Annotated in this window: 120 protein-coding genes, 1 tRNA gene and 1 riboswitch (1 of these 122 running past the window's edge); of the genes, 67 read left to right on the top strand and 54 right to left on the bottom strand. The window is 57.1% G+C overall.

Translation table 11 applies throughout. From position 1 onward, the window contains the following. The 3 genes from BM316_RS10775 to BM316_RS10765 all read left to right on the top strand — a co-directional run. Positions 1 to 64, top strand: partial view of an ATP-binding cassette domain-containing protein gene (locus BM316_RS10775; RefSeq protein ID WP_090208201.1) — the 3' portion only. It extends 575 nt beyond the left edge of the window; 64 of the gene's 639 nt are visible here — the last part of the coding sequence; its start codon lies off the left edge, out of view; it ends in the stop codon at positions 62 to 64. A gap of 61 nt (positions 65 to 125) precedes the next feature. Continuing rightward, entirely contained in the window at positions 126 to 728 is a 603-nt protein-coding gene (locus BM316_RS10770) for a Crp/Fnr family transcriptional regulator (protein ID WP_090208198.1), read from the top strand. Positions 729 to 794: 66 nt separating this feature from the next. After that, positions 795 to 986 (top strand): YgaP family membrane protein, encoded by a 192-nt coding sequence (locus tag BM316_RS10765; protein WP_090208195.1) that lies wholly within the window; start codon positions 795 to 797, stop codon positions 984 to 986. A 16-nt stretch (positions 987 to 1002) separates the two neighbouring features. Here the strand turns inward: BM316_RS10765 and crtC are convergent, their stop codons facing one another. After that, complete coding sequence (gene crtC, locus BM316_RS10760; RefSeq protein ID WP_511256493.1) at positions 1003 to 1839, bottom strand: carotenoid 1,2-hydratase; 837 nt, start codon at positions 1837 to 1839, stop codon at positions 1003 to 1005. A 5-nt stretch (positions 1840 to 1844) separates the two neighbouring features. Further along, the gene (gene crtD, locus BM316_RS10755; RefSeq protein WP_090208193.1) at positions 1845 to 3398 is read right to left on the bottom strand and encodes a 1-hydroxycarotenoid 3,4-desaturase CrtD; all 1554 of its coding nucleotides are present in this window, start codon (positions 3396 to 3398) and stop codon (positions 1845 to 1847) included. Positions 3399 to 3483: 85 nt separating this feature from the next. Here crtD and BM316_RS10750 point away from each other — a divergent pair, with 85 nt between their 5' ends. The 14 genes from BM316_RS10750 to dxs all read left to right on the top strand — a co-directional run bounded on the left by BM316_RS10750 (position 3484) and on the right by dxs (position 15709). Further along, positions 3484 to 4365 (top strand): polyprenyl synthetase family protein, encoded by an 882-nt coding sequence (locus tag BM316_RS10750; RefSeq protein ID WP_090208190.1) that lies wholly within the window; start codon positions 3484 to 3486, stop codon positions 4363 to 4365. Further along, positions 4365 to 5513, top strand: coding sequence for a methyltransferase (locus BM316_RS10745; RefSeq protein WP_090208187.1), 1149 nt, complete (start codon positions 4365 to 4367; stop codon positions 5511 to 5513). Before BM316_RS10750 ends, BM316_RS10745 begins: the two co-directional genes overlap by 1 nt. A gap of 110 nt (positions 5514 to 5623) precedes the next feature. Beyond that, on the top strand, positions 5624 to 6562 hold the full coding sequence (gene bchC, locus BM316_RS10740) for a chlorophyll synthesis pathway protein BchC (RefSeq protein WP_242649876.1): 939 nt from the start codon (positions 5624 to 5626) through the stop codon (positions 6560 to 6562). Continuing rightward, positions 6559 to 7563, top strand: coding sequence for a chlorophyllide a reductase iron protein subunit X (locus tag BM316_RS10735; protein ID WP_090208178.1), 1005 nt, complete (start codon positions 6559 to 6561; stop codon positions 7561 to 7563). The genes bchC and BM316_RS10735 overlap by 4 nt, the downstream gene beginning before the upstream one ends. Further along, positions 7556 to 7696: a hypothetical protein gene (locus BM316_RS16720; protein WP_165606582.1), complete on the top strand. Its 141-nt coding sequence runs from the start codon at positions 7556 to 7558 to the stop codon at positions 7694 to 7696. The genes BM316_RS10735 and BM316_RS16720 overlap by 8 nt, the downstream gene beginning before the upstream one ends. After that, positions 7686 to 9290, top strand: a complete 1605-nt coding sequence (gene bchY, locus BM316_RS10730; RefSeq protein WP_090208176.1) for a chlorophyllide a reductase subunit Y — start codon at positions 7686 to 7688, stop codon at positions 9288 to 9290. The genes BM316_RS16720 and bchY overlap by 11 nt, the downstream gene beginning before the upstream one ends. Further along, entirely contained in the window at positions 9290 to 10750 is a 1461-nt protein-coding gene (gene bchZ, locus BM316_RS10725) for a chlorophyllide a reductase subunit Z (protein ID WP_090208173.1), read from the top strand. The genes bchY and bchZ overlap by 1 nt, the downstream gene beginning before the upstream one ends. After that, the gene (gene pufQ / locus BM316_RS10720) at positions 10747 to 10971 is read left to right on the top strand and encodes a cytochrome PufQ (RefSeq protein ID WP_090208171.1); all 225 of its coding nucleotides are present in this window, start codon (positions 10747 to 10749) and stop codon (positions 10969 to 10971) included. Before bchZ ends, pufQ begins: the two co-directional genes overlap by 4 nt. Before the next feature lie 147 nt (positions 10972 to 11118). Further along, complete coding sequence (gene pufB, locus BM316_RS10715) at positions 11119 to 11274, top strand: light-harvesting antenna LH1, beta subunit (protein WP_090208168.1); 156 nt, start codon at positions 11119 to 11121, stop codon at positions 11272 to 11274. Between the two features lie 15 nt (positions 11275 to 11289). Next, on the top strand, positions 11290 to 11442 hold the full coding sequence (pufA, locus tag BM316_RS10710; protein ID WP_090208166.1) for a light-harvesting antenna LH1, alpha subunit: 153 nt from the start codon (positions 11290 to 11292) through the stop codon (positions 11440 to 11442). A 132-nt stretch (positions 11443 to 11574) separates the two neighbouring features. Beyond that, positions 11575 to 12405, top strand: coding sequence for a photosynthetic reaction center subunit L (gene pufL / locus BM316_RS10705; protein WP_090208163.1), 831 nt, complete (start codon positions 11575 to 11577; stop codon positions 12403 to 12405). 14 nt (positions 12406 to 12419) lie between these two features. Then, entirely contained in the window at positions 12420 to 13346 is a 927-nt protein-coding gene (pufM, locus tag BM316_RS10700; protein WP_090208160.1) for a photosynthetic reaction center subunit M, read from the top strand. An 11-nt stretch (positions 13347 to 13357) separates the two neighbouring features. Next, positions 13358 to 13600 (top strand): RC-LH1 core complex protein PufX, encoded by a 243-nt coding sequence (gene pufX, locus BM316_RS10695; protein WP_090208157.1) that lies wholly within the window; start codon positions 13358 to 13360, stop codon positions 13598 to 13600. Positions 13601 to 13780: 180 nt separating this feature from the next. Next, positions 13781 to 15709, top strand: coding sequence for a 1-deoxy-D-xylulose-5-phosphate synthase (gene dxs, locus BM316_RS10690; RefSeq protein ID WP_090208154.1), 1929 nt, complete (start codon positions 13781 to 13783; stop codon positions 15707 to 15709). Here the strand turns inward: dxs and BM316_RS10685 are convergent. The 3 genes from BM316_RS10685 to BM316_RS10675 are packed head-to-tail and all read right to left on the bottom strand — an operon-like array spanning position 15706 to position 18550. Beyond that, positions 15706 to 16605 (bottom strand): dihydrodipicolinate synthase family protein, encoded by a 900-nt coding sequence (locus BM316_RS10685; protein ID WP_242649875.1) that lies wholly within the window; start codon positions 16603 to 16605, stop codon positions 15706 to 15708. The genes dxs and BM316_RS10685 overlap by 4 nt on opposite strands. Further along, positions 16605 to 17741, bottom strand: coding sequence for a THUMP domain-containing class I SAM-dependent RNA methyltransferase (locus tag BM316_RS10680; RefSeq protein ID WP_090208152.1), 1137 nt, complete (start codon positions 17739 to 17741; stop codon positions 16605 to 16607). Before BM316_RS10680 ends, BM316_RS10685 begins: the two co-directional genes overlap by 1 nt. Then, entirely contained in the window at positions 17741 to 18550 is an 810-nt protein-coding gene (locus tag BM316_RS10675) for a class I SAM-dependent methyltransferase (protein ID WP_090208149.1), read from the bottom strand. The genes BM316_RS10680 and BM316_RS10675 overlap by 1 nt, the downstream gene beginning before the upstream one ends. A 63-nt stretch (positions 18551 to 18613) precedes the next feature. On the opposite strand from BM316_RS10675, the gene gloB reads away from it, so the two are divergent. The 3 genes from gloB to rpiB all read left to right on the top strand — a co-directional run bounded on the left by gloB (position 18614) and on the right by rpiB (position 22459). Next, positions 18614 to 19387 carry a hydroxyacylglutathione hydrolase gene (gloB, locus tag BM316_RS10670; RefSeq protein ID WP_090208147.1) on the top strand — a complete coding sequence of 258 codons (774 nt, stop codon included), beginning with the start codon at positions 18614 to 18616 and terminating at the stop codon, positions 19385 to 19387. Between the two features lie 177 nt (positions 19388 to 19564). Further along, a complete protein-coding gene (gene clpA, locus BM316_RS10665) occupies positions 19565 to 21889 on the top strand; it encodes an ATP-dependent Clp protease ATP-binding subunit ClpA (protein ID WP_090208144.1) in 2325 nt (774 codons plus the stop codon). A 120-nt stretch (positions 21890 to 22009) separates the two neighbouring features. Then, entirely contained in the window at positions 22010 to 22459 is a 450-nt protein-coding gene (gene rpiB, locus BM316_RS10660) for a ribose 5-phosphate isomerase B (RefSeq protein ID WP_090208142.1), read from the top strand. Here the strand turns inward: rpiB and BM316_RS10655 are convergent. The 7 genes from BM316_RS10655 to chlG form a co-directional block, all read right to left on the bottom strand. Continuing rightward, positions 22456 to 24174, bottom strand: a complete 1719-nt coding sequence (locus BM316_RS10655) for a peptidoglycan -binding protein (RefSeq protein ID WP_090208140.1) — start codon at positions 24172 to 24174, stop codon at positions 22456 to 22458. The two genes, rpiB and BM316_RS10655, sit on opposite strands and share 4 nt — an antisense overlap. Before the next feature lie 3 nt (positions 24175 to 24177). After that, positions 24178 to 25260, bottom strand: coding sequence for a biopolymer transporter ExbB (locus tag BM316_RS10650; protein WP_090208136.1), 1083 nt, complete (start codon positions 25258 to 25260; stop codon positions 24178 to 24180). 155 nt (positions 25261 to 25415) lie between these two features. Continuing rightward, on the bottom strand, positions 25416 to 25946 hold the full coding sequence (locus BM316_RS10645) for a gamma-glutamylcyclotransferase (protein ID WP_090208134.1): 531 nt from the start codon (positions 25944 to 25946) through the stop codon (positions 25416 to 25418). A 56-nt stretch (positions 25947 to 26002) separates the two neighbouring features. Beyond that, positions 26003 to 26536 carry an isopentenyl-diphosphate Delta-isomerase gene (idi, locus tag BM316_RS10640; protein ID WP_090208131.1) on the bottom strand — a complete coding sequence of 178 codons (534 nt, stop codon included), beginning with the start codon at positions 26534 to 26536 and terminating at the stop codon, positions 26003 to 26005. Further along, positions 26533 to 27714, bottom strand: a complete 1182-nt coding sequence (locus BM316_RS10635; RefSeq protein WP_090208128.1) for a geranylgeranyl diphosphate reductase — start codon at positions 27712 to 27714, stop codon at positions 26533 to 26535. The genes idi and BM316_RS10635 overlap by 4 nt, the downstream gene beginning before the upstream one ends. Before the next feature lie 3 nt (positions 27715 to 27717). After that, entirely contained in the window at positions 27718 to 28995 is a 1278-nt protein-coding gene (locus tag BM316_RS10630; RefSeq protein ID WP_090208125.1) for a BCD family MFS transporter, read from the bottom strand. 3 nt (positions 28996 to 28998) lie between these two features. Continuing rightward, positions 28999 to 29913: a chlorophyll synthase ChlG gene (gene chlG, locus BM316_RS10625; RefSeq protein ID WP_090208122.1), complete on the bottom strand. Its 915-nt coding sequence runs from the start codon at positions 29911 to 29913 to the stop codon at positions 28999 to 29001. Between the two features lie 188 nt (positions 29914 to 30101). Between chlG and BM316_RS10620 the strand changes: the two genes are divergently transcribed. The 7 genes from BM316_RS10620 (at position 30102) to BM316_RS10590 (ending at position 37840) form a co-directional block, all read left to right on the top strand. Then, on the top strand, positions 30102 to 30884 hold the full coding sequence (locus BM316_RS10620; RefSeq protein WP_090208119.1) for a ThuA domain-containing protein: 783 nt from the start codon (positions 30102 to 30104) through the stop codon (positions 30882 to 30884). Next, complete coding sequence (locus BM316_RS10615) at positions 30881 to 31930, top strand: Gfo/Idh/MocA family protein (protein WP_242649869.1); 1050 nt, start codon at positions 30881 to 30883, stop codon at positions 31928 to 31930. Before BM316_RS10620 ends, BM316_RS10615 begins: the two co-directional genes overlap by 4 nt. Before the next feature lie 96 nt (positions 31931 to 32026). Next, the gene (locus BM316_RS10610) at positions 32027 to 32860 is read left to right on the top strand and encodes an OmpA/MotB family protein (RefSeq protein WP_090208116.1); all 834 of its coding nucleotides are present in this window, start codon (positions 32027 to 32029) and stop codon (positions 32858 to 32860) included. Between the two features lie 89 nt (positions 32861 to 32949). Continuing rightward, complete coding sequence (locus BM316_RS10605) at positions 32950 to 34284, top strand: flagellar hook protein FlgE (RefSeq protein ID WP_090208112.1); 1335 nt, start codon at positions 32950 to 32952, stop codon at positions 34282 to 34284. 13 nt (positions 34285 to 34297) lie between these two features. Then, a complete protein-coding gene (gene flgK, locus BM316_RS10600) occupies positions 34298 to 35734 on the top strand; it encodes a flagellar hook-associated protein FlgK (protein WP_090208108.1) in 1437 nt (478 codons plus the stop codon). 1 nt (position 35735) lies between these two features. After that, positions 35736 to 36737: a flagellin gene (locus BM316_RS10595; RefSeq protein ID WP_090208105.1), complete on the top strand. Its 1002-nt coding sequence runs from the start codon at positions 35736 to 35738 to the stop codon at positions 36735 to 36737. Next, a complete protein-coding gene (locus BM316_RS10590) occupies positions 36737 to 37840 on the top strand; it encodes a flagellar basal body P-ring protein FlgI (protein ID WP_090208102.1) in 1104 nt (367 codons plus the stop codon). The genes BM316_RS10595 and BM316_RS10590 overlap by 1 nt, the downstream gene beginning before the upstream one ends. A 338-nt stretch (positions 37841 to 38178) precedes the next feature. On the opposite strand, the gene fliP is transcribed toward BM316_RS10590, so the two are convergent. Genes fliP through fliF form a run of 4 tightly spaced genes read right to left on the bottom strand, consistent with a single transcriptional unit; the run spans position 38179 to position 41322 of the window. Then, positions 38179 to 38907 (bottom strand): flagellar type III secretion system pore protein FliP, encoded by a 729-nt coding sequence (fliP, locus tag BM316_RS10585; RefSeq protein WP_090208099.1) that lies wholly within the window; start codon positions 38905 to 38907, stop codon positions 38179 to 38181. Beyond that, a complete protein-coding gene (locus tag BM316_RS10580) occupies positions 38908 to 39189 on the bottom strand; it encodes a FliM/FliN family flagellar motor switch protein (protein ID WP_090208096.1) in 282 nt (93 codons plus the stop codon). Beyond that, positions 39182 to 39730: a FliH/SctL family protein gene (locus tag BM316_RS10575; protein WP_090208093.1), complete on the bottom strand. Its 549-nt coding sequence runs from the start codon at positions 39728 to 39730 to the stop codon at positions 39182 to 39184. Before BM316_RS10575 ends, BM316_RS10580 begins: the two co-directional genes overlap by 8 nt. Then, the gene (gene fliF, locus BM316_RS10570; protein WP_090208090.1) at positions 39727 to 41322 is read right to left on the bottom strand and encodes a flagellar basal-body MS-ring/collar protein FliF; all 1596 of its coding nucleotides are present in this window, start codon (positions 41320 to 41322) and stop codon (positions 39727 to 39729) included. Before fliF ends, BM316_RS10575 begins: the two co-directional genes overlap by 4 nt. Positions 41323 to 41420: 98 nt before the next feature. On the opposite strand from fliF, the gene BM316_RS10565 reads away from it, so the two are divergent. The 9 genes from BM316_RS10565 (at position 41421) to BM316_RS10525 (ending at position 50254) form a co-directional block, all read left to right on the top strand. Further along, entirely contained in the window at positions 41421 to 41909 is a 489-nt protein-coding gene (locus BM316_RS10565; protein ID WP_090209367.1) for a flagellar basal body-associated FliL family protein, read from the top strand. Positions 41910 to 41921: 12 nt separating this feature from the next. Continuing rightward, positions 41922 to 42275 (top strand): hypothetical protein, encoded by a 354-nt coding sequence (locus tag BM316_RS10560; RefSeq protein WP_090208088.1) that lies wholly within the window; start codon positions 41922 to 41924, stop codon positions 42273 to 42275. 59 nt (positions 42276 to 42334) lie between these two features. Further along, positions 42335 to 42841 carry a MotE family protein gene (locus tag BM316_RS10555; RefSeq protein ID WP_242649867.1) on the top strand — a complete coding sequence of 169 codons (507 nt, stop codon included), beginning with the start codon at positions 42335 to 42337 and terminating at the stop codon, positions 42839 to 42841. A 69-nt stretch (positions 42842 to 42910) separates the two neighbouring features. Beyond that, the gene (motA, locus tag BM316_RS10550) at positions 42911 to 43780 is read left to right on the top strand and encodes a flagellar motor stator protein MotA (RefSeq protein ID WP_090208084.1); all 870 of its coding nucleotides are present in this window, start codon (positions 42911 to 42913) and stop codon (positions 43778 to 43780) included. Further along, on the top strand, positions 43780 to 45801 hold the full coding sequence (locus BM316_RS10545; protein ID WP_090208081.1) for a hypothetical protein: 2022 nt from the start codon (positions 43780 to 43782) through the stop codon (positions 45799 to 45801). The genes motA and BM316_RS10545 overlap by 1 nt, the downstream gene beginning before the upstream one ends. Positions 45802 to 45946: 145 nt before the next feature. Beyond that, a complete protein-coding gene (gene flhA, locus BM316_RS10540) occupies positions 45947 to 48034 on the top strand; it encodes a flagellar biosynthesis protein FlhA (protein ID WP_090208078.1) in 2088 nt (695 codons plus the stop codon). Next, entirely contained in the window at positions 48031 to 48813 is a 783-nt protein-coding gene (locus tag BM316_RS10535) for a flagellar biosynthetic protein FliR (RefSeq protein WP_090208075.1), read from the top strand. The genes flhA and BM316_RS10535 overlap by 4 nt, the downstream gene beginning before the upstream one ends. Continuing rightward, positions 48810 to 49886, top strand: coding sequence for an EscU/YscU/HrcU family type III secretion system export apparatus switch protein (locus tag BM316_RS10530; protein ID WP_090208073.1), 1077 nt, complete (start codon positions 48810 to 48812; stop codon positions 49884 to 49886). Before BM316_RS10535 ends, BM316_RS10530 begins: the two co-directional genes overlap by 4 nt. A 98-nt stretch (positions 49887 to 49984) precedes the next feature. Beyond that, positions 49985 to 50254, top strand: coding sequence for a hypothetical protein (locus BM316_RS10525; RefSeq protein WP_131802570.1), 270 nt, complete (start codon positions 49985 to 49987; stop codon positions 50252 to 50254). Here BM316_RS10525 and BM316_RS10520 read toward each other — a convergent pair. The 9 genes from BM316_RS10520 to BM316_RS10480 are packed head-to-tail and all read right to left on the bottom strand — an operon-like array spanning position 50251 to position 54745. Then, positions 50251 to 50739, bottom strand: coding sequence for a flagellar basal body-associated FliL family protein (locus tag BM316_RS10520; RefSeq protein WP_090208069.1), 489 nt, complete (start codon positions 50737 to 50739; stop codon positions 50251 to 50253). The two genes, BM316_RS10525 and BM316_RS10520, sit on opposite strands and share 4 nt — an antisense overlap. A 21-nt stretch (positions 50740 to 50760) precedes the next feature. Beyond that, positions 50761 to 51489 carry a flagellar basal body L-ring protein FlgH gene (flgH, locus tag BM316_RS10515; protein ID WP_242649866.1) on the bottom strand — a complete coding sequence of 243 codons (729 nt, stop codon included), beginning with the start codon at positions 51487 to 51489 and terminating at the stop codon, positions 50761 to 50763. Further along, on the bottom strand, positions 51476 to 51892 hold the full coding sequence (flgA, locus tag BM316_RS10510) for a flagellar basal body P-ring formation chaperone FlgA (protein WP_090208066.1): 417 nt from the start codon (positions 51890 to 51892) through the stop codon (positions 51476 to 51478). Before flgA ends, flgH begins: the two co-directional genes overlap by 14 nt. Then, complete coding sequence (gene flgG / locus BM316_RS10505; RefSeq protein WP_090208064.1) at positions 51889 to 52674, bottom strand: flagellar basal-body rod protein FlgG; 786 nt, start codon at positions 52672 to 52674, stop codon at positions 51889 to 51891. The genes flgA and flgG overlap by 4 nt, the downstream gene beginning before the upstream one ends. 12 nt (positions 52675 to 52686) lie before the next feature. Next, positions 52687 to 53403 (bottom strand): flagellar hook-basal body complex protein, encoded by a 717-nt coding sequence (locus BM316_RS10500; protein ID WP_090208062.1) that lies wholly within the window; start codon positions 53401 to 53403, stop codon positions 52687 to 52689. Beyond that, on the bottom strand, positions 53403 to 53672 hold the full coding sequence (locus BM316_RS10495; protein WP_375342239.1) for a flagellar biosynthetic protein FliQ: 270 nt from the start codon (positions 53670 to 53672) through the stop codon (positions 53403 to 53405). Before BM316_RS10495 ends, BM316_RS10500 begins: the two co-directional genes overlap by 1 nt. Continuing rightward, a complete protein-coding gene (gene fliE, locus BM316_RS10490; RefSeq protein WP_090208058.1) occupies positions 53672 to 53953 on the bottom strand; it encodes a flagellar hook-basal body complex protein FliE in 282 nt (93 codons plus the stop codon). Before fliE ends, BM316_RS10495 begins: the two co-directional genes overlap by 1 nt. Positions 53954 to 53963: 10 nt before the next feature. Beyond that, a complete protein-coding gene (flgC, locus tag BM316_RS10485) occupies positions 53964 to 54356 on the bottom strand; it encodes a flagellar basal body rod protein FlgC (RefSeq protein WP_090208055.1) in 393 nt (130 codons plus the stop codon). Between the two features lie 5 nt (positions 54357 to 54361). Next, entirely contained in the window at positions 54362 to 54745 is a 384-nt protein-coding gene (locus BM316_RS10480) for a FlgB family protein (protein ID WP_090208052.1), read from the bottom strand. Positions 54746 to 54829: 84 nt separating this feature from the next. Between BM316_RS10480 and BM316_RS10475 the strand changes: the two genes are divergently transcribed. Next, entirely contained in the window at positions 54830 to 56140 is a 1311-nt protein-coding gene (locus BM316_RS10475) for a FliI/YscN family ATPase (protein ID WP_090208049.1), read from the top strand. A gap of 24 nt (positions 56141 to 56164) precedes the next feature. On the opposite strand, the gene BM316_RS10470 is transcribed toward BM316_RS10475, so the two are convergent. The 6 genes from BM316_RS10470 to BM316_RS10445 all read right to left on the bottom strand — a co-directional run bounded on the left by BM316_RS10470 (position 56165) and on the right by BM316_RS10445 (position 60226). Further along, positions 56165 to 56986, bottom strand: a complete 822-nt coding sequence (locus tag BM316_RS10470) for a DUF1217 domain-containing protein (RefSeq protein ID WP_090208047.1) — start codon at positions 56984 to 56986, stop codon at positions 56165 to 56167. Beyond that, positions 56983 to 57390: a flagellar biosynthesis repressor FlbT gene (flbT, locus tag BM316_RS10465; protein WP_090209361.1), complete on the bottom strand. Its 408-nt coding sequence runs from the start codon at positions 57388 to 57390 to the stop codon at positions 56983 to 56985. Before flbT ends, BM316_RS10470 begins: the two co-directional genes overlap by 4 nt. A gap of 2 nt (positions 57391 to 57392) precedes the next feature. Continuing rightward, positions 57393 to 57764, bottom strand: a complete 372-nt coding sequence (gene flaF, locus BM316_RS10460) for a flagellar biosynthesis regulator FlaF (protein WP_090208044.1) — start codon at positions 57762 to 57764, stop codon at positions 57393 to 57395. Between the two features lie 89 nt (positions 57765 to 57853). Further along, a complete protein-coding gene (locus BM316_RS10455; RefSeq protein ID WP_090208041.1) occupies positions 57854 to 59404 on the bottom strand; it encodes a flagellin N-terminal helical domain-containing protein in 1551 nt (516 codons plus the stop codon). A 194-nt stretch (positions 59405 to 59598) separates the two neighbouring features. Further along, positions 59599 to 59937 (bottom strand): flagellar protein FlgN, encoded by a 339-nt coding sequence (locus tag BM316_RS10450; RefSeq protein ID WP_207493679.1) that lies wholly within the window; start codon positions 59935 to 59937, stop codon positions 59599 to 59601. Continuing rightward, positions 59921 to 60226: a rod-binding protein gene (locus tag BM316_RS10445; RefSeq protein WP_090208035.1), complete on the bottom strand. Its 306-nt coding sequence runs from the start codon at positions 60224 to 60226 to the stop codon at positions 59921 to 59923. The genes BM316_RS10450 and BM316_RS10445 overlap by 17 nt, the downstream gene beginning before the upstream one ends. Before the next feature lie 107 nt (positions 60227 to 60333). On the opposite strand from BM316_RS10445, the gene BM316_RS10440 reads away from it, so the two are divergent. Together BM316_RS10440 and BM316_RS10435 are read left to right on the top strand one after the other, a co-directional pair. Beyond that, positions 60334 to 61674: a flagellar hook-length control protein FliK gene (locus tag BM316_RS10440; RefSeq protein WP_090208029.1), complete on the top strand. Its 1341-nt coding sequence runs from the start codon at positions 60334 to 60336 to the stop codon at positions 61672 to 61674. Positions 61675 to 61685: 11 nt separating this feature from the next. Continuing rightward, positions 61686 to 62351, top strand: coding sequence for a flagellar hook capping FlgD N-terminal domain-containing protein (locus tag BM316_RS10435; protein ID WP_090208027.1), 666 nt, complete (start codon positions 61686 to 61688; stop codon positions 62349 to 62351). Here BM316_RS10435 and ubiB read toward each other — a convergent pair. Then, positions 62348 to 63877, bottom strand: a complete 1530-nt coding sequence (ubiB, locus tag BM316_RS10430) for a 2-polyprenylphenol 6-hydroxylase (protein WP_090208024.1) — start codon at positions 63875 to 63877, stop codon at positions 62348 to 62350. The two genes, BM316_RS10435 and ubiB, sit on opposite strands and share 4 nt — an antisense overlap. Before the next feature lie 2 nt (positions 63878 to 63879). Further along, on the bottom strand, positions 63880 to 64632 hold the full coding sequence (gene ubiE / locus BM316_RS10425; protein ID WP_090208021.1) for a bifunctional demethylmenaquinone methyltransferase/2-methoxy-6-polyprenyl-1,4-benzoquinol methylase UbiE: 753 nt from the start codon (positions 64630 to 64632) through the stop codon (positions 63880 to 63882). A gap of 255 nt (positions 64633 to 64887) precedes the next feature. On the opposite strand from ubiE, the gene mutM reads away from it, so the two are divergent. From mutM to gyrB, 11 genes are all read left to right on the top strand, one after another. Further along, positions 64888 to 65739, top strand: a complete 852-nt coding sequence (mutM, locus tag BM316_RS10420) for a bifunctional DNA-formamidopyrimidine glycosylase/DNA-(apurinic or apyrimidinic site) lyase (protein WP_090209358.1) — start codon at positions 64888 to 64890, stop codon at positions 65737 to 65739. Between the two features lie 63 nt (positions 65740 to 65802). Further along, a complete protein-coding gene (locus tag BM316_RS10415) occupies positions 65803 to 66579 on the top strand; it encodes an enoyl-CoA hydratase (protein WP_090208018.1) in 777 nt (258 codons plus the stop codon). Positions 66580 to 66788: 209 nt separating this feature from the next. Beyond that, positions 66789 to 67727, top strand: coding sequence for a type IV pili methyl-accepting chemotaxis transducer N-terminal domain-containing protein (locus BM316_RS10410; protein ID WP_165606581.1), 939 nt, complete (start codon positions 66789 to 66791; stop codon positions 67725 to 67727). A 168-nt stretch (positions 67728 to 67895) separates the two neighbouring features. Then, positions 67896 to 68159, top strand: coding sequence for a 30S ribosomal protein S20 (gene rpsT, locus BM316_RS10405; RefSeq protein WP_090208012.1), 264 nt, complete (start codon positions 67896 to 67898; stop codon positions 68157 to 68159). A gap of 579 nt (positions 68160 to 68738) precedes the next feature. Continuing rightward, the gene (gene dnaA, locus BM316_RS10400) at positions 68739 to 70076 is read left to right on the top strand and encodes a chromosomal replication initiator protein DnaA (protein ID WP_090208010.1); all 1338 of its coding nucleotides are present in this window, start codon (positions 68739 to 68741) and stop codon (positions 70074 to 70076) included. A 138-nt stretch (positions 70077 to 70214) separates the two neighbouring features. Then, on the top strand, positions 70215 to 71333 hold the full coding sequence (gene dnaN, locus BM316_RS10395; RefSeq protein ID WP_090208007.1) for a DNA polymerase III subunit beta: 1119 nt from the start codon (positions 70215 to 70217) through the stop codon (positions 71331 to 71333). Between the two features lie 58 nt (positions 71334 to 71391). Then, positions 71392 to 72492, top strand: a complete 1101-nt coding sequence (gene recF, locus BM316_RS10390; RefSeq protein WP_090208006.1) for a DNA replication/repair protein RecF — start codon at positions 71392 to 71394, stop codon at positions 72490 to 72492. Further along, positions 72489 to 72920, top strand: a complete 432-nt coding sequence (locus tag BM316_RS10385) for a VOC family protein (protein ID WP_090208002.1) — start codon at positions 72489 to 72491, stop codon at positions 72918 to 72920. Before recF ends, BM316_RS10385 begins: the two co-directional genes overlap by 4 nt. Further along, on the top strand, positions 72907 to 73455 hold the full coding sequence (locus tag BM316_RS10380) for a GNAT family N-acetyltransferase (protein ID WP_090207998.1): 549 nt from the start codon (positions 72907 to 72909) through the stop codon (positions 73453 to 73455). The genes BM316_RS10385 and BM316_RS10380 overlap by 14 nt, the downstream gene beginning before the upstream one ends. Position 73456: 1 nt before the next feature. Continuing rightward, positions 73457 to 74077, top strand: a complete 621-nt coding sequence (locus BM316_RS10375) for a LysE family translocator (RefSeq protein WP_090209355.1) — start codon at positions 73457 to 73459, stop codon at positions 74075 to 74077. Between the two features lie 105 nt (positions 74078 to 74182). Beyond that, on the top strand, positions 74183 to 76597 hold the full coding sequence (gene gyrB, locus BM316_RS10370; RefSeq protein ID WP_090207995.1) for a DNA topoisomerase (ATP-hydrolyzing) subunit B: 2415 nt from the start codon (positions 74183 to 74185) through the stop codon (positions 76595 to 76597). On the opposite strand, the gene BM316_RS10365 is transcribed toward gyrB, so the two are convergent. Continuing rightward, positions 76594 to 77643, bottom strand: coding sequence for an AbrB family protein (locus tag BM316_RS10365; RefSeq protein ID WP_242649863.1), 1050 nt, complete (start codon positions 77641 to 77643; stop codon positions 76594 to 76596). The two genes, gyrB and BM316_RS10365, sit on opposite strands and share 4 nt — an antisense overlap. Positions 77644 to 77651: 8 nt before the next feature. Next, positions 77652 to 78557 (bottom strand): oxygen-dependent tRNA uridine(34) hydroxylase TrhO, encoded by a 906-nt coding sequence (gene trhO / locus BM316_RS10360; protein ID WP_090207987.1) that lies wholly within the window; start codon positions 78555 to 78557, stop codon positions 77652 to 77654. 199 nt (positions 78558 to 78756) lie between these two features. Here trhO and pncA point away from each other — a divergent pair, with 199 nt between their 5' ends. Further along, entirely contained in the window at positions 78757 to 79350 is a 594-nt protein-coding gene (gene pncA / locus BM316_RS10355) for a bifunctional nicotinamidase/pyrazinamidase (RefSeq protein WP_090207984.1), read from the top strand. Here the strand turns inward: pncA and BM316_RS10350 are convergent. Further along, entirely contained in the window at positions 79347 to 80210 is an 864-nt protein-coding gene (locus BM316_RS10350; protein WP_242649862.1) for a DMT family transporter, read from the bottom strand. The genes pncA and BM316_RS10350 overlap by 4 nt on opposite strands. A gap of 144 nt (positions 80211 to 80354) precedes the next feature. On the opposite strand from BM316_RS10350, the gene pncB reads away from it, so the two are divergent. Next, positions 80355 to 81647 carry a nicotinate phosphoribosyltransferase gene (pncB, locus tag BM316_RS10345; protein WP_090207981.1) on the top strand — a complete coding sequence of 431 codons (1293 nt, stop codon included), beginning with the start codon at positions 80355 to 80357 and terminating at the stop codon, positions 81645 to 81647. Positions 81648 to 81733: 86 nt separating this feature from the next. Here pncB and BM316_RS10340 read toward each other — a convergent pair whose 3' ends face one another. The 7 genes from BM316_RS10340 to BM316_RS10310 all read right to left on the bottom strand — a co-directional run bounded on the left by BM316_RS10340 (position 81734) and on the right by BM316_RS10310 (position 88134). Then, positions 81734 to 82831 carry a GGDEF domain-containing protein gene (locus BM316_RS10340; RefSeq protein ID WP_090207978.1) on the bottom strand — a complete coding sequence of 366 codons (1098 nt, stop codon included), beginning with the start codon at positions 82829 to 82831 and terminating at the stop codon, positions 81734 to 81736. 96 nt (positions 82832 to 82927) lie between these two features. Then, positions 82928 to 83341, bottom strand: coding sequence for an alternative ribosome rescue aminoacyl-tRNA hydrolase ArfB (gene arfB / locus BM316_RS10335; protein WP_090207975.1), 414 nt, complete (start codon positions 83339 to 83341; stop codon positions 82928 to 82930). A gap of 336 nt (positions 83342 to 83677) precedes the next feature. After that, positions 83678 to 84319 carry a queuosine precursor transporter gene (locus tag BM316_RS10330; protein WP_090207972.1) on the bottom strand — a complete coding sequence of 214 codons (642 nt, stop codon included), beginning with the start codon at positions 84317 to 84319 and terminating at the stop codon, positions 83678 to 83680. 72 nt (positions 84320 to 84391) lie between these two features. Beyond that, complete coding sequence (locus BM316_RS10325; RefSeq protein WP_090207968.1) at positions 84392 to 85246, bottom strand: esterase-like activity of phytase family protein; 855 nt, start codon at positions 85244 to 85246, stop codon at positions 84392 to 84394. Continuing rightward, positions 85247 to 86149, bottom strand: coding sequence for a penicillin-insensitive murein endopeptidase (gene mepA / locus BM316_RS10320; protein WP_090207967.1), 903 nt, complete (start codon positions 86147 to 86149; stop codon positions 85247 to 85249). After that, positions 86131 to 87510, bottom strand: a complete 1380-nt coding sequence (locus BM316_RS10315; RefSeq protein ID WP_090207964.1) for an MFS transporter — start codon at positions 87508 to 87510, stop codon at positions 86131 to 86133. The genes mepA and BM316_RS10315 overlap by 19 nt, the downstream gene beginning before the upstream one ends. A 69-nt stretch (positions 87511 to 87579) precedes the next feature. Further along, entirely contained in the window at positions 87580 to 88134 is a 555-nt protein-coding gene (locus tag BM316_RS10310) for an acyl-CoA thioesterase (protein ID WP_090207961.1), read from the bottom strand. 134 nt (positions 88135 to 88268) lie between these two features. Between BM316_RS10310 and BM316_RS10305 the strand changes: the two genes are divergently transcribed. The 4 genes from BM316_RS10305 (at position 88269) to BM316_RS10290 (ending at position 93539) form a co-directional block, all read left to right on the top strand. After that, positions 88269 to 88556 (top strand): YggT family protein, encoded by a 288-nt coding sequence (locus tag BM316_RS10305; protein ID WP_090209351.1) that lies wholly within the window; start codon positions 88269 to 88271, stop codon positions 88554 to 88556. A 167-nt stretch (positions 88557 to 88723) separates the two neighbouring features. After that, complete coding sequence (gene fdhF, locus BM316_RS10300) at positions 88724 to 91489, top strand: formate dehydrogenase subunit alpha (RefSeq protein ID WP_090207958.1); 2766 nt, start codon at positions 88724 to 88726, stop codon at positions 91487 to 91489. Between the two features lie 117 nt (positions 91490 to 91606). Beyond that, positions 91607 to 93070: a peptidoglycan-binding domain-containing protein gene (locus BM316_RS10295; protein ID WP_090207956.1), complete on the top strand. Its 1464-nt coding sequence runs from the start codon at positions 91607 to 91609 to the stop codon at positions 93068 to 93070. Further along, positions 93060 to 93539 carry a GNAT family N-acetyltransferase gene (locus tag BM316_RS10290; protein ID WP_165606580.1) on the top strand — a complete coding sequence of 160 codons (480 nt, stop codon included), beginning with the start codon at positions 93060 to 93062 and terminating at the stop codon, positions 93537 to 93539. The genes BM316_RS10295 and BM316_RS10290 overlap by 11 nt, the downstream gene beginning before the upstream one ends. Before the next feature lie 41 nt (positions 93540 to 93580). Here BM316_RS10290 and BM316_RS10285 read toward each other — a convergent pair whose 3' ends face one another. The 3 genes from BM316_RS10285 to BM316_RS10275 all read right to left on the bottom strand — a co-directional run bounded on the left by BM316_RS10285 (position 93581) and on the right by BM316_RS10275 (position 95209). Next, positions 93581 to 94783 (bottom strand): PPC domain-containing protein, encoded by a 1203-nt coding sequence (locus tag BM316_RS10285; protein WP_090207950.1) that lies wholly within the window; start codon positions 94781 to 94783, stop codon positions 93581 to 93583. A gap of 150 nt (positions 94784 to 94933) precedes the next feature. After that, entirely contained in the window at positions 94934 to 95059 is a 126-nt protein-coding gene (ykgO, locus tag BM316_RS10280) for a type B 50S ribosomal protein L36 (RefSeq protein ID WP_090207947.1), read from the bottom strand. A 75-nt stretch (positions 95060 to 95134) separates the two neighbouring features. After that, a tRNA-Val gene (locus BM316_RS10275) sits at positions 95135 to 95209 on the bottom strand. Positions 95210 to 95361: 152 nt separating this feature from the next. Between BM316_RS10275 and BM316_RS10270 the strand changes: the two genes are divergently transcribed. Continuing rightward, positions 95362 to 96225 (top strand): N-formylglutamate amidohydrolase, encoded by an 864-nt coding sequence (locus BM316_RS10270; RefSeq protein ID WP_090207944.1) that lies wholly within the window; start codon positions 95362 to 95364, stop codon positions 96223 to 96225. Here BM316_RS10270 and BM316_RS10265 read toward each other — a convergent pair whose 3' ends face one another. From BM316_RS10265 to BM316_RS10255, 3 genes are all read right to left on the bottom strand, one after another. After that, entirely contained in the window at positions 96226 to 97743 is a 1518-nt protein-coding gene (locus BM316_RS10265) for an ABC-F family ATP-binding cassette domain-containing protein (protein ID WP_090207941.1), read from the bottom strand. Positions 97744 to 97953: 210 nt separating this feature from the next. After that, positions 97954 to 98331 (bottom strand): hypothetical protein, encoded by a 378-nt coding sequence (locus BM316_RS10260; protein ID WP_090207938.1) that lies wholly within the window; start codon positions 98329 to 98331, stop codon positions 97954 to 97956. A gap of 11 nt (positions 98332 to 98342) precedes the next feature. After that, positions 98343 to 98795, bottom strand: coding sequence for a cupin domain-containing protein (locus tag BM316_RS10255; RefSeq protein ID WP_090207936.1), 453 nt, complete (start codon positions 98793 to 98795; stop codon positions 98343 to 98345). Positions 98796 to 98903: 108 nt separating this feature from the next. Between BM316_RS10255 and BM316_RS10250 the strand changes: the two genes are divergently transcribed. Beyond that, entirely contained in the window at positions 98904 to 99860 is a 957-nt protein-coding gene (locus BM316_RS10250) for a LysR family transcriptional regulator (protein ID WP_090207933.1), read from the top strand. Here BM316_RS10250 and BM316_RS10245 read toward each other — a convergent pair. Both BM316_RS10245 and BM316_RS10240 read right to left on the bottom strand, forming a co-directional pair. Further along, positions 99857 to 101110: a DNA polymerase IV gene (locus BM316_RS10245; RefSeq protein WP_090207930.1), complete on the bottom strand. Its 1254-nt coding sequence runs from the start codon at positions 101108 to 101110 to the stop codon at positions 99857 to 99859. The two genes, BM316_RS10250 and BM316_RS10245, sit on opposite strands and share 4 nt — an antisense overlap. 80 nt (positions 101111 to 101190) lie before the next feature. Continuing rightward, positions 101191 to 102249, bottom strand: coding sequence for a sodium-dependent bicarbonate transport family permease (locus BM316_RS10240; RefSeq protein WP_090207927.1), 1059 nt, complete (start codon positions 102247 to 102249; stop codon positions 101191 to 101193). Positions 102250 to 102432: 183 nt separating this feature from the next. Further along, a riboswitch (glycine riboswitch) is annotated at positions 102433 to 102532 on the top strand. 119 nt (positions 102533 to 102651) lie between these two features. On the opposite strand from BM316_RS10240, the gene BM316_RS10235 reads away from it, so the two are divergent. From BM316_RS10235 to BM316_RS10225, 3 genes are read left to right on the top strand one after another with little or no spacing between them, the layout of a single operon-like run. Continuing rightward, positions 102652 to 103902 carry a D-amino acid dehydrogenase gene (locus tag BM316_RS10235; RefSeq protein ID WP_090207925.1) on the top strand — a complete coding sequence of 417 codons (1251 nt, stop codon included), beginning with the start codon at positions 102652 to 102654 and terminating at the stop codon, positions 103900 to 103902. Between the two features lie 49 nt (positions 103903 to 103951). Beyond that, positions 103952 to 104842 (top strand): SPFH domain-containing protein, encoded by an 891-nt coding sequence (locus BM316_RS10230; RefSeq protein ID WP_090207922.1) that lies wholly within the window; start codon positions 103952 to 103954, stop codon positions 104840 to 104842. Further along, positions 104839 to 105117 carry an NfeD family protein gene (locus BM316_RS10225; RefSeq protein WP_090207919.1) on the top strand — a complete coding sequence of 93 codons (279 nt, stop codon included), beginning with the start codon at positions 104839 to 104841 and terminating at the stop codon, positions 105115 to 105117. Before BM316_RS10230 ends, BM316_RS10225 begins: the two co-directional genes overlap by 4 nt. A 93-nt stretch (positions 105118 to 105210) precedes the next feature. Here the strand turns inward: BM316_RS10225 and BM316_RS16715 are convergent, their stop codons facing one another. Further along, positions 105211 to 105387, bottom strand: coding sequence for a hypothetical protein (locus BM316_RS16715; RefSeq protein WP_165606579.1), 177 nt, complete (start codon positions 105385 to 105387; stop codon positions 105211 to 105213). 70 nt (positions 105388 to 105457) lie between these two features. Further along, the gene (pyrF, locus tag BM316_RS10220; protein ID WP_090207917.1) at positions 105458 to 106180 is read right to left on the bottom strand and encodes an orotidine-5'-phosphate decarboxylase; all 723 of its coding nucleotides are present in this window, start codon (positions 106178 to 106180) and stop codon (positions 105458 to 105460) included. Between the two features lie 124 nt (positions 106181 to 106304). Between pyrF and BM316_RS10215 the strand changes: the two genes are divergently transcribed. From BM316_RS10215 to BM316_RS10200, 3 genes are all read left to right on the top strand, one after another. Then, positions 106305 to 106631: a hypothetical protein gene (locus BM316_RS10215; protein ID WP_090207914.1), complete on the top strand. Its 327-nt coding sequence runs from the start codon at positions 106305 to 106307 to the stop codon at positions 106629 to 106631. A 209-nt stretch (positions 106632 to 106840) separates the two neighbouring features. After that, on the top strand, positions 106841 to 109453 hold the full coding sequence (clpB, locus tag BM316_RS10205; protein WP_090207905.1) for an ATP-dependent chaperone ClpB: 2613 nt from the start codon (positions 106841 to 106843) through the stop codon (positions 109451 to 109453). A 75-nt stretch (positions 109454 to 109528) separates the two neighbouring features. Then, entirely contained in the window at positions 109529 to 110140 is a 612-nt protein-coding gene (locus tag BM316_RS10200) for a YitT family protein (RefSeq protein WP_090207901.1), read from the top strand. Between the two features lie 54 nt (positions 110141 to 110194). Here BM316_RS10200 and BM316_RS10195 read toward each other — a convergent pair whose 3' ends face one another. Then, complete coding sequence (locus BM316_RS10195; RefSeq protein ID WP_090207896.1) at positions 110195 to 110668, bottom strand: fasciclin domain-containing protein; 474 nt, start codon at positions 110666 to 110668, stop codon at positions 110195 to 110197. A 280-nt stretch (positions 110669 to 110948) separates the two neighbouring features. Between BM316_RS10195 and msrP the strand changes: the two genes are divergently transcribed. The 3 genes from msrP to BM316_RS10180 all read left to right on the top strand — a co-directional run. Beyond that, positions 110949 to 111845 (top strand): protein-methionine-sulfoxide reductase catalytic subunit MsrP, encoded by an 897-nt coding sequence (gene msrP / locus BM316_RS10190; protein WP_090207894.1) that lies wholly within the window; start codon positions 110949 to 110951, stop codon positions 111843 to 111845. 1 nt (position 111846) lies between these two features. Continuing rightward, positions 111847 to 112470 carry a protein-methionine-sulfoxide reductase heme-binding subunit MsrQ gene (gene msrQ / locus BM316_RS10185; protein ID WP_090207891.1) on the top strand — a complete coding sequence of 208 codons (624 nt, stop codon included), beginning with the start codon at positions 111847 to 111849 and terminating at the stop codon, positions 112468 to 112470. A 76-nt stretch (positions 112471 to 112546) separates the two neighbouring features. Continuing rightward, the coding region (locus tag BM316_RS10180) for a hypothetical protein (protein ID WP_131802569.1) at positions 112547 to 112808 on the top strand (262 nt) is incomplete at its 3' end.

The raw sequence follows: 112808 nt of genomic DNA, 5'->3' as shown, positions 1-112808 counted from the left end.
CACGCACGACGAAGAGGATGCACGTGCGGCTGGTGGCAGTGTAATCACCTTAGGTGCTGAGTAGCTGCTGGTTGCGCGATCACGCCTTCGGAGAATAAAACTAGATCAGCGATAGATGAGTAGCCATGAACGCACCTGCATCCACACCGCTGAAGTGTCCTGCTGGTACAGTCTTGTTTCAGCCCGGGCAGGAATGTCCCGGCTTTGTCAGGCTCACGAAAGGGAAAATTCGTGTCCTTCTGACATCGGCCTCGGGCCGCGAAGTAGTGCTTTACCGTGTTGAGCCAGGGGGGCTCTGTCTTCAGACGTTCTCCTGTCTTGTAGAAGGCAAGACGTATTCGGCGACAGGGATTGCGGAAACCGATTTGGAAGGTGAAATTATCAGCCATAGCAATTTCCGTAAAAAACTGGAGACCGATCCGTCGTTTCTGTCTTCGGTTCTGGGTGCTGTGGCCACAAGATTTTTCGACTATGAACGCCTCGTCGAGGATGTGGCATTGACGAGTTTCGATGCACGGTTGGCCCGCGCATTGATACGACTGGCAGACGCCGATGATAAAGTGCCGGCAACACATGAGCAGCTTGCCTCGGAAACAGCCTCGGGCCGCGCCTTTGTAAGCCGTCGACTTGCCGAATTTGCGCTGCGCGGTCTGGTGGAGCGTCACCGGGGTTTCATTGCGCTGATCGACAAGCGCGGTTTGGAACGCATTGCCGCAGATGATGTGTGACAGTGTCACCGACGCGTGTCGTCAAGCGGCGTATACTGGAGGCATATCTGAAGAAGGAGAATCCCGATGACACGCAATGAAGGAACAATTGACCGCGCACTGCGGGTCGTGCTTGGCCTCGTGCTACTTTCGCTGGTCTTTGTCGGACCGCAAACACCATGGGGCTGGGTTGGCCTTGTGCCACTTCTGACTGGTCTGGTCGGAACCTGCCCGCTTTATAGTATTCTTGGCGTGAACACCTGCTCGGTCGCGAAGTAATCCTTGTGCTGGCCGGTCAGTTTTGCTGTTCCGGCCAGCCCCTGCGACGGGGTACTCTCACGGCAAGCATTGGCTTGATCAGCGGTGAGGCAAACCGGTTCAAATCAAGCGCCTCATGCACCCCTGTCACAACCTCGCCGTTGATCTGCGTACGTACCGCCGAGCGTGAGTAAAACGGTGCATCCAGCATATTCAGTACCTGTTTTGGCATGACACCGCTGTCCGCGCGCGTTTCGCGCATGACTTGCCACAAAGATCGTTTGAACCGCCTTCTGGGCGGGGCGTCCGTAACCGTCGCTCGGCCATCCGCGTCAAATGCGATGGCCGTGTCTAACGTGCTGCCATCCCGCCTGACCGCATCATAGATACAGATCGCCCCATCCTTCGTGGGATAGCGGCCCCATGTCCAAAAGCTGAAATCCTGCTCCAAAGCGCGCGTTCCAAAGTTCGCGTCGAAGTAGCCGTGACCTGACCATTGCCACCCATTGGCCTCTAGCTCGACCTTGATAACCGATGAAGGGGCAAACGGTCGCCATACATGCGTGCCGTCTTGTGTCAGCGGCAATTCGACCGATGTAAGTGCGTGTGGCGTCACGGTTATGCGGCCTTTCACGCGGCTTATGATTGGCGGGCTGCTGATCTCATCGATATCAATGATGAGGTCCTTGCCGGTCCAGTGCATGGACGACGGGCCAACCTGAAACGTGTCCGGTGTGGTATGCAGCGCCTCGCGGCCTCGGTCGGTCATGGTGAACCGCCCGCCTCGACCGTATGTGGCCACATTGATGCAGCAGTGATTGGCTGGGTCTTTGCGGCCAGACCATGCATACCAAGGCGAAAAGACTGATCCGATGAACCCTATGACCGAGACGGCTTGCGTGCCGTCATCGCTGATCCCGTCGACATACCACCACGCGTAACCGTTTGGTGGGACGTCAAGGTGGAAGCATGGTCGCTCATCATCGCCGCGACCGCGTGCTCTGCGGAGAGGGTTGCCATCGGCACCCCCGCCCCCGGATGCGTGCCGCCCCCGCATAGATACAGACCCGGTATCGCTGTCCGTGCTGTCGGTCGTTTGAAAGCTGCCATGAGGCCGTGCGGGCTCCGCCCGTAGAGGGAACCTTGGCTCGCCGGAAACAGTGCGTCGAACTCCTTTGGTGTGGTCAGCGCCTCTGGCCCTGGTGTCGGTGTGAAATGGAGCCCGAAGTCGCGAAACCGGCTGAATATCTGAGTCTGACATGGTGGTTTCTCCTGTTTCGGTTCGTTGAGGACCGGCGGGGCATTCATGATGATTTCAAAGCGCTGCATCGCGTCAGGGGCAACGCGCTGATGGTCTTGGGCGCAGAGGTAGAGCGTGGCATCTGGGGGCATTTCCCCATCTGATAAAGCGCCAAATTCGACTTTCGGGTCACGGGCGAAGAATACGGTATGGTGCGCCAGCTCAGGGCCATGTGGGACGGCAGCAAAAGCGTGGACGTAGGCTGAAAGGCTGCGTGGTGCGACGTGGGCCTTTTGAACCGCTGACGTGACGCCCTCACCAAGTAGACCTGTCGCGAGGGCTCGCGGGTCACCATTGAAAAGGACCATATCGCCTGCGAAGTGACCCTTGTGGGTCTGCACGCCAGAGACCTTTCCGTTTTGTTGTGTGATCCTTGTTGCGGTTGTTTCAAAGTGAAACTGGACGCCGCGTTTCTCGGCAAGCTTTGAGATCGCCTGAGCAAGCGCATGCATGCCACCTTCAACTACCCAGACACCTTTGGCCTCTGCCTGCCAGATCAGGGAAAGGATGGCTGGGGATGCATAGGGTGATCCGCCAACGTAGGTGGCGTAACGCCCAAAGAGCTGGGCAAGCCTGTGATCCGAGAAGCTTGATTTCAACAGGCCAGCCAATGTCCGGTGCGGCGCCATATCGGCAATCAGGCGTGGTTGGCGCAGGACAGCTTTGGTCAAAGCCGCCCGGCTTGGTGATGCAGTCCGCATCATTGGCGCATCAAAGCTGTCGAAAAGCCGGCGTGCTCTGGCTGTGAATTTTTCAAACTCCATTGCGGATGATTTGCCGAATGCCGCCCTGATGTTCGCAACATTCTGCAATTCGTCTGTTACCAGATCGAGAGTTGCCCCGTCATCCCAATAATGTCTTGCCAGCGTATCGAGCGCACGCACCGTGATATGATCATGCAGGTCCTCGCCTGCATCCCAGAAGAGAGCTTCAAAGACAGGAAGCATGGTCAGGACAGTTGGTCCGGCATCAACCGGCCCGGCCACTGAAGGAACGGTGCGCATCTTTCCACCGGGCGAGGCGTGGGCCTCGAGGACGGTGACCTCACATCCTTGCTGCGCCAGCCGTAGTGCTGCAGCCAACCCTCCGATTCCGGCGCCGACAACGACGGTCCGTGGCTGATCCTTTGTCATCCCTATCCCGATTCATTGTTTGTTTTAATTTACATTGACATATGTAAACCAAAATAGACACACTAGATTGCAAAGGAGAGCTCATATGCGAATCTCGGATCGAATTGACGCCGCGATGCAGAGCGCCATTGCGCATGGTCAGGGTGGGGCATCACCTGCGAAGCTGGCTTCGGCGCTTGAATACGCTGTTACTCCCGGTGGGGCGCGCATCAGGCCGACAATCCTTACGTCCGTGGCGATGGCGTGCGGGGATGATCGGCCAGCTTTGACCGATGCGGCCGCTGTTGCGCTTGAGGTGATCCATTGTGCGAGTCTCGTCCACGACGATTTGCCCTGTTTCGATAATGCCGATGTGCGGCGTGGAAAGCCTGCGCTGCACCGTGCCTACAGCGAACCGCTTGCGGTTCTGACTGGCGATAGCCTCATTATTATGGGGTTCCAGATTCTCGCGCGCGCCTCATCAAGTGCGCCTGATCGCGCGCTGGCGCTGATCGATATTCTGGGCACCCGCACGGGCATGCCTTTCGGCATCTGCGCCGGGCAGGGCTGGGAAAGCGAAGACAAGATCGACCTTTCCGCATACCATCAGGCAAAGACCGGAGCCTTGTTCATTGCGGCCACGCAGATGGGTGCAGTTGCGGCTGGACAAGAGGCGGAGCCTTGGTCCGAGCTTGGCGCAAGGATCGGAGAGGCGTTCCAGGTCGCTGATGATCTGCGCGACGCGCTGTGTGATGAGGCGACCTTGGGCAAGCCTGCCGGACAGGATGACCTGCATGGTCGACCGAATGCGGTTGCGGTTTATGGTGTGCAGGGCGCGATCCAGCGGTTTGATGACATTCTGGGCGGGGCAATTGCTTCGATCCCGGCCTGTCCCGGCGAGGCGGCTCTTGCGCAGATGGTCCGGGCTTATGCTGACAAGCTGGTCCCTGCCGGTGCACGGGGTAGATCGCCTGTTCCGGGTGAGTGATGAAGGATATAGCGGCCGCCACCCCAACTGAACCGCCTCCTGCTGGTGCGCGGCGCCCGTCGCGAAAGTGGGCCCGCCTGATGGCATCGAGAGGGTTTCAGCGCTGGGCTGCACGTTTCCCTTTCACCAGAAAGATCGTCCGCGCGGAAGGCGAGGCGATGTTCGATCTGGTTGCCGGTTTCTGTCACAGTCAGATCCTTCAGGCGTTTGTCCGTCTTGAACTGCCGCAAAAGCTGCTCCGCGAAGAGATGAGCCTGCCCGCGCTTGCACAGGAAACGCGCATTCCGCCTGACCGTCTCAAAGTGCTGCTCTCAGGAGCGATCGCTCTTGGCTTGCTGAAGCTTCGTCGGACGGGATATTATGCGCTTTCGCGTCGCGGTGCCGCTTTGGCTGGTGTGCCGGGTTTGAGCGGTATGATCGACCACCACGATATCCTTTACCTCGACCTTGCTGACCCGGTTGCCTTTTTCAGAGGCGAAACAGAAACCGAACTTGCCGATTTCTGGCCTTACGTCTTCGGGGCGGGTGGTGCGAGCAATCCAGAAACTGCCGCACGCTATTCGCGTTTGATGGCTGACAGTCAGGTTCTCGTCGCCGAAGACACGCTTGCAATGGTCGATTTCAGCCACGCTAGTCATGTCATGGATGTGGGAGGCGGCACCGGCGCCTTCCTGACGGCGCTGGGTCAGGCACATCGTTCCGTTGCGCTGACCCTGTTTGACTTGCCCGCCGTTGCCGGAGCAGCAGAACAAAGGTTTCGCGCAGCTAGTCTGGCAAAGACGGTGGATATTGTGCCCGGTTCATTTCGAGATGACGCGCTGCCGCAAGGGGCGGATCATATTACCTTGGTCCGCGTGCTTTACGACCACACGGACGATACCGTCGCCAATCTTCTAAAGTCCGTTTTCGCCGCACTCCCTGCTGGCGGTCGCATTATCATTTCTGAGCCCATGACCGGAGGCGAAGAACCTCAAAAGGCGGGGGATGCATATTTTGCGCTCTATTGCATGGCGATGCGCACAGGGCGCGCGCGCTCCTCAGCAGAGATTGGCGCGCTTTTGACGGATGCGGGCTTCGGCGAGATCAGTCAGCCACGTGCGCCACGCCCTTACGTCACCTCAGTTATCGTGGGTGTAAAGCCAGATTGACACATATGGTGTCTAAATGATTTGACAGCATGGGGTGTAAGGCTACACTGTGGCAGGACAGAGTGTCGCACCCTGAGTCTGGGGAAACGCGCGGCACGACGGAGAAGACCTTGAAAACGAACGCAGTAATTCTTTCGGCGCCCGGCAAGCTTTCGCTTGAAGAGATCGGAATCGTTCCGCCAGAAGCGGATGATATCGTTGTGGAAATTCGTCATTCCGGCATCTCTACTGGCACAGAAAAACTATTTTGGACCGGAGAAATGCCGCCGTTTCCCGGAATGGGTTACCCGCTGATCCCCGGCTATGAGGCCGCTGGCGAGGTTGTGGAAGCGGGGTCTGATAGCGGCTTTCGGGTCGGCGAACATGTTTTTGTGCCGGGGGCAAATTGCTACGAAGGCGCACATGGGCTTTTCGGGGCTGCTGCCCGAACCATTGTGACCAAGGCGCATCGGGTCACCCGTATTGATCGCGCTTTGGGCGCCGCGGGTGCCTTGCTGGCGCTTGCCGCAACTGCGCGTCATGCCATGGCGGGACCAAACAAGGCCGTGCCGGATCTGATCGTCGGTCACGGCGTGTTGGGGCGATTGCTTGCCAGGCTGACCATCGCTTCCGGCGCACCAGCCCCAACTGTGTGGGAGGTCGACCCCGCACGCATGACAGGCGCTGACGGCTATAGCGTCATCACCCCCGAAAGTGATCAGCGACGAGATTACACATCAGTCTATGATGCGTCAGGACGTGGCGACCTTCTGAATGATTGGATCGGCCGTATCGCCAAAGGTGGTGAGATTGTGCTCGCGGGGTTTTATACAGCGCCACTGCAATTCGCCTTCCCGCCCGCATTTATGAAAGAGGCGCGGTTCCGGATCAGTTCGGAATGGGCAGCCGACGATATGTCTGCAACCAAGGCGCTGGTCGAAAGCGGCGCTTTGGAGCTGGCCGACCTCATTACCCACCAACAAAGCGCTGAAGCCGCGGATAAAGCCTATCAAACGGCGTTCACCGATCCGGCCTGCCTGAAAATGATATTGAACTGGGGAACTGCATGAAGGACGAAGTGCCAAACCTGAAGGATTTTGACAAACGTCTGCGCGACGAGGCGGCGACTGAGCCGACACTCGAAGTTCCGCAAGGCGAGCCAACTTCCAAAACCCAGATCATTGCCATCTACGGCAAGGGCGGCATTGGCAAATCGTTCACGCTGGCAAATCTCAGTCATATGATGGCGGAAATGGGCAAGCGGGTCTTGCTGATCGGCTGTGACCCAAAGTCAGACACGACGAGCCTGCTTTTCGGCGGCAAAGCATGCCCCACGATTATTGAAACTTCAGCCAAGAAGAAAATTGCTGGCGAAGAGGTCCAGATCGGTGACGTCTGCTTCAAACGTGGCGGCGTGTTCGCCATGGAGCTCGGCGGACCTGAGGTTGGCCGCGGCTGTGGTGGTCGTGGAATCATCCACGGATTTGAGTTGCTTGAAAAACTGGGGTTCCACGACTGGGACTTCGATTATGTCCTTCTCGACTTTCTAGGTGATGTGGTCTGCGGCGGCTTTGGTTTGCCCATTGCGCGCGATATGGCGCAAAAGGTCATTCTCGTCGGATCCAATGATCTTCAGTCACTCTATGTGGCAAACAACGTTTGCTCAGCAGTGGAATATTTCCGGAAGCTTGGCGGGAATGTCGGCGTCGCCGGACTTGTCATCAACAAGGACGACGGCACTGGTGAGGCTCAGGCTTTTGCCAAGGCGGTTGATATACCGGTCCTGGCGGCGATCCCACAAGATGACGACCTGCGCAAGAAATCGGCCAATTACCAAATCGTCGGGACGAAAGCTGGACCTTGGGGGGATTTATTCGAGGGTCTTGCTGTAGCGGTCGCTGATGCACCCCCAGTCCGCCCTGCGCCTTTGGATCAAGACGGCTTGCTCGGACTTTTTGACAGCAAAGACACCGGCGGTGACTATCAGCTGGTCCCGGCCACGGACTTGGATATGCGCGGCAAAAACGCCAAGCCGAAAGAAAGCCTAGAGGTGATCTACGACGATGCCTGAGGTGAATATCCAAATCCCTGACGACGTCCGCGCGATGTTGGCAAGAGCAACAGCCGAGCAGTTGGATCGGCTGCTGTGGGATATTCTGTGTGGTGACGAAGAAATCGCGGGGGATGCCAGATATGACGCATGATCCGCAAACTAAAGGTTATGAAGTCGGCTACGATGCCGCTGGCGAAGTTGAGATCATCGAGGGTGCCCCGCTTCCGAGAGACGAAACCGCTCTCACCGAAAGCGATCAGCAAACAGCTTTATCAGGTGGATGCACGGCAAGTGCGGGCAGCATGGAAGCCGCTGCGCGCGCCGCAGGCAAGGCCGAAATTCTGGATCAATACGCCAAAGACTATCCGCAAGGTCCGCATGACCAGCCGCAAAGCATGTGCCCAGCGTTCGGCTCACTGCGCGTGGGGCTACGGATGAAGCGTGTGGCGACGGTGCTGTCAGGCTCGGCTTGCTGTGTCTATGGCCTGACATTCGTGTCGCACTTCTATGGCGCGCGTAGGTCTGTTGGCTATGTGCCCTTCAACTCTGAAACCCTCGTCACGGGCAAGCTCTTTGAAGATATCCGCGAAAGCGTCCACGAAATGGCAGATCCTGATCGCTATGATGCGATTGTCGTGACAAACCTCTGTGTTCCCACGGCATCGGGCGTTCCGCTGCGCCTTCTCCCCAGTGAGATCAATGGCGTCAGAATTGTCGGGATCGATGTTCCGGGTTTCGGGATTCCGACCCATGCGGAAGCCAAGGATGTCTTGGCTGGCGCCATGCTGAATTATGCGCGTCAAGAGGTGGCTGCCGGGCCTGTGCAGGCACCGGTTGGTGGAAAGTCCGACCGCCCGACAGTTGCGCTGCTGGGTGAGATGTTTCCAGCTGATCCGATGATGATCGGTGCCATGCTCGCCCCATTGGGCTTGGCCGCTGGACCCACAGTTCCGACCCGCGAGTGGCGGGAACTTTATGCCGCGCTTGACTGCGGTGCGGCCGCTGCGATCCATCCCTTCTACACCTCCGCCATTCGAGAATTCGAGGCCGCCGGTCGTGCAATCGTCGGATCTGCCCCTGTTGGGTATAACGGCACTGCAGCATGGCTGATGAACATCGGCGAAGCGTTCAACATCCCAAAGGCGCAAGTGGCTGCCGCTCAGAACGCCTTCTTGCCCGCGATTTCAGAGGCTCTCAAAGGTGCGCAGATCAAGGGGACCATTACCCTTTCTGGCTATGAAGGTTCAGAATTGCTGGTCGCGCGTTTGCTGGTCGAAAGCGGCGCTGATGTGCCTTACGTGGGCACCGCCTGTCCGAAGACAAAATGGTCCGCCGACGATGCGGCATGGCTTGAATCGCGCGGCGTGAAGGTCGTCTATCGTGCCTCACTTGAGGAGGATTGCTCTGCCGTCGATGCAATCAAGCCTGATCTGGCGATTGGCACGACACCGGTCGTCCAGCACGCCAAGGAACGCGGTATCCCTGCGCTCTATTTCACCAACCTGATCTCTGCCCGTCCGCTGATGGGGCCTGCTGGTGCGGGTTCGCTCGCTCAGGTCGTCAATGCAGCGATCAAGGGCAAAGAGAAAATGGATACGATGCGCGCCTTCTTTGAGGGTGTCGGCCGTGAGGACACCGCAGGTGTCTGGGAAGGTTCACCGAATCTGCGCCCTGATTTCCGCGCCCAGCATCAGAAAAAACTCGACAAACTGGCGCGAGCCGCCAAAGCGCAGGAGATGATCTGATGCTTATCACTGATCATGATCGCGCTGGCGGCTACTGGGGGGCAGTCTATGCCTTCTGCGCTGTAAAAGGTCTTCAGGTCGTGATCGACGGCCCTGTGGGGTGTGAAAACCTGCCCGTGACTTCGGTCCTTCACTACACCGACGGTCTGCCACCCCATGAGTTGCCCATTGTGGTCACCGGACTGTCAGAGACCGAGATGGGCGAGGGCACAGAAGATGCCATGAAGCGGGCGTGGGACACGCTTGATCCTGCACTGCCCGCCGTTGTTGTGACAGGTTCGATTGCCGAGATGATTGGTGGCGGTGTCACGCCGCAAGGCACTAACATCCAGCGGTTTCTGCCACGCACCATTGATGAAGATCAGTGGGAATGTGCTGACCGCGCGATGACGTGGATTTTCACCGAATTCGGGATGACCAAGGGCCGGATGCCACCGGAAAAGAAGCGCGAAGAAGGTGCCAAGCCACGCGTAAACATTCTGGGTCCGATGTATGGCGCTTTCAACATGCCATCTGATCTGGCTGAGATCCGTCGCCTCGTCGAAGGCATCGGCGCTGAAATCAACATGGTCATGCCGCTTGGCGCGCACTTGGCCGAAATGCGCAACCTTGTGAACGCTGACGTGAACGTGACGATGTATCGCGAGTTCGGACGCGGCCTTTGCGAAGTCTTGGGCAAGCCCTACCTGCAGGCACCTTTCGGGATCGATTCTACCACCAAATTCTTGCGCACGCTGGGTGAGTTGCTGGGCCTTGATCCTGAGCCGTTTATTGAACGTGAAAAACACTCGACCATTAAACCTGTCTGGGACCTCTGGCGGTCGGTGACGCAGGATTTCTTTGCCACGGCGGAATTCGGTATCGTCGCGAACGAGACCTATGCCCGTGGCGTCCGTCATTTCCTCGAGAATGATCTTGGATTTCCCTGCGCTTTTGCCGTGGCGCGCTGTCGTGGCAAGAAGACCAACAACGAAGAGGTCCGCAGCCTGATCCATACCAAGCGACCTTTGGTCGTTATGGGGTCGATCAACGAGAAAATGTATATGGCCGAGATGAAATCCGGCCATGGCCCGTCGCCAGTGTTTATCCCCGCAAGCTTCCCCGGCGCTGCAATACGCCGTGCGACGGGCACCCCTTTCATGGGCTATGCGGGCGCAACTTATCTTTTGCAGGAAGTCTGCAACGGGCTTTTTGATGCACTGTTCCACATTCTGCCTTTGGGCAGCGAGATGGACAGCGGCGAAGCGACTTTGACACCGCTGCGCCGCGATTTTCCTTGGGATGCTGACGCGCAGGCAAAGCTGGATGAGATCGTTGCGACACATCCGATCCTGACACGTATTTCCGCCGCCAAAAGCTTGCGCGACGCAGCTGAGCGGGCGGCGCTCGACGCCGGCAACGACCGGGTTGTCCTTGCGACCGTCGAAACACTCGAACGTACCAACGGAGGACGATCATGACTGACTTCACAACCGATGCGCCCATTGCACGGGTCCGGACCGCACCTCCGAAGCGGGAATATTACGCGTACTTTACGTTGATTTTTCTGGCCACACTGCCGCTTTGCTTTCTGACTTGGGCCCTTTCTGCGGCTCGTCGGATGGAGCTTCCGGCAAAGGGGCCGATGGCGAAGGCCTGGACACAGGCGCGCATTATCACACCGCAGATCTTCAACGCATGAAGGCTGTGGCATCAGTTTTGCCCTGCAAAGGGCAGAAGAGGTTCATCGCTCCCCCCCGGGGTGATGGATTGGGGCAAAGGATGAGCCTTTGTCGTAACCCGGCCGCGGGGGGTGCGCGGCGTCAGTACACAATTTTGGAGACAAAACATGGCTGACAAATCTGATCTGTCTTTCACAGGTCTCACTGACGAGCAGGCCCAGGAGCTGCACGCAGTCTACATGAGCGGGTTCACGATCTTCACGATCGTTGCCGTTATTGCTCACGTGCTGACGTACATCAAGCTGCCCTGGTTCAGCTGGTAAGAGAGGAATTCACGAATGGCACAGTTCTACAAAATCTGGCTGGTCTTCGATCCTCGCCGCGTTTTCGTGGCGCAGGGCGTTTTCCTGTTCTTGCTTGCAGCGATGATTCACCTCGTCCTGCTCAGCAATGAAAGCACAAACTGGTTCTCACTCGCTTTTGGCGGCTAAGAACCGGCTTTTGCCGCAACAAACAAAGCTACGGGCGGGTCAAGCGTCCGCCCGTAGCAAACACCGATATCTACGAGATACAGGGCGCGCCGAAGTTTCGTCGCATGGCCTGTGATAAATTGGAGTAGGAAGATGGCACAGCTCAGCTTCGAAAGAAAATACCGGGTCCGTGGCGGGACATTGGTAGGCGGTGATCTGTTCGACTTCTGGGTGGGGCCATTTTACGTTGGCTTCTTCGGAGTCACGACGTTCTTTTTCGCCGTCCTTGGGACAATCTTGATCTTTTACGGGGCCAGCCAAGGCCCAACCTGGAATCCATGGCTGATTTCGATCGATCCACCGCCTCTTGAGTATGGATTGGGGGCAGCCCCGCTGATGGAAGGCGGCCTTTGGCAGATCATCACGATCTGCGCGATTGGTGCCTTTGTGAGCTGGATGATGCGAGAGGTCGAGATTTGCCGCAAACTCGGCATCGGCTATCACGTCCCGTTCGCCTTCGGGGTCGCAATTCTTGCCTATGTCACGCTGGTTGTGATCCGTCCGGTCCTGCTGGGCGCTTGGGGGCATGGGTTCCCATATGGCATCTTCAGCCACCTCGATTGGGTGAACAACGTGGGCTACACCTACGGTAACTTCCACTACAATCCCGCCCACATGGTCGCGATCACTTTCTTCTTTACAACGTGTTTGGCCTTGGCCCTGCACGGCTCGCTGGTTCTTTCCGCCGTGAACCCGCCGAAAGGTCAGGAGATCAAGTCACCGGACCATGAAGATACGTACTTCCGTGATCTTATCGGCTATTCGATCGGGCCTTTGGGCATTCACCGTCTGGGTCTGTTTCTGGCGCTCAATGCCGGATTCTGGTCTGCGGTCTGCATCGTGATCTCAGGAACCGTCTGGTTCGAAGAGTGGATCATCTGGTGGGATTGGTACTTTGAATTGCCCTGGTGGGTTGACCTTTAAGGAGGGTATGAACAATGGCTGAATATCAAAACATCTTCACCCAGGTTCAGGTGCAAGGCCCTGCTGAAATGGGGGTCGCCGCACCGGACGGTTCCGCGATTGACCGCGGCGACAAGGCTGGCTTTTCCAAGCTTTTTGGATGGTTCGGCAATGCGCAGTTGGGGCCAGTCTATCTGGGTTCCTTCGGAATGATCTCGCTTGCGACCGGTCTGATCTGGTTCGTCATGGTGGGTATGTCGTTCTGGGCGCAGGCCGACTACAACCCGGCGATTTTCCTGCGGGATCTCTTCTGGTTGTCACTGGATCCGCCAAGCCCTGGCTATGGTCTAGGCATGCCTCCGATGGATGATGGCGGTTACTTCATGATCGCATCGTTCTTCCTGCTGATCTCGGTAATCACATGGTGGGTTCGCACCTACCTGCGTGCCGAAGCATTGGGCATGGGCAAGCATGTGGCCTGGGCATTTGCCTCTGCAATCTGGCTGTTCCTTGTCTTGGGTCTGTTCCGTCCGATCCTGATGGGCGACTGGTCCGAAATGGTACCATATGGCGTCTTTAGTCACCTCGACTGGACGAACCTCTTTTCGATCACATATGGCAACCTGTTCTACAATCCGTTCCATGCTCTGAGCATCGCTTTCCTTTATGGCTCTGCCCTGCTGTTTGCGATGCACGGTGCGACAATCCTCGCGGTCAGCCGTTTCGGCGGTGAGCGTGAGATCGAACAGATCGTCGATCGCGGCACAGCGACAGAGCGTGCAGCTTTGTTCTGGCGCTGGACCATGGGCTTTAACGCCACGATGGAAGGTATCCACCGCTGGGCGTGGTGGTTTGCAGTTCTGACAACGCTGACCGGCGGTATCGGAATTCTGTTGACCGGCACGGTTGTCGATAACTGGTTCGTCTGGGCGCAAGAGCACGGCTACGCGCCGATCAACTGAGGAGAAAGATCATGAGTGAACAAGAAAATATCCTCGATCTGGACAACAAGACTCGTCTCTTTGCCGACATCACCTATCTGATGCTCAAAGGCGCAGGATACGCAGCAGTCTTCGTTCTTGCGTTGTGGTTCATCGTTGCAGTGATCGCCGGTATCGGGCGCGCATTGCCTGACCAGAGCCGCGAGACGCCTGATCCGATCAATCGCTCGTCCTCGTTGATGATCGAAGTGATCGTAGAGACCGATACGGTCTAAGAGATTGGTGCAGGCAGCGCGCGACGCCCTGCCTGTGCCTTCGCCATCGGGCTACCCTCCCTGGCTGGCCCGATAATCGGGGCGAGAGCCCCAGTTCCCTTCCTGTTGGCTACAGGAGACTAGCGTCGCAATTGGGTTTCCCCAGTTGCGGCGCTTTTTTCTATCACAATAGGTGCTGCTATGACGACCCTGCCTCACACACCCTTTCTGGACAGTATTGCCGGTCCTGCGGACATACGGCGAATGAACGACGTCGCGATTGCCAATTTGGCAGATGACGTCAGAGCCGAAGTGATATCTGCGGTATCGCAGACGGGGGGACACCTTGGATCTTCGCTCGGTGTTGTCGAGCTCACGGTTGCGATCCATGCGGTCTTTGACACGCCTCGCGACAAGCTTGTCTTTGATGTGGGTCACCAATGCTATCCGCACAAAGTCCTGACCGGCAGGCGCGATCGTATCTGTACCTTGCGCCAGGAAGGTGGTTTGTCCGGCTTCACCAAGCGCGCAGAAAGCGAATACGACCCCTTTGGCGCGGCACATTCAAGCACCTCGATTTCTGCAGCACTCGGCTTTGCTGTCGGTCGCGATATGGGGATGCCCACCGGCGATGCAATCGCTGTGATCGGCGACGGATCAATTAGCGCTGGCATGGCTTATGAAGCAATGAACAACGCGGGTGCCGAAGGCCGCCGCCTTTTTGTCATTCTCAACGATAACGAAATGTCGATTGCGCCGCCAGTTGGTGCGATGTCGAAGTATCTCTCGGGTCTTTATGCATCGCCGATGGGTGACCTGCACAAAATGGCTGAAGGTTTTGAGGCAGCATTGCCCGGTCCTTTGCGCGAACATGCCCGGCGCGCCCGCAATCTGGTCACCGGTATGCAAAATGGTGGTTCAGGCACACTTTTCGAAGAGCTCGGCTTTTCCTATGTGGGTCCAATCGACGGGCATGACATGGGCCAACTGCTTCAGGTTCTGCGCGCTGCGCGCACAAGGGCAACCGGTCCGGTATTGATCCACGTCTGCACGACAAAGGGCAAAGGCTATGCACCGGCTGAAAACAGCGCTGACCGTGGCCACGGCGTTTCCAAGTTTGATGTTGCAAGCGGTGCGCAGGCCAAATCGCGCCCCAACGCTCCAAGCTATACCAAGGTCTTCGGGTCGTCTTTGACACATGAAGCGCAGTTGGATCCCAGCATTGTCGCAGTGACGGCTGCTATGCCCTCAGGGACCGGCGTTGATATCATGGGCGCACGTTTCAAAGATCGCGTGTTTGACGTGGGTATCGCCGAACAACACGCCGTCACCTTCAGTGCGGGTATGGCTGCAAGCGGTCTCAAGCCGTTTTGCGCGATCTACTCGACGTTTTTGCAGCGTGGTTACGATCAGGTTGTGCACGATGTTGCGCTCCAGAATTTACCAGTGCGTTTTGCAATCGATCGCGCAGGTCTGGTTGGCGCTGACGGACCGACACATGCCGGGGCATTTGATATTGGCTACCTGTCGGCGTTGCCGAATATGACGGTGATGGCGGCGGCTGATGAGCTTGAACTGATGCATATGGTTCGCACCGCTGCGGCCTATGATGATGGGCCAATCGCATTCCGCTACCCGCGTGGCGAAGGCGTTGGTCTGACGTTGCCTGAACGTGGTGAAATTCTCGAGATCGGCAAAGGGCACATCGTCGAGGAAGGAAGCGATGTTGCCATCCTTTCATTCGGTGCCCACCTCGCAGAATGCCGAAAGGCGGCCGAGAAACTGGCAGCCCAAGGGGTTTCGGCCACAGTTGCAGATGCCCGCTTTGCCAAACCGCTTGATCACGGCCTGATCCGGAACCTGCTACGTCATCACAAGGCGCTTGTGACAGTTGAACAAGGTGCGCAAGGCGGATTTGGCGCGATGGTCCTTCACTACCTTGCAAATGAGGGGCTGCTCGATGGCCGCTGTGCCGTCCGAACGATGACCTTGCCAGATCGCTACATCGACCACGCGGCACCCGATGCAATGTATGCGGAGGCCGGACTGACTGCGGTAGATATCGCTGCAACAGTGTTGGAGGCTGCAGGGGTCAAGCTGCGCCGCACAAGCGCCGATACGCCGGTTTAGCGCGCCAGGTCCTGATTTTCCGTTAGCCACCCGTCCAGTTTTTGCATCCCTTTATCGTCAATTGGGAGGAGCGGTCGGGGAAGCTGAGCGTCTGTGTGTCCAAGTCGGTGATTGAGTGCGTAGGCAAGACGAAGACTTCCGTAACGGCGACAGAGATCCCAAATCGGTGCGAGTTTCCGATTCAACCCGTTGACCACTTCGACGTCTTTGGCGCTCGCCGCCTTGGCCAGAGTGCCGAAGGTGTGCGGCAGGGTTCCGGCAAGAGCACTGTAGAATGCGTCCGCTCCCGCGAGAAGCGCGTCGGAGATGACCCAATCGCCGCTGTAGCCAATCACAAAATCATCTGGCAACGCCCGTCGTAACCGCCCCAAATCTTCCGCTAAGTCGCCTTGCGTTGGAGGCGGCATCTTGACCGCAGCAATACCTTTCAAGGCGGCCAGTCGCTCCAACAGACTTGTCGAGAAGGTAAAATGGGTGGTGCTAGGATTGTTGTAGATACAGATCGGCAGGTCGGTCGAGGTAGACACGTCATGATAGAGTGAAAAAACCTCGTCATCTGTCAGCGGCGTGTAGGACACCGGCGCAAGGAGAAGCCCGTCCGCCCCCTGATCTGCTGCATCGGACGCAAGCGCCACGACGCTATCCGTGCGCATGGCCCCAACTCCGACTATCAGCGGAACAGTGCCTTTTACTTTTGCAGCGGCCGCAACTGCACGTCTGCGCTGTTCGCGATCCAGATAGGCATAGGTTCCAGTGCTGCCCAGTAAGCCTATCGAATTGACCTGAGCGCCCGAGATCCTCTCAATCATCGCGGAAAGAGCCGCTTCATTGACGACGCCATCATCGCTGCAGGGGGTTATGGGAAATGCGGATAGACCTCTAAAGGCGGCGATCATCAGATCTGTCCCTTCGTTGCATCGGGTAACGGGTCGGTTTGAAACAACCAGACCTTGATCCCACCATGCGGGATCGGTGGCCCTTTTGATTTGAATGGTAGCTTCGTTGCCTTTGCCAGCGCTGGATCGCTCGTCACCAGTCCGACACGCCATCCGGCGAAATCTTTGCGAAGCTTCTCACCCAATCCGGCATAAATCCCGAAGAGCATCTTCTGGTTGCTGATCCTTGCGCCATACGGCGGGTTGCAGATCACAAGTCCAGGAGGGCCGTCTGGCCTTTGGATGTCCGACGCGTTGCAGTTTTGAAAGTCGATCTCATTTTGCACGCCCGCCCGTGTCGCATTGCTGTGCGCCATGCGAACCGCACCTGCGTCGCGGTCACTGCCGTAGAAGTGGTGGTCTATCGCTTTGCGCGTATTGGCCATACGGCACAGGATTGACCATCGTGCCGGATCAAATGTTGCGAGTTTCATGAAGGCAAAGTCGCGGCTACGTCCCGGAATCAAGCCCGCGGCAATTTCTGCGGCCTCAATCAGGAAAGTGCCAGACCCGCACATCGGATCAAGTACGGACTCGTTCCCATCATAGCCGCATGCCCGCAGCATGAGTGCAGCAAGTGTTTCCCGCATTGGCGCTTTGCCGACGGCCTCCTTGTGGCCGCGTTTGTGCAGACTTTCGCCAGACGTATCGATACTGATCGTGACTTTGTTGTCATCAATCCGGACCTTAATCGCGACATCGGCATCAGGGCTGATTGTGATGCCATGCTCTTGGGTCAGTGCTTTTTCAATCCGCTGGCTCGCTGCTCCAGCGTGGTAGATCTTTGATTTTCGCGACGTGGCGACTTCGACGCGCACCGGCACATCCGAACGCAGGACGTCGCCCCAAGGAAACTTTCTGGATCGCTTGTCGAGTTGCGCAAGGTGAAATGCCATGAATTCACCAACCCGCGCGAGCACCCGCGTCGCACCACGCAAGACCAGATTGGCACGCCAGACATCTTCCCACGTCCCTTCGAAGCTGACACCGCCTTGCTGAAGCACGGGATCAGGAAAACCTGCTTCGACCACCTCTTGCAGCATTTGAGGTTCAAGCCCCGGAGAGGCGACAACGTAAATCTCAAATGTTGATGTCATCAGATGCGTCTACGTGTCTCGGATCGTTCGGTGGCAGGGCGTTTCGACACTGCGATGCGCGCTGTTTCAGGCTTTGGTTGAGGTTTAGCAATGCCCTCAAGCGCCCGGAGCGGCCGTTTCACCGCTTCGGTCAAGCCGGGCCGCGTCGGGGCAGCCATCTGTTTGCTCACCTCTACAATGAGCACCCCGCCAGCGGCGATGACCGGAAGGTTGTGCCCTACTTTTTCAAGCAAGCCAGCAGACTTGCGCCAGAGCTTGCGCGATGACGGGGGCTGGTAGAGCGTCGACATCGTGCGCTCTGTCACGAACTGGTGTTTGCGCAGTTGGGCCTCAAGCTGTCCCAGACTGTAGGGGCGCCCGTAGCCAAAAGGTGTTGCGTCTGACCGCGACCACAGTCCGGCACGATTGGGCACAATGAAAACGGCGCGGCCACCCGGGCCAAGTACCCGCCATGCCTCGTCCAGAAGGTTTGAGGGCTGCTCGCTGGTTTCCAGCCCGTGCATGACGACCAGACGGTCCACGTGGCCGGTTTCAATCGGCCAAAGCGTATCTTCACAAAGTACACTGACGTTCTTGCCGTCGGCGGGCCATGGCATCACCCCCTGAGGTCCGGGCATCAAACCGATGACGCGTCTGGCGTCCTTCAGAAACGGTCGCAAGAGTGGCACTGCAAAGCCGAAACCCACAACCATCTGACCTTTGGTCTGTGGCCACATTGCCGTCAGTTCGTCACGGATCACCTTTTGAGCAGCCCGCCCCAGCGCGCTGCGGTAATAGAAATTTCGCAGATCGAGCACATCAAGGTGCATTGCTGTTTACTGCCCTTTCGGCAAAGCTACCTGTTAACAATAACAAGGAAAGAGAGCATTGCCATGACAAACACAAACGGCCTTGAACTGGTTGTCGTGCCCTGCTTGCAAGATAACTACGCTTATCTCGTACATAACGAAGAGACCGGCGAAACTGCACTCGTAGATGCACCCGAAGCGGCCCCAATTCAGGCTGCGCTAGACGCGCGCGGATGGACGTTGACGGATATCCTGATCACGCACCATCACGGCGACCACGTTGACGGTGTCGATGAGTTGCGCAAGGGCGCACGCGTGATTGGTGCTGCGGCTGATGCCAGCCGTTTGCCCCCACTGGATCGCAAGGTGAGTGAAGGTGACATTCTCGAAGTCGTAGGCTGTAGCACCCATGTTTTCGACGTCCCCGGCCATACAATCGGGCATATCGCTTTTTATATGCCGACTGGCGGCTACGCCTTTACCGCAGACAGTTTGATGGCCTTGGGGTGCGGACGTCTTTTCGAGGGAAGCCCCCTGTCGATGTGGGACAGCCTGCAAAAACTACGTGCGCTACCAGACGATACGCTGATTTGTTCGGGTCACGAATACACCGCCGCCAATGCGCGGTTTGCGTTGACCATTGAACCGGACAACGCCAGCCTTATCTTAAGAGCCAAGGGGATTGAGAGCGCCCGTGCCGCGGGTGAATTCACAGTCCCGTCCACCCTCGCTGAAGAAAAGCGCACAAATCCTTTTTTGCGTGCAGATCTTCCCCAACTTAAAGCGGCTATCGGTATGCCGGACGCTTCTGCGGTGGATGTTTTCACCGAGGTGCGTCAGCGCAAAGACCGCTTTTGACGTCTGAAACATCCTCATCGCGCCGAAATGAGGCTGAAAACTGCGGCATCACGTCTTTTGTGAAGTCCAATCCGAAAAAAGTCCTTGAAGGTTGGGAAATAAAACCAAACCTTAAAGGTAAGAGGCCACGGTGAGTGCGCTCCGCGCACTGACCCCTGATATGAAGGAGCACAAAGCGTGCCATCATTCTCGACAACACTAGAGCAATCCATTCATGGCGCACTTGCGCTGGCCAATGAGCGCAAGCATGAACTTGCTACACTGGAACACCTACTGCTTGCGCTGATCGATGAACCCGATGCCGCGCGGGTTATGCGGGCCTGTGCGGTCAACCTCGATGAATTGCGCAAGGATCTTGAAGATTTTATCGACGATGACCTCTCGACCCTCATCACAGATGTTGAGGGATCTGAGGCTGTGCCAACGGCGGCATTCCAGCGCGTGATCCAGCGTGCGGCTATCCATGTCCAGTCTTCTGGCCGCAGTGAGGTCACCGGCGCAAATGTGCTGGTCGCCATCTTTGCAGAACGTGAAAGCAACGCGGCATACTTCCTGCAGGAGCAGGATATGACGCGCTATGATGCGGTGAACTTTATCGCGCATGGGGTCGCCAAAGATCCTGCATACGGCGAAAGCCGCCCGGTCACTGGCTCTACCGAGGAATCCGAAACGATCAACGCCGGTGAGAGCGAGGAGAAAGAAAGCGCACTTGCCAAATACTGCGTTGATCTTAATGCGAAAGCCTCCAAAGGTGACGTTGATCCTTTGATCGGCCGCGCGCACGAAGTGGAACGGTGCATTCAGGTACTTTGCCGCCGTCGCAAGAATAACCCGCTTCTGGTGGGTGATCCGGGTGTTGGTAAAACCGCAATCGCAGAAGGTTTGGCTTTCAAGATCGTCAACGGTGAAACACCGGAGGTTCTGTCGAAGGCAACGATCTACTCTCTTGATATGGGTGCGCTTTTGGCCGGCACACGGTATCGCGGTGATTTTGAGGAACGCTTGAAAGCCGTGATGAAAGAGATGGAAGATCATCCCGACGCGGTGCTTTTCATTGATGAAATACATACCGTGATTGGCGCTGGCGCCACCTCTGGTGGCGCGATGGATGCGTCCAACCTGCTGAAGCCAGCCTTGCAGGGCGGCAAGCTGCGTTGCATGGGCTCAACCACCTACAAAGAGTTCCGTCAGCACTTCGAAAAGGATCGCGCGCTGAGTCGCCGGTTCCAGAAGATTGATGTGACGGAGCCGTCTGTCTCTGATGCTGTGAAGATCCTGCAGGGCTTGAAGCCATACTTCGAAGAACACCACAGCATCAAATATACGGCTGATGCCATCAAGACAGCTGTTGAGCTCTCGGCGCGTTATATCAACGATCGCAAATTGCCTGACAAAGCAATCGACGTCATTGATGAGGCAGGTGCCGCACAGCATCTTGTCGCGGAATCTAAGCGTCGTAAGACGATCGGTGCCAAGGAGATTGAGAATGTCGTGGCCAAAATCGCGCGCATTCCGCCGAAGAATGTCTCTAAGGACGATGCAGAGGTGCTGAAAGATCTCGAAACAACGCTGAAGCGCGTCGTCTTCGGTCAGGATGCTGCGATTGAGGCGCTGTCTTCGGCAATCAAACTGGCGCGCGCTGGTCTGCGCGAGCCCGAGAAGCCGATTGGTAACTATTTGTTCGCCGGACCGACAGGTGTTGGTAAGACCGAAGTTGCCAAACAGTTGGCCGACACACTTGGGGTCGAACTGCTCCGTTTCGATATGTCAGAGTACATGGAGAAACATGCCGTATCTCGCCTGATCGGCGCGCCTCCGGGCTACGTTGGTTTTGATCAGGGCGGCATGTTGACAGACGGTGTGGATCAGAACCCGCACTGTGTTCTGTTGCTCGACGAGATGGAGAAGGCACATCCGGATGTCTATAACATCCTCTTGCAGGTGATGGATCACGGGAAGCTGACCGACCACAACGGGCGGACGACTGATTTCCGCAACGTGATCATCATCATGACCTCCAACGCTGGTGCGGCAGAAATGTCGAAAAACGCTTTGGGCTTTGGACGTGAAACGCGCGAAGGTGAAGATACCGCCGCGATCGAACGCACCTTCACGCCTGAGTTCCGCAACCGTCTTGATGCGGTCATCAGCTTTGGCGCACTGCCGAAACCGGTGATCTTGCAGGTGGTCGAAAAGTTTGTGCTCCAACTGGAAGCGCAGTTGATTGACCGCAACGTCCATATCGAGTTGACCAACGCGGCAGCCGAGTGGTTGGCTGACAAAGGCTACGATGAGAAAATGGGTGCGCGTCCGTTGGGCCGCGTCATTCAGGAACACATCAAGAAACCATTGGCCGAAGAACTCCTGTTCGGCAAACTGGTTAAGGGTGGCATCGTGAAAGTCGGCGTAAAGAAAGGTGCACTTGAGCTGCGGTTCGAAGAGCCGGGTCCGGGACGCATCACTGGCGGCGGAAACAAACCGCCATTGCTGACGGCCGACTAAGCAAAGCTTAAAATTGATGAATGAACCCGCCGCAGATAATTGCGGCGGGTTTTTGTTTGACCAGAAGGAGCGAAACTGGTCCAAGGCGACAAACGCCACTTGTCATGAGGGATCAACGTCATGAGCGCCAAAACACGAATTGTGCTGTCCAGTGACCATGCAGCTTTGGACCTACGTGCAGCGATTGCAGCGCATGTATCTGCGAAAGGCTACGAGGTGGTCGACATTGGCCCGACAACGACAGAAAGCACACACTATCCCAAACATGGTGAAGCTGCCGCCCAGAAGGTTGCATCAGGTGACTGCGCTCTCGGCATTATCCTCTGTGGGACAGGGCAGGGCATCATGATGGCCGCCAACAAGGTCAAGGGGATCCGTTGCGGTGTCTGCATGGACACCTTCTCGGCACGAATGATCCGACAGCACAACGATGCCAATATGCTCTCGATCGGGGCGCGGGTCGTTGGTGACATGCTTGCTTTGGATATCGTGGACGCGTTTCTCGACGCCACATTCGAAGGTGGGCGTCACGGAACCCGCGTTGACATGATCAAAGCGATCGAAGGCTAGCGCTCGGTCAGCTTCAACTCGATCCGGCGGTTCTGGGCACGTGCTTCGGGCGTATCCAAGGGGTTCAGTGGCTGGTGCTCACCAAAGCCGTTCGCTGCAAGTCGACGGGGATCGAAGCCAAGCTCTTCGGACATAAAGCGTACAACAGACAACGCCCGCGCCTGGGAAAGCTCCCAGTTATCGGCAAAGCGACTACTTGTTCCCACGGGCACGTTGTCGGTGTGGCCATCGACGCGGATAAGCCAGTCAATTCCGTCCGGGATCTGGCTGGCAATTCCCGCCAGAAGATCAGTGATACCTGCGATTTCCTCTTCGCCTGCGGCAGATAGCTCTGCGCTTCCCGGCGCGAAAAGCACCTCGGAATTGAAGATAAACCGGTCCCCTTCGATGCGCACGCGTTCCTGCCCCTCGAGGATATCGCGGAGCTGGCCGAAGAAATCAGACCGAAAACGTTCCAGGTTTTGCGCCTCTGCAGCCAGTCGCTCGGCTTCTTCGGCCAGCCGGATGGCTTCTTCTTCGAGGCGAATGCGTTCGGCCTCTTCCAAGGCGATCCGACGCCGTTCTTCGGCAACCGCGCGTGCAAGTGCGGTGTTCAACTGTGCGCCAAGTGTTTCAATCTGGACCTGCGCCTCACGGTCGGCATCTTCGGCGAGATTGAGAAGGGACTGCAAATTGCCGACTTGGGTCCGCAATTCGGTGATCTGTTCGTTGAGCAGTGCGACCTGCCGTTGGCTTTCAGCCGAAAGCGCTTCCTCTTGTGCAAGAGCTGCATTGGCAAGGGCAAGCAATTCGGCCTGACGTGCGGCTTCGGAGGTCTGTGCTTCCTCGGAGGCCGCGAGTTGCGCCTCCAACTGGGACACGCGCGCTCGCGATTCAGCGAGTTGCACCTCAAGACTGTCGTTTTCATCAGCAAGAGATGCGCGAAGCCGGTCAAGTTCTGCCTGTGCGGCTTGGGCTGCGGCCAAAAGGGTAAGGGTGTCTTCAGCTTCCTGACGTTGCCGTTCAAGGTTCAATGTCATCGCGGTCAGTTCTGTGTCAGCATTTGCCAGACGCTCGCGAAGGGCTTCTGCGGCTGCGGCATCGACAAGCGCCTCAGCCTCCAGATCAGTGATCGTTTCGACCTGCGCTGCGTTTTCAGCTTCGAGGTCGGCGACAAGTGCCTCGAGAGCTTCCCGACGGGCCGCTGCTAGGCGCGCCGCCTCAACACCGGCGTCGATTTCGCTGCGGGCCTGTGCCAAAGCAAGGTTCAACGCCTCCTTCTCTGAAAGCAGATCGGATTGCTCCGCCTCCAGATCTGAGATTTGTGCAAGAGCTTCCGACCGATCTGACAATAGCCCAGCGACCTGGGCCTCGAACTGAGTGATCTGGGACTGCGCATCTGCCAACGCCTGATCTTGCGCCTGCCGTTCGGCGATGAGTGATGCGATCCGGCTTGCTTGTCTTTCGGCCTCTGCATTGGCCGCGTCGAGGTCAGATGTAAGGGACGCGCTGCGGTCACGTTCAAGACCAAGCGTCGCTGCAAGTGCAGCTACCTCATTGCTGAGCGCATCGAGCTCTGTTTCCTGCCCTGTGATCTGTTGGCGCAGGACGAATTGAATGACCATGAAGATGGTCAAAACAAACATCAACACAAGCAGCAGACCGGTCATCGCATCTACGAAACCGGGCCAGATTGCGTTCTGAACTCTGTTGGATTTCCTGCGGCTCAGCGCCATAGGTTAGCCCCGGCTCTTGATTGCGTTCGCAAGATTGATGAGGTCGCCGCGCAGGTCAGCGATGCTTTCCTGACGGCCCGCTGACATTTCTTCAAGTATCCGCAACAATTGGACATCAATCGACCGAAGCCGCATCCGGCTTTCAGCGTCGATGCCTTCCATGCCGCTTTCGTCGAGTTTCTTGATCAGGGCTTCCTGCCCGAGTGCGACGCGCTCAAGAAGTGAGGTATTCGAGCTTGCCGTTTCATTTTGTGCAACTTGCTGCATTGCGCTTGCAAGGGCTTCAAAGCGGCGTTCGTTTTGTTCGCGATCAGCATCGGCTTGACCCATCATCATCTGGATCGTGTCCATCAACTCGCCGAGTTGATCGACGAAGGCGCCCATGGCACCCATATCAGCGCCCATACCTTCTTCGCCGTCAATTCCGACACGTGTGATCGTCGAGAGCCATTCTTCGAGTTCACGATAGAAACGGTTCTGGCCGTGACCGGCAAAAAGCTCCAGCAGGCCGACGATCAACGATCCCGCCAGACCCATCAGCGAGCTTGAGAAGGCTGTACCCATACCGCCAAGCTGTGCTTCAAGTCCGGACTGAAGACGTGCGAAGATATCAGCACCAGACTCACCCTCACCGGGGTTCAGCGAACGGATCGTCTCAACCAGCGCAGGGACGGTCGTTGCGAGGCCGTAAAACGTGCCAAGCAGGCCGAGAAAAATCAGGACGTTCCCAATATAGCGCGTGATCTCGCGGTCTTCGTCGATGCGCTGAGCGACAGAGTCGAGGATCGAACGCCCTGAAGAAGACGAAACCTGTGTCCGCGCGCCACGCTGTCGCAGCAAGGTTGCCAGCGGCGCCAAGAGTGATGGTGCGGTGCTGTAGGAATGGCCGCCTGCATCATTTGCAAAACGCTCGATCCAGCGGACCGAGTTCATCAGGACAAAGACCTGATTGAAGCAGGACAAGACGCCCAAGACAAAGACGCCAAGAATAACCCCGTTGAGGTAGGGGTTGGACTGATAGATCGCGATGATCTGCTCTTGTCCGAGGTAGAAACCGGCCGCGACGAGCCCGAATGCTGTCAGCATGAAAAGAAGCTGACGGATCGGTTGCGAAAACTGTGGTTGTGCTTTGGGTTGGCGTTTCTCAGACACCTTGGTGCGCCCCTATCTCGATTGCCTCGTTGCGATGCATAACAGCATATGGGGGGATAGACGCAAAGCCTAACAAAATCGGGGCAGATTTATGTTGCTTGCAAGGCACGAACCCGCTGTTTCAGCCAGCGCAACTCATCGTCCTTGATGTCGAGTTCATCGAGATGGGCGACTGTATTGAACAGATAGTCCGTGTTAGGGCCGCGGCCACCAACCGCGTTCGCAATGATCTGCGCCTGCCGCTCCAGATCGAATTGGCAATACTGAACATGATCGCGGTTGATGATATAGGCGAGCGCATCAATCTTTTCGCCGCCATCGGTGGTCAGTTGCACCGTATCCTCATAATAGGCCGAGGAGATAAGCTCGCGGTCACGCAGCATCTGAAGCACGTGATCTTCTTCTCCGGCGGCCACCTCAAAGGCGACGCCAGTGCATTGCCCTCCGTCCTGCTTGTCGAGTGCCAGAACAAGCCCGGGGTCGTCTTCCGATCCGCGGTGGTGGATCGACAACATGCAAAAGCTGCGATGATAGCCTTGCAAGCGTGCTTTGACCTGTCTGGCAGGCTGAAAGCCCGGATCCCAAAGCAGTGAGCCGTATCCAAATACCCAAAGAGCCATGTCTCAATTCCCTCGCTTTGACGCCTTTAGCATCACGTGCGAAAGAGTGAAATGGCTTAGACGGCGCGCAGGAGGTCCCCGAAGATTGCGCTGCTGTGGTCTTCGAGATAAATCCGCAGCCAAGGGGTGTATTGCGAAGGATGGCGCGCGACGTCGGCACAAAGGTCGTAAAAGTCCATCCAGCGTGTTGCCATGACCTCGTCGCGATTTGGCCTGAAGACCATGTCATTCGGTGCGTCTGCCAAAAAGACTTCGACGACTTCATGCTCGATCAGGCCACCACCGACGTCGGCGCGGTATTCGATCTGTTCACGGTGTGAAGGGTAGAGACCCTTGATGCCTAACTCTTCATCGAGGCGTCTGATGGCGCAATCGCTGGGGTCCTCATCCCATTCGGGATGCGTGCAGCAGGTATTCGCCCAAAGTCCGGGCGTGTGATACTTGCCCATTGCGCGTTGCTGGATCAGAACGCGCCCGCGGTTCATCACGAACACACTTACAGCCTTGTGTTTTAGGCCGCGTACGTGCGCGTCGAGTTTCTCGACAGGCTTGAGATTGCCGTTCACCCAGGCCGGGATCATCGTGGTCATGTGCGTAGCGGTGAAACTATTCTGGTCAGGTGGGCGAGGTTCTTGATGCCAATTTTCAGGTGCGCCAACGGTCGTGCTTTAACAAGCTTTTTGTTCATATACGCCTCGAAGGTCAGCTTTTGCACGTCGACATCATGACACAGAGAAACGAAACGTTCCCTGCGCTCATCGCTGCGGTAATAGGCGTTTTGCATAGCGCCGAGGACGCGGAAGACCTGTTTGTGCTCGCGCATGAAAAGTTTCCTGGCGAGTTGCAGATCCTTGACCTGACCGGAGGCAAGTGTCGCAGCGGCTGCAGTGGCCGCCACGCGACCCCCGACCATCGCATAGTAAATGCCTTCACCCGAGGATGGTGCGACAACGCCGGCTGCATCGCCTGCAAGCACCACATCCTTCCCGTTGTCCCATCTGTCCAAGGGTTTGAGCGGGATCGGTGCGCCTTCCTTGCGGATCGTTTTACAATCGGCAAGTCCGGATGCCGCGCGCAGGTCAGCGGTGGCTTGTTTGACATCAACAGACTTGATCATTGAACCCATGCCCACGCTTGCCTGCGCGCCATGCGGAAAGACCCATCCATAGAAATCCGGTGAAATGCGTCCATCGTAGACAACGTCACATCGCTTGGGGTCGTACGTCAGGGTTGCGCCGGGCGCCTCGATGATTTCGTGGTATGCGATGACATAAGGGATCCGGTCCCCACCTTCGACCTCAGCACGCGCAACATTGGATCGTGCACCGTCAGCGCCGATAATCAACTTGGCCTCCAGCGCGACTTCGTTGCCGCTGATCTTGTCGCGGTAATGGACTTTTGGATTCTCTCCGTCCCGCGTGATCCGCGTGAAGGTGCCGGTGTATCTATGGGCACCGGCATCGCGTGCGCGCTGTCTTAGAAATTCGTCAAAGTGTTCGCGGTCCACCATCCCGACGAAGCCGTTTTCGATGGGGATATCCACCTGCCGTCCGGTTGGAGAGATCATCCGTGCGGTATTCACCCGCGCAACGATCTGTTCGTCCGGAATGAAGAAGTCCTCGATCAGTCGCGGCGGAATCGCCCCGCCACACGGTTTGATCCGACCGTCGCGGTCGATGAATGCTACCGTATGGCCTGAGCGGGCGAGGTCTTCGGCAGCGGTGGCTCCTGACGGGCCAGCACCCACAACGACAACATCATAAAGCATGTATCATTCTCCTGGAACGAGGGTGGAGGTTGGGATCTTGCGATCCATGATTTTGGCGGCCATGGCGGTCGCGGCGAGAAAGATTGCGGCTTCGACCAGAAAGACTGTGCCAAATGCCTGACTGTCCGGCAGTCTTACGCGCAGAACATCGACGCAAGCCGCGCCTAAAAGGCCGCCGAAGCCGGCAGCGATTGCCTGCGCAGCACCCCATAGGCCCATGCGCGTGCCTTCACGACGCTCCACCCCATCGCCAGCAAGCGCCATCATTGATCCAATTGCAGCGACTGCAAACATGCCGTTGAAGAAGCCAAGGATGACGACCGCGGGCAGGAGTGGCGCGGAAGGTCCGACGGGGCCAAGGCCTGCGATCAGGCTGAGGGCGGCGGCAGAACCAAGACACCCAACCATTACCCAGTTACGCAGCGCGCCGATCTTCAGTCCGGTGGCCATGATCCCGACAGTCAACATCCCTAGGAAAACGCCGCCATTCTGTGCCCCTGACAACGATGTTGATTGGCCAGGCGTATAGCCAAAGACCAGTCCTGCATAAGGTTCCAGGATCAGCTCCTGCATGAAATATGCAGTCATGGACAGAAAGACGAAGATCGTGAAATTTCTGGCTTTGCGCTCTGCCCAGACCTCTTTGAGGCCCTCCATGAAAGGGGTGGGGTCGGTTTCACGGACGGCAACCAGTTTTCTCTCGATCCCCAGGACGGCAAGTGCGCTTGTTGCGACGGCAATGACGCAAACGCTCGCGACGATCTTGAGCAGCAAGGCCGGTGTATACGGGTCGATAAGCTGGCCGACGATCCCCGCCGTCATTGCGATGCCGAAAATCATCATCAACCATGTGATTGTTGCGGCCGCTGCCCGTCGATCAGGGTGCGTGGTTGTTGCTAGCAGTGCCAACATTGACGTGCCGGCCGCACCGACGCCAAGTCCGATGAACGTGTAGGCAATCACGGAGATTGTCAGGCCAAATGCAAACGAATGCGGGAATACTAGAAGTGCAAGTGCTGCCGAGAAAGCGCCTGTTCCTAGCGCTATCATTCCCCCGATAATCCAACGGGTGCGGTGCCCACCGGCATCAGAGTAGAAGCCCCAATGCGGTCGCGTCAGTTGGATTCCATAGTGCAATCCCACCAGCAACCCCGGAAGGATTGCCGGAAGTGAAAGCTCCACCACCATGACCCTGTTTAGGGTTGAGGTCGTCAGCACGACAATTGCGCCGAGAGCCATCTGAACAAAGCCCAATCTGACGATCTGGAACCAGCTCAGCATCCGTCAGGCCCCCACCGTCCGCAGTGCATGCGCTGCTATCATCATACCGGAGATGAAAAAGACGATGCCCATCCCCTGATACCAAGGCGTCTTGCCTTCTGGATCGCGCAACAAGACACGCATCGCGCTCAACTGAACGCCGAGCATGAGCAGAACACCAAGCGCGTGAACCGGCTTTGCCCAAAGAAGCAACAGTCCGATGACTGCAATCTGCGGAACAGCCATGACCCAGCAGGCGACCTTCGCTGCGCGCTTGGGTCCAAGCACGACAGGCAAGGATCTCAGGCCCATAGCGCGATCACCTTCAATTGCCTTGAAGTCGTTCAAGGTCATGATGCCATGCGCGCCGAGGCCATAGAGGACGGCAATGACGATGACCTCCGGACGCGGTGCGCCTGCTGCCACAACAGCTGCGCCGGTGATCCAGGGCAGGGTCTCATAGGCCAGGCCACATAAGGCAGGACCCCAAAGGCCGGAGCGTTTGGCGCGTACAGGTTCGGCGGAATAGGCCCAGGCGGCGGCCACTGCGAGAATCGTCGCACCGAAACCCCATGGACCAAGCTGATACCCGATCAACAGACCCAGAGCGGTCATTGCAAGCGCAATATAAAGCCCCCAGCGCCCAGGAATGCGGCCGGATGGAATAGGGCGGTGTGGTTCGTTGATGGCATCGACATGCCTGTCGCACCAATCGTTTGCTGCCTGCGACATCCCACAAACGACCGGGCCGGCAAGGACGATCCCCAAGGTGATCAAAAACCAGTGATCTGACGGGCTAGCCCCGACAGAAACGACACCGCAGAGATAAGCCCACATTGGCGGAAACCAGGTATGAGGCTTGATGAGCGTGAGCATCGCGCGCGGCTCTGGCCAGCGGCGCGGTCCGGACTTGAGGTGTAAATCGGACGTGACACTCATATTGTAAGTCTAGATTTACAAGAATTCCTCGGCAAGTGTAAACTGGGATTGACAGTGTGATATATTGTCCCGATCTCGCGTAGCTCTCACCTCTCAAAAAATTCCCCGCACACGCAGGTATTTGTCTCTTGCTAACGCTAACATACTGACACAACGTCCCGTCAAAGCGCTTTGGAAGGAGAATCGCGATGACAATCAGGGCTGTTGTTTGGGGGGAGAACGTCCACGAGCAAACCAATGAGATCGTGGCTGAGATCTATCCAGATGGCATGCATGAGACAATTGCGGCCGCGTTGCGGCAGGATGGAATCACAGCAACAACGGCGACCCTGCAGGACCCCGAACATGGTTTAACTAATACGCGTCTTGCCGAAACCGATGTTCTCTTATGGTGGGGCCATGCTGCGCATGGTGACGTCTCTGATGAGGTTGTTGAGCGCGTGGCCGACCACGTGAATGCAGGCATGGGTCTGATCCTTTTGCATTCCGCTCACTTTGCAAAGATCTTCAAACGTTTGATGGGCACGCCGTGCAATCTGACCTGGCGCGAGGCCGGGGAGCGTGAACGCATCTGGGTGACGTCTCGAAACCATCCCATCGCCGCAGGTCTTCCAGATCAATTCGCGCTCGAAAACGAAGAGATGTATGGGGAGCCCTTCGGTGTCCCTGAACCATTGGAAACGGTTTTCATTAGCTGGTTCCAGGGCGGCGAGGTCTTCCGCTCTGGCCTGACGTACAAAAGGGGTGCTGGAAATGTGTTCTATTTCAGACCGGGTCACGAAACCTACCCGACCTACCACGATCCCAATATCCAGACAGTCCTGTGCAATGCGGTGCGATGGGCCTTTAACCCCGCGCCGCGCGTGAAGGATGTCAACGATGCGCCAAATGTCCCTGTCGATCAGGCGCTGGAGCCGATCGAGGAACGTGGCCCGCGCCTGCACAAAGACGGCGAGGAGGGTTATCGGTGATCCGACTGCTCATCGTCGGCACAGGCGGGATGGCCCGTGCGCATGCGGAAGCCTACCAAGAAATGGAAGGGGTCACGGTTGTCGGAAGTGTCGACATCAATGCAGAGGCGCTTGCTTCATTCAACAAGGACTTTGGGATCGAAAACGGGTTTTCGAGCGTCGAGGATGCCTTGAAATGGGGAGAGTTTGACGCCGTTTCCAATGTCACGCCCGATGCCATACACCGGCGAACTACTTTACCCTTCTTGAAAGCTGGTAAGCACGTTCTGTGCGAAAAGCCGCTTGCGACGAGCGAAGCTGACGCGAATGAAATGACGACGGCCGCGCAACAGGCTCGTGTCGTCAACATGGTCAATCTGACCTACCGCAATGTCCCCGCTTTGATCCACGCAGCGCAATTGGTCGCCGAAGGACGGATCGGCGACGTTCGGCACTTTGAAGCGTCCTATTTGCAAAGTTGGCTGACACAAGATGCCTGGGGGCATTGGGCTGATGACCCGCAATGGCTGTGGCGTCTGTCCACCGCCCATGGGTCGATGGGGGTGCTCGGTGATGTCGGCGTGCATATCGTTGACTTTGCGACCTTCGTAGCAGGCGCAGCCGTCGATAAACTTTCATGCCGCCTGCAGACCTTTGAGAAAGTGAAGGGCAACGAAATCTGGCCCTACAGACTCGACGCTAACGACAGCATGGCAATGCACCTGCAACTCAGCACAGGTGCAATCGGGGTCATCCACGCAACGCGTTTTGCAAGCGGTCACCTCAACGACCTGCGTTTGCGGATTTATGGCACCAAGGGCGGGCTCGATGTCCGGTTTGAGAAAGGGCAATCCCGTCTCTCCATCTCTGAGGGCGAAGCGCTGAAATCAGGCGAATGGTTTGACCTGACACCGCCCGATGTTCCGACCAACTACCAGCGGTTTGTCCAAGCGATACGTGACGGCACCCAGGTGCTGCCTGATTTCGCCAGAGGCGCAAACCTTCAGCGTGTCCTGGACTTGGCTGTTCTCTCGAACGAGCACGGCGCAGCAGACCAGCAGATCTAAGTCAAAGCACCTCAGTTGACTCAAATGCACCTGTTAAGGTCGCCTTTACGGCCCTGAAACTACCTCGTGCGCCGGTGGTAATGAGAGGTGGTGCGCATGGCGGATGGCAGCAACGGACTGACAATCATCAAGCGAAAGAAAGTGGTCGCCGGGGGTGGCCATCATGGCGGTGCCTGGAAGGTTGCGTATGCGGATTTCGTGACCGCGATGATGGCCTTCTTCATGCTAATGTGGCTGCTGAATGCGACGACCGAACAGCAGCGCAAAGGCATTGCGGACTATTTTTCACCCACAATCCCTATCAACCGTGTATCGGGCGGTGGCGACGGCGCGTTCGGTGGCGACAACATCTTTACAGACGAAACCCTTGCACAAAGCGGGACCGGAATCGCGCAGCCGACGCTTGGATCCGAGCCTATCAGGTCTGATCGCCGGACGGGCGATGATGCCACCGCAGCGCAGGTGGCTGCACTTCGCGACATTGAGGCAGTCCTCTTAGGCCGAGGCGGAGAGAGCATGATTTCCGAGGAGGCACTCCGTCATGTTGTCACCCGGCTCACTGATGAGGGTTTGATCATCGAGCTTTTCGACCTGCCCGACGCCAGTCTTTTCTTTGGCGATACCACGCAGCCGACATCTGTCACCGGCGAAATTGCAGGGGTCATGGCAGAAGTCTTCGGGATCGTGAGCAACGACATACACATCGAAGGCCACCTCAGCGCCAAATCCGTCCTTCACGCGAATTATCCCGTTTGGGAGATATCAACCGGCCGTGCCGAACAGATGCGGCTATTGCTCGAAGGAGCAGGGCTCAACCCACTCAGAATTACGCAAATTGCAGGTGGCGGGGATCGAGAACCGGCGACGCAAAATGCCACTGAGCCCCGCAATAACCGGCTGAAGGTGATCTTGCTGCGGGAAGATGAATGAAGCGGCCCCGCTGGAATTAGCGCTCCGTTAAGGCGCGGTGCCTAAGAAGAGCAAAGGTAGATTCTCCACCATCCAGAAAGGCGCCCTGAATGACGATTTCTTCTTCCTTGAATGCAAGCGTTGCAGGCCTCGCCGCGAATGCATCGCGGTTGGCGACGATCTCTGACAATATTTCGAACTCGTCGACATACGGCTACAAAAGGGCGGTAACTGATTTTCAGTCCATGGTCATCGAAAGCGGTCAAGGCACATACTCAGCGGGTGGTGTGCGCACGACGACCGCGCGCCTGATTGATGAACGTGGCGCGCTCGTGTCCACCTCGAACCCCACCGATCTTGCGGTACGCGGACGCGGGATGCTGCCAGTGACGTCAGAAACGTCGGTGGCTGTCGGGAATGGTGACGACCCGCTCTTCTTGACGACCACCGGATCGTTCAGGCCGGATGATCAAGGCTATCTGCGCACGTCAGGTGGACTGGTGTTGCTCGGGGTTCCCGCGTCGCCTGACGGTACCATTCCGAACTATCCACGCGATTCCATTGACGGGCTTGTTCCGGTACAAATTAACGCCAACCAGTTTGCTGGAGAGGCGACCACACGGGTAGATTTGTCAGTCAACCTGCCTGCCACATCGACCCGGGAGGGGTCAGCAGGAGATACAGAAACGCTCTCCGTCGAATATTTCGATAACCTCGGTGCATCATCAAACCTCAATTTTACATTTACACCGACGGTTCCTGCGAATGGGGCTTCGAATGAATGGACAATGGTGATCCGCGACAGTGAGACAGACACAGACGCGGACGGCCTGCCAGATATTGTTGGCGAATATACACTCACGTTTGATGACACGCGTGGCGGCGGCGGGACATTGGCGAGCGTTGCCTTCGCTGACCCACTCAACCCAGTGGGTGGCTCTTACGACCCAACGACCGGTGCGCTCAACATCAACGTAGATGGTGGTCCGATGGAAATTAATATTGGTGAATTGGGCAGTTCTATCGGACTGACGCAGCTCTCTGACGCGTTTGCACCGGTCTCGATCTCAAAGAACGGAACACCTGTTGGAAGCCTCACCTCGATCGAGGTGGATCAAAACGGCTTCGTAAGGGCGTCTTTTGATATCGGCATCAATCGGGTTCTCTATCAAATTCCACTGGTCGACGTTCCAAACGTGAACGGGTTGGAAACGCTTGATCAGCAAAGCTACCGCGTGACACCCGACAGCGGTTCCTTCTTCTTGTGGGATGCTGGTGACGGGCCAACCGGCGACATCGTCGGTTTCGCGAGAGAGGAATCTGCCACTGATGTTGCTGGCGAACTGACGGAGCTGATCCAGACCCAACGGGCATATTCCTCAAATGCGAAAGTAATCCAGACCGTCGACGAGATGCTTCAGGAAACGACGAATATCAAACGGTAAGCGAGATTAGACGATGAGCATATCGGGCGCACTGAACAATGCACTGACCGGCCTGACCGCCAGCTCGAGGCTGGCGGAGGTCGTCTCTTCCAATATCTCAAATGCGCTCACCGACGGATATGCCCGACGCGTCATCGAACTTTCATCAAAAGAATTGGGTGGCGTCAGCGTCGATGGCATAGATCGGATGATCGATCGTGGCTTGATCGCCGACAGACGTCTTGCAGACGCGCAGTATTCGGGCCAGTCGCTGACTGCGGATATGCTCTCGCGTCTTGAAAGCGGCCTTGGCGCAGCAGATGACCCGAGTAACATCGGTTCGCGCATTGCAGCCGTTGAGGCTGCATTAATCAGGGCAAGCGGGGACCCGTCTTCTGAGTTGAGACTGACCCAAGTCGCCGACGCCTTTGGCGCCATGATCGCCACCTTCGATCAAAACAACGACGACATTCAAAACCTTCGCGAAGAAGCTGACCGCACAATTGACAGACAGATCGCGACACTCAACGACAGGCTGGTACAGATTGCCGCACTGAACGCGGACGTTTTGCGCCTCTCGGCGTCTGGAACGGATATTTCTGGACTGCTCGATGCGCGACAAAGGTTGATCGATACCGTTGCCGAGCTGGTTCCGATCCGCGTCACCGAAAGCGACAATCAAACGGTGCGTTTGATGACAACAAGTGGCCTGACCTTGTTAGATGGTCGGCCGGCAAGTTTTTCGTTCAAGATGACGCCAACAATCACAGCCGATATGTCGCTCTCTTCGGGCGCACTTTCTGGCGTTTTGTGGGACGGCCAGCCTTTGGACAATGATGACGGTATAGGCAGGCTCGACGGTGGATCGATCGGTGCTGCTTTCGCGATGCGCGATGAAATACTTGTCAATGTTCAAGCTAGCCTCGACACGCTCGCAGTCGATATGGTTGCCAGATTCCAGGATCCAGCCAATGATCCGACACTGACAGCCGGCGATCCTGGCCTCGTCACCGTTCAAGGGAACTCACTGAACCCGCTTGATGTTGCAGGGCTAGCGGGTCGGCTGACACTCAACCCGCTATTTGATCCATCAGTCGGTGGTGGTTTTGCGCGCATTCGGGATGGGCTGAACGGCCCGGTGCTCGCACCCAACAGCGACGCGACCCAGATCAATCGATGGATTGTTGCGTTCTCTGAGCTCAGGGAAGATTTGCCTCTGTCAGGCAAACAGTCACTCTCTGCGCGGGCGGCAGATTTCACATCTCGCCTCGGCGCAACGCGCCTCTCGGCTGAAACAGATGCAAGTTTTTCGCAGGCACGTCTGAGTACTTTGACGCAGGCCGAACTTGCGCAGGGCGTCGATACTGATCAGGAGCTGCAAACACTTCTGAAGGTGGAACAATCCTATGGTGCCAACGCGAAGGTTATCGAGACAGTCGACTTCCTAATCAGACGTCTGCTGGAGATTTAGGATGACAATCGGCTACGGTGACGCTGCGCAGTATCTATCGAACTCACAGCAAACGACGCGCATCAAGACAAACCTCAACGAATTGGCTGCCGCACTATCACGCGGCACGGTGGACGACATTACGCGCCATTTGGGCGGTGATACCCGTGCGTTTTCTGGGATCGGCCACGAGATTTCTCAGATTGACGCCTATCTTCAAACAGCAAGTGAAATAGAACTGCGCTTTGCGGCGACACAAACGGCTCTCGAAAGGATCGACGGTCTGAGGGAAGATACCACCGCGCAACTGCTGAAGGTCAGTGATCTCAGCAGCACTCTGGAGGTGGAGCTTGCCGCAAGCAGCAGTGTCGAGGCGTTCACCGAAATGCTGTCGATCCTGAATACCAGACTAATAGACCGAAGCCTTTTTTCGGGCTCGTCGACAGAGGCCTTGCCCTTCCCTGATATCGACGGAATCGTTGCGGATTTAACCGCTCGCATTTCAACTGTCACAACAGCGGATGAAATAAGACAGCAGATTGACGACTGGTTTGCCGATACCACCGGTGGATTTCGTGCAACACACTACGCCGGAAGCCAGGGTATCGAAACGCCGCTGCGTGTGGCAAGTGATATGTCTTTGTCTGCTGCACCCAAGGCCGATCACCCTGCAGTCCTTTCTCTTTTGAAATCGGCAGCAGTTGCCGCGGCCGCCGAACTACATCCTTCAATTGATCTGTTTGTCCGAAAGGGCCTGCTGGAAGAAGGTGGTGTCATGATGACCGCCTCAGGCGATGCGTTCGCAAACCTTCGTGCGAAGCTCGGCCTATCTGAGGAGCGTGTCGCTGGAGCCATTACACAAATGGAAGCTAAAAAAACTGCATTGGCGATACAGAAAAACACGCTCCATCAGGTAGATCCATTCCGTGCTGCAACAGAACTTCAGGCTGTCGAGTTACAACTACAGACGCATTTTGCGTCGATGGCACGGCTGTCGAGTCTCACACTATTAAGGTATCTGTGATGGGTCGTTTTCTGCTGCAATGCGTAGTTCTGCTACTTCTTGCGACGCAATCGGTCGCCAACCCCATCAGAATCAAGGACCTCGTCGAATTTGATGGTGTCAGATCCAACGATCTCGTTGGATATGGACTGGTTGTTGGGCTGAATGGGTCAGGTGATGGCCTCAGGAACAGTCCTTTCACAGAGGACATTCTCGCAAATGTTCTCGAACGTCTTGGAGTAAACGTAACAGGCGAGCAGTTTCGCCCACGCAATGTTGCAGCGGTTATTGTGACCGGAACGCTACCGCCATTCGCACGCGCTGGCAGCACAATTGATGTCACGGTTTCTGCGATAGGCGATGCAAGTAGCCTTTTGGGCGGCACCCTCATCATGACACCACTAAATGCTGCAGACGGCGAAATCTATGCCGTTGCGCAAGGTTCTATCCTGGCTGGGGGTGTTTCAGCAGAGGGTGATGCCGCGCGCATTGTTCAAGGTGTGCCGACAGCGGGTGTCGTTCCTTCTGGCGCCAAAGTTGAACGCGAAGTTGCGTTCGAATTTAATACACTACATACGGTGCGTTTGGCGCTTCGTGTGCCAGATTTCACGACGGCCAGTCGCATTGAGCGGGCAATTAACAACGATTTTGACCGCATCGTGGCCAGAATGCGCGATGCCGGAACGGTCGAGATCAATATTCTGGCAACCCATTTACCTTCGCCGGCGCACGCGCTCGTTAGAATTGAAAACATTCTCGTCGAACCTGAACGGCGTGCGCGGGTTGTTGTTGATCAACGTTCAGGCACGATCGTTCTGGGTGAAGACGTCAGGATCAGTCGCGTGGCTGTCAGCCAAGGCAATCTAACGCTCCGTATTGAGGAGACTCCCTCGGTTATTCAGCCGAACCCATTTGCGCCAGGGCAAACAGTTGTCATTCCGCGCACGGATGCCGACATCATTGAGGGCAATGAAGTTGGCCTCGTCGAGCTCTCAGCAGGCGTGTCATTGAGTGAAGTCGTGGCGGGTTTGAATGCGCTTGGTGTGTCGCCAAGAGACCTAATCGATATTCTCAAAACAATTAAGGCGAGCGGAGCTCTACACGCAGAGTTTATCGTGCAATGAAACTTGTCCCGGTTTTGTACAATAGCGCCAGATCTTGAGTGCCTTTCGTGCGGAGTGGCTCGATGGGCTTAATCTATCAAAGATTGAAGCCAATTTCCCGGATGGGACAATTATTTCGAAACTAGTTCTATACCTAGCAAGGGAAGAAACATTTTCGTTGGCCAACGCGGAATACGATAAATCGGCAGATATTGCTGAGCGCCATATCCACGCATCACAAGCTTAATCAAACCAGCTTTGTCCAAATGGTATCACCGTTTTGACGAAGAGGTTGAATGAGACGATTTGTTGCTCAAGTATTTTGAGAGAATGAATCACACCACTTTAAAGCAGTCTGACTACCGATAACTCATGACGAGGCTGCCAGCGATGAGGGCCCAACCATCGGCGACAACAAAAAAGGCCAGCTTGAACGGAAGCGAAACGATAGCTGGCGGGACCATCATCATACCCATCGACATCAACACTGCTGCGACGACCAGATCAATAATCAGAAATGGCAGGAAGATAATAAAACCGACCTGAAAGGCGCGTTCCATCTCGCTTAGAAGAAACGTCGGTATGATGATCGACAGGGGTGCGTCCTCAACCTCTGTACCAGCGTCAATGTCAGGCCGCAAATCGGCAAGCGCGAGGAATGTGTCCACTGAAATACGATCCTGCATAAACCTGCGGAAGGGGCCGATTGCTTGCAGGAAAGCCTCATCCAATTCTATCCCACCCTCGATCAGAGGAACTGCACCCGCGTTCCAGGCCGCGGCGAAGACGGGTTCCATGACGAAGTAGGTCAAAAACAGTGCCAGACTGATGATCAGCATATTTGGCGGCGACTGCTGAAGCCCAAGGGCCTGGCGCAAAATTGCAAAGACGGTGACCATGAAGGGGAAGCAGGTGACCATAATCGCGATGCCGGGCACCAAGCTCAACACCGTGACGATCACCAGCAACTGTAGCGCTCTCACTGATAAGCTGTCACCGCCGTTCAGAGACAGGTTGATCTCTTGTGAAAACGCGGGACATGCCGTCAGAGCGAAAACGACTGACAAGGTAAGAATTGACCTTTTCATTTAGTCGGACTTGGATGTGTCTTGGGCGACTTCCGTCAACCTGACAGCCAGTTGGCCCGGCTCCCCGCCCTCAGCCTCCTGAAGCTCGCCACGTGCAATCAGGCGATCACCAACATATAGTTCGACTGGATCTTCAATCCTTCGATCCAAAGGCAAAACCGCATTTTCCTGCAAAGACAATAAGTCACGGACAAGTGGGCGCGCCCTGCCGACATTGACTGATATCTCAATCGGCAATGCCGAAAGGGAAAGGTCCGGAAGATGCAAAGGGTCATCAGCCATGGTGGATATCGCCTTGTGAAGAGTGGAAACAGTTCGCAAGCAAATCGGCAATCTGCTCGCTCACCGCTTCAAGATCAAAGTAACGCTCAGTGTTTTTGGTCGATACGGCTGCTGCATATCTTCCGAACGCGTGATCAGCGGTGACCTCCACCTTTGCATCCATCGCATGCAATATATGCGATACTGAATCGACCTGGTCAGGGTGCAGGGTGATAGAAAGATTACGTGGAAGAAGCTCGGACGCAGCGGTGCTGAGGATCTCTGCAATATGTAAGGGCAGCGCCTGATCAATCAGTTCTGGCAAAATACGACTGCAAACGTCAGCGAAGAGCGGCTTGAGTGCATGCTGCAAGTCAGCTTGCGCTTCTGCAAAGGTAAACTCCAGATCCTTGAGTGTCTGCACGGTTTCGTCTGTCAGTCTGCCTTGCACACTCTCAAATTCGCGCGTTGCTGCAGCATGCCCATCAGCCAGACCCTGCTCATACGTACGAACGGGCTCATTCGGCAGGGGTCCTTCGTCAAAGGATTCCAACAGCATCATGAGGCCTTCTTCTGTTGATCGCCGGACGAAATCCAATCTTCTAGGACCTGCAGTGTTTCAGTTTGCCGATCAGCAATCATCTGACGCAAGCGGGATGAGGCGTCCTGTTCGATCGCGTCGCCTGCGCCCAGCCCTGATGACATGAAACTATCCAAAGCTGAGCTGTCGATGGCCATTTCGACAGGTTGCTGCAGATCGCTAGAACCTGAGAGTTCGGGCTCTTCTAACGTGACGGCAGTGCGCGCATTGGCAAGGATTGGCCTGATCACGAATAGTCCCAAAACAATCGCGACAAGTGCAAAGGCAATCACTTGTATCAAGTCCATGATGTCGAGGCCCTGTAGAGCGACAGCTGAAGTTGCTTCAGTCCCGAGGTTCGGCGACGGCTCAAACCGCATGGAGCGCAGGGTCAAGGTATCGCCTCTCGCCTCGTCTAAACCAACAGCGGAGGCGACGAGTTCCCGCAATGCTTGCAACTCTTCAGGCTCTCTAGGTGTGCTCACCGTTGTGCCGTCTGATTGTGCTGTCTCAACATCGTTGACCAGAACAGCGACGGTGAGACGCCTGATTTCACCGGGCCCCTTGATCAGCTGGCGCTCAGTCTCCGAAATGTCGTAGTTGGTCAGGGTCCTGCTTTCGCTGGTTTCATTGTTTGCCGTGGCGTTTTCGCCGTTCGCATCACCGTCGGGTAGATTGGATGCCACTGTGACGGGTCCGCCGCGCGTGTCGCTCGAATTCCCGGAGCTCTCTGTCGTCTCCGTGCTGATCGCAATACGGCTCTCGGGATCGACGCGTCGTTCGTTGATTTGTTCCATCGAGGTCGTTGCGTCGATTGTCACCTCGACAATGGCATTGCCAGGCCCCACGCGCGCTGACAGCAAGCGTTCAGCCCGATGGCGAAGGGCTTGTGAGCGTTGTTCTGTCGACTGTGCGTGGTTTTCCTGGTCGCCGCCCGACAATAGTCGGCCGCTGTCATCTATGACGGCAACGTCGGAGGATTGAAGTCGTGGTACGGCTGCCGAAACCAAGAATTGCAAAGCGCGTACATGTTCTTCCGACATGCCACCATTTGCCGTGACCGTGACGGCGGCAGTCTGTGTCTGTTCCCTTTCGAAGGGGCGTCGCGATGGGGTCGATATGTGGACGCGGGCAGTCTGAATGTGAGGACTCGCAACGATTGTCCGCGCAAGTTCGCCCTCTTTCGCCCGCCAGTATGCGGCATCAAACATTTGCGACGTTGTGCTGAAACCGGATAACTGGTCCAGCAACTCGTATCCGCGATTGCCATTCATGGGGAGGCCTTGCCCAGCAAGGTTCATACGCAGTTGGTCGCGCTCTGATGTCGGCACGTAGACGGCGTTCCCGCGCACTTCAAAGTTCACGCCACCCTGTTCAAGCGCGCTGATCACGTCACCGGCTGCCTGACCTTCAAGTCCGCCAAATAGCAGAGACATTTCTGGTTGCGCCGCATTACGCGCCAGAAAACTGACCGCTGCAAAGACCGCAAGGCCTGCCACAACCAATGCAATTCGGCGCCCGATACCGAGTTGGTTCCATATATCAAGAAGGTTTTTCAAACCGAATCTCCGCATGGCTTTCTGCCACTGCGGTATTGATTGCACGGCCAGTCTTAACAATCCGTTAGAGCTTTCCGGGTTATCCGGATCATGATCGAAATCATGAGGTGACCGTGACTGACTCATCAAACATCGCTGATGTTCCTCCCGCAAAAGCCGGGAAGAAACCGCTTTTGATAGGCGTGCTGCTGGGGTGTGTTGGGCTTGTCGGCGGATATTTTGCTGTATCCATTTTGGCTGGCCCGGAAATCTCCGCCGCAGACGAGGCCGCATTTGAAGCGGTGCCTTCACGTGATGCGCCGTTGCCTGTTTTTGTTGCGCTTGAACCGCTGATAATTTCTCTGTCGACTGACCAAGGCCGGAGCCATTTGAGATTTTCAGCTCAGATCGAGGTTGCACCTGGTCTTTCCGGAGAAGTCGAGGCGCTGAAGCCGCGGATCATCGACATTTTGAACGGTTATCTCCGAGCGGTTGAAATTGAGATGCTGAACGACCCGTCGGCCCTGCAACGTATGCGCTCGCAAATGCTACGTCGGGTGCAGGTTGTTGCTGGGGAGGGACGGATCAAGGACCTTCTGATCATGGAATTTGTACTCAGCTAGAAAGGCTACCAAATGACGATGATTGCCGACTTTCTGCTCGCCTGCGGCGCCATTGGGGCAGCTCTCTACTGCTTTGTGCTGTCGCGGCGTCTGCGCCGGTTCACCGACCTCGAAAAGGGTGTCGGCGGTGCTGTTGCTGTCATGTCAATTCAGGTTGATGATCTTTCACGCACGCTCAATGTAGCGAAAGATGAGGCGAGGCAGTCTGCCTCGCGTCTGGCAGATTTGAATGACCGCGCGGAACACGCGCAAGCAAATTTGGAACTCTTGTTGGCATCGCTTCACGACCTGCCGCAGGAGTTGGGCCCAACAGGGGCAAAGAGTGCCTATTTTGTACGCCGACCAGCTGAACTGGAGAAAGCATGACGACTCGCAAAACTGCTTCTCCGCGAAAATTTGCGGGTGTGCTGCGGACAATTATTTTGATGCTTATCGTATCTGCGGCCGCCAGGTTTGCTGTCCAAACAGGGCCCGCGATCGCAGCCATTTCTGAGACGTCGAAAGATGACGCAACAGAGGGGGCGCCGTTGCAGGATGGCCTCTTGTCGGCGCTCCAAGATCGCGAGAGAGCTCTTTCCCAAAGAGAGACTGCATTGGGGCAGCGGCTTGCTGCCATTGAAGAAGCTGAAGCTGCGCTTCAAGAAAAACTGGCAGAGCTTTCAGCGGCTGAAGAGGCACTTTTGTCGACAATCGCCATGGCAGAAACCGCTGCGTCGACTGACATCGCTCAGTTGACCACTGTCTACGAAAATATGAAACCGAAAGAAGCAGCTGCGCTCTTTTCAGAAATGTCACCGGATTTTGCAGCGGGTTTTCTGGCATTGATGCGCCCTGATACGGCGGCGGCGATCATGACTGAGCTTGACCCTATCGATGCCTATGCATTCAGTGTCGTTTTGGCAGGCCGCAATGCAGATGAGGCGTCTCGGTAGCATCGACCAAACATTAATCCTTCCCCTTTATCAGTGATTCCAGCTGTATCTGAAGTTGATGGGGGTGAGATGGTTGGCCTTGTTGGCATTGTCGTGGTCTTTGCGACAGTTTTTGGCGGTTACCTCCTTGCAGGCGGCAAGATGGGGATCATCCTCAAGGCGCTCCCTTTCGAGATGATCATGATTTGTGGTGCTGCCATCGGCGCGTTTGCGATCAGCAATGACAGCGCTGCGATCAAACATACTCTCAAGGACATGGGAAAGGTCTTCAAAGGACCCAAGTGGAAGGCACAGGACTACCGCGATCTCCTTTGCCTGCTCTTTGAACTCATCAGAGTCGCACGCACAAACCCCGTCGCTCTTGAAAGCCATATTGAAGCACCTGACACATCCTCGATTTTCGGGAAGTATCCGAAAATTCTTGATGACAAAGAAGCCATTGCGCTGATCAGCGATACCCTGCGATCCGCATCAATGAATTACGATGACCCGCATCAAGTCGAAGAAATCCTTGAGAAAAGGATTGAAGCGACGCTTCATCACAAGATGCATTCGACCCATGCGCTTCAGACGGTCGCTGATGGGTTGCCAGCGCTGGGGATTGTCGCGGCTGTCCTCGGCGTGATCAAAACGATGGCCTCGATTGATCAGCCGCCAGAGGTGCTCGGCAAGCTGATTGGTGGTGCACTCGTCGGAACTTTTCTGGGCGTATTCCTTGCCTATGGGTTTGTGGGCCCGTTCTCTGCCAAGGTCAAATCCGTCATCGAAGAAGATGCGCATTTTCACCAATTGATCCGAGAGGTTTTGGTCGCAAACCTACATGCGCATGCGCCCAATATCTGTGTCGAGGTCGGGCGACAAAATCTGCCAGAACATCATCGACCAAGTTTTTCGGAAATGGAGGAGGCGTTGAAGGCTACCAAACAGGAGGCAGCGTGATGCGCCCCCATTTCGTTCTATTCTTTCTTTGCTTTCCGCTGTTTGCCAAAGCGCAGCCGCTTTTCGTCCAGACAGGAGAGCATGAAAACTTTACGCGTGTCGTGATCGCTTTGCCTGAGGGTGCCGATTGGAGAATGGGCCGGACCGCGGCGGGTTACAGAATCGACTTGATGAGGCAGGCCGAGTTTGATCTGGGTCGCTTCTTTGCGCTTATTCCGAAACGCCGGATCGGGGACGTTAGCCAAATTCCTGCGAGGGGAGTTTTGGACCTGGCAATTGTTTGCGACTGCCATGCGGTCGCGTCTGAGTACCTGGACCGTTACCTGATCATTGATGTCCGGGATGGGCCACCGGGTCAAAACGCCTTGTTTGAAGATCCGCTTGCCATCACGCCGCAAGAGGATGAAGAGCAGCGCGGTCGGGCGTTCCGGGTGAACCTGCCAGCACTGCGCTCGTTTTATCAACCGTTCGAAGCTGTGGGGGACGCAGCGCGTCTGCCGACTGAACCTGATGTGCGGCCCGCGTCAGTGCGTTTCAATCCGGCTTCATCCGGCGAGATTGAAGATGGCACTTCATTGCAAGAAACCTTAACGCGATCACTTGCCCGGGCCTTATCCGACGGCACTGTCAGTTCAAGCCTGCCGAAGACATCAAACATATCTCCAAAGTACGATCCAATATCGGAAACCTATCCAGGAATTTCGGTAACCTCCACGCAACTTACCGGATTAGAGCCGTCGCCGGACATGGCCCAGATAGCTGACTGTCCTGACGGTGATCTCCTTGCGGTCGAAACCTGGGGCAACAGTGCGCCATTTCACCAACAGTACCGCGCGACTGCCGGGGCCGTCTTCGGCGATGAACCGGATAAGTCAGAGGACACACTTCCTCTGATACGTCTATATCTGCACTTTGGTTTCGTTGCCGAAGCAAGACAGCTCTTGAACACGGGCGACATGAGTTCAAGAGCTCATCAAATCGCGCGCGGCATCGCCAATGTTCTGGAGCCTGTCGATGACAGCTCAGTCTTCCGCGAAATGGGTGAGTGCTCATCGCCCGCAGCGATGTGGTCGATGCTAGAGACTCCTCCAGTGCGAGTGCCTGACGATACATTGCGCGCAACCATTCTCGCATCATTCAAAGCGCTCCCTTTACATTTACAATCCCGTGTCGGGCCCGGACTTGCTAGCGCCTTTATGGCTGTTGGTGATGGTGATGCAGCACAACAAATCCTGACGCGCACCTCAGCCGACATCGCTGTGCAGCCGGCGCTCGCAATCGCGAAAAGTGATCTGATTGCGCGCGAGAGCGGACCTTTGTTAGCCCGCGACCAACTTGCTACAGCGATCTTGCAGGGTGGGCCGGTGACGCCAGAACTGCTGATCAGGTTTTTCGATTTGAGTGCCGAGACACAGTCAGCCGTTCCCGCTGAAACGATCGCGATTGCCGACAGTCTGCGTTTTGAACTTGGTGGGGATTTTCTGGGTCAACGACTTGGTGATGCCCAGTTCAACTACGCCTTGCGCCTGTCTGACTTTGCTTTGGCCGGCGCCGTGCTTTCAGATCCGCGCGTTGCGCGCTCTCCCGATCAGATCGAAGCTTTCAAAGAGGCTTTCGCAGAGTCTGCGACAAACCGCATGACGGATGAGGCGTTTGCGCGCTTTGCCTTCGACGATCTGCGACTACCGGAAAATCCAACTGTTCGGGAAAACATCGCCTCTAGGCTGGCTGACTTGGGGTTTGCTGAGCGCGCGTCAGAAATCCTTGGCTTACGCAAGACAGAAGCGGCGTCTGACCTTAGGTCGGCGCAACCTAACGCTGCATCAACCGATGACATTCCGAATCTTAGCCCACCATCGATAGATGTCGAGGTGAGTGATGGGGGAAGCGGTGTGTTTGCATCTCAAACAAATCGTGACATGGCAATTGCCGAAAGCCGAACCCTGATTGAGGCATCCAGCACCACCCGCGCGGAAATACTCCAGAGGCTGCAGGAACTCTCATTACAGGAGAACGAGTAAGACAAAATCAACCATTTCCATCTTAGATCAAGCGGACAGCTTTGAAGCCCGTTTGTTGAGGCAGAATGCCCGTGGACAAGATGCGATCATTTCAGCCGGCGATGCATCCGCCTGTGCGTAAATCACTCTGGCGATTGATCTTTTGATGGTTTTCGGAAAGCAGATTTTCCAGCCAACCATTCTTCTGGCGGTCGCGCTTATGGCTGTCATCGTCATGATGATACTGCCGATGCCGTCCTGGGTCGTCGATCTGGGCCTCGCCCTGTCGTTCTCGCTGGCAATTCTGATGTTTACGGTCACGCTGTTTATAGACCGGCCGCTTGATTTTTCCGCCTTTCCAACCGTTCTGCTTGCGTCTTTGGTTTTGAGACTCTCACTCAACGTCTCTTCAACGAAGCTGATCATCGGCGAAGGTCATACAGGCACCGATGCAGCAGGTGGGGTCATCGAAGGCTTTGCCATGTTTGTGATGGGCGGCAACTTGCTGCTTGGCCTCGTTATTTTCTGTGTGCTCCTGATCGTCAATTTCGTGGTTATCAATAAAGGTGCAACGCGGATGGCCGAAGTCGGCGCGCGCTTTGCGCTAGATGCGATGCCCGGCAAGCAACTTGCCATCGACAGCGATGTCGCCGCAGGTGCAATCGACCACAATCAGGCGAAAGAACGACGCGAGGTGGAGCAGGCGGAAACAACGTTTTTCGGGTCGCTTGATGGTGCATCCAAATTTGTGAAAGGTGACGCAATCGCGGGTCTCTTGATCACGGCGCTGAACCTGATCGTGGGTTTGATTGTCGGCCTGACGGTACATGACATGCCTGCCGGGCGGGCATTTGAAACCTATGCGATCCTGACGGTAGGCGACGGTTTGGTCGCTCAAATACCGGCAGTTGTCATTTCTGTCGCGTCTGCCCTTTTGCTCGCCCGTGGCGGGGCGAAGGGTGCGACGGATGTCGCCATTGGGTCTCAATTGGGCAGGCATCCAGCGGCGCTCGCGACTGTCGGCGTTCTGATGATCGTTCTGGCATTGGTGCCTGGGCTGCCATTCATCCCGTTCTTGCTCGCAGGTGCGGGTCTATCCGTTTTGGCCTTCTTCACCGCACAAAAACCTGCAGCGGAGGAGGCTTCGCAACCAGCTGAAGCCGACAGCGAGGCAAGAGGACCAGCACAAGGTTCACTGGGTGACATGCTGGATCTTGATGATATTCACGTCGAATTTGCGCCTGATTTGATCGACATGGCGCTTGATCCCGGCACAGGCCTTGATGCGCGCATCGTCAATATGCGCAAACATATCGCAACAGACTATGGCGTTGTGATGCCAGAGATACGGCTGACCGATAATGCCGCCCTGCCAATCGGGACATATCTGATCAAGGTCCAGGGCGTCGAACAAGTCAGGGATTGTCTTCGACCCGAGATGGTCCTGGCACTTGAAAGTGAAGACGCCGAGCAGACGTTCGCCGGCGAACCTGTCAAGGAACCAGTCTATGGCGCGCCTGCGCGCTGGATTTTGCCCAGCGATCAGGAGGCTGCGGCCACCTCTGGCCTCACGATCGTCCAACCGGCAGAGGTTTTGGCCACGCACCTCATGGAAGTTGTGAAGCGCAATTTCCCGCGTTTGCTGACGTTCAAAGGGCTCAAGAAGCGCCTTGATGAAATGACAAGGCTGTCTGATGCGTCGCGCGCGGATGCAAACAGGCGCATGCTGGATGAATTGATACCGGACAAGGTGCCATTTGATGTCCTGCTGGCGGTGCTGCGGCTTTTGCTGGAAGAGCGGGTTTCGATACGAAACCTCGAACTGATCATCGAAGCAGTTGCCGAAGGACGGCAACTGCACGCAAGCGTTGACGGTATCACCGAACACGTCAGGCAACGCCTCGGCTTTCAGTTGGTGGCAGAATTGCGGAGAACTGATGGAACGATCCCACTCGTCCAACTTGCCCAAGACTGGGAAGACACATTCGCCACTTACGAAATTCGTAACGATCGCGGCGCCAGCAGCGATGTCGCTTTGCCACCCGATAGCTTTAACGCGCTTGCTGACCAGATCGCTGAGAAATTGGGCCAAGCTGCCGACGCAGGTGCTTATGCAGCGGTTGTCACCTCCACAAAGAGGAGGCGCTTCATCAGAACCGTCATGGCGGCAAAGGGGGTTATGAACCCGGTCTTGTCTTTTGAAGAGATCGGGATGGACGCACGCCCCGCGCTCGTCGGGCTTGTCAGCACATGATCGGGACGTTGTTCGAGTTGCTTGCGCTGAGCGAACAGGTGCTTTGGCAAGGCCTGGCCGTCTTCGTCAGAGTGGCAGCCGTCATGGCTGTTTTGCCCGCATTCGGTGACCAGCCCGTCCCGACGCGTGTCAGACTGGTGCTGGCAGTCATGTTTACTCTTATCGTTGCACCGGCGGTCGCATCGACCTTACCGACGCGACCGGAAGATTTGATCTCTGCCGCAGTGTATCTGGGACCAGAAGTCATTTCCGGTCTTCTCTTCGGTATCTTACTGCGGCTTTTCGTGCTTGCTTTGCAGATTGCTGGCGCAATTGCAGCACAAGCAAGCTCGCTGACCCAAATTTTTGGTGGCACGGCGGTTGTCGATCCCCAACCTGCGATTGGGCATGTTCTGGTCGTTGCTGGCACTGCGCTTGCTGTCATGATGGGACTGCATGTCCAGGTTGCCACCTACCTGATCTACAGTTTCGCGCTGGTTCCCTTCGGGGTGATGCCATTGCCCGGTATCGTGGCAGAGCTCGGTGTAGGGGAGGTCGGGCGCGCCTTTTCATTAGGCTTCAGCCTCGCGGCGCCCTTTTTGATCGCGTCATTGCTCTACAACGTGGTTCTGGGCGCAATTAACCGGGCGATGCCGCTTTTAATGGTTTCGTTTGTCGGGGCACCGGCTTTGACGGCAGGTGGGCTGTTTCTTTTCTTTTTGTCTGCACCGTTGATGTTGGCCGTCTGGATCAATGCATTCCAATCGTTTTTGGAAAGCCCCGGGATGCCCGTTCCATGAGCGAGAATGATGAGGACAGTGACAAGCAATACGAGCCCAGCGCGAAAAAGCTGGAAGACGCGCGAAAGAAAGGTGAGATTGCAAGATCGGCTGATCTGACCACGGCCGCGTCCTATGCCGGGTTTCTGTGCGTTCTGCTGACCGTCGCCAACACGTCACTGGATTCATTTTCTCAGGCACTGGTCCCTTTTCTGGATGATCCGTTCGCATTTGCAGATCTTGTCTTTCACGGAGGAACAAGCACTGCTGGCGGATTTCTCGGTACGGTCGGATCAACTTTAATTGTGTGGTTTGCAGTGCCGGCTGTGTTCGCCTTGGTGAGCGTGGCGGCCCAGCGGGCGTTACAACTAACCCCGGGAAAAATCATGCCAAAGCTTAACAGGATTTCGCCGGTCTCTGGTGTAAAGAACAAGTTCGGCGCGCAAGGTCTGTTCGAATTCCTCAAAAGCAGTGCCAAACTTGTCATATTTTCTGTCTGCCTCGGTCTCCTGCTTTGGTCCCAGATTGATGATATCGTGATGAGCGCCTCTCTCACACCGCGTCAGATCATCGGCCTGCTCAACGATCAACTTGCCCCACTTGTTGCGATTGTCCTCCTGATTGCGCTGTGTTTAGGGGTGTTTGACTACCTTTGGCAGCGTTCTCACCACCTGCGAAAGAACCGGATGAGCCGCAAGGAAATGATGGATGAGCTCAAGCAGTCCGAAGGTGATCCACTGATGAAACAACAGCGACGGCAGAGGGCACAGGACATTGCCACAAACCGGATGTTGCTTGATGTGCCACAGGCCAGCGTTGTTATCGTCAATCCGACACATTTCGCTGTAGCTTTGAAGTGGGATCGTGGTGAAACGGCCCCGACTTGCGTCGCCAAAGGTGTTGACGCAGTTGCCGCGCAAATCAGGCTCCGTGCCGCTGAACACGGCGTGCCGGTTCATTCAGACCCTCCAACGGCCCGCGCGCTTTTCGCGCAAGTCGAGATTGGTGCCGAGATTCAGCCAACGCATTACAAAGCTGTTGCAGCGGCAATCAGGTTTGCTGACCAAATGCGGCAGAAAGCAAGCACCATTTGACCCAGATTGCCACCTTGAAAAGACTGTCCGCGTTGACCAGGCATCAACTTGCAAAAGCGCAAGCTGAGCTTTCGAACGTTGCGCACCGGGACAATGCGTTGAAACAAGCCCTCGATCGGCTTCGTTCCATTGATGTCGCAACGCAGAGTCCCCATGAAACAGCCCTGCCGCATAGGCTCCATCTATGGGAGCGATGGGCAGATCAGCGCCGCGCCGCGATCCAGATCGAACGCGCAAGACTGCGCGCAGAATGGGAGGAGGCGCGCGTCAGGATGCGGCGCGTGATGGCCAAAGACATTGCATTGGCACAGCTGATCAAAGATCAGGAACGGCAAGAGGCGCGGCGCGCGGCAAAGCGCGAAAGTTAGGTATCTTGCCTGACGATATCGATAATTAAGACATCAGTGATCGCATCTCCGCTGACATCTTGTGCTACTCTTAAAAGATCGCGGCGAAGCGCCTGCATGTTCAGCCCCGACGTGAAGTTACCGGAAAAGCCGCCGGTATTGGCGTGGTCGAACATCACTTGCAAGAAACGGTCCCGTAGCTTGGGTTCTGCGGCGAAGATTGCCGGCCTGTTGCCTACTGTCACCTCCAAATTGAGAGACAAAACCACGAGCGCCGCCACAGCGCCGTCTTCCACAACAGGTATCACGAATTGGTTGTTCAGTTTGGCGTACTCGCGCTCTTCGCTGATCGGCGGAAGTTCGGTGGTGCTGTCGGCGTGATCTTCAGGTACGACGCAGCCCTGATCATCCATTTCCGAAGGGGTCACATTCAAGAAATACCCTGCGCCTGCACCGGCACTGCTGCCAAGGATGAAGAGAACGATCGGAAGAATAACAGCCTTCATTCATGCCAACCTTTCCACGGACTAAAATGGCAGGACCGACTCGAGCAACCGGTGTCCGACCCGCGGTTGCTGCATTTCAGAGATTTGTCCTCTGCCGCCGTAAGAAATACGGGCGGACGCGATTTTGTCGTAGGTGACCTCATTCTGGCGGGTGATATCTTCCGGCCGGACGTAACCAGAAACCAGAAGCTCACGCAGTTCGAAGTTGACCCTGACTTCCTGCTGCCCTGCAATCGCCAGAACACCGTTCGGCAAAACATCCATCACAGTGACAGCGACACGTAAGGTCAGTCTTTCGTTGCGGCTAACACTGCCATCGCCAGAGGCGCTGCTCTGGCCCGACAGATCGACGAGCGATGCTGTATTTGCGCCTGCGGGCAGATTTTCATCCAGACGCTGCGGCAAACCAAAGAGTTGCGGCGTGCCAAGCTCCTGGCTTGCGCGTCGTGACCGATCAGATAAATTCGATATCTCAGCTCGGTCGTCTATCTCAATCACGACAGTCAGGATATCGCCTTGCTGCCTTGCCCTGCGATCACCCAAAAGCGATCCGCGTGCACCGGTCCAAAGGGAGGCGCGATTGGCCGACGTCGGCGGAGCGGGGGCAACTGCTGGCAATGGCGCCGCACCAAGCATCGCGCGTCGCTCGCGATCATCGACCGTTGGCGTGAAAGGCGGAGGACCGCCAAAGCTCTGGCTGCATCCAGACAACAGACCGACAGTGAGCGCCAAGGGCCTAGCGATGGACATACGCAACCCCATCATCGCCCATCACTGCCGTCACCGTCGCGCGCGAGTTCAGGTTCATTACACGTATACTTTCACCCGGTCCCGCACGGCCAAGCGCACGCCCTTCAGTCTGGATCACAAGGCCATTTCCCCGATACTGAAGCTGCACAATCTGGTTGCGTTCTATCAGTGCAGGTTGCCCCAGGTCGGCAAGTCTGATCGGGCGACCTGCATAAAGTGAAACCCGCGCCTCCATCCCGACGACCGATGCCGAGTCCGAGGCCGCGCCGGGCACCTCATCGTCGCTTAAGAGAAGATCGGAGGGTGCGATGATCGTTTTCGCCGGAATTGTGCGCGCCGCGAGAATTGTATCCGCAGCAGCCACATCAGCCAAGCTGAGCAAAGCGATGATCAAACGGATCATCGGATCTGGACCATCGCACCGAGCATCTGATCCGCGGCCGTAATCACCTTGGAGTTCAGTTCGTACCCGCGCTGGGCGGCGATGAGATCTGTTACTTGTTTGACCGGATCAACCGAGCTTTCCTCAAGATACCCTTGCCTCAGGACGCCCAACCCCTCTTGGCCTGGCGTGGTGATCGCAGGTGGTCCTGATGCCGTGGTTTCGGCAAACAGATTGCTGCCCAAAGCCTCCAACCCCTTCGGGTTGGTGAAACCGGCCAAGGTAAACTGACCCAAAAGCTGTGGTTCGACTTCGTCAACGAAATAGCCGTAAACCTCGCCGTCCGCGTTGATCGAGATGGAGCGTGTATCGCGTGGGATTGTGATGTCCGGGACCACCGGATAACCCTCCGATGTTACCAGTTGGCCGTCGCCGGTAAGCTTTAGCGCACCGTCTCGTGTATAAGCCGCGACGCCGGACGGAAGGGTCACCTCCAGATATCCGTCACCCTCGATTGCCAGATCAAGATCGCCGCCTGTCGCAGAGAGCGCGCCTTGACTTAGCATCACTGAAACGGCTGCGGGCCGTACACCAAGTCCTAGCTGAATTCCTGTAGGAAGCGTTGACCCGTCTGCGGCGCTGATGGTCCCTGGTCGTGCGACCTGCTGGTAATGCAGATCTGCGAATTCGGCACGCCGGGCGTTGTAGCCGGTGGTGTTCATGTTGGCCAGATTGTTTGAAATCACCTCGACCCGGGTTTGTTGCGCCGACATGCCGGCGGCTGCAATTTCAAGTGCGCGCATGGTAATGCTCCTTTAACGGCTGATTGCGTCAATCACTGTGCGGATGCGTTGATCCTCCTTGTCGAGAAAGCTTTGCCCCAGCTCGTAGGCGCGCTGCACGTTGATCATGCGGCTCATTTCCAGAAGCGGATCAACATTTGCGCCTTCGAGGAAACCTTGTTTCATTCTTCCGTCTGGTTGCGCTGCCACCCCGCCAATGGGGTTGAGGAGTACGTTTCCTTCCCGCTCAACGCGGTCAGGATCAAGTGGACGAAAGAGCCCGATCTGACCCACCGGTGCGCCACCTGCACTGATCGTACCGTCAGCGCTGATCCCGACAGGGCCAAGCCCTTGGGGGATAAAGACTGGCGCTTCACCGGTATCCATGACGGCATGCCCGTTTACCGTCACGAGGTCGCCATTTTCGTTCGTTGTAAAGGCGCCGGACCGTGTCAGGCGGGTTCCTTCTGGTGTTGCAACGAGAAAGAACCCGTCGCCTTCGATCGCGAGGTCAAAAGTACCGCCTGTTTGTGAAAGCGCCCCCTGACCGTTCAGCGACTGTTGTACGCGCGCTGTCGCCATAGACAACGATGGCTGCCACGTGTCCCCAGCATTGATATGTTCGCTAAAAATCAGACTTTGCGCGCGAAAACCTGTGGTCGGGGCATTGGCAATGTTGTTGGCGATCACCTGCATTTGTTGCAAGAGCCCCGACTGACGGGTCAAGGTGGTGTAGCCTGCGTCATCCATCACCAGCCTCCTGCGACGATGGGCATCAAAACATCCCGAAAAAGCGCTACCAACGTCTGTGTCATGAAGCCCATTGACGCCCAGAAAACCAAGACAATTGCGGCAAGTTTGGGCACAAAGGTCAGCGTCATTTCCTGAATTGACGTCAATGCCTGAAAAAGCCCGACGATCAGACCAGATGCCAGAGCGACGCCGAGAATAGGCAGTGAAATCAGGAATGCGACCCACAGGCCTTGTCGCAAGGTGTCGTAGAAAAGTGCTTCACCCATCAGACAGGCATCCGAAGGATTTCCTGATACGCTTCGACCACCCGATCGCGCACTGTGACTGCTGTCTGCACCGCCAATTCGGTTTGTACCAACGCATCGACCAACGCATGAGGATCAGCACCAGATGTCATCGACTGCATCGCCACGGTTTCGCTTCGTTGAAGTGTTGCGGCAAAACTTTCTGCTGCACCTGTCAAAGCATTTGCGGTCCCGTTGCCAGACGGTGCGGCAAGGTTTTTTGTGGCCGCATAGCTTTGTGCGACAATCGAATTTACGTCCATAGGGTTCTCCTTATCTTCGCAATAGATCCATGAGTGACGAGGACATTTGCCTGACCTGATCGAACATCTTGAGATTTGCCTCGTAACTGCGGTGGGCCTCTCGCGCGTCGGCAATCTCGATCAACAAATTGACATTCGAGCCGTCGTAATGCCCTGACGGGTCAGCCAGCGGATGATTGGGGTCGTATATCTGCGTCGGGTTAGTGCGATCCAACTGCACCGGCCCGACTGAAACTTGGCCAGTGCGACGGCCCTCGTTCACGAGGCTTTCGAAAGCAACGATCTTTCGGCGGTACCCGGGTGTGTCAGCATTTGCGATGTTTTCTGAGACGTGCCTCAAGCGACTGGCTTGCGCTTTCATGCCGCTCGTGGCGACGCTCATTGCTTCTGAGAAGTCGGTCATCGCACCTATCCGCGTCCAAGTGCGGTGCGCAGGACTGTCATGCTATGACGATAAACGGTGATCGCACGACTGTGTTCCCTGCTGACGGATACAGATTCCATCAACTCGTCTTCCAGAGAGACCGAGTTCCCGTTTGGCGAAGCCGCGCCGGCCAGCTGTAGCGATCCGTGTGGTCCGGAAGAGGGTGCAAGCCGCATGTGGCCTGCACGGGTCGCCTTCATGCTCAAACTCTGCCCTTGGCCGACGATGTCGGCAAAGCTGGCAAGCCTATGCGCCTGAAAACCCGGTGTATCCGCGTTTGCGATATTGCGCGCGACGACAGCCTGCCGGCTGCCAGCGTGTCGCGCCATATCGCTCGCCACCTGGAACAAAGCCACCTTTTCATACATGAGGGATTCTCCCTTTTTCGATCTCAACGAAGGCTTAAGCCTGATTCCTTAAAAAGAGGTGTCCGCAGCTTTGGGAGCAGCAGAATGCTGAGCAAGGAAATCGAGAAACTGCGCGCTGCGATCAGGCATGTTCCGATCAGACAGACTGTTTCCAGGGTGATTGCCGTTGAAGGGCAGGTTGTCATAGGCGATATGACGTGTTCGCACGCAAAGGTGGGTGATCGCCTGCACATTGCCGCCACCCCGGGTCCTCTCACTGCCGAAGTCATCAAACTCACGGCAGCTGGATTTCATGCGCTGCTTGATGCGCCTCCCACTGGCCTCAGGATCGGGGATCGAATCCTACTTTCCGAGCCGCCGCGGTTTGCACCTGATAACGGGTGGATCGGCCGGGTTATTGATCCGGATGGCAATGCGCTTGACGGGCGGCCGATTTTGCCGGGCTTAATCGCGCGACAACACGATAACCCGCCGCCCCCGGCCTATTTCAGGCGCGGCTTTGGTGTGCGATTTGAAACAGGGATCGCTGTTTTCAATACGATGCTGCCGATTGTGTCAGGTCAGCGGATCGGGCTCTTTGCCGGGGCAGGCGTCGGCAAAACCACGTTGATCGGCGATTTGGTGAAAGGTCTTGATGCCGATGTAATTGTCGTCGGCCTCGTTGGTGAACGCGGGCGGGAACTGCAACACTTCATAAAAGAGGTGCTGGGCGATGACGGCATGCGAAAGACAGTGATCGTCGCCGCGACGTCTGATCGGTCAGCCTTGGTGCGCAAGCGCTGCGCGCTCGCGGCGATGACAGTTGCTGAACATTTTCGGGATCAAGGCAGACAGGTTGCGTTGTTCATCGACTCAATTACGCGCTTTTGTGAAGCGTATCGCGAGGTGGCGATTTCCCAGGGTGAAGAGGCCAAGTTGCGGGGGTTTCCTGCGTCGCTGCCCCCTGCTGTCGCCAATTTGTGTGAGCGTGCGGGACCGGGGGTTGCTGGTGCGGGAGATATCACTGCCGTTTTCTCCGTTCTGACTGCTGGGGCCGACATGGACGAACCTGTCGCTGACCTTTTGCGCGGTATTCTGGACGGGCACACGATCCTCAGCCGAGAGATTGCCGAGGCGGGGCGCTACCCTGCCGTTGATGTCGTCAGATCCGTTTCGCGCGCGCTTCCCACCGCTGCGACAGATCAGGAAAACGTCCTGATTGCCGAGGCAAGGTCGTTGCTGTCTCAAAATGACCAAGCCGCGCTGATGGTCAGATCGGGCCTCTATGAAGCTGGTTCGGACCCGTTGCTTGATCGGGCAGTCGCATGTTTCTCCGCGTTAGAGCATTTCCTGGCAACGGCAGATGGGCGCGACAGGTTGGCGCACTTTTCCAGACTGCGCCAGGCGCTGGTGTAAGGTTTTTGGCTGTCTGCCAATCATTTAGCCCAATGTCCGGTTGCCAGGATTGATCGGGCCAGACTGCAAAAGTGTAAGTGCATTTCGGCCAGATGTTGCACCCAACACATCTGCCGCTTCAGTACGGACAAGAAACAGACGTCTGATTTGGTCCAGACCAGCGGGGGTGAGCAATTCGTCAATATCATCCGTGCCGAAGGCTGAGCGCGCCTTTTCCTGAAAGACCTCGCGTTGGCGATCCAAATCTATCCCGACGATTGCCTTTGGCAGTCCCAGAGCAACTTCAAATACCTCGCGTAGTGGCGGATTGCCCATGATCGCAAACCACCGACCTCCTTCGGTTTTGTTTTGTGCAGCAACTTGTGTCAGCGCCTCCCCGGCGTTGAGTGCAAGGCGCATGTTGTTGTCCTGCTCGCCTACCGCCCTTGCAAACTGCTGACGTTCGAAACGTGAGACGACGTCTTCGGCAAAGGCTGGGTTTTGCAGGCGTGATACACCCGAGCCGAAAAAATCAAATGCCTCACTAAACGCCGCATAGCGTTTGTCCGCCAAGCGGTTGGCAAGGGATTCGGGATCGGATGTCCCTTCCTCGAGAATTGTGCGGATAAAGAACCGGTTGTTCAGGTCATCTTGCAGACCGAATGCGCCCAAAGCCACCGTTAACAATTCTCTGTCATTTACCAATTGCTGAGCGTTTTGGATCGTAGGGATGCGCTCTTTGAAAGTATCGGTAAGGCGGGACACAGAAGCGCTATTTGCAAAGGCGTTCTGTTGTGGGCCCAATGTACGCTCAAGGACTTTCCAACCGCTATATCCTGTGAGAGGCAACAGCGGTTGAAAAGTCATTGTTTTGCTCCGCCGCCAAGCAATCTTGCCTCGCGTTGCAAAAGGTTTCGCAAAGCCTTGAGACCGCGATAGAAGTCGTTTGTGCAAAAGGCGCTGGTCGCTGCGTCAAGGTGGGCGCGGCTGTCTTCGTCCCTCAAAACCTGGCTGAGCTGTTCGATGCCGCTCAGGATTTGTGGTTTTGCCTCGACCTCGCTCGCATCGCCGGAAAGAACGAGTTGCGCGATATAACAGACCCGTGACACTGGTGTCTTTGCTTGATCAGGTCGGATCGCGTCACGCAGCCGCAAGATGTTTGCATTTGGTGTCAGTATCGAGATCCGTCCGCGTCGGTCGCCGTTTTCGATCACGGCACCATTGACCAGAACACGTTCTTTAGGTCCGAGTTTCAGTACAAGTCCAGACACGATCAAGCGGTCCTGCTGTTGAGGCCGCGCATGACGGCTGTATTGACGTCAATCAGCGCGTCAACGTCGGCCTCGCCGCGCATGATCATCTGGCTGTGTCTTTCTGTGAATTCCGCAAGGTAAAAAATCTGAGCGCGCAGTTCAGGTGCGAGCGCGTTTGCAGCGTCCGCTACCTCGGCGGCGATTGTTGCCCACATCCGCCTGTTTTCATAAAGGGCCGAAACGAGCTTTGGGTATTCGCCCCGTTTTGTCGATTGCACAGCCCTGAGCTGCTGCGTGATCCGACCAAAGAGCTGTGCTTCGGTTGCACGGTCGGTACGAATAGTAGCCTGGGTTTGACTATAGGCCTGTTGTGCTAAGGTGATCGCACTCATTTAAAATACCCCTTCGGGAAACATCGAAACTGGCGCTTTATGCAGTGGTTTGTGGTGACGGCGTCACAATCGTGACGCCGCCTATGCGCTTACCGGAACAGCGACAGGATTGTCTGCGGCGCCTGGTTCGCGATTGAAAGTGACTGAACGCCTAGCTGCTGTTGCACCTGCAAAGCCTGCAGGCGCGCTGAGGTTTCTTCCATATCGGCATCGACCAGCGCACCAATGCCGGACTTGAGTGAATCCGTGAGCTTGGAGATGAAATCAGACTGCGTTTCGATACGGCCTTGGCTCGAGCCAAATGCTGCGGCCGCATCGATGGAGCGGTCGATCATTGTCTCGATGTTGGCAAGTGCCGCCTCGACCCCTTCATTGGTGGTGACGTCCAGTTTGTCCAAACCGACCAGGCCGCCTGTGGCTTCACCGCCCGCCGCACCTTCTGCCGTCAGCGCCAGATCGGCACCGTCGTTGTCGATCTGCAACACCCACTCATTTGTGGTACTGTCTTGGACGACCCGTGTAGAGATGTTTTCAATCCCTGCACCATCAATGACGGATTTCAGGCCTCTGGCCACATCCTCTGACGTTTCGTTCTTTCCGGCGATATAGTCATAGGCAACGCCGCCAATATTGACACGATAACCGTCACCTTCTGCGATGTTGGCGGAGGCGTTGAAGGTGATCGTCGACGCCCTTGCGTCAATGGTTTGGCCAGTGAACCCTGCACCGGCGGTTCCCGCACCTGCGCCGTTAACGTTGGCCGTGACCGCCGTGTCAGTGGTTGTGAAATTGACTTCGACATCGTCGAATGCAGATGTCGAAGTGATGGTGATTGTCCCGGTCGCCTCGCTCGCCGTGATGTCTTCGATACCAGCGGCATTCAATGCGGCTGTGATACCGGCGGCTACAGTCGTTGCGCTATTGCCTGTCGCATCGGACGTGTAGGTCACCGTCGTACCGGCAACCTGCAAATTGTAGGTATTGCTACTTGCTGCAGTAGGAGAGGCCAGTGCAATTGTCAGCGTGTTACCAACGTTGGAGAATTCACTGCCGCCGGCACCGGCTGCATTATTCGCACCGTCAGCGGCGGTCACATTGGGGGAAAGGTCGGCACCGGTTCCGTAAACGCCAGCGTCGGCGGTAAGGTCCTGTCGCGCAACCGTGATGTTACTGGCCGCGACTTCACCACTTCCGTTGCGGTCAAGCGATGACAGAATGTTCACATCAGCGGTGCCCTGAAGCAGATTGAGCCCGTTGAACTGCGCTGCACCGACGACCGACGCGATCTGGTCACTTAGCGCATTGATATCATCCTGCAACTTTGTGCGATCGACGTTCTCACCCTGCGCTGCAACGATTTTTTCTTTCATGTCGGTCAGCAGATCGGTCACGGTTTCCGACGCATTACGCGCAACGGCGACGGACGATTCACCAAGTGACAGGCTCTCGGAAATGGCTTTGAAGCCTTTGACGTCAGATTCCATTACCTTGGAAATGGCCCAAACTGCGCTGTTGTCCTTTGCTGAGCCGACTTCTTTGCCGGTCGAGATCATCGCCTGGGTTTTGGAAAGGTCGTTGTTAATTGATTTGAGTGTCTGCAGCGCCACCATCGCGCTGTTATTGGTCAGAATGCTGGACATTATTTTGGTCCCCTTTGGAAGCGCTTTGCGCCCTACGTTTCAGATATCCGCGATTTGCGGGTGAAGCGTCGTTCTGACGTAAATGCCGGTGTGTATATTCACCGACCGGCCGTTCTGGTTGTCGGAGGATAGACCATCGCAAGATCAACAACCGATTAATTGCTGGCAGCGCGATCTGGCAAATTTGACCTAAATCACGCCTTCTTCTCGACCGTTCCGGTTTTCTGGCCGCGCGTTGCCAACCGACCGTTGCCGTCATAGGTCGTCAGCCCCTCATGGACAGAACGCAGAACCTTTAACCGCTGCCTTGCTGCCTGCACGCCGGAAATGGCGGCGGCCAGAAGTGTCTGATTTCGTTGCAGGGCATCTGAAAGTTTCATGGCTTCAGCGCGGCCCATTCGCGACCCCGGCAGTTTCAGCATCAATGTTTCTTTCTGTCTGGCAATATCTGCGAGTTGATCGATCTGGCCGGACCGCAGCAGGAGCCTTTCTTCGTCAAGAAGTCCGTGAAGCTTCTCAATCAGCGACATCATTTACCCCTTGAATCTTAAGCGCCTCAAAGATTGCTTCCGCCAAACCAATCCCACCAGCCTTAGCCAACTCCTTTGCCTGTGCGTCCGCAAGAAAGGACGCGAATTGTTCTTCCCCGATCCCGCCGCCAAATGACGTGGTACCTTCGCCAAAGCCTGTGGATTTCAACATCTCGGCCAGAAACGAAGCTTCTAGCGCGACGGCCGCTTCGCGTAGTTTCGTGTCCTTGTGAACAAAGGTCGGCAGGTCGACGGCGGGCCGTGGAGGCGGCAGTGTAGGGATCAGCGTCATGGGAAACTCCACCTGTTTTGCAGCACAAATGACGCCTTTTCCTAAACATTTCGTAAGTTTTGCACCCCAGAAACAGACAAAGATGATTCTTGTGTATTGGAACCGCTATGCTCACTTCTTTGCCTCTCGAACTGTCGCAGAGACCGACCAGCAATCAGGGACAGGCAGCGACGAACACCGCAGAAGGGTTTCATGCGGGGTTCCACCTTGAACTTGGAAATGAGGTCGAAACACTCGCCCTTCCGGTGGATGCAATTCCAACTGTAGAGGTAGAAGAGGGCGCCTTTCAGAAAACAGAAGCGCCGAGTGAAGTCATCGACGAGCCTGAACTGGAAGTCCCAGCGCTTTCTGTAGCGCGTGAAAAGGCGTCGGATACGGCTTTGGAAAAAGGATTGTCGCGTGCTGTATCTGTCCTCGAAAACCTGCAGACAAATAACGCCACAGTCGACCTACCGCGCAAGGTTCCCGACCAAGCATTGCGGGTTTTGCCTGACGCGCCGCAACTAGCAATCAACGTGCCTTCTGGGCGGCCTGCTGCACCCGAAGGCGGGACAGAGATCACACAGGGAAGTCAACGGGCGGCGCCTGAAAGCCCCGGGCATTCCAAGGAAATGGGCAACGCTGCCCGGGGGCCTTTTCCGCTTGATGAAGACGGCATCGCGCACTCCCGGGCAAATGAAACCGCAATCGCGCGGACGGCGGATCGCGCTCAGCGCGATGCGCCGCCATTAGCCTGGTCACGCGTGGATGAGAAAACCATTCCTGCACGCGACGCTTTGCATCGCGAAGGCTTGCCCCATGAAGACACAAGAGGTCGCCATCCCTCGCCAGAGCCTCTGACGCGTGAACGACCAACATTTGAAAAACCGCAGCCTCAGATGCAGCCAAGTGTAAATGTTTTACAGGGCGGACCGCCCGCTTTTCTACAAGACCTGAAAGACACTAAGGAAATGGCTTCGCGCACCCCTGAGGGTGTGGCCATCGGGACAACCCCTGAAAGTCAACGCGTGTCGGTCAACGGTGCATCAACTGGGGCTCTCCTTCACGGGGCCGCCAACCAAGCAGAAGGCGCGCGATTGGTTGCGGGACAGGTCGCGACCAGCATCATTCAGGCGCCCGGTGGTGCAACCGAAATTGCGTTGAACCCTGAGGAACTTGGTCGGGTCAAATTGTCACTCACCGCGACAGAAGGCGCGGTGACGTTATCGCTCTTGGCAGAGCGCCCGGAAACTGCAGATCTTTTGCGGCGCCACATTGACGTTCTCTCACAGGAATTTCGTGCGTTGGGTTATGCAGACATCACTTTCAGCTTCGGAGAGAATGGCACGGCAAGTGAACAGCCCGGCGACAATGGGGGTCGCGCGGCAGACGAGCCGCATGCCAGCGAAGAAATCATCAGGCACACACAGATGAGGCACAGCAATGGCAGCATTGATGTCAGACTATAAGAGGGCCGGATATGATTGTTGAACCATTGACCTCGGCCACGCCGATTGAGCCATTTTCGCAGACGCCCAATGCGACAGCTGCAACCCAACTGAGTTCTGATTTTGAGGTGTTTTTGCAGATGTTGACGGCCCAGATGCAGTATCAGGATCCGCTCAATCCGATTGACTCGACCGATTACGCAACGCAACTCGCAACGTTTTCAGGTGTCGAACAGGCAGTGCAAACGAATGATTTGCTCAAGTCACTGACAAACCAGCTTGGTGTTGGCGGGCTGACAGACCTCGCCCCTTGGGTTGGCAAAGAGGTGCGGGCGACTGTCCCCGTCAGGTTTGAGGGCGAGCCCGTCACGCTTTATCCGCGCACCGACGGGTTCGCCGATCAGTGGGAGGTAAGCGTCCGCGACGCCAAGGGTGAGGAGGTGCGCCGGCTCACTGTCGACCCCGACACGGACACTGCTGTCTGGGACGGATTGCGATATGGTGGCCTGATGGCAACAGATGGCACCTATACCTTTCAGGCCATCGGCCTCAGCAACGGACAGATCGTCTCTGAAGGTGAGGTTGAAACCTATGCACGCGTGACCGAGGCCCGTATTGATCAGGGCAACCAAATCCTTGTCATCGAAGGCGGGGCGCGCATCCCCTTGTCGGATGTGACAGCGCTGCGTGAAAGCTAAGCAAGCGCGGTCAACACCCAGGCCAGCCCCACAATCACGCCGCCAAGGGCCATCCATGACAGACGGGCAATGCGGCGCTGTGGTTTCGGCGGCGGTGGCGGGTTATTCTGCCTGATCAACGCATCTTCGGCGATCCGTGGCAACTGCGGGCCGAACCGCGCAAGGACCTGAGCCGTTTTGACCAGATCGCGCAACAGTGCTTTCGGTCCGATGCTTTCCTTGATGTAGTTTTCGACGACCGGCTTTGCGACCTGCCAGATGTTCATATGCGGATCAAGCGAGCGCGCGACACCTTCAACCACAACCATCGTCCGCTGCAGCAGGATAAGTTCAGTGCGCGTCTCCATCCCGAACCGCTCTGTCACCTCAAAAAGGTAGCTCAACAACCGGGCCATCGAAATCCGGCTCGCATCCATGCCAAAAATCGGCTCACCAACAGCGCGCAGCGCACGCGCAAACTCGTCCACATCGCGATCCGCCGGAACATAGCCCGCCTCGAAATGGACTTCGGCCACGCGTTGATAGTCCTTGCGGATGAACCCGAACAAAATCTCGGCATAGACGCGGCGGGTGTATTCGTCGATCCGCCCCATGATCCCGAAGTCATAGGCGATGATGTCGCCATTTGCGGAAACCTTGAGGTTCCCCTGATGCATATCGCCGTGAAAATAACCGTCGCGCAGCGCGTGGTTGAGGAAAAGCTCAAGCACACGCGCCGCAAGAACGCGCCTGTCGTGGCCGGCTGCATCAAGGGCATCATTCAACCCGATATTGGTGCCCTCGGCCCAGTCCAGCGTCATCACACGCCGACCAGACAGATGCCAGCGGATCTGCGGCACGGCAAAACCTGTGTCATCTGCCGTATTCGCCGCAAACTCTGCGGCGGCGGCGCTTTCCAAACGCAAGTCCAGCTCGCCCATGACCACGCCTTCAAAGTGCGTGATCACATCCATCGGACGCAAACGGCGCGAGGCAGGAGAGAGGAACTCGATCGCGCGTGCGGCAAAGTAAAAGGCGTCGATATCCTTGCGAAAGGCCTTCTCGATCCCCGGCCGCAGGATCTTGACCGCGACGTCTTCGCCGGACTCGGCCAGCGTCGCCCTGTGCACCTGCGCAAGCGATGCGGCCGCAACAGGCTCAGAAAAAGAGGTAAAAAGCTGGTCGAAGGATTGCCCCAACTCGCGCTGTAGGGTCGCTTTCGCATCGCGCATCGAAAACGGCGGCAGCTTGTCCTGAAGGACCCGCAACTGAACCGCCAGTTCGTCGCCGACCACATCCGGCCGCGTCGAAAGCACCTGACCAAACTTGATATACGCAGGCCCCAATGCCGTCAGTGCGCGCACCGCGGGCGGCGATGTCACATCGCCCTTGTATCCAAGCCACCGGAAGGGCCAAACCAGCGTCCGCACCGTGATGCGCAAGACTGGTCCGGCGTCGAAAGCATCAAGTACAACTTTCATTGCACCCGTTCTTTCAAGCGTCGCACCCGTCCGGATCAACCTGATAATGTTGTGAGGGCCACGCATGATCAGATTTTCCAACCGGAATGCAGCGCGGCAATCCCCATGCTCAGGTTGCGGTACTTGGCATTGCCAAACCCGGCGTCCTTGATCATGCCAAGGAAACTGTCCTGATCGGGAAACTTGCGGATCGACTCAACCAGATACTGATAGCTGTCGCGATCACCTGCGATCATCTGCCCCATCCGGGGGATGACGTTGAACGAATAGGCGTCATAAGCTGCCTGCATCATCGGATTTGGCAGTTGGCTGAACTCAAGCACCATCAGGCGGCCGCCCGGTTTGAGAACACGAAAGGCCTCCTTGAGGGCGTCTTGCGGTCTGGTCACGTTTCTGATGCCAAAGCTGATCGTATAAACATCAAACGTGTTCGCCTCAAATGGCAGCGCCATTGCATCGCCAACCACCCAATCAAGGCTCGCAGACATTTTCTCGGCCTCGGCGCGCTTGCGGCCTTCGACCAGCATTGATTCTGTCAGATCAAGGACGGTCGCATGCCCGTGTCCGGCACGTTTGAGAAAACGGAACGAGATATCACCGGTGCCTCCGGCAACGTCCAGCAACCTTTGACCTGCACGCGGGGCCAGCCAATCCATCATCGCGTCTTTCCAGATGCGGTGAATACCGACCGACATGACGTCGTTCATGATGTCGTATTTGCTCGCCACCGATGAGAACACGCCTTGCACGCGACCGGCCTTTTCGTCTTCGCGAACGGTTTCGAACCCGAAATGGGTGGTCGTATCTTTGGGATCGGTCATGGAAAGCGCCTACTAACTGTCTGCAAGACCTTATAGGCCGCTTGTGGCGAATGACAATCGGAGCAAAAGCACGCACCTTGCGAGGCCATGGGGCAAAACCCGTGCCATTTGCAGCGCGTCGCGTCACTCTCAGCCAGTGTTGAAGCCCATCGCACTGCGCCTTATCTCTGGCCATGCTTGTCACAGCAGTATCTGTCAGTTGTGGAACAACGCGAACCACTGGCTGACAGGCCAGTCATCAAAAGAAAGCGCCCTATGCCAGAGCTACCAGAGGTCGAGACAGTCAAAGAAGGCATCCGCCCGGCCATGTCTGGAAAGATCATCGCCAAGGCTGAAGTGAACCGCCCCGACCTGCGCTGGCCCTTTCCTGAGAATATGGCAGACCGGCTGACCGGCAGCCGCGTGACTGCCCTGCGCCGCCGGTCGAAATACATTCTGGTCGATCTTGATAGTGGTGAAACGTTACTGATCCACCTTGGTATGTCAGGCCGGATGCTCGTCTCCGGCCAAAAGATCGGCGCGTTCCACCACCCCCATCCCGCACCCGCCAAACATGACCATGTGGTGCTGCATATGGATGACGATAGCCGTGTCACCTTCAATGATGCCCGCAGATTTGGTGCCATGGATCTGATGCCGACCGCAGCACAGGAAGACCACTGGCTGATCAGGGATATTGGTCCTGAGCCCTTGGGAAACAGCTTTGACGAAGACTACCTTGCAGCAAAGCTGAAAGGCCGGAACACCCCGATCAAATCTGCCTTGCTTGACCAACGGATTGTTGCAGGGCTCGGCAATATCTATGTTTGCGAGGTGCTCTACCGCGCGGGTATTCACCCCGCACGCAAAGCCGGCAAGATCAGCAGCAAACGTGTTGCCAGTCTGGTACCCCTGATCCGGCAGGTTCTCACCGAAGCCATTGCGGCTGGCGGATCATCTTTGCGCGATTATCGGCAGTCTGACGGAGAACTTGGCTATTTCCAGCATGTTTTCCAAGTTTACGACCGCGAGGGCGCAGCCTGCCTAACCCCTGACTGTGACAGAAAAATCAGGCGAATCGTTCAATCCGGACGCTCAAGTTTCTTCTGTCCGCAATGCCAAAGATAGCTTGATCTGGCTGCGGGCTTTGCTAAGCGTTGTGGCCTGACCAGCGAAAAGAGGGACTTCCGCATGGCCTTTGACAAGATCATCGTCGAGATCAGCGACTATATCGCTACGATTACGCTCAATCGCCCTGATGCGATGAATGCGCTGAATAGCGATTTGCTTTCCGAGCTTTGCACAGCGCTGGAAGAAGCGGACGCAAGCGAAAAGGTGCGCTGCATCATCATCACCGGATCTGAAAAGGCTTTTGCAGCTGGCGCTGACATCACCGAGATGGCCGATAAGTCCTTCGTTGAAATGTACACGCAGCGATTCTTTGAAAACGAAACGGATCGTTTTCATCGTATTCGCAAACCGATTATCGCTGCCGTCGCAGGTTATGCGCTGGGTGGCGGGTGCGAGCTGGCCATGATGTGCGATTTCATCATTGCCGCGGATAACGCCAAGTTTGGCCAGCCCGAAATCAATCTTGGTGTCATTGCAGGCCTTGGCGGCACACAACGCCTCACCCGTTATGTCGGCAAATCAAAAGCGATGGATATGCATCTGACCGGTCGCTTTATGGATGCAGAAGAGGCAGAGCGCAGCGGGCTTGTCAGCCGTGTTGTGCCAGCGAAAAAGCTGATGTCAGAGGCACGGGCTGCAGCCGAAAAGATTACCGAGAAATCGCAGATTGCCGCGATGGCTGCAAAAGACGCTGTTGATCGCGCCTTTGAGACAACCCTTGCCGAGGGGCTCAACTATGAGCGCCGGATGTTCCAGGCGCTCTTCGCGACCGAGGACCAGGCCGAAGGCATGGCGGCCTTCACCGAAAAGCGCGAGGCGCAATTCCGCGACAAGTGATCAGAACCTGCCAGTTTTCGCAACTTGCGAACAGCGGGCGGTAATGCACGCCTTATAGCGCTAACAGATAAGAACACCTTATTTCCGCCGCATTTCGGTGCGCTGGATCAAGGTCCCTTCACTGTAACCATGAGATGTTGGACGCAACAAAGCTCAAGGGCGGCAGGGCCGCTTTTGGGTCCCTTTCACACCTGATTTGCGGTGATCCAATGCGTCTTGTTTCTGTGCTTAAAGCCTGTGCCGTCTCTGCATGTGCGCTTCTCCCGACTGCCAGTTTTTCGTCCAACGGCCCTGCCGCAACCACCCATGCGGCGACCGAGGTCAGTGCTGGATCCATCATTCAGGACACCGGCGTGGCAAACCGCCTTGTTGTCGGTGAACTGCTGAGAACGCTGACGCAAGAAATTCCCGCGGCGGCGTGCCATCTGCACAATCAGATCAATGTCGAAGATGCTACCGACAACATCGTCTATGGCGTCGCGCAGATTGATGAACTTCTCGATGCGTTGATCGCGGGTGATCTGTTCTGGGGCATCACTACCCCTGAGACCCGCCGCAAGACGCTTGCAGAGATTGCCGCGCTGCGCGAGGATTGGGTCCCGGTGCAAGTGGCCGCAACGCGCCTGCTGGATGATCCGACGGATCTTGTGGCCGCATCGCTTGTCTACGGCGCGGCCGATATGCTCGAAGACAGAACCTACAAGCTGCTGACAACACTCGACAGCCAATACTCTGGCGCGGCCGAAATACTGAGGCGCGATGTGATGTTCATTCAGTTGTCAGGCCGAATGGCCGCGATGAACCAGCACCTCGCGCTTGAGGCATGCCTGCTGGCCTCAAATGGTGCTGATCCCGAAGTGATTGAAGACTTTAATCGTACGATATCGAACTATCAGAATAGCCTTCACGCCCTGTCGCACGGGTATGACGCGATGGGCATCCTGCCACCCCAAACACCTGGTATCGCAGACAAGCTGTCCGAAATTGCCGGGGTCTGGACCCAGAACCGAAAATTCCTCGACCGTGTGGCCCTGTCCGAACCTTTGTCTGAGACGGATCGTCATGCGCTCTACTACGGTCTGATTGACGAACGCGTTGTGATCTTGGACCTGCTGTTTCTTTATCAGGATCACGCCAAGGTTCATTAAGGGCGATGCGTTTTGGGCTTGAACCAAGGCAGCGACTCCCATAAAGGCACCGTCAGACATGCGCGTGAGGCCCGCTCTGGCCAGATCATCCGGTAGGAAAACCCGGGGCGAGGGCTGATTGCGCGAATAGAATTCAATATGGCCCTTGGCCTTTAGGAGAATGATCAAATGGCAAACTCACCACAGGCGAAAAAACGCGCCCGTCAGAATGCATCCCGTTTTGCAGTCAACAAAATGCGCCGTTCGCGCATCCGCACCTATCTGCGCGCTGTCGAAGAGGCGATTGCCTCTGGCGATCAGGCAGCTGCAGCAGCAGCTTTGAAGGCCGCACAGCCTGAACTGATGCGCGGTGTCACAAAGGGTGTCATGCACAAGAACACGGCGTCCCGGAAGATGTCTCGCTTGTCCTCCCGTGTGAAGGCTCTGAGCTGATTCTGGACCCGCTTGCGGGTTTTCGAGAGCTTTTCAAGCGCGTCCCTGAGGGGCGCGCTTTTTTTGTCGAGGTGTGTCCACGCCGCGCAGAAATGACACGGTTTTAGGCGGTGCACAGATTCTTTTTCGTCAATCTTTGAGTCAAGTGTGATGTTGTGTTGAAGCAGCCGCAAACGCCTTGCTACCTTGGCTCTGCGATTCACATTGTCCGGGGGGACTTGAGGGAGATCAGCATCAGGCAAGCCGATGTCATCACGGACATGATGACATGCGCCTCCTGTTGTAGAACTCATGCTGTGGTGGCGAATGAGCGCAATTCTGCGCCTTGTTAGCCTCATTGTGTCTGCGCTTTTATCGGGGATCTGCCCCCCGATCAGGTGCTGCTTAGAGAACCCGCGCGCTGCCGAATGGTGTCTGGTCCGCACAACCGTGCGGATAGCACTGATCGTTTGGAGATTGGGTAAAGCTCGCCGCATGAAAGAGGCAATTCATGCGACACGTGGCTTTTTTCCCGGCCATTGGGACGCAGGCACTTTGCGGTGCCGGAAGTGACAGTGCGTTTTGGGGACAAAGACAAAAATGACGAACGACGTTTGGGCTGAGGTTTTAAGCACTCTCAAGGGGGCCCTCGGCAAAAGCAATTATTCAAATTGGATCGAACCACTCGAGTTTGCGCAGCTCGAAGACGGTGTGGCGACATTTCATGTGCCGACCAATTTTATCGGTAACTACGTGTCGCAAAACTTCGGCGACCAAATTCTTTACCAACTGAATAAATCGGGCCATGAGGCACGCCGCTTGTCCTTTCGGGTGCCCTCCAAGGCGCGCAAGACAGCCCAGGTAAAGCCTACTGTCAAAGTGACCAAATCAGACGATGACAAAGGTGCACAACTCGACAGCCGGTTTACTTTCGACACCTTTGTTGTGGGCAAGCCCAACGAACTGGCACATGCCGCAGCACGTCGCGTCGCAGAAGGCGGGCCTGTCTCATTCAACCCGCTTTTCCTCTATGGCGGCGTGGGGCTTGGTAAAACCCACCTCATGCACGCGATTGCACATGAGCTGAAATTGCGCTCACCAGAATTGAACGTGCTGTATCTCTCGGCTGAACAATTCATGTATCGCTTCATCACGGCCTTGCGGGAACGCAAGATGATGGATTTCAAACAGCTTTTCCGGTCTGTCGATGTGCTGATGGTTGATGATGTGCAGTTCATCGCAGGCAAAGACAGCACGCAGGAAGAATTTTTCCACACCTTTAACACCCTCGTGGACGGGCAAAAGCAGATCATCATTTCTGCCGACCGCGCCCCGGGTGAAATCAAGGACCTCGAAGAGCGGATCAAGTCGCGTCTGCAGTGTGGCCTGGTCGTGGATCTGCATCCGACGGATTACGAACTGCGTCTTGGCATTCTTCAGTCCAAAGTCGAAGTTTACGCCGCACAATACCCCGAACTCGTCATCGCCGATGGCGTGCTGGAGTTTCTCGCCCATCGCATCTCGACCAACGTCCGCGTTCTTGAGGGTGCCCTGACCCGTCTCTTTGCTTTTGCGTCACTTGTGGGCCGTGAAATCACGCTGGAACTGACGCAGGATTGCCTGTCTGACGTGCTGAAGGCTTCAGACCGCAAGGTGACTGTCGAAGAAATCCAGCGCAAAGTGTCGGAGCACTATAACATCCGCCTGTCTGACATGATCGGCCCCAAGCGTCTGCGCACCTATGCGCGGCCACGCCAGATCGCCATGTATCTTGCCAAGCAGATGACAAGCCGCTCATTGCCGGAAATCGGACGGCGTTTCGGCGGCCGCGATCACACCACGGTCATGCATGGGGTGAAGCGGATCGAAGAACTGATGGCCAAAGACAGCCAGATCTCTGACGATCTGGAGCTTCTGCGCCGCGCACTTCAGGAATAAGCCACGCTTCTTGGGGCGGCGCTTGACGCCGCCACAGGCATCGTCAACAGTCCAACAAAACGCTTGAGCCGCCCCCGGAAATGGATACATTTCGTGTCCCGGCAAATGGGGTTGCCAAGATACGCGGGAGATTGGGACATGAAATTCAGCATTGAACGCGCTGTACTACTAAAGGCGGTCGCGCAGGCCCAGTCGGTCGTCGAACGGCGCAACACAATTCCTATTCTCGCCAACGTCCTGATCGAAGCCGAAGGTGACAGCGTGCAGTTCCGCGCAACCGACCTCGATATCGAGGTTGTTGATCGCGCCCCTGCAAAGGTGGAGCGTGCGGGTGCCACGACCGTCGCTGCAGTCACCCTGAACGAGATTGTCCGCAAGCTGCCCGACGGCGCGCTTGTGACGCTGACCGAAGATGGCGCATCCGGTCGCCTGACGATCGAGGCAGGCCGCTCGAATTTCTCATTGGCGACACTGCCGAAAGAGGATTTCCCGGTGATGGCCTCATCGGAATATGCGGCGAATTTCTCTGCCGCGGCTCCGGTGCTGCGCCGCCTTTTCGACAAGTCGAAGTTCGCCATCTCGACCGAGGAAACACGTTACTACCTCAATGGTGTCTATATGCACGTCGCTGACGCCGACGGCGGAAAGGTCCTGCGCTGTGTCGCAACCGACGGCCACCGCCTTGCGCGCATTGATGCAGACCTGCCTGATGGTGCGTCAGAGATGGCGGGCGTCATTGTTCCGCGCAAGACAGTCGGCGAATTGCGCAAACTGCTAGATGACGACGACATGCAGATCGCGGTCTCTGTGTCAGAGACAAAGATACGGTTTGCCACGCCCGACATCACGCTGACCTCAAAAGTCATCGACGGCACCTTCCCCGATTACACACGCGTCATTCCAATGGGCAACACGCGCCGGTTGGAGGTTGACGCTGCCGAATTTGCGCGCGCGGTTGATCGTGTGGCGACGGTCTCATCCGAACGCTCGCGGGCGGTCAAGCTGGCCCTCGACGAAGATCGCCTTGTCCTGTCGGTCAACGCCCCCGACAGCGGTGCGGCTGAAGAAGAGCTTGCCGTGGCCTATGGTGACGAACGGCTCGAGATTGGCTTCAACGCGAAATATCTGCTGGAAATCGCCAGTCAGGTTGATCGCGAGAACGCGGTTTTCATGTTCAATTCGTCAGGCGATCCCACGTTGATGCGCGAAGGTAACGACACCTCGGCTGTCTATGTCGTGATGCCGATGCGCGTGTGAGCCTCACAATCCAGGTAAGTTATTTGGGTCAGCGGGGCGTCGGCCACACGGTGCGCCGATGACCGGTCTCGCGATCAGAGAACTCACGCTGTCCCACTTTCGCAGCCACAAGCGCGCGGAAATGGGATTTGATGGCCGCCCTGTCGCGATCTACGGACCGAACGGGGCCGGAAAGACCAACATCCTGGAAGCTGTCTCTCTGCTCTCCCCTGGGCGGGGGCTGCGGCGTGCTGGCGCCGATGACCTCACCCGTAGACCAGAGGCGCTGGGATGGAAGATCTCTGGCGTGTTGCAGTCGCTCCATCAAACGCATGAACTTGAAACCTGGGCCGAAGCGGGGCAATCGCGCCAGTTGCGCATTGACGCCAAGACAGCGCCACAGGTCGCCTTGGGCCGGATCGGGCGGATGCTTTGGCTTGTACCCTCGATGGACCGGCTGTGGATCGAAGGGGCAGAGGGCCGCAGGCGGTTTCTTGACCGCGCCACGCTCAGTTTCGAGCCCGGACACGCCGAGGCTGTTCTCTCTTACGAAAAGGCGATGCGAGAGCGGAACCGTCTGCTCAAAGACATGGTGCGCGATCCCCATTGGTATGCCGCGATCGAGGCGCAGATGGCCGAAGCCGCTACCACCATGATTGCCAACCGCAACCGTGCCGTGGATGCGCTGTCGCAAGCACAGGACAGCGCCGAAACCGCGTTTCCTACCGCGACTTTGGCTATCACCGCCGCAGAACCCATTCCCGATGATCTCGCCAGCAGCCTTGCAGACAACCGGCCACGGGACATGGCCGCGGGCCGGACGTTGATTGGGCCCCACCGTGCCGATCTTGAGGCCGTCTATGCCGAAAAGCAGATGCCCGCCAAAGATTGTTCCACCGGCGAACAGAAGGCGCTTCTGATCAGCCTGATCCTTGCCAATGCGCGCGCCTTGGCGCGTGACTTTGGTGCAGCACCCATCTTGCTTCTGGATGAAGTCGCAGCCCATCTGGATGCAGCGCGACGCGCGGCCCTCTATGACGAAATCTGCGCGTTACGCGCACAAGCTTTCATGACAGGGACGGGCGCGGAGTTGTTTGCCGAATTGGGCAATCGCGCGCAGTATATTGAAGTCACCGAAACCGAAGGGCAGTCGGTGATTAACACAAAGGAGACACCATGACCCCGCAGCGCGTCACACTCATCACTCTCGGCGTCGCAGACATCACGCGCGCCAAGGCATTCTACGCGGCACTCGGATGGACCCCGACCCGAGAGATCGAAGGGCAGGTCGTCTTCTACCAGATGCATGGGTCCGCACTGGGCTTTTTCAGCCGCGAAGCGCTCGCCAAAGAGCAAAATCGTCCGGTCAGCGCGTTGGGCACCGGTGCGATAACACTGGCGCAGAACATGAATAGCCCCGAAGACGTGGATGAAGCCTACAACAAGGCCATCGCCGCAGGTGCCACACCGCTTGCCGCGCCTGCGGAAATGGCTTGGGGTGGATATTCAAGTTACTACGCCGATCCTGACGGCCATGTCTGGGAAACCGCCTACAATCCCTATTGGGAACTCGGCGATGACGGGAGCCTGACGCTTGAAGCGAATTGAGATTGAAAACCGCGATGAACTGTCGCTGACCCGCGCCGAGGATGACGAGATTGCGGGCCTTTTGTCTGCCGCCTTCGGGCAGAACGGCGACGATGATTTCGGCGGGCGGTCCTTCTACAAACAGCGGCACCACTTGCGCGTTCTGGGCCGCAGTGATGGGCGGTTGATTGGTCATATCGCAATCTGTTTTCGCGTCATCAATGTCGCTGGCACGCTCGTCCCTGTCACCGGACTGGCCGAGGTTGCGACCCATCCCGATCACGGCGGCCAAGGCATCGCAGGGCAATTGCTGAAGCACACGATCGCGCTGTTACGTCAGACACAAGCCGCGTTTGTCCTGCTCTTCGGTGACCATCCGGTCTATGCCAGAAACGGGTTTCGCGCTGTGACCAATACCCTGCGCTATACCAAGATCGAGGATAGCCGCACAGAAAGCGTGGTCAGCGCCCCAACACGGTATTTGCAGGTTCTCCCGCTGACCGATCAGGCGTGGGATGATCAGGCTGACGTCGATCTTCTGGGGCACCTGTTCTGACATGACCATCACCACAGCCGAACTCCTGCTCTATGCAGGTGCACTGGCCATCCTTTTCATGACGCCCGGGCCGGTCTGGGTGGCCCTGATCGCCAGGTCGCTGTCCGGCGGTCTGCAGGCGGCCTGGCCGCTGGCGCTGGGCGTGGCGATCGGTGACATCTTCTGGCCTCTGGTCGCCGTGCTGGGGGTCTCGTGGCTCGTTTCGGTGTTCTCGGGCTTCATGCTGGTGCTCAAGTGGGTGGCGGTCGTCGTGTTCATCGTGATGGGGGTCGGGCTGATCCGCCACGCTGGGGGCACGCTTTCGACCAACAGCAGGCTCACGCGGCCCGGCATGTGCGCCGGGTTCGTGGCCGGATTGGCCGTGATCCTCGGCAACCCGAAGGCCGTGCTGTTCTATATGGGTGTCTTGCCGGGCTTCTTTGATCTGACCACGGTCACAGCCGCTGATATGGTCGCCATTTGCACGCTGAGTTTTCTGGTTCCGCTGGTGGGCAACCTGCTTTTGGCAGCGTTCGTCGGACGCGTCAGGGGGCTCTTGAAATCGCCTGAAGCGCTGCGCCGTCTGAACGTCACATCAGGCGCGCTTCTGGTCATTGTCGGGCTTGTCATCGCGGTCAGTTGAGCGAGCTTGAACTGTCAGGCAATGCCCACAAAATCTTGTGTCATTTGCGTGACAAACACCCCCGTTTCCCATATATTTTGCGTAACTTTGCACAAGGTTTAAGACATGGCCGATAACGACCAAAATCCAGCAGAATATGGTGCCGATTCCATTAAGGTTCTCAAGGGCTTAGAGGCAGTCCGCAAGCGCCCTGGAATGTACATCGGCGATACCGACGACGGGTCGGGTCTGCACCACATGGTTTATGAGGTCGTGGACAATGGAATTGACGAGGCATTGGCCGGCCATGCAGACCATGTTTACGTCAAGATCAACACCGACGGGTCCGTCACGGTGGGTGACAACGGACGCGGGATTCCTGTCGGCATCCACGAAGAAGAGGGCGTGTCAGCCGCCGAAGTGATCATGACCCAGCTTCATGCTGGCGGTAAGTTTGACAGCAACTCCTACAAGGTGTCCGGCGGTCTGCACGGCGTGGGTGTCTCGGTGGTCAACGCGCTGTCTGACTGGTTGGAACTGCGCATCTGGCGTGACGGCAAGGAACACTACGCCCGCTTTGAGGGCGGCTTCACCACAGAGCATCTGCGGGTTGAGGGCGATGCCAATGGGCGCAAAGGAACCGAAGTGACCTTCCTTGCCTCCACCGACACCTTCAGCAACCGTGACTACAGCTTTTCGACTTTGGAAAAGCGTCTGCGCGAACTGGCTTTCCTGAACTCGGGCGTGAAAATCATCCTCGAAGACCTGCGCCCCAGTGAGCCTCTCAAGACAGAGATGCTCTACGAAGGCGGGGTCAAGGAATTCGTCAAATATCTCGACCGCTCCAAGACGCCCCTGATGGAGGCACCGATCTATGTCGCCGGTGAACGCGACGATATCGGCGTTGAGGTCGCGATGTGGTGGAATGACAGCTACAACGAAATGGTGCTGCCCTTCACAAACAACATCCCGCAGCGCGACGGCGGCACGCATATGGCGGGCTTTCGGGGTGCGCTGACACGCGCGATCAGCAAATACGCGACCGAAAGCGGCATCAGCAAAAAGGAAAAGGTGTCGCTGACCGGTGATGACGCGCGCGAAGGTCTGACCTGCGTGCTGTCAGTCAAAGTGCCTGATCCGAAGTTCTCAAGCCAGACCAAGGATAAGCTCGTCAGCTCAGAGGTGCGTCCTGCCGTCGAAAGCCTGATGAACGAAAAGCTGAGCGAATGGTTTGAGGAAAACCCTGCCGAGGCCAAGTCGATTATCACCAAAATCGTCGAAGCCGCCGCCGCCCGCGAGGCGGCCCGCAAGGCCCGCGAAATCCGCCGCAAATCCGCGATGGATGTGAATTTCAACGCCTCCAAACTCAAGGACTGTTCCGAAAAGGACCCCTCGAAAACCGAAGTCTTCCTGGTGGAGGGCGACTCTGCAGGCGGATCAGCCCAAACGGGCCGTGACCGCAAGACCCAGGCCATCCTGCCCTTGCGCGGGAAGATCCTGAACGTGGAGCGTGCGCGCTTTGACCGGATGCTGTCCAGTCAGGAAGTGGGCAACCTTGTCATGGCGCTGGGCACCGGTATCGGGCGCGATGAATTCAACATCGACAAGCTGCGCTACCACAAGGTCGTTATCATGACCGACGCTGATGTAGACGGCGCGCACATCCGGACGCTACTCCTGACGTTCTTCTTCCGCCAGATGCCGGAACTGATCGAAGGCGGGTACCTCTATATTGCGCAACCACCGCTCTATAAAGTGTCGCGCGGCAAGTCAGAGGTTTACCTCAAGGATCAGGCCGCCATGGATGAATACCTGATCGAACAAGGCGTCGAAGGCGCCATGCTCCGTCAGGGCAATGGCGAGGAAATCACCGGCAACGATCTGCGCCGTGTCGTCGATGAGGCGCGGCAACTCAAGCGCGTCCTTGGTGCCTTCCCGACGCATTACCCAAGACACATTCTCGAACAGGCCGCGATTGCCGGGGCCTTTGTCCCCGGTGCGGTAGACAACGACCTGCAAGGCGTTGCCGACGAAGTGGCCAAACGGCTCGACCTGATCGCGCTGGAATGGGAACGCGGCTGGACCGGACGCATCACGCAAGACAAAGGCATGCGTCTTGCCCGCATCCTGCGTGGCGTCGAAGAGGTGCGCACGCTTGACGGACCGATGCTCCGCTCTGGCGAGGCACGGCGGACAGGCAGCTTCACCCAGAGCCTTCAGGACGTGTACAACTTGCCGGCGACGCTGGTGCGCAAGGATCGCAGCCAGTTGATCCACGGTCCGCTGGACCTGCTGAACGCCATTCTGGAAGAAGGCGAAAAAGGGCTGTCACTGCAACGCTACAAAGGTCTGGGCGAAATGAACCCCGACCAGTTGTGGGAGACGACACTTGACCCTGACGCGCGCACCCTGCTGCAAGTCAAGATCGAGGATGTCGCGGAGGCAGATGATCTCTTTACCAAGCTGATGGGAGACGTGGTCGAACCGCGTCGTGAGTTCATCCAGCAGAACGCGCTGAACGTCGAAAACCTCGACTTCTAGAACCGGCGGCGCACCAAGGCAAAGACGTATGGCGCGATTGCGATCACCAATGTGATCCTGATGATATGCATGACCGAGACGTAGGCCACGTCTTGGTCAAGCGCCAAGGTCAGAAGCGACATCTCTGTCAGGCCGCCCGGTGAAAAGGCCAGAAACGCCTGCGCGAGCGGGATCCCACTGAGCAGCACAATCCCTTCAGCAAATACAACCGCCACTGCAAGCATGAGCGTGGATGCAATCGCGGAGAGTCCAATGTCGCGACGCACCTCGGCCAGTGTCGCACCGATAAAGCGCGACCCGATAATTGAGCCGATGGTAATCTGGGCTGCGATCACGAATAGGGTTGGTGGCGCAACCGTGACCCATTCGAGCACATGCGCCACACCGCTCAGGATCATGGGGCCGAACACGGGGGCAGCAGGGATTTTCAGCCGCCGTCCCAGAACCGTCCCAAGGACAGCGCAGGCTAGAAGGATCGCATAATCAACCAAGGTAATGTCAGCGAGACCCACCCACGCAGCACCTGACTGACCGCCGGTCGTCACCCCGATGAAAAGCCCGAAAAACAGGGCCACGAAAATGATGATCAACAACACCCGCGACGCATGCGCCAGCGCAATGCGCCTTTCATTGCCGCCTGCCTCTGTGCCAAGGATCAGCATCTCGTTCAGGCCACCTGGCATGGCGGCATAAAACGCAGTGACCGGATCGTAGCCGCCGATCCTGCGGTATACGGCAAATGAAATACCGGCGGCGAGCGCGAGAAAAACAGGCAAAAGCGCCAGTGTGATGGCCCAAGTACCAAGCTGGCCGACCATCTCGGCGGTGACCCCTGAACCAAGCATGACACCAATGATCGGGATCATCACAGGACGCAGCTGGTCTGGCCCCGCGATAGGGGCACGCAACATCGCGGCAACTGTGTTGGCGATCATCGGCCCCAACATCCACGGCAGGGGAAGTCCCGCATAGTAAGCGATCAAACCTCCGGAGATCCCGATCGCCATGGCGACAACCTGATGCCGGATGTGGGGTGGTGCGCTCACGTCAGGCCCTAGATGCCCCCGATGTGGTGGGTGCCGCGCGCCTTGGCGAGCGCCATCTGTTTTTGACGTTCACGAAAGCGGGCCTTGTCGGCGTCGGAGGTTTCGTCAACACACTGATGACAGGAGACACCCTGCTCAAAACCCGGATGATCCCTGTCTTCGGGGCGCAACGGACGGCGGCAGGCATGACACAGGATATGCGGGCCTTCTTTCAGGCCGTGCCCGACGCTGACGCGGGCATCAAAGACAAAGCACTCTCCATCCCATTTGCTTTCTTCTTTTGGGACGTTTTCAAGATACTTCAGGATACCACCCTTGAGGTGATAGACCTCGTCTACGCCTTGCCCCATCAGGTAATTGGTGGATTTTTCACAGCGGATGCCGCCGGTGCAGAACATGGCGATACGCTTGTTGTGAAACCGATCCTTGTTCTCTTCCCACCATTGCGGGAACTCGCGAAAGCTTGTGGTCTCAGGGTCGATCGCCCCCTCGAATGTGCCGATCGCGACCTCGTAGTCATTGCGCGTATCAATCACCGCCACATCAGGCGCCGAGATGAGATCGTTCCAGTCGGCAGGATCAACATAGTGACCCACGCGCGCCACCGGATCGACGTCAGGTTGGCCCATCGTGACAATTTCTTTTTTCAAGCGCACCTTCATGCGATGAAACGGCGGTGTTTCGGCGTGGCTTTCCTTCCACTCCAGATCGGCGCAGCCCGGCAGGCCCTGAATATGCGCAATGACCCGGTCAATGCCCTCGCGTGAGCCAGCGATTGTTCCGTTGATCCCTTCTTTGGCGACCAGCAACGTGCCGGTGATCCCTTCGGATTGGCAAAGCGTCTTGAGCGGCTGTTGAATGGCCTCAAGGTCGTCAAATCGGGTGAAATGATAAAGAGCAGCGATCGTATACATGCCTGCCCCATACGACGGGGCCGGGATTTCTTCAAGCGTGATGAGGGGGGCTTTGCCCCCGCCCCTAGCGGGGCTCCCCCAGGATATTTCGGGGCCGATAATGATCGAGGCCGCGTTTTCGACGGGGCTGTCTGGAAAGTTGGTCGCGCTCATCGCGTGGGGCTGCTAATCCTTACCACATCTGATGGAGGGCCACATAATGACCGAAGCCTTGGTCGTGATTGACGTACAGAATGATTTTTGCCCCGGCGGCGCACTGGCTGTCAGCGGGGGTGACGAGATCGTTGACGGGATCAATATGCTGATGGCCGATTTCGGGGCTGTTATCCTGACCCAAGACTGGCATCCGGCGGGGCATTCGTCATTCGCCAGCACCCACGATGCAGCACCCATGACCATGACCGAGATGCCCTACGGGCCGCAGGTCCTTTGGCCTGATCATTGTATTCAGGGCAGTATGGGTGCCAAGTTTCACACCAATCTCGCCGTTGACCGTGCCGATCTGATCATCCGCAAAGGGTTTAATCCGGCAATCGACAGCTATTCTGCCTTCTTTGAAAACGACAAGACCACGCCGACCGGCTTAGAGGGGTATTTGCGCACACGCGGCATTGACCGGCTGACCCTTGTCGGGCTGGCCACTGATTTTTGTGTGGCCTATTCGGCGGTTGATGCCGCGCGACTGGGATTTGACGTCAAAGTACGTGAGGATCTGTGTCGCGCGATTGATTTCGACGGGTCATTGGAGGGGGCCAAGGACTCCATGCGGGGGGCCGGTGTGACGCTCGCCTAGCGTCCCTGTCTGGCAAACCAGACCGAGGACACGCCTCCGACCATGATCACGACCAGACCGGCGAAGCTGAGCAGATCCGGCCAATCGCCAAAGACGGCCCAGCCGATGGCCATGGCGGCGACCAGCTGGCTGTAGATCAGCGGTGCAATGACGCCTGCTGGTGCACTGCGATTGGCCAGAACCAGCAGCAAGTTTCCGCCAGCCGAGCCCAAAGCTGACATCAGAACCAGCGCGAGGGCCAGCACCGTGAAATCGGGCCTGTCTGCGAAGGCAAAGGGCGAGAGCATGACCGCGCCGATGCTGAGTTGCGACAACAAAAGAAAACGCGGCCTGAATGCGCTGGCGAGCCACCGCGTGGCGACCAGATAGCCGCCGTAAAACGTGCCGGCGAGCAATGAAAATGCCATCCCCACGGTCATGCCGAACCCCGGCTTGACCACCAGAAGCACCCCGGCAAAGCTGCCAAGCAGCAACAGCGTGCGCAACGGTGTGATCCGTTCGCCCAAAAGCGCTGCCGACAAAAAATAGGACACTACCGGACCGACAAAGAAACCGCCAAAGACATTGGCCAGCGGTTCTGTCAGCAGCGCGGTCAGGATCGAGACGATCCCTCCCACGATCAGCCCCGCCCTGAGATAGAGCCGCCAGTCGAGAAAATGCGCAACCTCGCTGCGCCGCAAACCCAGAAAAGGCGCCAACAGCACAGCCGCGACGGCAAAGCGGGTCCATGCCACGAAGGTCTGCGGAAAGCCCGATCCCGTCAGCACTGTCGCAGCTGCGTCACCACCGACAATCAGCGTCATGGCAACGACCACCGTCAGCACCAGTCTGGCAGAATAGGGGGAAGAGGGCTGTGTCATGATTGCTCCGTTGATCGCGCGAGATAGACCACAGCTTTGCCCCGATCGCGATATCTATTCTTGCCCCGGCGCGTCACTGCGCGTTTTTCTTGCCAGTGCGGGCGACACTTGGTCTAAGACCGTTGCCAAACGAGGGAACAGCACATGGTCGATATCGCAACACGCGTCTGGAACCATAAATGGAAGATTGATCCGATTGTCCGGTCACTGATCGACACAGATTTTTACAAGCTTCTGATGTGTCAGTCCGTCTTTCGCAACCGGCCTGACACCAGGGTGACGTTTTCCCTGATCAACCGGACCAAGTCGATCAGACTGGCCGAACTTGTCGATGAAGGCGAGCTGCGCGAACAGCTTGACCACATTCGCAGTCTGCGTCTGACACGCGGCGAAAGCACATGGCTGCGGGGCAACACGTTTTACGGCAAGCGGCAGATGTTCACGCCGGCCTTCATGGAATGGTTCGAGAACCTGTCACTGCCGCCCTACCATCTGGAGAAGAAGGACGGCCAATACGAGCTGACCTTCGAGGGGACATGGCCGGAGGTCATGCTGTGGGAAATTCCCGCGCTGGCCGTGATCATGGAACTGCGCAGTCGTGCGGTTCTGCGGGATATGGGCAAATTCGAACTGCAGGTGCTTTATGCGCGCGCCATGACGAAGCTGTGGGAAAAGGTCGAGGCGCTCAAGCCGGTCGAGGGATTGCGGTTGGCTGACTTCGGGACACGCAGGCGACATAGCTATCTTTGGCAAGACTGGTGCGTCCAGGCCATGATGGAAGGGCTCGGCGAAAGCTTTATCGGGACGTCGAACTGCCGCATTGCGATGCACCGCGATATCGAGGCCATCGGCACCAACGCCCATGAGTTACCGATGGTCTATGCTGCTTTGGCCGAGGGCGATGAGGCGCTGCGGCAGGCGCCATACGATGTTCTGGCCGATTGGCATGAGGAACATGACGGCAACCTGCGCATCATCCTGCCTGACACCTATGGCACAAAGGGTTTTCTGGAAGGCGCGCCTGACTGGCTGGCAGGCTGGACGGGCATCCGCGTTGATAGCGGCGATCCGGCAGTCGGTGCGGAAACGGCGATCAATTGGTGGAAATCACGTGGCGAAGACCCGTCAGAAAAGCTGATCATTTTTTCGGACGGGCTGGATGTGGAAAAGATCAAGGAACTGCACGGCCAGTTTTCCGACCGCGTGCGCGTGTCGTTCGGCTGGGGCACGATGCTGACCAACGACTTCAAGGGCCTGGTGGCAAAAGACGCGCTCGTGCCATTTTCGCTAGTGTGCAAGGCGGTAGCCGCAGATGGACGTCCGACCGTGAAGTTGAGCGACAACCCCAACAAAGCAATGGGCCCCGCTGAAGAGATTGCCCGTTACAAGCGGGTTTTTGACGTGGGCGACCAGACGGCCATGAAAGTCACTGTCTAGGACGCGCCTGTCAGATTGGTGCCAACTTTCGCGCGCGGCAATCAGTGCTGTTTCAAGTCTTTGGCAGACTAAGGCCGGGCCGCGACCTAGGCGTGGGCTGCCAGATTTGTCGTGCGGGCAAAGCGTATCTGCGCGCGGTTTTTTCCGGCTTGTTTGGCCAGCAAGAGCTGTTCGTCAGCGGCCTTGATCATGTGGTCGAGTGAAAGATCTTCTTCGGCCCAGAACGCGCCCATGCTGATCGAGACGTCCACCTGCTTTCCATCAATCTGGAAAGGGGCCTGATTGATGATCCGGCACAACCGGTCTGCGACGCTGCGCACGTCCGTTTCGTCGATGTCTGGCAGATAGATCGAGAATTCGTCGCCGCCCTGGCGGGCAAACTTGGCATCCTCGCGCAGGCTTTCACCGATACGTTTGGCGATCAGACCCAGGACAAGATCGCCGGTGTCATGCCCGAGGGTGTCATTGATATGTTTGAAGTTGTCGATGTCAAAGTAAAGCAAGGCACGCCCGGTCTGATGTGGTCGCGCGGCGTGATGCACGCTGCGATCAAAACCACGGCGGTTCAGCAGGTTCGTCAGCGGGTCTGTTGTCGCCTCGCGCAAAAGGTCGCTACGGCGGTTGAACTGCCGGATTTCACGTCTGAAAACGAACCCCAGTACGACCATTCCCACCAGATTGCACAGCGTGATGACCGGCCCCACGGTCTGAAGAATGGAAATAGCCAGATCCCACGGCAAGAGGAACACAGCCAGAAGGGTCGGAGAGATGGCAATTGCAAGGCTGGCATCAGCGATGAAAGGGTTCTTGATCTTTGGAAATGCCCAGTGGACCCATGCGACCGCAAGTCCAAAGGCCAAAATCAGCCCGACGACGCCCGAGACAACACCCGCCCCCCCGATGACAATCCTGCTGCACAAGGAAATGCCGAGTGCAATTGCACCAGCACGGTAGCTGCAAAATGCCACGGCAGCACCCAGGATCAGACTGCGCGAATCAAAGATGACCCCGTCGCCAAGCGAAATCGGATTTGCCATGCCAAGAACAATGGCCCCGCCGAACATCAACCCAAAGGCGGCATCACGAAACCGACTGTCTGCAAAGCGTTGTAGTAGCAGATTGTAAATGAATGCGATCCCCATCACAGCCAGTGCAGGTGCCAGGAGGATTTGTAAAAATTGCATGTTCTTGCCCCGCTCACGTCGCGTCGACAGAAAAAAGCAAAAAGATTAAAATCCGGTATGACTCTGCCGCGAAAGCGGCTGGCGCAGATCTGGGGCCTATTCCTCGACCTTCCCGCGCAGGGCTTTGATTTCTCCGCGCGCCTTTTTGGCCTTCAGGCGGCGTTTGACCGACCCATAGGTCGGCTTTGTCGGGATGCGGCGCTTTGGCTTTTCGCAGGCTTTCGCAATCAGGTCGGCCAGCCGTTTGCGTGCGATCTCGCGGTTTCTGGCTTGGCTGCGGGTCTCCTGAACAAAGATCACAACAGCACCGTCTTGCGTCCAACGGCTGCCGGCCAGCCGCTTCAACCGCGCCTTGACCGGCTGCGGCAAATGCGGGGAGCGCATGGCCTCGAACCGTAACTCGACTGCTGTGGCCACCTTGTTGACGTTTTGCCCACCGGGACCAGAGGCCCGCACGAAGCTTTCGGTCAGCTCCCAGTCGGCAATCTCGATCTTGTCATTGATGCGCATATGCGGCCTTTGGCGGGTGGATGTCTGTACAGCAGGTGTCTGCACAGGCTGTGTACAGCTGGTGTACAGCCTGTGTACGCCTTGTGCACATGGAAAAAGGGCCACCCCGGCGATGGGATGGCCCTTTCCTGAATTAAGGGAGGTGGTTCGGTTAGGATCCCCACCTTGGGTATTCTTCAGCCAAGGGCTGCCTCAGCTGCGAACCTCCCAAGTTGTCCCGACACACTTCTCCAATACCTCATGATGCACTGGATCACCTCCTTTCAAATGTTTCGCCTAATCGAAAGTTGGCACAGATTTGGTATAATTCAAGAAAAAAGATACCAGCAGTGGCGTTTAGACCGTCCGTGCCATGATCCGGCCCACAATGATGCGAAATGGCACCAGTGCAAGCAGGGCGATACTCAGCTTCACCCCCCAGTCAGCGACAGCCAAAGTGACCCAAAGAGGGACCATCGGACCGATGTTTAGGAACGGGGCCGCGTCCTGCGCCCAGATGACCTCTTCCGCGGCTGATGCGCTCAACCCATTGAAAACAGACGCAAAAGCGATGCTGAAAAAGATGATTGTATCGACGGTCGAGCCGACAAGCGTGCTGCCCAGCGGTGCTTTCCACCACGAGCCGTCACGCAGACGGTCAAAGACGGCAATATCAAGAAGCTGTGCCACCAGAAACGCCGTTGCCGAACCAATCGCGATCCTGAGCGCAACAGCAGGATATTCGTAACCATCACCCTGCAACATGATCTGGCTGCCAATCAGCGAACAGATGATCCCGACCACGAGACCCGAAAAGACAACCCTCCGCGCGGCAGCGGCGCCATAGACACGATTCATGATATCGGTGACAAGAAACGCCAGCGGATAGGTGAACGCGCCCCAGGTCAGCAGACCGTCGAGCAGGAGAAATTGCACAAGAATGTTTGAGGCGACCACAATCGTGGCCATGGCGAGAACGCCGGGAAGGATGCGTGTCATATCAGATATCCGTTTTGACAAGGTTGCGGCACTTGGTCCCCGACCCTGGGGACGGCGCGATCTACCGCCTGGCTAGTTCTGCGTCAACCGATATTCGACAAGCTCTGTGCGTTGGATCGCACTGAAATTGTCGTCAGAGATCAGAGACAGCATGATGTCATCGCCGCTTTGCCAAACGCTGATGCCTTCCAGATTGTCATGCACCAGTGGCCCGGTCTGCAGGACGGTCCTCTCGTCTGACCCGTTGACCTCGAAACTGCGCACCCGGCTGCGAAACCCGATGCCGAGGAAATCGCGCTCAAGCACATAAAGCCTGCCGTCCGGTCCGAAATCCGCCCCGGCGATCAGGAAGCTCCCGTGGCGCGGTATCTCGAATGCGATGCGCCATTCATCGTCCTTGTAGCGATAGACCGGAAACGGCCATTCTGCGCGGCCCGAACGCTCCGGGATCGTATAGAGACTGCCCTCGCGATCAACCGCGAGCGCCTCAAGCGACGAGTTCGGCTGGAAGATCGAAAACCCCGGTGCTGTAATCAACGGGGAAGGCGGGGTAGCAATGCTATCAAAAGTCCGCAAACCGTGGGTCCACTCAAACGACACCGCAAAGGAACCGTTCCCAAGATCGGCCAACCCCTCGCTGTCGTTAAAGGCGTGCATCAGGCCACGCCCGTTCTCATCCGTCAGCCGATAGAAGTTCAGAAGCTGGACATCACTGATCTGGTTGTCTTGACGCGAAACGGTTGCGCGCACGAAATTTCCACGGTCGCTGAGTGCGGTAAAGCTAGCGCCATCATCCGCCATCTCGATCGCGGAAAAACCGCCGAAGCGGTCATCGTCGAAACGCCAGACGAAATCGGAAACAAGGCTGACATCGCTGGCCGCTGGCGAGGCGCTCGCCAGAAGGCCAATCACAAGAAAATGGCGCATTCAGTTGGCGTTCAACACGGCCAGACACTGACCCGGAAGTTGCGCCATCGTGATATCAGGGCGGGGCGTTGGTGGCGGCGCATCAGGATCTGGCGGCGGTGGGTTGAGAATACGATCAACCCAGCCTTCGGCATCGTCGCACCCGTCACCCGGCGGTGGCGGGGCCTGATCGACGCAAGCGGCATCCCCGGCAGGACAGTTCAGGCGCACATGGAAGTGATAGTGATGCCCCCACCATGGTCTGATCTTGCGCAACCAATCGCGATCGCCGGTCGCCGAGTTACACATGGCGACTTTCGCCCCGGGAAACACAAAGATCCGCGCCACGCGCGGGTCCGATGCCGCTGCGCGCAGCAAGGCTTCGTGCTGCGGCGTCCAGCGGTCATTGGTATAGGCACCTGCCGCGCGCCGCATGGAGATCGAGGAGATATTCTCGCGCTCCTGCTCTGTCAGGTTCAAGCGATCAGGCGGCAACATCCAGATATCCACATCAAGACCGGACTGGTGGCTGGCATGACCGGTCAGCATCGGCCCACCGCGCGGCTGGCTCATGTCACCAACATAGATGCCTTCCCAACCGGGAAGAGTTGCAGCAAAGCGCGACAGGTCCTCAACGAAGTCCACCGTCTGCGGTTGTGCCCAGTTGCGGTTGCGCGACAGCCGCATCGCTTGCCAGGTTGGCCCGGTTTCGGCGAGTTGTTCCGCACCGGCCTGACACCCTCTGGCGTAGCCGCCAATTGCCTGCGGCGACTGCGGTGAACCTTCGGGTGCTGCGCCGAAAAGGAACTTGGCAACCCTTGTGTCATTGACGTTCTGGGTCGAGACGCTGACCGTCTCTGTGGAATTGTTCTGACAGGCTGCAAGTGCGCCTGCCAGGATGACTGCTACGATGAAGCGGACCATTCTGCGCGATCTCCGTCTTTATTCACCCAGCGTAGCAGCAAAAGTCCGATGAAGAAAAGGAATACCACCGGCAAAAAGCCCAGTTGATTGCTTCCCGTCATGATTGTGAACACGGTGATCAGCGCAGGCGCGAGAAAGGCGGTGGCTTTGCCTGTCAAAGCGAACAGGCCAAAGGCCTCTGCCGGACGCTCGGGGTGTGTGTGACGCACCATCATGGAGCGTGACGAGGCGTACAGCGCACCACCAGCCCCGCCGATGCAAATACCGCAGGCATAGAAAATCAGATCAGGTGTGCCTGATCCTTCTGCGAACGGCAGGCCGAAGATGGCCTCGCGCGACATGCCGATAATGATCGCTGAGACACCGATCAGGATCCAGACACAGGTGCGGATCACGGGCTTGGGTCCGAAACGTTGATCGCAAAGGCCGCCGATCCAGGTCGCAATCGCAGCGGCAATCGCCGCGATGATCCCGAAGACGCCGATCTGGATGATCCCCCAGTCCAGCACTAAAGCCGCATAAACCCCGCCAAAGGCGTAGAGTGCGTTCAGGGCATCACGATAGAACATCGAACCGGCAAGAAAACTCAGCAGGCTCTTGCGTTGGAAGACGCCGCGCAAGGTGTCCATCAATTCACCCCAGACCGCGCTCAGTCTGGTGGATTTGCTGGGCGCGTTCGGGTCGTCGCGGACATAAAGGAAGAAGGGGATGATAAAGATGATGTACCAGATCGCGATGAACGGCCCGACAAACCGCGTACCTTCGCGCGCTTCCGGATCAAGCCCGAAAAGCGGGGCGTTGCCCAAGAGCGTGACACCCTTGTCGTTTTCCGAAAACAGCAGCAGCATGATAAAGAGCGAAACAACGCCGCCCCAATAGCCCATCGCCGCGCCAGATCCGGAAATACGACCGATCTCTTTCTCGGTCCCCAGCGACGGCAGGATCGCGTTAACGAAGTTGAGAGAACTCTCGGCGGCAAAGAAACCGGTGTAGAAGATAATCAACATCAGGATCAGCGCGCTGCCGTCAGGTGTGAGCCCCCACAGCATGAAGGTTGCAACGACATAGACGACGGAAAAGAACGCAATCCAGGGTATCTTGCGTCCCGAGTTGTCAGCAAACGCGCCCAGAAACGGCGCGGTGACCGCAATCAGCAAGCCAGCAACGGTTTGGCCCAAGGACCAGACCCATTGGGCTTGGGCGTCAGCGGCGATTTCCTCCATGCCGCCTGCCAGAAAGTATTCCGTCGCGACAACGGCAAAGTAGGGGCCGAAAATGAACGTCAGTCCGAGGGTGTAGAAGGGCTGGGACGCCCAGTCGAATGACATCCACCCCCAGATACGTTTCTTGCTGACTGCCATCTGCTCGTTCCCCCGTCGCGCCTTTTTGAGGATAAGACACAGAGAAACCGGTTTCTGGCAAGTCTAGCTTTATGCAGTGGGCTGCGACGTCCCGTCAAACTCCGGCGGCCAGGGCCGTGTGTTGTCGGCGTCAATCCATGCTTGGGCCCAAGCGGGCAGGAGAGGGCTGTCGGCCTGATAGCCGACGGCTGCAAAGACGGCTTCGGGGGGGACGATCCCGTTCTTGTCCGTCATAGCAGAGCGGAAAAGAGCCTGAACGGCGCAATCCTCACCAATCCAGATCGACTGTTCGATGTAGAAAAAACGTTTGTCCCAGCCGATGCAGCGGCTGACCGTCCGGAATTTGACGAAAGGCCTGATCCGCTTGCGATAACGCAGGGAGCTTCCTGCAATCGTTAGGCCCCAACGGTTCTTCGTCAAGGCGCCGATCAACCCGACCCGTTGCGCAAGGCCGGTGCGACCAATGTCGAGAATGGACAGGATCCGGCCGTTGTTCATTTCAAGATAATTGTCCACGTCCTGTGGCCAGCACCGGTGGTAAGACACATGCGCGTCAAGCGCGCCAAGTTCCGGCATCTTGCGCGCGCGCAAAAGCTCTTTGATGACTCTGACAATTGGATACATGGGACCGCTCCTGCTGGTAAGGCAGCAACTGGTATCGCTTGACGCGCACGTCAACTTTGACCTCGCGGCAACCTTGGCCTTGTCGAATGCGAAACAACAACATAGGTCTCTGTCACCAAGAAAAGGGCGTGACTATGCTGACCATCCTCCAAGCCTTACTTTTGATCCTCGGCGTGTTGCGCTTTTTCGTGATCGCACACTTCATCATGAGCTGGCTGATCCGCTTTGAGGTGCTCAATATCCGTCAGGAGTTTGTGGGGCAGGTCTGGTACGGGCTGGAGCGTATTCTTGATCCGATCTACAGCCGTATCCGCCGGATTATGCCTGACCTTGGCGGCATTGATCTATCACCGATCGTGGTCCTCGTCGGCATCGAAATCCTGCGAATCTTCCTGATCAACAACATGAGCGCATTCATCTGATCGCGGCTATCGCACCCTTACGGGTGCCGTTGCTGACCGTCTTTGTGAATCCATGACGCATTTCGGAAATGTCGCATGGCGCAAAAGCACCGCTTGCGGTCGCGCCTGACCTTTCGGCACGACTGGCGAAATGATCTATTCTGTCCCAGTGCAGATGGAGGTTTCCGATGTCGGATCGCATTACATTCACCCTTGATGGTGAAACCGTCACCGCCGCCCCCGGAGAGACAATCTGGGAGGTTGCGCATGGTCGCGGCCTGGTCATTCCGCATCTGTGCCACAAGCCTGCTCCAGGCTACCGGTCCGACGGCAACTGCCGCGCATGCATGGTCGCGATTGAAGGCGAACGGACACTGGCCGCATCCTGCATCCGCGAGCCAAGTGAAGGCATGGTGGTGACGACCGATCAACCGCGCGAGCGTCAGGCCCGCAAGATGGTCATGGAACTGTTGGTCGCTGACCAGCCCGCGCAGAATGTGGCGCATGACAAATCCGCCCATCTTTGGGACATGGCGGCCAAGCAGGAAGTCAGCGAAAGCCGTTTCCCCGCGAAAGAGGAACATATTCCCCTGCTTGACGACAGCCATGTGGCGATGTCTGTAAACCTTGATGCCTGCATCCAGTGTGGCCTTTGCGTGCGGGCTTGCCGCGAGGTGCAGGTCAATGACGTCATCGGCATGGCCGGGCGCGGGGCGACAGCCTATCCGGTGTTTGACTTCGATGATCCCATGGGGGCCTCATCCTGCGTGGCCTGCGGCGAATGCGTACAGGCCTGCCCGACAGGCGCGCTCATGCCCGCAACCGTGACAGATGAAAACCAGATCGGTGACAGCAAGGACTACGACCGCGAAGTCGAAAGCGTTTGCCCCTTCTGTGGTGTCGGATGTCAGGTCAGCCTCAAGGTCAAAGACAATAAGGTCAAATATGTCGAAGGCATCAACGGTCCCGCAAACGAAGGGCGTTTGTGCGTGAAGGGCCGCTTCGGCTTTGACTACATCCACCATGATCACCGCGTGACAAAACCGCTGATCCGGCGCGAAGATGCCCCTGCAAAGGGCCTCAACGTCGATCCGGGCAACTGGCAGGAATTCTTCCGCGAGGCGTCTTGGGACGAGGCGCTGGATGTCGCTGCCAAGGGGTTGAAGGATATCGGCGGACGTGGCGTGGCGGGCTTTGGTTCGGCGAAATGTACGAACGAAGAAGCTTATTTGTTCCAGAAATTCATTCGTCAGGGGTTCGGGCACAACAACGTCGACCACTGCACGCGTCTGTGCCACGCCTCGTCTGTTGCGGCGCTGATGGAGAACGTCGGCTCAGGTGCCGTCACCGCGACGTTTAATGAGATCGAGAACGCGGATGTGGCCATCGTCATAGGGGCCAACCCGATCGAGAATCATCCGGTTGCAGCGACCTATTTCAAACAATTCACCAAGCGCGGTGGAAAGCTGATCGTGATGGACCCGCGCGGGCAGGCGCTGAAACGCTTTGCCAGCCATATGCTGCAGTTCCGCCCGGGTGCGGATGTGTCGATGCTGAACGCGATCATGCACACAATCGTCGAAGAGGGTCTCTACGACCAGCAGTACATCGAAGCCTACACCGAGAACTGGGAAGCCGAGAAAGCACATTTGGCCGACTTCACGCCAGAGAAGATGGAAAAGATCTGCGGCATTCCGGCAGAGACCTTGCGTGACGTCGCCCGCACCTTTGCCGGTGCCAAGGCTGCGATGATCTTCTGGGGGATGGGCGTCAGCCAGCACATCCACGGCACTGATAACTCGCGCTGCCTGATCAGCCTCGCGCTGATGACAGGGCAGGTGGGGCGGCCGGGTGCGGGCCTGCACCCATTGCGGGGCCAGAACAACGTGCAAGGTGCCTCTGACGCTGGCCTTATTCCGATGTTCTTGCCGGATTATCAGCCAGTGGGCGATGACGGTGTGCGCAGTGCGTTTGAGGAAATCTGGCAGGAAGGGTCGATTGACCCCAACAAGGGTCTGACCGTGACCGAGATCCTTGATGCTGTGCACGCGGGCGATATCAACGGCATGTATATCCTTGGCGAAAACCCTGCGATGTCTGATCCTGATGTCGAACACGCCCGCGACGCGCTGGCCAAGCTCAAGCATCTGGTGGTGCAGGATATTTTCATCACAGAGACGGCCAACTTTGCTGATGTGATCCTGCCTGCCTCCGCCTTTGCCGAGAAATCGGGGACAGTCACCAACACCAACCGTCAGGTGCAGATGGGCCGCCCTGCTGTGTCGCCACCTGGCGAAGCCAAGGAAGACTGGTGGATCACCGTCGAATTGGCCAAGCGACTTGGCTTGGGCTGGACCTATGCACATCCATCTGACGTTTTCGCCGAAATGGCGCTGTCGATGAAATCGCTCTCCAACATCACTTGGGACCGGCTCGAGGCACAGAACGCTGTGACCTATCCGTCTTTGTCGCCGGACGATCCCGGTCAGCCAATCGTGTTCGGTGATGGTTTCCCGCGTCCCAATGGTCGCGCCCGCTTCACACCTGCAAGCGTGATCCCACCGGACGAAGCCCCCGATGCCGATTATCCGATGATCATGACCACCGGTCGGCAGTTGGAACACTGGCACACCGGATCTATGACCCGCCGCTCCAAAGTGCTGGATGCAGTCGAGCCTGAGGCAAACTGTTCGCTGCATCCGTCGACCTTGCGCAAGCTGGGGGTCGAACCGGGCGGGATGGTCACGCTGAGCACCCGCCGCGGCAGCATCACCATCATGGCACGCGAGGATCGGGCCGTCGCACCGGACATGGTTTTCGTACCTTTCGCCTATGTTGAAGCGGCAGCGAACGTGCTGACAAACCCGGCCGTGGATCCTTACGGAAAGATTCCCGAGTTCAAGTTTGCTGCGGTGCGGGTTGAAAAAGCCCCAGATCAGCTTGCGGCGGAGTAACGCCGCAAGTCTGATCCTATGCGGGGGCGCTATTGAATAGCAGCACGGTGCTGACCTAGCTTTACCACGAACGCGGCGCGCCTTTTGGTGCGCCTTTCGTAAACAAGAGGTAAGACCATGCGTAAATTGACCCTGATTGCAGCACTGTCCTGTCTGGCGGCCCCGGCGCTCGCCGATGATGCTGCCGTGCTGATCGGCGTTGACCGCTATGATGATTTTCGCCGTGTGAGTGGCGCAACAGATCTGATTGATACTGCCGATGCACTGCGTGATGTGGGCTTTAATGTCTCCACCCTCGCGGATGGGTCCATCAGAGACACCCGCCGCGTGCTTGAGCAACTCGCGGACGAGGCGACAGATGCAGAACGGCTAGTTGTCGGTCTGTCTGGCCGCTTTGCAACTGATGAGGACCGCACGTGGTTCTTGACCGAAGACAGCGATACACCGACGCCATTCGGCCTTGATGATGCGATCTCGGTTGATACCGTGCTCGACATTCTGTCACGCGCGCCGGGTCAGGCGCTTTTGGTTCTGGGATATGATCAGGACAACTTTGCAAGCTTTGGCCCCTATTTGCGCGAAGGCGTCGGCCGTCTGGATATCCCGCAAGGTGTGACCGTTGTTTATGGCGCCCCAAATCGGGTCGATGATCTGCTGGACCGCGCGGTCGCTGCTGAAGGCGGAGATGTCATCGCCTATGTCCAGAACGACCGCCGCCTGAATATTCTGGGATATCAGCCGGGCGCGCTCGTGCTGGCACCTGAGGGGTCCGAACCGGTGGCCGCACGCCCGACTGTCGATCCGAGTATTGCGGCATGGAATCGTGCAAGAGCCGCAAACACAGCTGACAGCTACCGTGACTTCATCTTCTCGTTTCCGCGCAGCCCATTTGCCTCGGAAGCCCGCGAACGGCTTGATGATCTGGAAAATGATCCGCGACGTGTCGCCGAAGCAACCGAAGACGGTCTGAACCTCACCCGCAATGAGCGGCGCGAAATTCAGGATATGCTCACAACGCTTGGTTACGACACGCGCGGCGTCGATGGTATCTTCGGCCCCGGCACGCGTTCGGCGATTGAAAGCTGGCAGCGCGCGAATGCCTATACCCCGACCTCATTCCTCAATCAGGCCCAGATTGATCAGATGACCGCCCAGTTTATTCGGCGCGAGGCTGAAATCGCTGAGGAGCAAGAACGCGAACGCGAACAGCGTGAACAGCAGGACCGCGCTTATTGGGATGAGACCGGCGCAAATGGCGGTGCAGCGAACCTCCGCGCTTATCTGGAACGCTATCCTGATGGCATCTTTGCCGATCAGGCGCGGCAGGCCTTGGGTGCTGTGACCGATAACGCGCAAGCACAAGCCCGCGAAGACGCGCTGAACATCAACCCAACGCTACGCCGTTTGATTGAAAGCAGGCTGGCAGGCCTCGGGTTCAACCCCGGTCAGATCGACGGGCGTTTTGACCGCAACACGCGCCGTGCGATTGCTGACTACCAGTCAAGCCGCAACCTGACGGCCAGCGGTTATATCGACCAGCCCACGCTGGCGCGCCTTCTGGCCGATACGTTTGGCCGGTAGGACATACACCACTTGCTTGCTGGCAGAGCGGCGCGACCTGATCGGGGCTTGTGCTGCTCTGCTGGAAACCACCTGGCCGGATCACTATGGTCCAACCGGTCCGGGATTTGCCACCAAAGACGCCACTGACCGCGCGCAAACAGAACGGCTGCCAATCGGCCTTGTCGCGATTGATCAAACCGACACGCTGGTCGGCACCGGAACGCTGAGCGGTCCGTCTTATGGCGCTCAATCAGATGAGGCGCCGTGGATCACCGGGCTCTGCGTTGTTGAACACATGCATGGGCATGGAATCGCCAGCCAGCTTGTACAGGATCTATGTCGCGTCGCGACGTCCACCGGCCATCGTCAGGTCTTTGCCACGACATCGCAGGCGCTGGGCCTAATGCAACGCGCCGGGTTCGCTGAGCTGAGGCAGCTCAACGACGATCATGGAACATGGCATGTTTTGCGGAAAACGCTGTCTTAGGCTGTCCCGTGCTTACGGGACATCGCCGCCGAGTCCTTTTCTTATTCTGCGCGAACGTAGCGTTCCGCCAGCAGTCTGATCAGGCCTGGCCCGCCTTCATACTGGCGAACGCCCACGATGTACGTGCCTGCCTGAACTCGGGCAAAAACCAGACTGTCGAGACTGTCGCCGTAGTCATCGTTCATGCCGATGCTCCGTCCAAGATCGTCATAAACAACAAGCCAAGGGTCGCTGTTTCCGCCACCGATCGCTTCAACGACCAAAAGCCCCGCAGCCTCCAGTTCAATCGTGAACCAGCTTACCGAAGTCGTTGCCTGCACGTCCTGCCGCAAGCGCGATTGCAGGACGCCAAGATCAGTTACCGCAACTGATCCGTCCAACGGCGGCGCGATCTCGCCTTGTGCGTAAAGTGCCTGCACAGCCTCTTCAGCGTCATATGCGCTTACCGAAACAGTGATCGGGAGCGTTTCGTCATTGAGTGCCGCCATCTCGATGCAATACGTCCCCGCCGCCAAGGGCTCTGTCAGGTCGATACGGCTGTTTAGCCCGTCGAAGTCGTCATTGTCGGCAATGTAGTTTTCGTTGGCGTCATAGAGTGTGATCACCGGATCGGCCGATTCATTGCTGGCGGTGATTGTTACAGCGGTCGGGCTGTCGAGGGTGAAGCTCCAGTAAGGTGTTTCTTCAACAGAGGCGCTGGCGCTGTCGCCGAGCGCGCCAAGTGGTGAGGCTTCGGCGCAGCTTCCGGTACGTCCCGTATCGGCTGCCACATCCATCAAGCCCTCGGTCAGCGGTTCGTGCTCTTCCCGTCCGATGCGAACGAAGGCCGTCATCGGCCCACCGTCATAGCTGCGCATCGCCATGCAGTAGGTTCCTGCCTCAAGAAAAGTTTCCGCACGCGATGCGGCGTTTCCGCCGGAATCATCGTCAGACAGGATGATCCCGCCGGCACTGTCGAGCAAATCAATGATCGGATCGCCTGATCCGCGGCCTTCGGCCTCAACACGGACGGCGGTTGGCTCTGACAGGCTGAAGAGCGAGACGTATTCGTTGCCACCCAGAACCAGCGCCATCTGTTCGCGATAGGTGTCAACTGTGGCAATATCCGAGTTCTCTTCGGCATTGCCGATCCAGACGCCGCCATCGCCGAATCCGCCGCAGAATGAATCTTGTGCAAGCGCCGGTGTTGCCGCACCGGCAAGAAGGGCTGCAAACATCGGGAGGCGGAAGGGGCGGCGGGTCATCTGTCAGCAGTCCTTTGTTACGTGAACGTTCAATGAAGAAAGGCTAACGCGGACGACCGTGGTATGACCAGCGCTGATCGCCGGATTTGGCAAAAGAAAAAGGCCGCGCCCGATGGGCAGCGGCCTTTTCATGTTCTGCTGTCGCAGTTCTTAGCCCTGACGAGCCTTGAACTTGCGCTGCGTCTTGTTGATCACATAGACGCGGCCCTTGCGGCGCACGATGCGGCAATCGCGGTGGCGCTGCTTGAGCGAACGGAGGGAGTTGCGAACCTTCATGGTGCTCTTCCTTGTCTGTCGCGGCGCGCGGATTGCGCCTTGGGTTGCATGACGGACCAAAAGTCCGGTGAATTCTGGTGGACGATACTGGGATTGAACCAGTGACCCCTTCGATGTCAACGAAGTGCTCTACCGCTGAGCTAATCGTCCGTGTCGTCTGCGATTCACACGCCCTATAACGAAATAGGACGCGGTGTGATCCGCGTCAGTCGTGCGGTCTATAAAAGGAGTCGTCAGAGGGATCAAGGGCTTTTGGAAATTTCCGGAAACGGGCTATCTATCAGCGAAAGGAAGCTGGAATCGTGACCATGACCGCCTTCAATCTGACGATGCCAGAGCGTCGCATGACAAGTGTCGTGTTTGCCTCGCCCCATAGCGGGCGGGTGTATCCGCCTGCGTTCCTGCGCAAGGCAGTCCTGGACGCTCACCAGATCAGATCGTCAGAAGATGCGTTTGTTGACCAGCTTCTTGCCTCTGTTCCGCATCACGGCGCACCGCTTTTGACGGCTTTGGTGCCGAGGGCCTATCTTGATCTCAACCGCGGCCCCGATGAATTGGATTCGGCCCTCATCGAAGGTGTGCGGCGCAATCCGCATAACCCTCGGATCACCAGTGGCCTCGGGGTGATCCCAAGGGTCGTGGCAAACGGCCGCCAGATTTACCGCGGGAAAATCAGCCTGCAGGATGCGCATGACCGCATCGCGCGTTATTGGCGTCCCTATCACGACCAGTTGCAGACCCTGCTTGATGAAAGCCGCAACCATTTCGGTGAGGCCATTCTGATTGACTGCCACTCAATGCCGAACGAGGCAGTGGAAAACATCGGCCCGCCCGGCAGTGCACGTCCCGATATCGTGCTGGGTGACAGGTTCGGTGCCACAGTCTCTGGCGAGATTGTCGAAAGGGTAGAGGCGGCCTTTGCTGCCGCAGGTCTCAGGGTCGCGCGAAATATGCCCTTCGCCGGTGCGTTCATCACGCAGCATTACGGTCGCCCGTCGCGGCGGCAGCACGCCCTGCAAATCGAAATGAACCGCGCGCTTTACATGGATGAGACCACGCTTGAGAAACGCGCGGACTTTGATGCGTTCAAGTCACTGCTCGAAGGTGTCATTGCCGAGATTGCCGAGATTGGTGCCGCGAAAACGGATCGACTTGCGGCAGAGTAATCAGGCTTTCTGCATTTCGGCGTTCAAGAACGCCTCCGGATCATCGACCTCGATCAGTCTTTTCCGCGCGATCTGCCAGAAACGGTTGCCGACGTTGCGGATGAAACTGCGGTCATGGCTGACCAACAGGCAGGTCGCCCCGTGGGCCTGTAGTTCGTCTTCCAGCATCTCTTGCCCTTCGATATCAAGATGGTTGGTCGGTTCATCCAGCAAATAGAAATTCGGCTGCGCCAGCCGCAGGATCAGCATCGCCAGTCGCGCCTTTTGCCCACCTGACAGGGCCCCGATCTTGGTGTCTTGCATCTGGATGTTGACGCCCGCACCTGCCAAAAGGCCACGCGCCCTCTGATCGCCCACATCGAATTGACCAGCGACGGCCTGCATTGGGGTGTCGGCGTCATGCAACTGGCTCAGGTGCTGGTCCGAGTATCCCATCGCGACAGTCGGGGCGGTTTTGATCTCTGACGGCTCACCCTGCACCGCCGTGGCGATACGCCGGATCAGCTGTGTTTTGCCAGTGCCATTGGTGCCAAGCAGGACGATGCGGTCGCCCTGCGCGATCCACTTCTTGCCCGTGTTATAGAGCAACCGTCCGTCCGGCGTCGTGACGTCAATCTCGTCGAGCGTGATCAGCGCCTTGGCATGTGTCCCGCTGTTGGTCAGTTTTATGTCGCCCGCGCTCCGCTCCTGATGCGCCGGGCGGGCAGTCGCCTCGATCTTGGCGGCGCGCTCGGTCAGTTGCTTGGTCTTGGTGACCAACAGGTCAGAGCCGGAGTTGATACCGATATTCTTCAGCTTCGCGGCCTGTTTGCGCAATTGTTGCGCCTTGTTCAGGTCATTGGCAAAGCGTCGCTCATCCGCAGCATCAGCTTCGTCGAGTGCCAGTCGGGCGTGGGAGAACGGCACCTGAAACACGCGGCTCCGCTCGGCCCGCAGGAAAAGCGTGCGGTTGGTTACCGCATCAAGGAAGGCGCGGTCGTGGCTGGTCAGGATCACCGGCACATCACGCGGCAAGCGGTCAAGCCAGCCTTGCAGCAAGCCGATCCGGTGCAGATCAAGGTGGTTTGTCGGTTCGTCGAGCAGCAGCAGGTCCGGTTCTGTCACCCACGCCGCCGCCAAAAGCGCCGTGCGCTGCCACCCGCCGCTGAGCTCGCGCAATGGCTTGTGTTGCAGCTCATAAGGCACCGACAGATCATCAAGAACAACATCCACACGCCAGCTTTCATAGTCCGCCTGCTCTGGCGGCAGCGCTGAAAGGACATGATCATAAAGCGTCTGATCCAGCGCGGTGTCCGGCACATACTGGCGGACATTGCCGATGCGCAGTCCGCGTGCGCGGGTAATCTCGCCAGTGGTTTGTTCCATTTCGCCCGCGATACAGGCCAGTAGCGTAGTCTTGCCGCGCCCGTTGGCTGCGACCAGGCCGATGCGGTCGCCTTTGGAAACTGTCAGGTCAAGGTCGGTGAAAAGCACGTCACCCAGCGTAAGGCCGAGGTCTTTGATATTGAGAATGGTCATTTTGGTCTTTGCTCAAACGAAAAAGGGGCCGCAGTGCGGCTTTGGGCAGACCGATGGGATGGTTGTGTTCCCTGATCAGCCCTGCAAACGGATCTGCAGGGCTTGGCGGGGACCATGCTGAAGTCGGCGGATGATACGCATATTCAGCACTGCCCTCCTGTTGTTTGATGTGACCGTTAGAGCGACGGTAGGGTGCTGCGGCCCGTGAGGTCAAGTCCCGGCGAGGCGGCGGGACCGGAATATGATGACGATGAACAGCACCATACTGATGAGCGTCAGGACCGACCCGATCTGGGCAATCATGGGGTTTTCGGTGCTGATCGCGACCGCAATGCCGGGTGCAATCACCACGACGGCCAGTAAGGCCGTGATGAAGTGCAACCGTGCGAGACCACTGTCAGCCATTTGCGGCGAGAGCGCGTAGAAGGCGCCGTAGACCGACATAGCGACAAAGCCGATCAAGTTCAGGTGGCCGTGTGCGGCTGAAAGCGAATGGTCATGTGTGGCCGACATCTGGATACCCCAGATCATGCCCAACAAGGCAAAGGTGGCTGCACTCAGAAAAAATGTGGATGCGAGTCTTGGCATGATTATTCTCCCTATTTAGTGCCATCGAGTGGTGGGCCGGTGAACGACAAGTGATAGCGCTCTGCAATTTCGACGATTTGCGCCATTTCTTCTGGAATGCGGAATTGCCCGGCAGCCATTTCTTCAAAGAAGCCTTCGAAGCCTCCGGGTGTCAGGATCACAAGATGCCGCGACGGGACATCACTTGAGACACGAAAGGTGTGCTCCTTGCCGCGCGGGACAAACATCGTGCCGCCGGGGCCGACGTTGGCTGTCTCACCTTCCATCCAGAAGGTGACGTCTCCGCTCAGGACAAAAAACGTCTCATCAGCATCATGGTGGACATGCCGCGGTGGCCCCGAATGGGGCGGCGATACGCTATCGACGATGCTGATCGCGCCGCCGGTTGCATGCGATGCAAGGCTGGTTTTGTAGCGGGTCCCCCGCCATTCAATGAATTCATCTGATTCAGTGTCTGTAGTCATCGTTCCCTCCGAGTGTCTCAATGGAAACGAAAGCGCTTTCGTGACGACAGATTATCGCGCGAAGGTTAAGTTGTGAAATTGCTTGTTTGGATGATATGTATTTGTCTCATGAATTTTAGAAACTTTGATCTGAACCTGCTGCGCGTCCTGGATGCGCTCTTGCTGGAGCGCTCGACCGTCAAGGCTGGCCACAGGATCGGCCTTTCACAGCCGGCTGTCTCGGCAGCGCTGCGGCGGCTTCGCGAGGCCACAGGCGATGCGCTCCTTGTCCGCTCCGGTCAGGGAATGATCCCGACTGACTATGCGCTTGAAATCGAGCTGCCCCTGCGTTTGTTTCTGGGGGATATCGAAAGACTTTTGTCAGCCCACCAGCGTTTCGACCCCGCAGAGGCGGATTTTGCATTCAAAATCGCTGGCAGTGATTTCTACGGAGAGTTCATGCTACCGCCGCTTGTCGAACGCTTGCAGCGGACCGCGCCAAACGTGAAAGTGCAGCTCGTTGATCTGGTGGTGGACAGCCATCTCGCGTCGCTTCAGCAGTATTCGGTCGATATGGCGATGGTCCCGAAAACGACCTTGCCCGACTGGGTCGAAGGCCAAGCGGTCTTTCATTCCGATTTCGCTGTCGTTGCGAGTAAGGAGAATGCCCGCATTGCACACGCTGGCCTTCAGCCGGGGCAGAAAGTGCCCATGGATCTCTTTTGTGACCTCGGCCATGTCCTCTATTCGCCACAAGGCAATCTCAAGGCGATGGGCGATGCCGCATTGGAACGCGTCGGACGCAAGCGACGCGTTGTGATGACCGTGCCGACATTCTCGGCTGTGTGGCGCAATGTTTTGCAAACAGACGCGGTCGCAATCCTGCCTGAGCAACTGGCCCACAAGATCGCTGGCGAAGCGGAGCTGGATGTGTTCTGGCCCCCCGTTCCCGTGGACCGTGTGCAGATCAACATGATCTGGCACAAGCGGTTCACAGGGAGCCCGGCCCATCGCTGGATGCGCGGCTTGATCGCTGAGGTTATGGCGCCGCTGAATGAAGGCTATCCACCGCTCGGTGATATCTAGCGGAGCGCCCGTCCTTTGATGATCGCGTCCTTACCAAATTTCGCACGGATCTTGTCGGCCGCACGCTCTGCCTCGGCGCGTTTGCCGGCCCCCGGATCAAGCAAATCGCCTTCGCGGTCAGCATCACTGTCCGACGTGATCTCCGACAGTCCAACGCCGAGCAGCCGGAAAGGTCCGCGGTTGCTGACCTGATCGAACAGCCCGCGTGCAGTCCGATAGATCGTATCGGCAATCTGCGTCGGGTGATGCAGGCTTTGCCGCTTGGAAATTAGCTTGAAGTCTTGGGTCTTGAGCTTGAGTTGCACGACCCGCCCGGCTTTGTCCTTGGCTTTTGCGCGCGCGCTGACTTTTTCCGCCATGCGCCAGAGATGTCCGTCCAGAATCTCGATATCGCTTGTATTTTCGTGGAAGGTCGTTTCGTTCGAGAGCGTCTTCACGGGTGTATGGGCCGAAATTCTGCGCCCGTCCTCGCCGCGCGCCAAACTGTAAAGCCGCTCGCCCATCCCGCCAAAGCGGTCATGCAGGTCGCGACGGTCCCAACGCAAAAGATCGTCAAATGTCCTGATACCCGCCGACTCGAGGCTGGCTTGCGCGGCAGGGCCGATCCCCCAGATCAGCCTGACGGATTTGGGACGCAGGAATTCTGTCGTCTCTTCCTTGCCGATGATTGAGAAACCACGTGGTTTGTCGAGGTCCGATGCGACTTTGGCCAAGAACTTGTTGTGTGACAGGCCGATTGATCCGGTCAGGCCCAACTCGTCCTTCATGCGCTTGACCAGACGCGCCAGCATCACCGCAGGCGGCGCATGATGCAGGCGGGCTGTGCCTGTGAGGTCCATGAAGGCTTCGTCCAGCGACAAAGGCTCAACGACCGGCGTCAGCTCATCCATCATCTGGCGGATCGCTCTGGAGGCCTCGGTGTAGGCCTCAAAATTGGGGCGTACGACAACGGCCTCAGGGCAGAGCTTGAGCGCCTGAAACATCGGCATGGCAGATTTCACACCCTTGATCCGCGCGACATAGCAAGCGGTCGAAACAACGCCACGGCGTCCGCCGCCAATAATCACGGGTTTGTCGGCGAGCGCGGGATTGTCGCGTTTCTCGACAGACGCATAAAAGGCGTCGCAATCCATGTGGGCGATTGAAAGATCGAAAAGTTCAGGATGCCGTGTCACACGCGGGCTACGACACTTCGGACAACGGGTTTCGCTGTCAAAGGTCGTCAGGCAATCGCGGCAAAGGGCAGGCATCTGCGTATCATATGATGCTGCGAAGGGGGCCACAACGAAAGACGGGTCCCAATGGCAACCGGGACCCGCCTTGGATGTGTTTACCAGCCGATCAGGGCTTCTGCGATGGCAATCCAGAGCGGGATACTCAGGATCGCGATTGGTGTGCCGATGCCCGTTGATGTGCCCACATAGGCCGACGGGTTTGCCTCTGGTAGCGCGCCGCGCAATGTCGGCGGCCCGGAGATGTCAGAGCTTGAGGCAGCCATCACGGCAAGCAACACCACACCACCAGCCGAGAAACCTGTTGTCACGTGGGCGACATAGCCTGCCGCAAAGCCCAGTGCCCCATGCAAAAACGGTGCGGCGAGACCATAAATCAGGTAGGCGTGCGCAACCTTCCGCAATTCCGAAAGGCGCGACCATGCCTCCATCCCCATAATCAGCATCAGGATCGACAAAAGTCCGCGGAATAGGGGTTCATAGAAGCTGTCATAGACGGATTTCGGGTCTGCGAAGACACCCAGGGCCAGACCTGCCAGCAAGGCGGAAATGGCGGGGCTGCGCACCGTGTCGATCAGGATGTCTTTCAGCAATCCCTGAGGCACAGCCGGACCAGCGCCACCGGTACCGCCCATTGTCATTGTGCCACCTGCGTTCACAGATGAAGCGAGCTTGCGCGCTTTGGCCATCTTGGCCATCACAATTGCGGTGACCAGTGCTGCGATATCCATGAACGGGTAAAGAGCACCGATGAAGCCTTCATAGGGAACATTCCCATCGTCGAGGATCGCCATACCGGCTGCCAGAGTCGATGCAGAAACAGCGCCGAACAGTCCCGCCGTGGCCAATCCGTCAACTTGCGGCACGCCTTTGGCCCTCGCTAGTGTCCAGCGCCCCAGAAAGACAATTGCAATGCCAACGACGGCTGCTCCGATTGCCGGAACCGCAAGCGCAGAGAGGCTTGCTGACTGGATCGAGATGCCAGCGCCCATCCCCACCTTCAAAAGCAGCAGAATCACGATGAACTTGTAGACAGGCTCGGGCACTTCAAATTTGCTGCCCATGGCCGCAAGGACCATGCCCGCGATCAGGAACGAGAGAGTCGGCTTCTGAAGTTGATCGCCCAGTGTGCTGAAGATCGAAACGAGAATGTCCATGGTTTTGCCTATCCATTGCAACTGGATGGCTATGTAGTGGCGACCTTCCGCAAAGAAAAATACAACATTTGCAAGGTATCGTTCTATTTCGTGGAACGTTTTTTGAATGCCAGCAAGCGCTCCGCCAGATGAAGAATTTTCTTGATTTGGTTTCGCTTCGGGACTAGAGGTTTCGCATAGGAAACACGCCGACCGGGAGAGAATGCTCCCTTCAGTCGCAGGGTTCATCGCCGAAGGAGCAACCGCCCCGGTCACTCTCAGGCAAAAGGACCGGTTGGGGTGCAAAACGCCGAAGAGTGGCCTTGAGTGGCCCGCCGAAGGAGCAAGCCCAGCCAGGGCGAAACTCTCAGGCACAGCAGACGGTGGGGGCGGCGCGAAAGCGCACATGGTTGGAGATGTACCATGCCCTCTATTGCTGTTCTCGGTGCCGGTATCACTGGTGTCACCACTGCCTATTCCCTGTCCCAGCGCGGTTATGACGTGACTGTGTTTGATCGCCAGCGCTATGCGGCGATGGAAACCAGCTTTGCCAACGGTGGCCAGCTTTCCGCATCGAACGCCGAAGTCTGGAACCAATGGTCCACCGTGCTCAAAGGCATCAAGTGGATGCTACAAAGCGATGCGCCCTTGTCGGTAAACCCGCGCCCCAGCTGGCACAAATTCAGCTGGATGGCCGAGTTTCTTGGCAACATCCCGAACTACAAAGCGAACACCATTGAAACCGCCCGTCTGGCCGTGACAGCGCGTGCTGGTCTGATGGAAATGGCAGAGCGGTCCGGCGTTGATTTCGACTGGACCCCAGCGGGCATCCTGCACTTTTACAAGACCCGGAAAGACTTTGATCACGCACGCCGCGTGACTGGCCTGCTGGCCCAAGGTGGCTTGCACCGTCAGGAATTGACCGCCGAAGAAACCCTTGCAAAGGAGCCGACCCTGTCTGGCGATATTCTGGGCGGCTTCTGGACCGAAAGCGACAGCACAGGCGACATCCACAAGTTCACCTTTGGCATGGCCGAATGGCTCAAGACCCAAGGCGTCCGTTTCGAGATGGGCCACGCCGTGACCGACGTGCGCTCAGACGCTGATGGTGTGACTGTGCGCGGCCGCAACGAAGAGCGTTTCGATGCGGTTGTCGTTTCGGCCGGGGTTGCCTCACGCTATTTCGCCAAGATGCTGGGCGATCGTGTGAACGTCTATCCCGTCAAGGGCTACTCGATCACGGTGAACCTGCGTGACGATGCTTCACAGGCCGCCGCGCCAACGGTGTCCTTGCTGGATGACAAAGCCAAGATCGTCACATCGCGTCTGGGCAAGGATCGCTTCCGCATCGCTGGCACTGCCGAATTCAATGGCGAGAACCGCGATATTCGTGCTGACCGCGTCAAGCCACTGGTGGACTGGTGCGAAACCCATTTCCCAAGTGTCAGCACCGAAAGCTGTGTGCCGTGGGCAGGTCTGCGGCCAATGATGCCGAACATGATGCCGCGTGTGGGCGCTGGTCGTGATGCGCGGGTGTTCTACAACACCGGTCACGGGCATCTGGGCTGGACATTGTCAGCCGCCACAGCCGACATCGTCGCGGGCACGATCCAGTCGAAGCTGGGTCAGCGAAAACTGCACGGTATGCCACAGCAGAAATTGAAATCAGCCTAAGTGGTCTTTATCTTCTATTCAGCTTGCACGCATTTGAGTTGGATTTTGGATGGATCAATTACTTGCTGAACTGATAGGCGGCAACATCGTCCTTTTGATGTTGGCCGTCTTCATTGTGGTCTGCATTTTTGCAGGTGTGAGGATTGTTCCCCAATCCGAAAAATTCGTGGTCGAACGTCTGGGCCGGTTGCATTCGGTTCTGGGGCCGGGGATCAACTTTATCGTTCCGTTTCTGGATCGGGTCCGTCATCAGGTCTCGATCCTTGAACGCCAGCTACCGGCCAGCACACAGGACGCGATTACCTCTGACAACGTCCTCGTGCAGGTCGAAACGTCTGTCTTTTACAGGATCATCGAACCCGAAAAGACGGTTTACCGGATCCGTGATGTGGATGGTGCGATTTCGACCACTGTTGCGGGGATTGTGCGCTCTGAAATTGGTCGCATGGAGTTGGATCAGGTGCAGGCGAACCGCTCAACCCTGATCGCCGCCGTGCGTGAGCAGGTTGCCCAACAGGTCGATGATTGGGGCATTGAGGTCACGCGTGCCGAAATCCTCGATGTGAATCTTGATCAGGCGACCCGTCAGGCGATGTTGCAGCAGTTGAACGCTGAACGCGCCCGCCGTGCGCAGGTCACCGAAGCTGAGGGAAAGAAGCGGGCGGTTGAGTTGCAGGCCGACGCCGATCTCTATGCAGCAGAGCAAGAATCCAAAGCGCGTCGTGTCCTTGCCGATGCGGAAGCTTATGCAACCGGTGTCGTGGCCGAAGCGATTGCCCAAAACGGCCTTGAAGCGGCACAGTATCAAGTCGCGTTGAAACAGGTTGAGGCGTTGACGAAACTCGGCGAAGGAACGGGCAATCAGACTGTTGTCCTGCCCGCAAATGCGCTTGACGCGTTTGCGGACGCCTTCAAAATGCTCAAGGGGCGTGGCGCATGATGTTGTGGATGCAATGGTGGGTCTGGATGGCAGCGGCGCTTGCGTTGGCAACGCTTGAGGTGCTGATCCCAGGCTATATTTTTCTGGGTTTCGCCGTTGGCGCTGCAGTGATGGGGCTGTTGATGCTTTTCGGGATCAGCGCCGGTGGGCTTGCCTTGACCCTCGCGATTTTCGCCGGACTATCGCTTCTGTCGTATCTTGCGATGCGCAAGTTCTTTGGACTGCGCAGCGGGCAGGTCAAAATCTGGGACACCGATATCAACGACAACAAATAAAAAAGGCCCGACGCAAGCGTCGGGCCAGTTACGACTGGTCAGGGGAAAATATCGACGGGAGAGGTAGGTCGAGGTCCAGTCGGTGACATTGGGTTAGCGTTGCAGCATACGGGCTGCACGCTGCTGAAGATGTTCAAGAACGCGGTGGCGCGACATATCCCGCGGGCCTTGAGTTTCGCACGCGAAACTCTGCGACAGATCATCAGAGATTGTGACAATGGCGCGGAACACGTTCCGACGCGCGCTGTAATGGATGTTGTGAAACTGCATGGGGCATCTCCCTGGCTTGCTCTTTGGCTAACGCAGGTGACCCCATCGGGTTCCCGAAAAAATGCGCGGTTTATCGGTTTGGCTGCTGGGCCTGCGGTGACGCGATTTCCTGCAAGATCGACAGCGCCGCTGCGCGCGGGTCGGCGGCCTTCCAGATGGGACGCCCGACGACCACGTGGTCGGCACCATTGGCAATGGCTTGCGCCGGTGTCATCACCCGTTTCTGGTCCCCAAGGTCGGCACCGGCCGGACGCACACCTGGTGTGACGATCAGCTTGCCTTCGGCTTCCGGCAATGCGCGGATCAGGGCTGCCTCCTGCGGTGAAGCGATGACACCGTCTGCTCCGTTGGAAAGCGCGATGCCTGCGCGTTCCTGAACCAGATCGGCCACGTCGCCGTCTTTGATACAAGACGCCGTCAGATCGTCACGGTCCAGCGATGTCAGGATCGTCACAGCCAGAATTTTCATGTCTGACCCACCGGCCCCTTCGCGCGCCGCGCGCACGACATGTGGATCGCCATGAACCGTCAGGAAATCGAGATCGAACTGCGCTACGCCACGCACGGCCGCCTCGACGGTGGCGCCGATGTCGAAAAACTTCATATCCAGAAAGATGCGCTTGCCATGTTCCTGCTTGAGTTCATTGGCCAGAGCCAGCCCGCCACCAGTCAGCATTCCAAGACCGATTTTGTAAAAGCTGACCGTATCGCCAAGGGTTTTTGCCAGCTCGAGACCGTCAAGAACATTGGGCACGTCCATCGCGACAATCAGTTGATCCGTTGCTGCTGGCATGGTCGATCTCCTCGTCAGATTTCGCCTGCGCGTGCCGGATTGAGGCGGTGGGGTCAAGGCCAAAGATGGAACTTCAGCGCGGTATGATCGTTATTTTGCTGAACAAAAGATGAAAGGAAGATCCATGTCAGATACATACAATCGTGAAACTACGGGTCCCTCCTCACCGATGATTTTCGGTATTGTCTCGCTTGGCGTCATCGTTGTGATTGGCCTTTTGGTCTGGATCACAGAGCTGCCGGGCGGTGAATATGTCGGTGTAGAAGCGGCCCCGACTGAGGTCCCGCCGGGTGAGAATATCACTCTGGGTGAAGACGACATGTCGCCAGCAGCCCTTGCAGATCGGCAAATGGACGGTGGCAATGTCACCGAATTCAGCGGTCCGGCGATCACACCCGAGGATACCAACCAATTCGTGACGACTGTTCCTGCGACTGAAAGTGACGAATAATTAACATTTAGAAAGGCGTGCGCAGATTGCGCGCGCCTTCATCTTTTGAAAGCGTGTAGCAGGCTCAAAGTAGGCACGCCGGGTGCGGATATTGCATCCAAAACCCTTGAAGGACACCTTCCCAAACCCCACTTTCTTAGCGAGGCCCACAAAGTCATATGCCGCCAAGCGGGTATGCATCATTCGGGCGCTTAACAAAGGAGAGACTCATGAACTTAGAAAAGTTCACTGAGCGGTCGCGCGGCTTTTTTCAGGCTGCCCAGACGATCGCATTGCGGGAAAGCCATCAACGGCTTGCACCCGAACACTTGCTCAAAGCACTGATGGACGATGAAGAGGGCCTTGCTGCCAATCTGATCACCCGTGCAGGCGGTAACCCACAGGCAGTGCGCATGGCCGCAGACGCGGCTGTCACCAAGCTGCCAAAGGTCAGCGGCGATGCTGCTCAGGTTTATCTGGACAATACGACAGCGAAAGTCGTGGCAGAAGCTGAGGCCGTAGCCAAAAAAGCAGGCGACAGCTTTGTGCCTGTCGAGCGGCTCTTGACTGCGCTAGCGTTGGTGAAATCCAAGGCCAAGGATGCGCTGGATGCCGGCGGCGTCACGCCACAAACACTCAATGCTGCGATCAACGATATCCGCAAAGGGCGGACTGCTGACAGTGCGACAGCCGAGGACAGCTTCGAGGCGCTTGCAAAATACGCTCGCGACCTGACCGAGGCTGCAGAGCAAGGCAAAATCGACCCAATCATTGGCCGTGACGAGGAAATCCGCCGCGCCATGCAGGTTTTGTCACGCCGCACCAAGAACAACCCTGTTCTGATCGGTGAGCCCGGTGTCGGTAAGACAGCGATTGCAGAGGGTCTTGCCCTTCGGATCATTGATGGCGACGTGCCGGAATCCTTACGCAACAAGAAGCTGATGGCGCTGGATATGGGGGCGTTGATTGCCGGTGCGAAGTATCGCGGCGAATTCGAGGAACGTCTGAAAGCGGTCCTGAAAGAGATCGAGGCTGCCGCAGGTGAAATCATCCTCTTCATTGACGAGATGCACACGCTTGTTGGCGCGGGCAAGTCGGATGGCGCGATGGATGCGGCCAACCTGATCAAGCCTGCACTGGCGCGCGGTGAATTGCACTGTGTCGGTGCAACGACGCTTGATGAATACCGCAAGTATGTCGAAAAGGACGCGGCTCTTGCTCGTCGTTTCCAGCCATTGATGGTTGAAGAACCCACGGTCACGGATACGGTCAGCATCCTGCGCGGCATCAAAGAAAAATACGAACTCCACCACGGTGTCCGTATCTCTGACAGTGCCCTTGTTGCGGCTGCCACGCTTTCGCATCGCTACATCACCGACCGCTTCCTGCCGGACAAGGCGATTGACCTTGTCGACGAGGCCGCGAGCAGGTTGCGGATGGAAGTCGACAGCAAGCCCGAAGAGCTCGACGCCTTGGATCGCCAGATCCTGCAGCTTCAGATCGAAGCCGAGGCGCTGAAGAAAGAGGACGACGCGGCCTCCAAGGACCGTTTGGCCAAACTTGAGAAAGAACTGGCCGACCTGCAGGACCGTGCATCCGAGATGACGGTCAAGTGGCAGGCCGAGCGGGACAAGCTGGAAAGCACGCGTGGCGCCAAGGAGCAATTGGATCGTGCGCGGGCCGAATTGGATATCGCCAAGCGTGAAGGCAATCTGGCCAAAGCCGGTGAGCTGTCTTACGGCGTGATCCCCCAGCTTGAAAGGCAGCTGGCCGAGGCAGAAGGCACCGACGATCTGATGGTCGAAGAAGCCGTGCGCCCTGAACAGATTGCCGAAGTGGTCGAGCGTTGGACAGGCATTCCGACGTCCAAGATGCTTGAAGGTGAGCGGGACAAGCTCTTGCGCATGGAAGAGCAGCTGGGCAAGCGCGTCATCGGCCAGAAATCGGCCGTGCGTGCTGTGTCAAACGCTGTCCGCCGTGCGCGAGCAGGTCTGAACGACGAGTACCGCCCGCTGGGGTCGTTCCTCTTCCTCGGGCCGACCGGTGTTGGTAAGACCGAACTGACGAAGGCAGTGGCTGAATACCTCTTTGATGATGACAATGCGATGGTCCGCATCGACATGTCAGAATTCATGGAGAAACACGCGGTTGCACGTCTGATCGGTGCACCTCCGGGTTATGTCGGCTACGACGAAGGCGGCGTGCTGACCGAAGCCGTGCGCAGGCGTCCCTATCAGGTGGTCCTGTTTGACGAGGTCGAAAAGGCGCACCCTGATGTGTTCAACGTACTGTTGCAGGTTCTCGATGACGGTGTGCTGACCGACGGTCAGGGCCGCACTGTGGACTTCAAGCAGACGCTGATCATCCTGACGTCAAACCTCGGGGCCCAAGCACTGAGCCAGCTGCCAGATGGCGCTGATCCTGCACCGGCCAAGCGTGATGTGATGGATGCGGTGCGTGCGCATTTCCGGCCGGAGTTCCTGAACCGTCTGGATGAGACGATCATCTTCGACCGTCTGGCCCGTGAGGATATGGCAGGGATCGTGGCGATCCAGCTTGCGCGGCTTGAAAAGCGTCTGGCGGGGCGGAACATCAGCCTCGATCTGGACGAAGCGGCACTGAAGTGGCTGGCCGACGAAGGCTATGACCCTGTCTTTGGTGCGCGTCCGCTCAAACGCGTGATCCAGCGTGCGTTGCAAGATCAACTGGCCGAGATGATCCTTGCCGGTGACGTGATGGATGGCGACACCATTGGTGTCAGCGCTGGCACAGACGGGCTGATTGTTGGAGATCGCGTATCGACCAGCAACCGCCGGCCGCCAGAAGACGCGGTTGTTCACTAAAGAAACAGGAGGGCGTCCGTCGTGGCGCCCTCTTTTTCGCTTGTAGGTCAGAAATACTGCCCTATATAGCGCCCCATGGCTGAACCTCGCGAAGATACCGGACATACGTGGCTTGATGACCTGCAAGGCATCTCGCTTGGTGTATTTCTTGCCGGGCTGGGATTGCACCTGCTCACCACTGTTGGTCTGATCACAGGTCAGACGGCTGGGGTTGCCGTTATCGCCTCATATCTCACGGGGTATTCTTTCGGGTTGATGTTCTTTCTGATCAACCTGCCATTCTACCTTCTCGCATGGCGGCGGTTGGGTGTGGAATTCACCCTCAAGTCTCTTGCCTCTGTCACCGCGCTTTCCTTGCTGACCGAAGTCATTCCGCACGGCATGGTCTTTGAGTACCTTGATACAGCGCTGGGCGCGATTGCCTTTGGGGCTTTAACTGGGCTGGGGCTGTTGGCGCTGTTCCGCCACAACGGGTCTTTGGGTGGTTTGGGCGTCGTCGCGCTTTTGATCCAGGATAGCACGGGTTTTCGTGCAGGATGGGTGCAGTTGATCTTTGACGCGCTGGTCTTTGGCATCGCCTTCCTCATCTTTCCGATCTGGGTTGTCGGTTACTCACTTTTGGGGGCAGTGGTGCTGAACCTGATTATCGCGATCAATCACCGGCGTGACCGCTACGTCGCCACCTGAGTCAAAAAGCCCCGACCGAATGGCCGGGGCTTTCGTTCTGCAAGACCGGAGCGATTAGCTTGCAGGAATGATCACGCTATCGATGACGTGGATGACGCCGTTTGATGCGTCGACGTCAGCTGTGATGACGTTAGCGTCGTTCACCATGACGCCGCCTTCGGTCATGATTGTGACGTCAGCGCCGTTCACGGTTGTCGCTGTCATGCCATTGGACAGATCGCCCGACATCACTTCGCCAGGAATGACGTGGTATGTCAGGATTGCTGCGAGAGCTTCCGGATCAGCCAGCAGGCCTTCGACTGTGCCCTCAGGCAGTGCAGCGAAAGCCTCGTCAGTTGGTGCGAAGACAGTGAATGGGCCATCGCCCTTCAGTGTGTCAACAAGACCGGCTGCTTCAGCGGCAGCAAGCAGAGTTGTAAATGTGCCAGCTTCAGCGGCGGTGTCGACGATGTCCTTTTCGCCCATGGCGAAAGCGGATGTAGCCATTGCAGCAGCAGCGGCGAAAGCAAATACAGTCTTACGAAGCATAGGTGTTCTCCCATTTCAAAAAGGGATGCTTTTGTTCAGCATCGATCCTTTTACGTGGAAAAACCCAACTGGTTTTTTGCGTGATGCGCCGCTTTGTCTCTTGCCGCGTCGCGATGGAAATCTAAGCCTGTGATTTTTCGGCGATCCAGTCACAGTTTAGTGAAATTGCGTGATAAATCGGGGCGGTTTTTGGAACATTTCACTGATCTGGCAGGATCGTGAGACACCTTTCAAACGTTACCGCCTATATGCTTTGCAAACGCATTGAACGGAGAGCTTCATGGCATACCGCTGGAAAAACGATCTGACGATGGCCGACGTCACACCAAAGGCCGCCTATCTGAACCGCCGCCAGATTCTGGCCGGGACTGTCGGTCTGGGGGCGATTGGACTTGCAGGCCGTGCATCGGCGCAGGGGTTGGAACCGAACACGCTGGAAGAAATCACCAGCTACAACAACTTCTATGAGTTCGGGACGGGCAAGGGTGATCCAGCTGCGAATGCGCATAAGCTCGTGACGTCCCCTTGGTCGATCAAGGTTGATGGTATGGTGGATCGCCCGGGCGACTATGCGCTGGATGATCTCTTGGCCGGTCTCTCTGTCGAAGATCGCCTCTACCGGTTCCGCTGTGTGGAAGCCTGGTCGATGGTCATTCCTTGGAATGGGATCGAGTTGGCCGATATCCTCAACAAAGTCGGTGTCCAGTCGGGCGCGCGCTACGTGGCCTTCGAAACTGTCGTACAGCCCGAGAACATGATCGGCGTGCAGCGCAGGGTCCTCGACTTCCCTTATGTCGAGGGATTGCGGATCGACGAAGCGATGCATCCGCTCACGATCATGGCGACCGGCATCTACGATGAGCCGATCTATAATCAGAACGGCGCGCCCATCCGCTTGGTCGTGCCTTGGAAATATGGCTTCAAGTCAATCAAGTCGATCGTCCGTATCACGCTGCAAGAGGATGAACCGCCAACCAGTTGGAACAAGGCCAACCCGCGCGAGTATGGCTTTTATAGTAATGTGAACCCTAATGTGGATCACCCGCGCTGGAGCCAGGCCACCGAACGGCGGATCGGTGGTGGGCTGTTTGCGGCGCGACAGGACACGTTGATGTTCAACGGCTACCCCGAAGTGGCCAGCCTTTACGAAGGCATGGATCTGACGCGGTTCTACTAGGATGGCTGTCACCGACACATTGAATAAGGGTCTGCGCAAGATCCCCGCCTGGCTGATCTATGTGGTGGGCGCAGCCTATGCAGTTTGGGAATTCTGGCGTGCGCTCAACCAGATCGGACCTTATCTGGTCGAGCCGATCAACGTGCTTGAACGCGCCTATGGCGAGGTCGCTCTGATCCTGATGGTCGTGGGGCTGATGGTGACGCCTTTGCGCCAATGGGTCGGTCTGAACCTGCTGAAGTTCCGGCGTGCAATCGGGGTGACGGCCTTCTTCTTCGTGCTGGCCCATTTCCTTGTGTTTGCGATCTTGGATGTTCAGAGCCTCGAACGCGTATGGACTGAAATTGTGAAGCGGCCTTATGTGACCGTCGGCATGCTGTCGTTCGTGATGCTCATTCCGCTGGCGGTGACATCAAACAACCTCTCTGTGCGCAAGCTTGGTGCCGCCACTTGGCGCAAGCTGCACAAGCTGACCTATCCAGCAGCAGTCCTTGGGGCGCTTCATTATCTGTGGCTGGTAAAAGGGTTCCAGATCGAACCCATCATCTACTTGGTCGTCATCATCGCATTGGTGGCAACACGCTACGTGGCGATACCGCGCAAACGCCAGACAGCACCGTCCTGATCATGCGAGTCGCCTGCATCTGGAGCGACTCGCGCAGATGTTCAGCGGGTGTAGAGCGCGATTCAGGCCTGTTGGCGTGGCCCTTTGGTATACCATCCTGTGGATAACCCAAGATGTAGTGGCGCAGGTTTCAATCGTGCCTAAGATTGTTGCTGGCAAGATCGCCAAAGCTAACCGGAAATTGCCAAAAACCCTGCAAAACAAGGGGAAAACAGACACGATCAGAAAAATGGCAAAAAACGAAAAAAACCTCTTGCGGGTTTTGTTTGTTATCCGTAGAACCCCCTTCACCGGCGGCGCTGAGGCGCGGTTGGGACGCGGAAGCGGGGCATTGCTCT

Origin of the sequence: Yoonia litorea (assembly GCF_900114675.1) — a bacterium.
Lineage (GTDB): Bacteria > Pseudomonadota > Alphaproteobacteria > Rhodobacterales > Rhodobacteraceae > Yoonia > Yoonia litorea.
The sequence above is the reverse complement of the archived record's forward strand: the minus strand, read 5'-3'. Positions and strand labels throughout refer to the sequence as shown.

Bases quoted from the DNA above. Each gene is read 5' to 3' on its own strand.
- BM316_RS10770 (WP_090208198.1), top strand. From the start codon at position 126: ATGAACGCACCTGCATCCACACCGCTGAAGTGTCCTGCTGGTACAGTC.
- BM316_RS10765 (WP_090208195.1), top strand. From the start codon at position 795: ATGACACGCAATGAAGGAACAATTGACCGCGCACTGCGGGTCGTGCTT.
- crtD (WP_090208193.1), bottom strand. From the start codon at position 3,398: ATGACAAAGGATCAGCCACGGACCGTCGTTGTCGGCGCCGGAATCGGA.
- BM316_RS10750 (WP_090208190.1), top strand. From the start codon at position 3,484: ATGCGAATCTCGGATCGAATTGACGCCGCGATGCAGAGCGCCATTGCG.
- BM316_RS10745 (WP_090208187.1), top strand. From the start codon at position 4,365: ATGAAGGATATAGCGGCCGCCACCCCAACTGAACCGCCTCCTGCTGGT.
- BM316_RS10735 (WP_090208178.1), top strand. From the start codon at position 6,559: ATGAAGGACGAAGTGCCAAACCTGAAGGATTTTGACAAACGTCTGCGC.
- BM316_RS16720 (WP_165606582.1), top strand. From the start codon at position 7,556: ATGCCTGAGGTGAATATCCAAATCCCTGACGACGTCCGCGCGATGTTG.
- bchY (WP_090208176.1), top strand. From the start codon at position 7,686: ATGACGCATGATCCGCAAACTAAAGGTTATGAAGTCGGCTACGATGCC.
- bchZ (WP_090208173.1), top strand. From the start codon at position 9,290: ATGCTTATCACTGATCATGATCGCGCTGGCGGCTACTGGGGGGCAGTC.
- pufQ (WP_090208171.1), top strand. From the start codon at position 10,747: ATGACTGACTTCACAACCGATGCGCCCATTGCACGGGTCCGGACCGCA.
- pufB (WP_090208168.1), top strand. From the start codon at position 11,119: ATGGCTGACAAATCTGATCTGTCTTTCACAGGTCTCACTGACGAGCAG.
- pufA (WP_090208166.1), top strand. From the start codon at position 11,290: ATGGCACAGTTCTACAAAATCTGGCTGGTCTTCGATCCTCGCCGCGTT.
- pufL (WP_090208163.1), top strand. From the start codon at position 11,575: ATGGCACAGCTCAGCTTCGAAAGAAAATACCGGGTCCGTGGCGGGACA.
- pufM (WP_090208160.1), top strand. From the start codon at position 12,420: ATGGCTGAATATCAAAACATCTTCACCCAGGTTCAGGTGCAAGGCCCT.
- pufX (WP_090208157.1), top strand. From the start codon at position 13,358: ATGAGTGAACAAGAAAATATCCTCGATCTGGACAACAAGACTCGTCTC.
- dxs (WP_090208154.1), top strand. From the start codon at position 13,781: ATGACGACCCTGCCTCACACACCCTTTCTGGACAGTATTGCCGGTCCT.
- BM316_RS10685 (WP_242649875.1), bottom strand. From the start codon at position 16,605: ATGATCGCCGCCTTTAGAGGTCTATCCGCATTTCCCATAACCCCCTGC.
- BM316_RS10680 (WP_090208152.1), bottom strand. From the start codon at position 17,741: ATGACATCAACATTTGAGATTTACGTTGTCGCCTCTCCGGGGCTTGAA.
- BM316_RS10675 (WP_090208149.1), bottom strand. From the start codon at position 18,550: ATGCACCTTGATGTGCTCGATCTGCGAAATTTCTATTACCGCAGCGCG.
- gloB (WP_090208147.1), top strand. From the start codon at position 18,614: ATGACAAACACAAACGGCCTTGAACTGGTTGTCGTGCCCTGCTTGCAA.
- rpiB (WP_090208142.1), top strand. From the start codon at position 22,010: ATGAGCGCCAAAACACGAATTGTGCTGTCCAGTGACCATGCAGCTTTG.
- BM316_RS10655 (WP_090208140.1), bottom strand. From the start codon at position 24,174: ATGGCGCTGAGCCGCAGGAAATCCAACAGAGTTCAGAACGCAATCTGG.
- BM316_RS10650 (WP_090208136.1), bottom strand. From the start codon at position 25,260: ATGCTGACAGCATTCGGGCTCGTCGCGGCCGGTTTCTACCTCGGACAA.
- BM316_RS10645 (WP_090208134.1), bottom strand. From the start codon at position 25,946: ATGGCTCTTTGGGTATTTGGATACGGCTCACTGCTTTGGGATCCGGGC.
- idi (WP_090208131.1), bottom strand. From the start codon at position 26,536: ATGACCACGATGATCCCGGCCTGGGTGAACGGCAATCTCAAGCCTGTC.
- BM316_RS10635 (WP_090208128.1), bottom strand. From the start codon at position 27,714: ATGCTTTATGATGTTGTCGTTGTGGGTGCTGGCCCGTCAGGAGCCACC.
- BM316_RS10630 (WP_090208125.1), bottom strand. From the start codon at position 28,995: ATGCTGAGCTGGTTCCAGATCGTCAGATTGGGCTTTGTTCAGATGGCT.
- chlG (WP_090208122.1), bottom strand. From the start codon at position 29,913: ATGAGTGTCACGTCCGATTTACACCTCAAGTCCGGACCGCGCCGCTGG.
- BM316_RS10620 (WP_090208119.1), top strand. From the start codon at position 30,102: ATGACAATCAGGGCTGTTGTTTGGGGGGAGAACGTCCACGAGCAAACC.
- BM316_RS10610 (WP_090208116.1), top strand. From the start codon at position 32,027: ATGGCGGATGGCAGCAACGGACTGACAATCATCAAGCGAAAGAAAGTG.
- BM316_RS10605 (WP_090208112.1), top strand. From the start codon at position 32,950: ATGACGATTTCTTCTTCCTTGAATGCAAGCGTTGCAGGCCTCGCCGCG.
- flgK (WP_090208108.1), top strand. From the start codon at position 34,298: ATGAGCATATCGGGCGCACTGAACAATGCACTGACCGGCCTGACCGCC.
- BM316_RS10595 (WP_090208105.1), top strand. From the start codon at position 35,736: ATGACAATCGGCTACGGTGACGCTGCGCAGTATCTATCGAACTCACAG.
- BM316_RS10590 (WP_090208102.1), top strand. From the start codon at position 36,737: ATGGGTCGTTTTCTGCTGCAATGCGTAGTTCTGCTACTTCTTGCGACG.
- fliP (WP_090208099.1), bottom strand. From the start codon at position 38,907: ATGAAAAGGTCAATTCTTACCTTGTCAGTCGTTTTCGCTCTGACGGCA.
- BM316_RS10580 (WP_090208096.1), bottom strand. From the start codon at position 39,189: ATGGCTGATGACCCTTTGCATCTTCCGGACCTTTCCCTTTCGGCATTG.
- BM316_RS10575 (WP_090208093.1), bottom strand. From the start codon at position 39,730: ATGATGCTGTTGGAATCCTTTGACGAAGGACCCCTGCCGAATGAGCCC.
- fliF (WP_090208090.1), bottom strand. From the start codon at position 41,322: ATGCGGAGATTCGGTTTGAAAAACCTTCTTGATATATGGAACCAACTC.
- BM316_RS10560 (WP_090208088.1), top strand. From the start codon at position 41,922: ATGACGATGATTGCCGACTTTCTGCTCGCCTGCGGCGCCATTGGGGCA.
- BM316_RS10555 (WP_242649867.1), top strand. From the start codon at position 42,335: ATGCTTATCGTATCTGCGGCCGCCAGGTTTGCTGTCCAAACAGGGCCC.
- motA (WP_090208084.1), top strand. From the start codon at position 42,911: ATGGTTGGCCTTGTTGGCATTGTCGTGGTCTTTGCGACAGTTTTTGGC.
- BM316_RS10545 (WP_090208081.1), top strand. From the start codon at position 43,780: ATGCGCCCCCATTTCGTTCTATTCTTTCTTTGCTTTCCGCTGTTTGCC.
- flhA (WP_090208078.1), top strand. From the start codon at position 45,947: ATGGTTTTCGGAAAGCAGATTTTCCAGCCAACCATTCTTCTGGCGGTC.
- BM316_RS10535 (WP_090208075.1), top strand. From the start codon at position 48,031: ATGATCGGGACGTTGTTCGAGTTGCTTGCGCTGAGCGAACAGGTGCTT.
- BM316_RS10530 (WP_090208073.1), top strand. From the start codon at position 48,810: ATGAGCGAGAATGATGAGGACAGTGACAAGCAATACGAGCCCAGCGCG.
- BM316_RS10520 (WP_090208069.1), bottom strand. From the start codon at position 50,739: ATGAAGGCTGTTATTCTTCCGATCGTTCTCTTCATCCTTGGCAGCAGT.
- flgH (WP_242649866.1), bottom strand. From the start codon at position 51,489: ATGTCCATCGCTAGGCCCTTGGCGCTCACTGTCGGTCTGTTGTCTGGA.
- flgA (WP_090208066.1), bottom strand. From the start codon at position 51,892: ATGATCCGTTTGATCATCGCTTTGCTCAGCTTGGCTGATGTGGCTGCT.
- flgG (WP_090208064.1), bottom strand. From the start codon at position 52,674: ATGCGCGCACTTGAAATTGCAGCCGCCGGCATGTCGGCGCAACAAACC.
- BM316_RS10500 (WP_090208062.1), bottom strand. From the start codon at position 53,403: ATGGATGACGCAGGCTACACCACCTTGACCCGTCAGTCGGGGCTCTTG.
- BM316_RS10495 (WP_375342239.1), bottom strand. From the start codon at position 53,672: ATGGGTGAAGCACTTTTCTACGACACCTTGCGACAAGGCCTGTGGGTC.
- fliE (WP_090208058.1), bottom strand. From the start codon at position 53,953: ATGGACGTAAATTCGATTGTCGCACAAAGCTATGCGGCCACAAAAAAC.
- flgC (WP_090208055.1), bottom strand. From the start codon at position 54,356: ATGACCGACTTCTCAGAAGCAATGAGCGTCGCCACGAGCGGCATGAAA.
- BM316_RS10480 (WP_090208052.1), bottom strand. From the start codon at position 54,745: ATGTATGAAAAGGTGGCTTTGTTCCAGGTGGCGAGCGATATGGCGCGA.
- BM316_RS10475 (WP_090208049.1), top strand. From the start codon at position 54,830: ATGCTGAGCAAGGAAATCGAGAAACTGCGCGCTGCGATCAGGCATGTT.
- BM316_RS10470 (WP_090208047.1), bottom strand. From the start codon at position 56,986: ATGACTTTTCAACCGCTGTTGCCTCTCACAGGATATAGCGGTTGGAAA.
- flaF (WP_090208044.1), bottom strand. From the start codon at position 57,764: ATGAGTGCGATCACCTTAGCACAACAGGCCTATAGTCAAACCCAGGCT.
- BM316_RS10455 (WP_090208041.1), bottom strand. From the start codon at position 59,404: ATGTCCAGCATTCTGACCAATAACAGCGCGATGGTGGCGCTGCAGACA.
- BM316_RS10450 (WP_207493679.1), bottom strand. From the start codon at position 59,937: ATGATGTCGCTGATTGAGAAGCTTCACGGACTTCTTGACGAAGAAAGG.
- BM316_RS10445 (WP_090208035.1), bottom strand. From the start codon at position 60,226: ATGACGCTGATCCCTACACTGCCGCCTCCACGGCCCGCCGTCGACCTG.
- BM316_RS10440 (WP_090208029.1), top strand. From the start codon at position 60,334: ATGCTCACTTCTTTGCCTCTCGAACTGTCGCAGAGACCGACCAGCAAT.
- BM316_RS10435 (WP_090208027.1), top strand. From the start codon at position 61,686: ATGATTGTTGAACCATTGACCTCGGCCACGCCGATTGAGCCATTTTCG.
- ubiB (WP_090208024.1), bottom strand. From the start codon at position 63,877: ATGCGTGGCCCTCACAACATTATCAGGTTGATCCGGACGGGTGCGACG.
- ubiE (WP_090208021.1), bottom strand. From the start codon at position 64,632: ATGACCGATCCCAAAGATACGACCACCCATTTCGGGTTCGAAACCGTT.
- mutM (WP_090209358.1), top strand. From the start codon at position 64,888: ATGCCAGAGCTACCAGAGGTCGAGACAGTCAAAGAAGGCATCCGCCCG.
- BM316_RS10415 (WP_090208018.1), top strand. From the start codon at position 65,803: ATGGCCTTTGACAAGATCATCGTCGAGATCAGCGACTATATCGCTACG.
- BM316_RS10410 (WP_165606581.1), top strand. From the start codon at position 66,789: ATGCGTCTTGTTTCTGTGCTTAAAGCCTGTGCCGTCTCTGCATGTGCG.
- rpsT (WP_090208012.1), top strand. From the start codon at position 67,896: ATGGCAAACTCACCACAGGCGAAAAAACGCGCCCGTCAGAATGCATCC.
- dnaA (WP_090208010.1), top strand. From the start codon at position 68,739: ATGACGAACGACGTTTGGGCTGAGGTTTTAAGCACTCTCAAGGGGGCC.
- dnaN (WP_090208007.1), top strand. From the start codon at position 70,215: ATGAAATTCAGCATTGAACGCGCTGTACTACTAAAGGCGGTCGCGCAG.
- recF (WP_090208006.1), top strand. From the start codon at position 71,392: ATGACCGGTCTCGCGATCAGAGAACTCACGCTGTCCCACTTTCGCAGC.
- BM316_RS10385 (WP_090208002.1), top strand. From the start codon at position 72,489: ATGACCCCGCAGCGCGTCACACTCATCACTCTCGGCGTCGCAGACATC.
- BM316_RS10375 (WP_090209355.1), top strand. From the start codon at position 73,457: ATGACCATCACCACAGCCGAACTCCTGCTCTATGCAGGTGCACTGGCC.
- gyrB (WP_090207995.1), top strand. From the start codon at position 74,183: ATGGCCGATAACGACCAAAATCCAGCAGAATATGGTGCCGATTCCATT.
- trhO (WP_090207987.1), bottom strand. From the start codon at position 78,557: ATGTATACGATCGCTGCTCTTTATCATTTCACCCGATTTGACGACCTT.
- pncA (WP_090207984.1), top strand. From the start codon at position 78,757: ATGACCGAAGCCTTGGTCGTGATTGACGTACAGAATGATTTTTGCCCC.
- BM316_RS10350 (WP_242649862.1), bottom strand. From the start codon at position 80,210: ATGACACAGCCCTCTTCCCCCTATTCTGCCAGACTGGTGCTGACGGTG.
- pncB (WP_090207981.1), top strand. From the start codon at position 80,355: ATGGTCGATATCGCAACACGCGTCTGGAACCATAAATGGAAGATTGAT.
- BM316_RS10340 (WP_090207978.1), bottom strand. From the start codon at position 82,831: ATGCAATTTTTACAAATCCTCCTGGCACCTGCACTGGCTGTGATGGGG.
- arfB (WP_090207975.1), bottom strand. From the start codon at position 83,341: ATGCGCATCAATGACAAGATCGAGATTGCCGACTGGGAGCTGACCGAA.
- BM316_RS10330 (WP_090207972.1), bottom strand. From the start codon at position 84,319: ATGACACGCATCCTTCCCGGCGTTCTCGCCATGGCCACGATTGTGGTC.
- BM316_RS10325 (WP_090207968.1), bottom strand. From the start codon at position 85,246: ATGCGCCATTTTCTTGTGATTGGCCTTCTGGCGAGCGCCTCGCCAGCG.
- mepA (WP_090207967.1), bottom strand. From the start codon at position 86,149: ATGGTCCGCTTCATCGTAGCAGTCATCCTGGCAGGCGCACTTGCAGCC.
- BM316_RS10315 (WP_090207964.1), bottom strand. From the start codon at position 87,510: ATGGCAGTCAGCAAGAAACGTATCTGGGGGTGGATGTCATTCGACTGG.
- BM316_RS10310 (WP_090207961.1), bottom strand. From the start codon at position 88,134: ATGTATCCAATTGTCAGAGTCATCAAAGAGCTTTTGCGCGCGCGCAAG.
- BM316_RS10305 (WP_090209351.1), top strand. From the start codon at position 88,269: ATGCTGACCATCCTCCAAGCCTTACTTTTGATCCTCGGCGTGTTGCGC.
- fdhF (WP_090207958.1), top strand. From the start codon at position 88,724: ATGTCGGATCGCATTACATTCACCCTTGATGGTGAAACCGTCACCGCC.
- BM316_RS10295 (WP_090207956.1), top strand. From the start codon at position 91,607: ATGCGTAAATTGACCCTGATTGCAGCACTGTCCTGTCTGGCGGCCCCG.
- BM316_RS10285 (WP_090207950.1), bottom strand. From the start codon at position 94,783: ATGACCCGCCGCCCCTTCCGCCTCCCGATGTTTGCAGCCCTTCTTGCC.
- ykgO (WP_090207947.1), bottom strand. From the start codon at position 95,059: ATGAAGGTTCGCAACTCCCTCCGTTCGCTCAAGCAGCGCCACCGCGAT.
- BM316_RS10265 (WP_090207941.1), bottom strand. From the start codon at position 97,743: ATGACCATTCTCAATATCAAAGACCTCGGCCTTACGCTGGGTGACGTG.
- BM316_RS10260 (WP_090207938.1), bottom strand. From the start codon at position 98,331: ATGCCAAGACTCGCATCCACATTTTTTCTGAGTGCAGCCACCTTTGCC.
- BM316_RS10255 (WP_090207936.1), bottom strand. From the start codon at position 98,795: ATGACTACAGACACTGAATCAGATGAATTCATTGAATGGCGGGGGACC.
- BM316_RS10250 (WP_090207933.1), top strand. From the start codon at position 98,904: ATGAATTTTAGAAACTTTGATCTGAACCTGCTGCGCGTCCTGGATGCG.
- BM316_RS10245 (WP_090207930.1), bottom strand. From the start codon at position 101,110: ATGCCTGCCCTTTGCCGCGATTGCCTGACGACCTTTGACAGCGAAACC.
- BM316_RS10240 (WP_090207927.1), bottom strand. From the start codon at position 102,249: ATGGACATTCTCGTTTCGATCTTCAGCACACTGGGCGATCAACTTCAG.
- BM316_RS10235 (WP_090207925.1), top strand. From the start codon at position 102,652: ATGCCCTCTATTGCTGTTCTCGGTGCCGGTATCACTGGTGTCACCACT.
- BM316_RS10230 (WP_090207922.1), top strand. From the start codon at position 103,952: ATGGATCAATTACTTGCTGAACTGATAGGCGGCAACATCGTCCTTTTG.
- BM316_RS10225 (WP_090207919.1), top strand. From the start codon at position 104,839: ATGATGTTGTGGATGCAATGGTGGGTCTGGATGGCAGCGGCGCTTGCG.
- BM316_RS16715 (WP_165606579.1), bottom strand. From the start codon at position 105,387: ATGCAGTTTCACAACATCCATTACAGCGCGCGTCGGAACGTGTTCCGC.
- pyrF (WP_090207917.1), bottom strand. From the start codon at position 106,180: ATGCCAGCAGCAACGGATCAACTGATTGTCGCGATGGACGTGCCCAAT.
- BM316_RS10215 (WP_090207914.1), top strand. From the start codon at position 106,305: ATGTCAGATACATACAATCGTGAAACTACGGGTCCCTCCTCACCGATG.
- clpB (WP_090207905.1), top strand. From the start codon at position 106,841: ATGAACTTAGAAAAGTTCACTGAGCGGTCGCGCGGCTTTTTTCAGGCT.
- BM316_RS10200 (WP_090207901.1), top strand. From the start codon at position 109,529: ATGGCTGAACCTCGCGAAGATACCGGACATACGTGGCTTGATGACCTG.
- BM316_RS10195 (WP_090207896.1), bottom strand. From the start codon at position 110,668: ATGCTTCGTAAGACTGTATTTGCTTTCGCCGCTGCTGCTGCAATGGCT.
- msrP (WP_090207894.1), top strand. From the start codon at position 110,949: ATGGCATACCGCTGGAAAAACGATCTGACGATGGCCGACGTCACACCA.
- msrQ (WP_090207891.1), top strand. From the start codon at position 111,847: ATGGCTGTCACCGACACATTGAATAAGGGTCTGCGCAAGATCCCCGCC.